At 34.0% G+C, this 115,343-nt stretch carries 109 protein-coding genes, 4 tRNA genes, 1 other RNA gene and 5 pseudogenes (2 of these 119 cut by a window edge); 65 read left to right on the top strand and 54 right to left on the bottom strand.

What is annotated here, in order from left to right; all coding sequences use genetic code 11:
• Positions 1-1,266 carry the 5' portion of a sensor histidine kinase gene (locus tag OPR30_RS00970; RefSeq protein ID WP_265030851.1) on the bottom strand. The gene continues 162 nt to the left of window position 1, outside the view, so the window shows 1,266 of its 1,428 coding nt (coding positions 1-1,266); it begins with the start codon at positions 1,264-1,266; its stop codon lies off the left edge, out of view.
• A gap of 64 nt (positions 1,267-1,330) precedes the next feature.
• Here OPR30_RS00970 and OPR30_RS00965 point away from each other — a divergent pair, with 64 nt between their 5' ends.
• A complete protein-coding gene (locus tag OPR30_RS00965; protein WP_265030849.1) occupies positions 1,331-2,500 on the top strand; it encodes an aspartate aminotransferase family protein in 1,170 nt (389 codons plus the stop codon).
• Here OPR30_RS00965 and OPR30_RS00960 read toward each other — a convergent pair.
• Positions 2,497-5,286, bottom strand: coding sequence for a hypothetical protein (locus OPR30_RS00960; protein ID WP_265030847.1), 2,790 nt, complete (start codon positions 5,284-5,286; stop codon positions 2,497-2,499). The two genes, OPR30_RS00965 and OPR30_RS00960, sit on opposite strands and share 4 nt — an antisense overlap.
• A 42-nt stretch (positions 5,287-5,328) precedes the next feature.
• Positions 5,329-6,147 carry a DEAD/DEAH box helicase gene (locus tag OPR30_RS00955; protein ID WP_265030845.1) on the bottom strand — a complete coding sequence of 273 codons (819 nt, stop codon included), beginning with the start codon at positions 6,145-6,147 and terminating at the stop codon, positions 5,329-5,331.
• Positions 6,148-6,244: 97 nt separating this feature from the next.
• Here OPR30_RS00955 and rimM point away from each other — a divergent pair, with 97 nt between their 5' ends.
• The 3 genes from rimM to OPR30_RS00940 are packed head-to-tail and all read left to right on the top strand — an operon-like array spanning position 6,245 to position 8,064.
• Positions 6,245-6,745, top strand: coding sequence for a ribosome maturation factor RimM (gene rimM, locus OPR30_RS00950; protein WP_006014540.1), 501 nt, complete (start codon positions 6,245-6,247; stop codon positions 6,743-6,745).
• Positions 6,746-6,804: 59 nt separating this feature from the next.
• Positions 6,805-7,371: an elongation factor P gene (gene efp, locus OPR30_RS00945; protein WP_265030843.1), complete on the top strand. Its 567-nt coding sequence runs from the start codon at positions 6,805-6,807 to the stop codon at positions 7,369-7,371.
• The gene (locus tag OPR30_RS00940; RefSeq protein WP_007302192.1) at positions 7,372-8,064 is read left to right on the top strand and encodes an inositol monophosphatase family protein; all 693 of its coding nucleotides are present in this window, start codon (positions 7,372-7,374) and stop codon (positions 8,062-8,064) included.
• Between the two features lie 321 nt (positions 8,065-8,385).
• Here OPR30_RS00940 and hemA read toward each other — a convergent pair whose 3' ends face one another.
• From hemA to OPR30_RS00905, 7 genes are all read right to left on the bottom strand, one after another.
• Entirely contained in the window at positions 8,386-9,582 is a 1,197-nt protein-coding gene (gene hemA / locus OPR30_RS00935) for a 5-aminolevulinate synthase (RefSeq protein WP_007302191.1), read from the bottom strand.
• A gap of 64 nt (positions 9,583-9,646) precedes the next feature.
• Positions 9,647-11,482 carry an ankyrin repeat domain-containing protein gene (locus OPR30_RS00930; protein WP_265030841.1) on the bottom strand — a complete coding sequence of 612 codons (1,836 nt, stop codon included), beginning with the start codon at positions 11,480-11,482 and terminating at the stop codon, positions 9,647-9,649.
• 150 nt (positions 11,483-11,632) lie between these two features.
• Positions 11,633-14,809, bottom strand: coding sequence for an ankyrin repeat domain-containing protein (locus tag OPR30_RS00925; protein ID WP_265030839.1), 3,177 nt, complete (start codon positions 14,807-14,809; stop codon positions 11,633-11,635).
• Between the two features lie 38 nt (positions 14,810-14,847).
• The gene (htpG, locus tag OPR30_RS00920; RefSeq protein ID WP_265031104.1) at positions 14,848-16,752 is read right to left on the bottom strand and encodes a molecular chaperone HtpG; all 1,905 of its coding nucleotides are present in this window, start codon (positions 16,750-16,752) and stop codon (positions 14,848-14,850) included.
• 158 nt (positions 16,753-16,910) lie between these two features.
• Positions 16,911-18,131: a KAP family P-loop NTPase fold protein gene (locus tag OPR30_RS00915; RefSeq protein WP_010403185.1), complete on the bottom strand. Its 1,221-nt coding sequence runs from the start codon at positions 18,129-18,131 to the stop codon at positions 16,911-16,913.
• A gap of 3 nt (positions 18,132-18,134) precedes the next feature.
• On the bottom strand, positions 18,135-18,734 hold the full coding sequence (gene recR, locus OPR30_RS00910; RefSeq protein ID WP_458694714.1) for a recombination mediator RecR: 600 nt from the start codon (positions 18,732-18,734) through the stop codon (positions 18,135-18,137).
• Positions 18,735-18,867: 133 nt separating this feature from the next.
• Positions 18,868-20,259 (bottom strand): ankyrin repeat domain-containing protein, encoded by a 1,392-nt coding sequence (locus OPR30_RS00905; RefSeq protein WP_265030835.1) that lies wholly within the window; start codon positions 20,257-20,259, stop codon positions 18,868-18,870.
• Between the two features lie 586 nt (positions 20,260-20,845).
• Between OPR30_RS00905 and OPR30_RS06380 the strand changes: the two are divergent.
• From OPR30_RS06380 to dnaN, 8 genes and pseudogenes are all read left to right on the top strand, one after another.
• Positions 20,846-21,755, top strand: a pseudogene (locus OPR30_RS06380) (transposase).
• Positions 21,756-21,939: 184 nt separating this feature from the next.
• Positions 21,940-22,038: signal recognition particle sRNA small type (gene ffs, locus OPR30_RS00890), an RNA gene on the top strand.
• A gap of 16 nt (positions 22,039-22,054) precedes the next feature.
• The gene (gene dnaX / locus OPR30_RS00885; protein WP_264682920.1) at positions 22,055-23,638 is read left to right on the top strand and encodes a DNA polymerase III subunit gamma/tau; all 1,584 of its coding nucleotides are present in this window, start codon (positions 22,055-22,057) and stop codon (positions 23,636-23,638) included.
• Positions 23,639-23,659: 21 nt separating this feature from the next.
• Positions 23,660-23,974, top strand: a complete 315-nt coding sequence (locus tag OPR30_RS00880) for a YbaB/EbfC family nucleoid-associated protein (protein ID WP_007302329.1) — start codon at positions 23,660-23,662, stop codon at positions 23,972-23,974.
• A gap of 336 nt (positions 23,975-24,310) precedes the next feature.
• Positions 24,311-24,985: a P44/Msp2 family outer membrane protein gene (locus tag OPR30_RS00875; protein WP_265030829.1), complete on the top strand. Its 675-nt coding sequence runs from the start codon at positions 24,311-24,313 to the stop codon at positions 24,983-24,985.
• A 291-nt stretch (positions 24,986-25,276) separates the two neighbouring features.
• Complete coding sequence (locus OPR30_RS00870; RefSeq protein ID WP_012481951.1) at positions 25,277-26,170, top strand: RNA polymerase factor sigma-32; 894 nt, start codon at positions 25,277-25,279, stop codon at positions 26,168-26,170.
• Entirely contained in the window at positions 26,163-26,672 is a 510-nt protein-coding gene (locus OPR30_RS00865; protein WP_265030826.1) for an invasion associated locus B family protein, read from the top strand. The genes OPR30_RS00870 and OPR30_RS00865 overlap by 8 nt, the downstream gene beginning before the upstream one ends.
• Positions 26,673-26,784: 112 nt before the next feature.
• The gene (gene dnaN / locus OPR30_RS00860; RefSeq protein WP_265030825.1) at positions 26,785-27,924 is read left to right on the top strand and encodes a DNA polymerase III subunit beta; all 1,140 of its coding nucleotides are present in this window, start codon (positions 26,785-26,787) and stop codon (positions 27,922-27,924) included.
• Position 27,925: 1 nt separating this feature from the next.
• On the opposite strand, the gene truA is transcribed toward dnaN, so the two are convergent.
• Positions 27,926-28,663 carry a tRNA pseudouridine(38-40) synthase TruA gene (gene truA, locus OPR30_RS00855; RefSeq protein WP_265030823.1) on the bottom strand — a complete coding sequence of 246 codons (738 nt, stop codon included), beginning with the start codon at positions 28,661-28,663 and terminating at the stop codon, positions 27,926-27,928.
• 114 nt (positions 28,664-28,777) lie between these two features.
• Between truA and recA the strand changes: the two genes are divergently transcribed.
• Positions 28,778-29,845 (top strand): recombinase RecA, encoded by a 1,068-nt coding sequence (recA, locus tag OPR30_RS00850; protein WP_264376085.1) that lies wholly within the window; start codon positions 28,778-28,780, stop codon positions 29,843-29,845.
• A 32-nt stretch (positions 29,846-29,877) separates the two neighbouring features.
• Here the strand turns inward: recA and pth are convergent, their stop codons facing one another.
• Entirely contained in the window at positions 29,878-30,441 is a 564-nt protein-coding gene (gene pth / locus OPR30_RS00845) for an aminoacyl-tRNA hydrolase (RefSeq protein WP_265030822.1), read from the bottom strand.
• Positions 30,441-31,052, bottom strand: a complete 612-nt coding sequence (locus OPR30_RS00840) for a 50S ribosomal protein L25/general stress protein Ctc (RefSeq protein WP_264375064.1) — start codon at positions 31,050-31,052, stop codon at positions 30,441-30,443. The genes pth and OPR30_RS00840 overlap by 1 nt, the downstream gene beginning before the upstream one ends.
• Positions 31,053-31,194: 142 nt before the next feature.
• Here OPR30_RS00840 and OPR30_RS00835 point away from each other — a divergent pair, with 142 nt between their 5' ends.
• The gene (locus OPR30_RS00835; protein WP_264375063.1) at positions 31,195-31,494 is read left to right on the top strand and encodes an ETC complex I subunit; all 300 of its coding nucleotides are present in this window, start codon (positions 31,195-31,197) and stop codon (positions 31,492-31,494) included.
• 319 nt (positions 31,495-31,813) lie between these two features.
• On the opposite strand, the gene rsmH is transcribed toward OPR30_RS00835, so the two are convergent.
• A complete protein-coding gene (gene rsmH / locus OPR30_RS00830; RefSeq protein WP_264375062.1) occupies positions 31,814-32,698 on the bottom strand; it encodes a 16S rRNA (cytosine(1402)-N(4))-methyltransferase RsmH in 885 nt (294 codons plus the stop codon).
• A gap of 205 nt (positions 32,699-32,903) precedes the next feature.
• On the opposite strand from rsmH, the gene OPR30_RS00825 reads away from it, so the two are divergent.
• Positions 32,904-34,115 carry an MFS transporter gene (locus OPR30_RS00825; protein ID WP_213863863.1) on the top strand — a complete coding sequence of 404 codons (1,212 nt, stop codon included), beginning with the start codon at positions 32,904-32,906 and terminating at the stop codon, positions 34,113-34,115.
• 30 nt (positions 34,116-34,145) lie between these two features.
• Here OPR30_RS00825 and map read toward each other — a convergent pair whose 3' ends face one another.
• The 3 genes and pseudogenes from map to ftsA form a co-directional block, all read right to left on the bottom strand.
• The gene (gene map, locus OPR30_RS00820) at positions 34,146-34,928 is read right to left on the bottom strand and encodes a type I methionyl aminopeptidase (RefSeq protein WP_010403864.1); all 783 of its coding nucleotides are present in this window, start codon (positions 34,926-34,928) and stop codon (positions 34,146-34,148) included.
• 193 nt (positions 34,929-35,121) lie between these two features.
• A pseudogene (locus tag OPR30_RS06375) lies at positions 35,122-36,022 on the bottom strand (IS5 family transposase).
• A gap of 286 nt (positions 36,023-36,308) precedes the next feature.
• Positions 36,309-37,547 carry a cell division protein FtsA gene (gene ftsA, locus OPR30_RS00800; RefSeq protein ID WP_264376020.1) on the bottom strand — a complete coding sequence of 413 codons (1,239 nt, stop codon included), beginning with the start codon at positions 37,545-37,547 and terminating at the stop codon, positions 36,309-36,311.
• Between the two features lie 137 nt (positions 37,548-37,684).
• On the opposite strand from ftsA, the gene def reads away from it, so the two are divergent.
• From def to OPR30_RS00785, 3 genes are all read left to right on the top strand, one after another.
• Positions 37,685-38,224, top strand: coding sequence for a peptide deformylase (def, locus tag OPR30_RS00795; protein ID WP_264377471.1), 540 nt, complete (start codon positions 37,685-37,687; stop codon positions 38,222-38,224).
• On the top strand, positions 38,214-38,987 hold the full coding sequence (locus tag OPR30_RS00790; RefSeq protein WP_264377472.1) for a uracil-DNA glycosylase: 774 nt from the start codon (positions 38,214-38,216) through the stop codon (positions 38,985-38,987). Before def ends, OPR30_RS00790 begins: the two co-directional genes overlap by 11 nt.
• Positions 38,988-39,434: 447 nt before the next feature.
• Positions 39,435-39,962: a demethoxyubiquinone hydroxylase family protein gene (locus OPR30_RS00785; RefSeq protein ID WP_265030818.1), complete on the top strand. Its 528-nt coding sequence runs from the start codon at positions 39,435-39,437 to the stop codon at positions 39,960-39,962.
• 131 nt (positions 39,963-40,093) lie between these two features.
• Here OPR30_RS00785 and OPR30_RS00780 read toward each other — a convergent pair whose 3' ends face one another.
• Positions 40,094-41,326, bottom strand: coding sequence for a hypothetical protein (locus OPR30_RS00780; protein WP_265030816.1), 1,233 nt, complete (start codon positions 41,324-41,326; stop codon positions 40,094-40,096).
• Positions 41,327-41,575: 249 nt separating this feature from the next.
• Between OPR30_RS00780 and purF the strand changes: the two genes are divergently transcribed.
• Complete coding sequence (gene purF, locus OPR30_RS00775) at positions 41,576-42,961, top strand: amidophosphoribosyltransferase (RefSeq protein ID WP_265030815.1); 1,386 nt, start codon at positions 41,576-41,578, stop codon at positions 42,959-42,961.
• A 459-nt stretch (positions 42,962-43,420) separates the two neighbouring features.
• Here the strand turns inward: purF and OPR30_RS00770 are convergent, their stop codons facing one another.
• Genes OPR30_RS00770 through OPR30_RS00755 form a run of 4 tightly spaced genes read right to left on the bottom strand, consistent with a single transcriptional unit; the run spans position 43,421 to position 46,215 of the window.
• The gene (locus OPR30_RS00770) at positions 43,421-43,900 is read right to left on the bottom strand and encodes a dihydrofolate reductase (protein ID WP_052264777.1); all 480 of its coding nucleotides are present in this window, start codon (positions 43,898-43,900) and stop codon (positions 43,421-43,423) included.
• The gene (folP, locus tag OPR30_RS00765; RefSeq protein ID WP_265030813.1) at positions 43,897-45,150 is read right to left on the bottom strand and encodes a dihydropteroate synthase; all 1,254 of its coding nucleotides are present in this window, start codon (positions 45,148-45,150) and stop codon (positions 43,897-43,899) included. Before folP ends, OPR30_RS00770 begins: the two co-directional genes overlap by 4 nt.
• A complete protein-coding gene (locus tag OPR30_RS00760; protein ID WP_143689820.1) occupies positions 45,147-45,533 on the bottom strand; it encodes a dihydroneopterin aldolase in 387 nt (128 codons plus the stop codon). Before OPR30_RS00760 ends, folP begins: the two co-directional genes overlap by 4 nt.
• A gap of 22 nt (positions 45,534-45,555) precedes the next feature.
• Entirely contained in the window at positions 45,556-46,215 is a 660-nt protein-coding gene (locus OPR30_RS00755; RefSeq protein WP_265030811.1) for a CADD family putative folate metabolism protein, read from the bottom strand.
• Between the two features lie 180 nt (positions 46,216-46,395).
• Here OPR30_RS00755 and OPR30_RS00750 point away from each other — a divergent pair, with 180 nt between their 5' ends.
• Positions 46,396-47,517, top strand: a complete 1,122-nt coding sequence (locus OPR30_RS00750; protein ID WP_265030808.1) for an alpha/beta hydrolase — start codon at positions 46,396-46,398, stop codon at positions 47,515-47,517.
• A 15-nt stretch (positions 47,518-47,532) separates the two neighbouring features.
• Here OPR30_RS00750 and OPR30_RS00745 read toward each other — a convergent pair whose 3' ends face one another.
• The 4 genes from OPR30_RS00745 to OPR30_RS00730 form a co-directional block, all read right to left on the bottom strand.
• Positions 47,533-47,778, bottom strand: a complete 246-nt coding sequence (locus OPR30_RS00745; protein ID WP_265030806.1) for a hypothetical protein — start codon at positions 47,776-47,778, stop codon at positions 47,533-47,535.
• A gap of 569 nt (positions 47,779-48,347) precedes the next feature.
• Positions 48,348-48,424 (bottom strand) — tRNA-Ile (locus OPR30_RS00740).
• Positions 48,425-48,463: 39 nt separating this feature from the next.
• Complete coding sequence (trxA, locus tag OPR30_RS00735) at positions 48,464-48,790, bottom strand: thioredoxin (RefSeq protein WP_064085368.1); 327 nt, start codon at positions 48,788-48,790, stop codon at positions 48,464-48,466.
• A 79-nt stretch (positions 48,791-48,869) separates the two neighbouring features.
• Positions 48,870-49,490: a ribonuclease D gene (locus OPR30_RS00730; protein ID WP_265030804.1), complete on the bottom strand. Its 621-nt coding sequence runs from the start codon at positions 49,488-49,490 to the stop codon at positions 48,870-48,872.
• 159 nt (positions 49,491-49,649) lie between these two features.
• On the opposite strand from OPR30_RS00730, the gene OPR30_RS00725 reads away from it, so the two are divergent.
• From OPR30_RS00725 to OPR30_RS00710, 4 genes are all read left to right on the top strand, one after another.
• Positions 49,650-49,722 (top strand) — tRNA-Gly (locus tag OPR30_RS00725).
• Between the two features lie 102 nt (positions 49,723-49,824).
• Positions 49,825-50,298 carry a hypothetical protein gene (locus OPR30_RS00720; protein ID WP_265030802.1) on the top strand — a complete coding sequence of 158 codons (474 nt, stop codon included), beginning with the start codon at positions 49,825-49,827 and terminating at the stop codon, positions 50,296-50,298.
• Positions 50,299-50,349: 51 nt separating this feature from the next.
• Positions 50,350-51,234 carry a GTPase Era gene (era, locus tag OPR30_RS00715; RefSeq protein WP_265027674.1) on the top strand — a complete coding sequence of 295 codons (885 nt, stop codon included), beginning with the start codon at positions 50,350-50,352 and terminating at the stop codon, positions 51,232-51,234.
• Complete coding sequence (locus tag OPR30_RS00710; RefSeq protein ID WP_019236725.1) at positions 51,227-52,054, top strand: 3'-5' exonuclease; 828 nt, start codon at positions 51,227-51,229, stop codon at positions 52,052-52,054. The genes era and OPR30_RS00710 overlap by 8 nt, the downstream gene beginning before the upstream one ends.
• Before the next feature lie 43 nt (positions 52,055-52,097).
• On the opposite strand, the gene OPR30_RS00705 is transcribed toward OPR30_RS00710, so the two are convergent.
• Positions 52,098-53,390 (bottom strand): lipase family protein, encoded by a 1,293-nt coding sequence (locus OPR30_RS00705; protein ID WP_265030800.1) that lies wholly within the window; start codon positions 53,388-53,390, stop codon positions 52,098-52,100.
• Between the two features lie 322 nt (positions 53,391-53,712).
• On the opposite strand from OPR30_RS00705, the gene OPR30_RS00700 reads away from it, so the two are divergent.
• The 5 genes from OPR30_RS00700 (at position 53,713) to OPR30_RS00680 (ending at position 57,320) form a co-directional block, all read left to right on the top strand.
• On the top strand, positions 53,713-55,755 hold the full coding sequence (locus tag OPR30_RS00700; protein WP_265030798.1) for a WD0745 family porin: 2,043 nt from the start codon (positions 53,713-53,715) through the stop codon (positions 55,753-55,755).
• A gap of 121 nt (positions 55,756-55,876) precedes the next feature.
• On the top strand, positions 55,877-56,101 hold the full coding sequence (locus tag OPR30_RS00695) for a TA system antitoxin ParD family protein (protein WP_127463811.1): 225 nt from the start codon (positions 55,877-55,879) through the stop codon (positions 56,099-56,101).
• A gap of 32 nt (positions 56,102-56,133) precedes the next feature.
• Positions 56,134-56,376, top strand: coding sequence for a type II toxin-antitoxin system RelE/ParE family toxin (locus OPR30_RS00690; protein ID WP_230608979.1), 243 nt, complete (start codon positions 56,134-56,136; stop codon positions 56,374-56,376).
• Positions 56,377-56,413: 37 nt separating this feature from the next.
• Positions 56,414-57,202: a DUF2163 domain-containing protein gene (locus tag OPR30_RS00685; protein ID WP_264375105.1), complete on the top strand. Its 789-nt coding sequence runs from the start codon at positions 56,414-56,416 to the stop codon at positions 57,200-57,202.
• A gap of 31 nt (positions 57,203-57,233) precedes the next feature.
• Positions 57,234-57,320 (top strand) — tRNA-Ser (locus OPR30_RS00680).
• Positions 57,321-57,443: 123 nt separating this feature from the next.
• Here OPR30_RS00680 and OPR30_RS00675 read toward each other — a convergent pair.
• The 3 genes from OPR30_RS00675 to OPR30_RS00665 all read right to left on the bottom strand — a co-directional run bounded on the left by OPR30_RS00675 (position 57,444) and on the right by OPR30_RS00665 (position 58,741).
• The gene (locus OPR30_RS00675; RefSeq protein ID WP_265030795.1) at positions 57,444-57,713 is read right to left on the bottom strand and encodes a hypothetical protein; all 270 of its coding nucleotides are present in this window, start codon (positions 57,711-57,713) and stop codon (positions 57,444-57,446) included.
• A 131-nt stretch (positions 57,714-57,844) separates the two neighbouring features.
• Positions 57,845-58,030: a hypothetical protein gene (locus tag OPR30_RS00670; RefSeq protein WP_265030793.1), complete on the bottom strand. Its 186-nt coding sequence runs from the start codon at positions 58,028-58,030 to the stop codon at positions 57,845-57,847.
• Between the two features lie 123 nt (positions 58,031-58,153).
• Positions 58,154-58,741, bottom strand: coding sequence for a hypothetical protein (locus OPR30_RS00665; RefSeq protein ID WP_265030783.1), 588 nt, complete (start codon positions 58,739-58,741; stop codon positions 58,154-58,156).
• A gap of 138 nt (positions 58,742-58,879) precedes the next feature.
• Here OPR30_RS00665 and OPR30_RS00660 point away from each other — a divergent pair, with 138 nt between their 5' ends.
• Genes OPR30_RS00660 through OPR30_RS00650 form a run of 3 tightly spaced genes read left to right on the top strand, consistent with a single transcriptional unit; the run spans position 58,880 to position 59,389 of the window.
• A complete protein-coding gene (locus OPR30_RS00660) occupies positions 58,880-59,113 on the top strand; it encodes a hypothetical protein (RefSeq protein ID WP_264330839.1) in 234 nt (77 codons plus the stop codon).
• Entirely contained in the window at positions 59,097-59,258 is a 162-nt protein-coding gene (locus tag OPR30_RS00655) for a hypothetical protein (RefSeq protein WP_265015004.1), read from the top strand. Before OPR30_RS00660 ends, OPR30_RS00655 begins: the two co-directional genes overlap by 17 nt.
• Before the next feature lie 20 nt (positions 59,259-59,278).
• On the top strand, positions 59,279-59,389 hold the full coding sequence (locus tag OPR30_RS00650) for a hypothetical protein (RefSeq protein WP_264375108.1): 111 nt from the start codon (positions 59,279-59,281) through the stop codon (positions 59,387-59,389).
• A 299-nt stretch (positions 59,390-59,688) separates the two neighbouring features.
• Here OPR30_RS00650 and OPR30_RS00645 read toward each other — a convergent pair whose 3' ends face one another.
• Positions 59,689-59,844: a type II toxin-antitoxin system RelE family toxin gene (locus tag OPR30_RS00645; protein ID WP_265015002.1), complete on the bottom strand. Its 156-nt coding sequence runs from the start codon at positions 59,842-59,844 to the stop codon at positions 59,689-59,691.
• Positions 59,845-59,985: 141 nt separating this feature from the next.
• On the opposite strand from OPR30_RS00645, the gene OPR30_RS00640 reads away from it, so the two are divergent.
• A complete protein-coding gene (locus OPR30_RS00640; protein ID WP_265030781.1) occupies positions 59,986-60,387 on the top strand; it encodes a hypothetical protein in 402 nt (133 codons plus the stop codon).
• Here OPR30_RS00640 and trhO read toward each other — a convergent pair.
• Positions 60,384-61,229: an oxygen-dependent tRNA uridine(34) hydroxylase TrhO gene (gene trhO / locus OPR30_RS00635; protein ID WP_265030779.1), complete on the bottom strand. Its 846-nt coding sequence runs from the start codon at positions 61,227-61,229 to the stop codon at positions 60,384-60,386. The two genes, OPR30_RS00640 and trhO, sit on opposite strands and share 4 nt — an antisense overlap.
• A 130-nt stretch (positions 61,230-61,359) precedes the next feature.
• On the opposite strand from trhO, the gene OPR30_RS00630 reads away from it, so the two are divergent.
• The gene (locus OPR30_RS00630; protein ID WP_264377487.1) at positions 61,360-62,958 is read left to right on the top strand and encodes an ABC transporter permease; all 1,599 of its coding nucleotides are present in this window, start codon (positions 61,360-61,362) and stop codon (positions 62,956-62,958) included.
• Positions 62,959-63,160: 202 nt separating this feature from the next.
• Here the strand turns inward: OPR30_RS00630 and apaG are convergent, their stop codons facing one another.
• Positions 63,161-63,565, bottom strand: coding sequence for a Co2+/Mg2+ efflux protein ApaG (gene apaG, locus OPR30_RS00625; protein WP_265031103.1), 405 nt, complete (start codon positions 63,563-63,565; stop codon positions 63,161-63,163).
• A gap of 106 nt (positions 63,566-63,671) precedes the next feature.
• Here apaG and OPR30_RS00620 point away from each other — a divergent pair, with 106 nt between their 5' ends.
• Positions 63,672-64,748: a 5-(carboxyamino)imidazole ribonucleotide synthase gene (locus tag OPR30_RS00620; RefSeq protein WP_264375254.1), complete on the top strand. Its 1,077-nt coding sequence runs from the start codon at positions 63,672-63,674 to the stop codon at positions 64,746-64,748.
• A gap of 1 nt (position 64,749) precedes the next feature.
• On the opposite strand, the gene OPR30_RS00615 is transcribed toward OPR30_RS00620, so the two are convergent.
• Entirely contained in the window at positions 64,750-65,772 is a 1,023-nt protein-coding gene (locus OPR30_RS00615; protein ID WP_265030776.1) for an aspartate-semialdehyde dehydrogenase, read from the bottom strand.
• A gap of 138 nt (positions 65,773-65,910) precedes the next feature.
• Between OPR30_RS00615 and OPR30_RS00610 the strand changes: the two genes are divergently transcribed.
• The gene (locus tag OPR30_RS00610; RefSeq protein WP_264375113.1) at positions 65,911-66,336 is read left to right on the top strand and encodes a hypothetical protein; all 426 of its coding nucleotides are present in this window, start codon (positions 65,911-65,913) and stop codon (positions 66,334-66,336) included.
• Between the two features lie 28 nt (positions 66,337-66,364).
• On the opposite strand, the gene OPR30_RS00605 is transcribed toward OPR30_RS00610, so the two are convergent.
• Entirely contained in the window at positions 66,365-67,651 is a 1,287-nt protein-coding gene (locus OPR30_RS00605; protein WP_265030774.1) for an APC family permease, read from the bottom strand.
• Positions 67,652-67,721: 70 nt separating this feature from the next.
• On the bottom strand, positions 67,722-68,996 hold the full coding sequence (locus OPR30_RS00600; protein ID WP_265030773.1) for an APC family permease: 1,275 nt from the start codon (positions 68,994-68,996) through the stop codon (positions 67,722-67,724).
• Positions 68,997-69,461: 465 nt separating this feature from the next.
• Between OPR30_RS00600 and surE the strand changes: the two genes are divergently transcribed.
• On the top strand, positions 69,462-70,232 hold the full coding sequence (gene surE, locus OPR30_RS00595; protein WP_265030772.1) for a 5'/3'-nucleotidase SurE: 771 nt from the start codon (positions 69,462-69,464) through the stop codon (positions 70,230-70,232).
• Here surE and hisS read toward each other — a convergent pair.
• Entirely contained in the window at positions 70,229-71,452 is a 1,224-nt protein-coding gene (hisS, locus tag OPR30_RS00590; RefSeq protein ID WP_265030771.1) for a histidine--tRNA ligase, read from the bottom strand. The genes surE and hisS overlap by 4 nt on opposite strands.
• Complete coding sequence (locus OPR30_RS00585) at positions 71,449-72,021, bottom strand: NifU family protein (RefSeq protein WP_006015115.1); 573 nt, start codon at positions 72,019-72,021, stop codon at positions 71,449-71,451. Before OPR30_RS00585 ends, hisS begins: the two co-directional genes overlap by 4 nt.
• A 169-nt stretch (positions 72,022-72,190) precedes the next feature.
• Between OPR30_RS00585 and OPR30_RS00580 the strand changes: the two genes are divergently transcribed.
• The 13 genes from OPR30_RS00580 to OPR30_RS00520 all read left to right on the top strand — a co-directional run bounded on the left by OPR30_RS00580 (position 72,191) and on the right by OPR30_RS00520 (position 85,984).
• Positions 72,191-72,442, top strand: coding sequence for a DnaJ domain-containing protein (locus OPR30_RS00580; protein ID WP_236607909.1), 252 nt, complete (start codon positions 72,191-72,193; stop codon positions 72,440-72,442).
• 91 nt (positions 72,443-72,533) lie between these two features.
• Positions 72,534-73,547 carry an ankyrin repeat domain-containing protein gene (locus OPR30_RS00575; RefSeq protein WP_265030770.1) on the top strand — a complete coding sequence of 338 codons (1,014 nt, stop codon included), beginning with the start codon at positions 72,534-72,536 and terminating at the stop codon, positions 73,545-73,547.
• 260 nt (positions 73,548-73,807) lie between these two features.
• Positions 73,808-74,980, top strand: a complete 1,173-nt coding sequence (locus tag OPR30_RS00570; RefSeq protein ID WP_265030769.1) for an ankyrin repeat domain-containing protein — start codon at positions 73,808-73,810, stop codon at positions 74,978-74,980.
• Between the two features lie 122 nt (positions 74,981-75,102).
• On the top strand, positions 75,103-76,329 hold the full coding sequence (locus OPR30_RS00565) for a cytochrome b (protein WP_264376635.1): 1,227 nt from the start codon (positions 75,103-75,105) through the stop codon (positions 76,327-76,329).
• Complete coding sequence (locus tag OPR30_RS00560; RefSeq protein ID WP_265030767.1) at positions 76,329-77,090, top strand: cytochrome c1; 762 nt, start codon at positions 76,329-76,331, stop codon at positions 77,088-77,090. Before OPR30_RS00565 ends, OPR30_RS00560 begins: the two co-directional genes overlap by 1 nt.
• Before the next feature lie 85 nt (positions 77,091-77,175).
• Positions 77,176-79,110 carry an excinuclease ABC subunit UvrB gene (uvrB, locus tag OPR30_RS00555; protein ID WP_010402971.1) on the top strand — a complete coding sequence of 645 codons (1,935 nt, stop codon included), beginning with the start codon at positions 77,176-77,178 and terminating at the stop codon, positions 79,108-79,110.
• Positions 79,111-79,416: 306 nt separating this feature from the next.
• The gene (locus OPR30_RS00550; RefSeq protein ID WP_264376050.1) at positions 79,417-80,613 is read left to right on the top strand and encodes an MFS transporter; all 1,197 of its coding nucleotides are present in this window, start codon (positions 79,417-79,419) and stop codon (positions 80,611-80,613) included.
• A 38-nt stretch (positions 80,614-80,651) separates the two neighbouring features.
• Complete coding sequence (locus OPR30_RS00545) at positions 80,652-80,951, top strand: integration host factor subunit alpha (RefSeq protein ID WP_007302154.1); 300 nt, start codon at positions 80,652-80,654, stop codon at positions 80,949-80,951.
• A complete protein-coding gene (locus OPR30_RS00540; protein ID WP_012481900.1) occupies positions 80,948-81,274 on the top strand; it encodes a MerR family transcriptional regulator in 327 nt (108 codons plus the stop codon). The genes OPR30_RS00545 and OPR30_RS00540 overlap by 4 nt, the downstream gene beginning before the upstream one ends.
• 52 nt (positions 81,275-81,326) lie before the next feature.
• Positions 81,327-81,917 carry a murein hydrolase activator EnvC family protein gene (locus tag OPR30_RS00535; RefSeq protein WP_007302156.1) on the top strand — a complete coding sequence of 197 codons (591 nt, stop codon included), beginning with the start codon at positions 81,327-81,329 and terminating at the stop codon, positions 81,915-81,917.
• A gap of 4 nt (positions 81,918-81,921) precedes the next feature.
• Positions 81,922-84,381, top strand: coding sequence for a leucine--tRNA ligase (leuS, locus tag OPR30_RS00530; RefSeq protein ID WP_265030765.1), 2,460 nt, complete (start codon positions 81,922-81,924; stop codon positions 84,379-84,381).
• A 120-nt stretch (positions 84,382-84,501) separates the two neighbouring features.
• A complete protein-coding gene (locus OPR30_RS00525; RefSeq protein WP_265030764.1) occupies positions 84,502-85,062 on the top strand; it encodes a hypothetical protein in 561 nt (186 codons plus the stop codon).
• A gap of 109 nt (positions 85,063-85,171) precedes the next feature.
• The gene (locus OPR30_RS00520; protein WP_265030763.1) at positions 85,172-85,984 is read left to right on the top strand and encodes a cell envelope biogenesis protein OmpA; all 813 of its coding nucleotides are present in this window, start codon (positions 85,172-85,174) and stop codon (positions 85,982-85,984) included.
• Between the two features lie 99 nt (positions 85,985-86,083).
• Here the strand turns inward: OPR30_RS00520 and folD are convergent, their stop codons facing one another.
• The 6 genes from folD to ndk all read right to left on the bottom strand — a co-directional run bounded on the left by folD (position 86,084) and on the right by ndk (position 90,854).
• Positions 86,084-86,971 (bottom strand): bifunctional methylenetetrahydrofolate dehydrogenase/methenyltetrahydrofolate cyclohydrolase FolD, encoded by an 888-nt coding sequence (folD, locus tag OPR30_RS00515; protein ID WP_265030762.1) that lies wholly within the window; start codon positions 86,969-86,971, stop codon positions 86,084-86,086.
• A complete protein-coding gene (locus OPR30_RS00510) occupies positions 86,955-87,530 on the bottom strand; it encodes a UbiX family flavin prenyltransferase (protein WP_265030761.1) in 576 nt (191 codons plus the stop codon). The genes folD and OPR30_RS00510 overlap by 17 nt, the downstream gene beginning before the upstream one ends.
• Positions 87,523-87,780 carry a DUF2312 domain-containing protein gene (locus tag OPR30_RS00505; RefSeq protein WP_006014634.1) on the bottom strand — a complete coding sequence of 86 codons (258 nt, stop codon included), beginning with the start codon at positions 87,778-87,780 and terminating at the stop codon, positions 87,523-87,525. Before OPR30_RS00505 ends, OPR30_RS00510 begins: the two co-directional genes overlap by 8 nt.
• Positions 87,781-87,789: 9 nt before the next feature.
• Positions 87,790-89,067 (bottom strand): HlyC/CorC family transporter, encoded by a 1,278-nt coding sequence (locus OPR30_RS00500; RefSeq protein ID WP_265030760.1) that lies wholly within the window; start codon positions 89,065-89,067, stop codon positions 87,790-87,792.
• Between the two features lie 68 nt (positions 89,068-89,135).
• On the bottom strand, positions 89,136-90,314 hold the full coding sequence (locus OPR30_RS00495) for an aspartate aminotransferase family protein (protein WP_015587994.1): 1,179 nt from the start codon (positions 90,312-90,314) through the stop codon (positions 89,136-89,138).
• 120 nt (positions 90,315-90,434) lie between these two features.
• Positions 90,435-90,854: a nucleoside-diphosphate kinase gene (ndk, locus tag OPR30_RS00490; protein WP_264377498.1), complete on the bottom strand. Its 420-nt coding sequence runs from the start codon at positions 90,852-90,854 to the stop codon at positions 90,435-90,437.
• A gap of 105 nt (positions 90,855-90,959) precedes the next feature.
• Here ndk and OPR30_RS00485 point away from each other — a divergent pair, with 105 nt between their 5' ends.
• The 3 genes from OPR30_RS00485 to OPR30_RS00475 all read left to right on the top strand — a co-directional run bounded on the left by OPR30_RS00485 (position 90,960) and on the right by OPR30_RS00475 (position 93,596).
• Positions 90,960-91,721, top strand: coding sequence for a hypothetical protein (locus OPR30_RS00485; RefSeq protein WP_265030759.1), 762 nt, complete (start codon positions 90,960-90,962; stop codon positions 91,719-91,721).
• The gene (gene hemH / locus OPR30_RS00480) at positions 91,718-92,671 is read left to right on the top strand and encodes a ferrochelatase (protein ID WP_007302167.1); all 954 of its coding nucleotides are present in this window, start codon (positions 91,718-91,720) and stop codon (positions 92,669-92,671) included. The genes OPR30_RS00485 and hemH overlap by 4 nt, the downstream gene beginning before the upstream one ends.
• Before the next feature lie 61 nt (positions 92,672-92,732).
• The gene (locus OPR30_RS00475) at positions 92,733-93,596 is read left to right on the top strand and encodes a hypothetical protein (protein WP_265030758.1); all 864 of its coding nucleotides are present in this window, start codon (positions 92,733-92,735) and stop codon (positions 93,594-93,596) included.
• Here OPR30_RS00475 and gshA read toward each other — a convergent pair.
• On the bottom strand, positions 93,584-94,741 hold the full coding sequence (gene gshA / locus OPR30_RS00470; RefSeq protein WP_265030757.1) for a glutamate--cysteine ligase: 1,158 nt from the start codon (positions 94,739-94,741) through the stop codon (positions 93,584-93,586). The genes OPR30_RS00475 and gshA overlap by 13 nt on opposite strands.
• A gap of 82 nt (positions 94,742-94,823) precedes the next feature.
• On the opposite strand from gshA, the gene hslV reads away from it, so the two are divergent.
• Both hslV and hslU read left to right on the top strand, forming a co-directional pair.
• Positions 94,824-95,378 carry an ATP-dependent protease subunit HslV gene (hslV, locus tag OPR30_RS00465; RefSeq protein WP_026092657.1) on the top strand — a complete coding sequence of 185 codons (555 nt, stop codon included), beginning with the start codon at positions 94,824-94,826 and terminating at the stop codon, positions 95,376-95,378.
• A 1-nt stretch (position 95,379) separates the two neighbouring features.
• Positions 95,380-96,831: an ATP-dependent protease ATPase subunit HslU gene (gene hslU, locus OPR30_RS00460; protein WP_264375136.1), complete on the top strand. Its 1,452-nt coding sequence runs from the start codon at positions 95,380-95,382 to the stop codon at positions 96,829-96,831.
• A 72-nt stretch (positions 96,832-96,903) separates the two neighbouring features.
• Here the strand turns inward: hslU and OPR30_RS00455 are convergent, their stop codons facing one another.
• Entirely contained in the window at positions 96,904-97,773 is an 870-nt protein-coding gene (locus OPR30_RS00455; protein ID WP_264375137.1) for an FKBP-type peptidyl-prolyl cis-trans isomerase, read from the bottom strand.
• Entirely contained in the window at positions 97,766-98,548 is a 783-nt protein-coding gene (locus OPR30_RS00450; protein ID WP_264375138.1) for a polyprenyl synthetase family protein, read from the bottom strand. The genes OPR30_RS00455 and OPR30_RS00450 overlap by 8 nt, the downstream gene beginning before the upstream one ends.
• 127 nt (positions 98,549-98,675) lie before the next feature.
• On the opposite strand from OPR30_RS00450, the gene acpP reads away from it, so the two are divergent.
• The 5 genes from acpP to thyX all read left to right on the top strand — a co-directional run bounded on the left by acpP (position 98,676) and on the right by thyX (position 102,572).
• Positions 98,676-98,936: an acyl carrier protein gene (gene acpP / locus OPR30_RS00445; protein ID WP_264375139.1), complete on the top strand. Its 261-nt coding sequence runs from the start codon at positions 98,676-98,678 to the stop codon at positions 98,934-98,936.
• 6 nt (positions 98,937-98,942) lie between these two features.
• A complete protein-coding gene (gene fabF, locus OPR30_RS00440) occupies positions 98,943-100,214 on the top strand; it encodes a beta-ketoacyl-ACP synthase II (protein WP_265030756.1) in 1,272 nt (423 codons plus the stop codon).
• An 86-nt stretch (positions 100,215-100,300) separates the two neighbouring features.
• Complete coding sequence (locus tag OPR30_RS00435; protein WP_265030755.1) at positions 100,301-100,438, top strand: hypothetical protein; 138 nt, start codon at positions 100,301-100,303, stop codon at positions 100,436-100,438.
• 4 nt (positions 100,439-100,442) lie between these two features.
• The gene (murA, locus tag OPR30_RS00430) at positions 100,443-101,720 is read left to right on the top strand and encodes a UDP-N-acetylglucosamine 1-carboxyvinyltransferase (RefSeq protein WP_265030754.1); all 1,278 of its coding nucleotides are present in this window, start codon (positions 100,443-100,445) and stop codon (positions 101,718-101,720) included.
• A gap of 9 nt (positions 101,721-101,729) precedes the next feature.
• Positions 101,730-102,572, top strand: a complete 843-nt coding sequence (gene thyX, locus OPR30_RS00425; protein WP_265030753.1) for an FAD-dependent thymidylate synthase — start codon at positions 101,730-101,732, stop codon at positions 102,570-102,572.
• A 24-nt stretch (positions 102,573-102,596) separates the two neighbouring features.
• Here the strand turns inward: thyX and OPR30_RS00420 are convergent, their stop codons facing one another.
• The 3 genes and pseudogenes from OPR30_RS00420 to OPR30_RS00400 all read right to left on the bottom strand — a co-directional run bounded on the left by OPR30_RS00420 (position 102,597) and on the right by OPR30_RS00400 (position 106,633).
• The gene (locus tag OPR30_RS00420) at positions 102,597-103,760 is read right to left on the bottom strand and encodes a hypothetical protein (protein WP_265030752.1); all 1,164 of its coding nucleotides are present in this window, start codon (positions 103,758-103,760) and stop codon (positions 102,597-102,599) included.
• 373 nt (positions 103,761-104,133) lie between these two features.
• Positions 104,134-105,060 (bottom strand): annotated as a pseudogene (locus tag OPR30_RS06370) (transposase).
• A gap of 294 nt (positions 105,061-105,354) precedes the next feature.
• Positions 105,355-106,633, bottom strand: a pseudogene (locus OPR30_RS00400) (IS4-like element ISWpi18 family transposase).
• A gap of 482 nt (positions 106,634-107,115) precedes the next feature.
• On the opposite strand from OPR30_RS00400, the gene OPR30_RS00395 reads away from it, so the two are divergent.
• Positions 107,116-108,177: an RDD family protein gene (locus OPR30_RS00395; protein ID WP_265030750.1), complete on the top strand. Its 1,062-nt coding sequence runs from the start codon at positions 107,116-107,118 to the stop codon at positions 108,175-108,177.
• 172 nt (positions 108,178-108,349) lie between these two features.
• On the top strand, positions 108,350-108,574 hold the full coding sequence (locus OPR30_RS00390; protein ID WP_264374505.1) for a hypothetical protein: 225 nt from the start codon (positions 108,350-108,352) through the stop codon (positions 108,572-108,574).
• Positions 108,575-108,597: 23 nt separating this feature from the next.
• Here OPR30_RS00390 and OPR30_RS06365 read toward each other — a convergent pair.
• Together OPR30_RS06365 and tldD are read right to left on the bottom strand one after the other, a co-directional pair.
• Positions 108,598-109,553: pseudogene (locus tag OPR30_RS06365) on the bottom strand (IS5 family transposase).
• Between the two features lie 628 nt (positions 109,554-110,181).
• On the bottom strand, positions 110,182-111,612 hold the full coding sequence (gene tldD, locus OPR30_RS00375) for a metalloprotease TldD (protein WP_265030749.1): 1,431 nt from the start codon (positions 111,610-111,612) through the stop codon (positions 110,182-110,184).
• Between the two features lie 62 nt (positions 111,613-111,674).
• Between tldD and OPR30_RS00370 the strand changes: the two genes are divergently transcribed.
• The 3 genes from OPR30_RS00370 (at position 111,675) to OPR30_RS00360 (ending at position 114,027) form a co-directional block, all read left to right on the top strand.
• A tRNA-Leu gene (locus OPR30_RS00370) sits at positions 111,675-111,759 on the top strand.
• Between the two features lie 59 nt (positions 111,760-111,818).
• Positions 111,819-112,319: a hypothetical protein gene (locus tag OPR30_RS00365; RefSeq protein ID WP_264374488.1), complete on the top strand. Its 501-nt coding sequence runs from the start codon at positions 111,819-111,821 to the stop codon at positions 112,317-112,319.
• A 664-nt stretch (positions 112,320-112,983) separates the two neighbouring features.
• Positions 112,984-114,027: a J domain-containing protein gene (locus OPR30_RS00360; RefSeq protein WP_265030748.1), complete on the top strand. Its 1,044-nt coding sequence runs from the start codon at positions 112,984-112,986 to the stop codon at positions 114,025-114,027.
• Here the strand turns inward: OPR30_RS00360 and OPR30_RS00355 are convergent.
• Positions 113,995-115,284 (bottom strand): bifunctional folylpolyglutamate synthase/dihydrofolate synthase, encoded by a 1,290-nt coding sequence (locus tag OPR30_RS00355; protein WP_265030747.1) that lies wholly within the window; start codon positions 115,282-115,284, stop codon positions 113,995-113,997. The genes OPR30_RS00360 and OPR30_RS00355 overlap by 33 nt on opposite strands.
• Positions 115,281-115,343 carry the end of an MlaC/ttg2D family ABC transporter substrate-binding protein gene (locus OPR30_RS00350; protein ID WP_265030746.1) on the bottom strand. The gene runs 522 nt beyond the window's last position, so the window shows 63 of its 585 coding nt (coding positions 523-585); its start codon lies off the right edge, out of view — the gene reads right to left on this strand; its stop codon occupies positions 115,281-115,283. The genes OPR30_RS00355 and OPR30_RS00350 overlap by 4 nt, the downstream gene beginning before the upstream one ends.

The following is a 115,343-nucleotide window of genomic DNA, read 5'->3' as shown; positions in this document are numbered from 1 at the left end:
TCCCGAATCTGCTTGACCAAAAACGGACATAACTTTATATATGTCCTGCTGCATTATTCCTATCCCATTATCATGAAACTCAATAGTTAATAAATTTTTTTCTATATTCTCTTTAACAACCATTCTTATTAAACCACCTTTAGGAGAGAACTTGATTGCATTTGATAACAAATTTATTATAACTTGCTTCATTCTTTTGGGATCGGCGATAACTAATAATTGTTTATCAGATATCTCTTTCTTTAAACTAATACCTGTTTCTTTTAGTTTAGGTGATAACATTTTTAAGCACGAATCTATTATCTTATTCAGATTAAACTTCACTTTCTCTACTGTTAAACTACTTGATTCAGCTTTAGAAAAATCGAGCACATCATTAATCAAAGCAAGTAAATGTGTACCAGCATTATATATATCGTCTACGTATTCCTTGTATTTAGAGTGATCTACCGAACCTAAAGTTTCATTTTTGATAAACTTTGCAAATCCAATAATAGCATTAAGAGGTGTACGCAACTCATGTGTAACACTTGCAAAAGATTTTATCTTATTTGCATTTTCTTGCTCTAATGCCTCTTTAACCCTTTGTAATTCAATATTAGTTTTATGCTGCTTGGCTAGCATTTGGGTATTGGAAAAGTGCAAATAAAGCATTATTAGTATTAAGATAACCAGTAATAAGCCCATTAATATTGAAAATAGACTATATACCATAATATAAGAGTCATTATAGCTTTGAATGATCTTCAAAAAAAATGAAGGCTTAATGTCATCTTCATGAAATATAGGGAAAGTAGAAGTTAATGTATTTCCTGTAGCGTAAAATATTTCTTGATTGCTTAGCAATTTATCAATTTCATCATTTGTAAGCAACTGCTCATAGTCATGACCTTGAGTATTAAAATTACTGAAAATTACTCTGGCATTTTGATCATACAGTATTAAGCTAAAATTTCTTACTTTGCTTACTGATTGTAACAATTCAGCACGCAATTTTACCAACTGGTTTATGTAATCAAAACTGTTATATTTAATATGATGTTTTTCTATTAGTAAATAATGATATTTTTTTATTATACTATTTTCCAATAGATCTTTTAAGTTTGCATTTGCATTACGGTAAAAAGAAAGAAAATTATTCTTTAATGAATAACTGAGGTATATTGTGCCCAATAAAACCACAAAAATTAATAAGAATAGCGAGATAATTTTTGTATATCTATTTGTTTTTAGTGTAGTAAAAATTAATTTACTTAATTTATACATATTCTTCTCATTGTGAAATAACGTCTTTTATGGTATTAATAAAAAATTAGCATATCATACTTTTATGACAATTTCTCCTATCTTGCCAGTTTATTCTCCTGTTAACATAAATTTTTCTTATGGCAAAGGTATTTACTTGTATGATATCGATAATAAGCGCTATATAGATTTTCACTCTGGAATAGCTGTTAGCAGTTTAGGTCATGCCAACCCACGATTAACTGATGTCCTAAAATTACAAGGAGAAAAACTATGGCATATATCAAATACCTATAATATATCTACTGCCAACAAATTTGCAGAAAATTTAATAAACAACAGCTTTGCTAATACTGTATTTTTTGCAAATTCTGGATCAGAAGCAGTGGAATGTGGACTTAAAATCGCTAGGGCCTATCAAAATGGAAAAGGTAATAAAAATCGCTATAGAATTCTAACATTTCATGGTGCATTTCATGGAAGGACATTTTTAACTTGTGCAACAAACGATAGACAGAAATTTTCTGAATTACTGAATCCTTATATTGACTGGTGTGATAACATAGAGCCCAATATTGAGAGTGTAAAGAAAGCAATTTCTAATGGCATAGGTGTTATATTAATAGAACCAATACAGGGACAAGGTGGTATTAAAGTAATGAGTGAAGTCTTCATGAAAGAGCTAAGAGAACTATGTAACGAAAACGACATACTGCTATTTTTTGATTGCGTTCAGTGCGGTGCTGGCAGGACAGGAAAGTTATTTGCATATGAACACATAGGAATTAAGCCTGACATATGTGCTCTTGCAAAAGGAATAGGAGGAGGTTTCCCTCTGGGGGCTTGTCTTGCAACTGAAAAGGTTGCTAAGTATATGGCGGTCGGTATGCATGGTTCTACTTTTGGTGGTAATCCACTTGCAACTTCAGTAGGTAATGCTGTATTGGATGAATTGCTCAGCCCTGGCTTCTTAGAAAATGTTGAAGTTAGAGGTAAGTCTTTAAAAAACAAACTAGAGGACTTAGCAAGCAAGTTTCCAATGATAGAAGAAGTGAGAGGAAAAGGGTTGATGCTAGGAATAAAAGTAAAAATGAATAACCAAAAATTTGCAGAAGAGCTAAGTCACCGTGGTTTACTTACTGTTGGAGTAACATCAGATAATGTTCTAAGAATCTTGCCTCCACTCATTATCACTGAAAAAGAGATTGATGAAGGCATTGAAATTCTCACTCAGTATTTATCTGAAAAGTTCTAGTTAAAAACTAAACCTTCCTGCTCACTAGTTGTTGGCTGTATCAAAATTGCAGATAAAGCAGTAGCTACAACTTTATCAGCTACTTCATTTGTACACTTTGCCTTTTCCTGTTCTCTTATCAGTGTAAGCTCATTTATATCACTTAGTGAGTCAAATTTTGTTATATCCTCAAATATAAACGATTGCACGATGTCTTTCGGAATATTGAAAAAAGCCGAGTTACCAAGCGATAATGTCATATCTAACAAACTTTTCATTGAGCCGTTTCTCAAAACACATTTAGACAGTTCTCCTAAAAGAATTGGCACTCCAAAAATAAAAAATGCTCCTCTCACTAAATAGGTCGTTATTTCATATAACAATGCACCACACAAGAGTGCCAGTGGTCCAAATACTATAAAACCGCAAAGTAAAGGCAATGGCATGGTCTGACCTGATGATATTCTACCTATAAGCTCCATTGAAATTATAAACCCAATAAGTAACATAGCTCTACCTAGATATGTCCTTTCTTTAGAGCGTTTGTTAAAGTTTTTCTCACGTAACTTAGAAAAATCATTGTTAACTCTGACTTCAAAAATATTATGGTTGATTTTTAATTTTAGCTCTAAGTCCTCTATTCCATGATGCCACTTATGACACCTTACAATTTCATCAATTATCGTACTAACTTGATTATTGATTTTGTATAATTTGCTTTCTTGATATAAGTTGCCTTGATAATATTTTTCTCTCAAGTCTACACAATTTAAATTCTTTAAATCACATAAAAAATCTTTGATTTCTTGTGCCATTTTATTAGCATCATCTTCGCAGCCTACAGCTTTCAAAATTGTTACCAAGTGTTTATTTTCAATTTGAGCAATTGTTCTATCTAATGCACGTATATATTGCTTGGATTGAAAATATGAGATGATTTTTTCTTTACATCTATCCTCATTGCCTTCGTACAAACTATTTCTTTTGAAACTGCTGTCATGTTCTTTGGCAATTTCTAATGCATGAACCAATACATTTTGCGCCTTCACACTACTTTCACAGTGACAGTTTCTGATTATGTGTACATACGCTCTTGCACTGGTATCTCCAGATTTATCTATATTGTACGCTTTAGCCAAAAAGACTAAATAGTCAAACCCTGCCGAAAGATAATACATTACCTTTGTTATAGCACTCTCCACAGAAAATAAAGCTGAGCGTGTGCAAGATAATTTACCGTTGTTTTTAATTCTGTTCTCATATGAACGAAGGTATGCCTCTGTACTTTTTAAAATCCTATGTAAATCTTGTTCTGTCTTTTTGACATCAAAATCATTTATATCATGAACTTTTTCATACGTTTCTTTTATCAAATCACTAGAAAGCTTCTTCAGAGCTGAATCATCAATATTTCCTAATGCATCAATATTTTTACTAATATAGATTTCTATTTTTCTTCCAAGTTCTTCTCCCATTCTATTTTTTAGCAACTTATTGTATTTATTAGTAGCTGGAAACAAAACTTTCTGACAAAATTTCTGTGGTTCGTTTTTAAAATTTGCTAAGATCTTATTCACAAATAGCTCAACTTCTTCACCTGCAGCAGCGAAAAACCATGATTGTCTGCTCTCATTACGCTCTCTATTTCTTCCAAGATTCTGTAGGGCTTCAGATGGATTATTGAACTGACTAACCGAATCTGCAAATATTGATGCAACATGATTATATTCACTATCAAATCCACGACCTTTCGATCCATCTATAACCGTTGTCAACGCATATTTAGCCAATGAATCAAAATCTCTTTTTTCATAATCACAATAAAGAGTTCGATATTCACCTATCTGATTACGTATTATCGCTGAAAAGAGTCTGTTTTCTCCAATACCAAGATCATTTTTCCCAATTCCTGCAAAGATACATTTATTTTGTTTGCAGAAATCAATGAGACTATGTAGTATACCTTCCTCTCTTTCCATGAGTTCATGGAGCTCTTTGCTTAAGCGCCAATTATCAACTATTAAGCTGCATTGCTCATTATCACTTTTACTCAGTGCTTCAATTACTGTCTTTATTTGCAGTAAGAGCTCATCTCTAGCAAATTGCTCACTAAAGCCTTTTCTCTCTAGGTAGCTTATAATATTATTATCATTAGTGGTGCTAACATTCTTTTTAACATCTTCTATCAATTCACTCAAACCTTCTCTTCTTTTTTTATCTAAGGTAATATTATCACACTTCATTAAATATAAGAGAGTAAGATCGATCATTGAATGCATTACTCTATATTTTAGATATTCAGCAGTACTACTGAAATCCACCTTTTCTTTTAATTCAGATATCTGCTCTTCTGTCAAACTAGGATGTTGCTTTTTAACGCAGTTTATAAAGTTTAATTGACGTAATTGGAGCCTGTAGTCTTGATATGACATTCCTTCAGGCTGAAATTTATTATACACTTTATAACGTGTACTACCTTCATATACTAAATTATCTCTACCCTGCAACGCAAAGTTAAGATTAACTATACTATTTACATCATCAGCTAAAAGCAGAGCACTTTCTCCAATTGGGCTTTGCACATTCCATCTTATAGAAGTTAATAAATCATTGTTATCGACAAGTTTACTGTAATTAAAAACTTCTTCGCTTTCTTCAACATACTCATGAGCTGGACTGGATTTTTCTCTAGTAAATAAGCTACGCACGTTAGCAAGAAATCTAGAGAGCAGTTCTCTTGATTCCACTCCAGTTGCTTTAGTTAGCACCCACCAAACTGGCAACATTACCATACCAAATATAAACATAGAAATTGTATAGTATAGCTGCCCAATCAAAGCAGAATACAGCTAATAATCTGAAGTGAGACCAATTACGGCAGCAACATTACTATTTATAATAGGAAACAATATAGCTAAAGATATTATGGAGGTAGTAACATTAACTGCAAACGCTTGATTGAAATTTGCTCTTCTATTGGTTTTTGCAATAACACTTGCTGTTTCGATAGCGTTTGCAATACAACGTCTACTCAATCTTGTCGGGCTGATAACTTTTCCGCATCTATTTAAAATCCTTCTCTTTGGTGTTGCAGTGAGGTAAGTCGTAGGATATTTCTCATCAAGCTTGCACATGTTCTCAAAATCCTGCTGCTTGTTAATACTGTCTGCTTCATCAACACTAATCCACAACTTGGTATTTTGGTCTTTAAATTTACGATCATTTTCTTGCTGTAATAACAGGTCATGTGTCACTATAATTGTTGTAGGTTTAGTTGCCTTCAGTGCATTTTTAATTTCCTCAGCAGTTTTAGGTGTCCTAATGTTTACAGTAAATGCACTACTCATCATTTTTTTAGCTTGGTTTACTAGATCACTGCTTGGTACTGCAACCAGATGATGAAATCCTGCTTGGGTTAGTACATGACTCAGTATTCCAATGTCGTAAGTCTTACCAAATCCAGTTTCTGCATCGATCATAACATTACAGTTAGTAGTAGAAGGGTTGCGTAGATGTTCTAATACCCCTTCAACAACAGGTTTACGACGTGCTACTATTATAGATTCCTTTGTATCATCAAGTTTTATAGATTCACCTTTTAGCTTGCAGTTGATTTTTTCTAAGCTACTTATAATACTTTGCCTTTCTTGATTACTGATAGAACTCACACATTACCCGCTATAATTATTACAATATTAATTGTATGTTAATTCAGTAAATTGTCAATTCTATGGACAAAAAGCTGATTTCAACTATCATATTAATATGAATATATGCCTCGGAATAATTACTTCTCCCCATGGAATCAAAGGAGCTGTCAAAATAAAAACCTTTACTGAAAAGCCCGAAAATATTTTCCTATATGGTGAACTAATAATCGGAAGTGAAAATTATAAAATAAGCTTGGTGTCTGTTGTCAGTAATAATTTAGTAATAGCAACAATTAGCGGTGTGAATTCCCGTAATGAAGCAGAGCTTTTAAGAAATAAAAAGTTATATATAGAAAGAGATAAGCTACCACAGTTAAATGATGAGGATGAATTTTACCAAGATGATCTTGTGAATATGGAAGTAAGACTAGAGAGTAATGAATTATATGGCTATGTGAAGTCTGTGAATAATTTCGGCTCGGGGGATATATTAGAAATTTTGGTTATCAGCACAAAAAAAAACATTATGTTATCTTTTACTAAAGAAGTATTTCCATACATCAACATGAAGGAAAGGTATATAGTAATCAACATGCCAGAATTCATTGGCCAATAAAAATTTTGATATTTGTATAAAGTTATTTATAATAATCAGACCAAATTAAAAGTGTAATTATGGCAGAAAGGGCTAATGATATCAGGCCAGGTCAGGTACTAGAACATAACGGTGGATTGTTTTCGGTTATAAGTATTATGCATACTCAACCTGGTAAGGGTGGTGCTTACATACAAGCCGAAATGAAAAATATCAAAACTGGAGCAAAGCACTATGAAAGATTCCGCTCTGATGCAACAATCAGAAGGGCAATTTTAGATGAAGAGGAATATGTTTATCTCTTTACTGAAGGGAATATCGTAAATCTTATGCATCCAAGTAGTTACGAGCAGATTGTTATAAATTTAGACTTATTAGGGGAAAAGAAGGCTTATTTGCAAGATAATATGAAAATTAAAGTAGTAACTTATCAAGATAAAATAATTTCTGCACATGTGCCTGATCACGTTACACTAACTGTAAAAGGAACAGAGTCTGTTATCAAAGGGCAGACTGTTACTGCTTCTTATAAGCCTGCAATTTTGGAAAACGGAATACGTGTTAACGTGCCTCAATTTATAAAAGAAGGGGATAAAATTGTAGTACATACTCCTGATAACAGCTATTACGAAAGAGTAAAAGAGTAAATGGCCATTTCATCACCACGAATCAATGTGATGCTTGATTCTGTACGCAGTGCCTCCAAGCAGCTTATACGTGATTTTAATGAATTGCAAATTTCAAGCGTTAAGTCAGCAGACTTTATCAATAAAACTTATTCAAAATCCAAGCAACTTATATACGATTGCTTGAAAAACTACAACCAGAACTATGACTTTATTTTTGAAGACGATGTGGGCCAAGATCTAAAAGACGGCGGTTATACTTGGTTTATTATGCCTATAGAAGGCAAGGAAAACCTTTTTAGTTGTATGGTTTATTTTGCAGTATCAGTTTGTCTCATTCATAAAAACAGAGTTGTAGCAGCTGTGATTGATGCTCCAGCGCTTAGAGAAACTTTCTGGGCAGAGGAAAAGAAAGGAGCTTTTCTTGAAGATTTCAAATCTCGCCATGTAAAAATGCGGATGAAAGCTCGTGAAGGGGGAATAATAGACATAAGTGGTAATTTGTTAAATAAATTACCACTTGACAATAATAATCTACGCTCCCTTGGCTCAACGGTACTAGGTTTTGCATATCTTGCTGCCGGAAGATACAATGGAATAATTTACTCTGGAATTAATAAATATAAAACTTCACTCGGTAGGCTTTTTCTGCAAGAAAGCGGTGGGAGATTAAGGGAAGATAACGCGCTTGTCATTGCTGGAGATATAAACTAAAGTTCATTCAAAAGAGCAAAAGTCACGTAGTGAAAATAATAAATGGTCTTACCTACCCCTCATTGCAGCAGGGTGGCAAAATAAGATAGACGAGAAAAGACAACTATAGGAACAAATAGGTGTCATTCCAGCACGTGACACTAGAATCCAGATTGTTTAGACTGGATCCTATGGTCAAGCCATAGGATGACAAAAGAGTAAACTTTACCTGTGTGAGCTATAGATCCCAGTGTTAGCTACTTTCATGACAAGAAATAAAGCACTGATTTTGTACATTAACCATGCTTTTAAATAGATACCTTATTCTTGGCAACTTTAAACTCAACAACAGACACAAACAGACAATTTCTCAAAAACTTTTACAAGAGATTTTGTTAAATGCTCTATCATTTCATTTGTATGGTAAGGCGTAGGAGTAATACGGAAGCGCTCAGTCCCCTTTGAAACTGTTGGGTAATTTATATGTTGTACATATATTCCATACTCATCAAATAACAATTTTGATGCTTTTTTGGACAACTCAGGATCGCCAATTATGATTGGAATTATATGAGTTTCTGTTTGCATAAAATTCACTCCTGCATTTCTCAGTGAGTCTTTTACTTTCTCAACCACCTGCTTCTGCTTTTCTCTTTCAATGTTGCTTGATTTTAGATGCTCAACGCTTGCCTTTGCTGCTGCTGCTAAAACGGGCGACATAGCAGTAGTAAAAATAAATCCTGGGGCTGAACTTCTTATTACATCCACCAAGCTCTTTGAAGACGCTATATATCCACCCATCACTCCAAAAGCCTTTGATAATGTACCCTGAATAACAGTTATTCTATCCATCAAACCTTCTCTTTCTGCAATTCCGCCACCGCGCGGTCCATACATGCCAACTGCGTGTACCTCATCCAAATAGGTAATTGCATTATACTGATCTGCTAGATCACATATCGCTTCAAGCGGTGCTACATCACCATCCATTGAGTATACAGATTCAAGTGCTATTATTTTCGGCGTTTTTATATCTATAGACTTTAGCAACTGCTCTAAGTGATCAACATCATTATGCCTAAATATGTGCTTCGGTCTTTTTCCTGATTTTATACCTTCTATCATTGAAGAATGGTTTTTCTCATCTGAAAAAATTACCACGCCCGGAATAACAGACGATAAAGTACTAAGTGTAGTTTGGTTGGCAAGATAGCCACAAGCAAAAGTTAAAGCAGCTTCTTTTTGATGCAAGTCAGCCAAAGATTTCTCGAGCTCAACAACTTCCTTTGTTGTACCTGATATATTTCTTGTTCCTCCAGCACCAACAGATGAATTTTGAATAGCAGCAATGACACTATCGTTTTGTGACATTCCCAGATAATTATTACTGCACCAGACAATAACCTCTCTATTTCTTTCATAATCCATAATATAGGGAAGTTTGCCAGGTAATGACGCAAAATGCGTAAATTCACGATAGCGCCCTTCTTCTTTTATATCTTTGATTTTATTTAAGAATATTTTTTCGTAGTCTACCAAGTTTTTATCTATTAACAATCAATATAATTATAATAAATTATTAAATGATAGACTACTATATTTATTACTTAGACTGACATTCTTCTGTCTGTATAACCTTTTTGACCTGGTTATCCTCAACTAAGCTTTTAGGCCTATAGCAGTACGTAATTGTAGCTGCAATAAGACAACAAACTGCAACTGCTATTCCTATTGCTAACATTTCCAAGTAAACTGCAACAGCTGCTCCTAAGGCAGTAACAGTTATTGCAAGCGCAGAAGCAGCTACGACATACTTTTTTGTGTTTTGTGGATCATTCTTTGAATTGCTTGGTACGGTTGCTGAATAGCCTAAAGATGACATAAATTCCAAAAATCCCTTATTTCCTCGTTTTTTTGCCATATCTAAAGAGCTTCCTTTCAAAAGAGTATCTGATGGTTTATTAATAATTAGATCGTTTTCTAAATACGGGCTTGTACCATTGTCTATTAGCAATTTTGCAGATTTTTTATGCCCTTCATTTATTTCTCGATTATAAGCTATAACATGTAGCGCAGTACCAATATCCCTACTTTGTGTATTAACATACTTTTTTTTATCTTTTGCTGCACCTATCAAAATGGCAACTACATCAGAATGACCATTATCAGCAGCGATATGCAATGCAGTTTCACCATTATTATCCTGTAAATAAAGATCTGCCTTTTTTTGTAAAAGTAATTCCACCATTGCCGAATTACCTTCTGCAGAAGAGTACATCAAAGGAGTAAAGTTATGCCGATCTTTAGCATCAACTGTTGCGCCACGATCTATTAGCAATTCCGCAACATCTAAATGTCCATCGTACGCTGCTTCATGTAAAGGAGTTACTCTGCTGCCTGTACTGCTCACTGAGTTAACATTTGCACCGCTATCGAGTAAAAGCTTCACAAAATCTTTATGACCATTTCTAGCAGCTAAATGAAGTGCAGTGTCACCACCTACTTTTGTTTTTGATTTAATCTCAATATTTGCACCACATTCTAGTAAACGCCTGCCAAGCTTAACATTACCTTCTTGTGCTGCAACGTGTAAATGAATAAATCCATCATTATCATAATCTGTGAAACGTTCATTAATATCGTCTAGTAAACTTTCCCTACCAGCTTTTAATTCCTCAGGAATGATAAGTGTTACTTTACCATTTTCATACTCTACTTCACCGTTATGAAATTTAAGTGTGAATCTAAGTAAACTGTCTAATTCACATATCTTCTTTTCTGGGTTATAAGAATTGCGTACCACCATTGATGACTTATAGTTAATGCGTACATAATTCTCATCAGAACAATCGATGTACATGATCTTCTTGCAAGAATCGCTAGAAAGTACCTGATATTTTATTAATATACTATGTATTCGGGTAGCAAGGAAAGCCATATACCCCGCTTGATTACAACTTGTAGTTAATTCCTCTATGAGGGAATCATTTGGAACCTCTACTTTAGCATGTTTAAAAATTTCCGTAAAAACATACTTTGCAAACAGACGTTTATCATTTCCCTCATTATATTTATCATATAATCCTTTAATGAAACTATTATCTATAGTGCGATCATTGATTACAAAAAAATCCGTTCTATATAGGTCTTGATAAGCTGTGTTACCAGACTTTACATCTTCATTATTCTCATCTGCCTTTACTTGACCCAGCAGAGATTGTGTTAGCTGAAATTCTAACGTAGTTACTGCACTAGATTTAGTATCAGAATTATTAACGCCAGATTCCTCTTGACTTTCATTACCTGAATCCTCAGAACGACGGCGCTCTTTTTCCTCTCGTTCTAAAATTTCAAACCCTTCTTCAGTTCCCGAATCCCTAGAATCTGATTTCTTTAAAATTTTGTTTGATTCCTGTGATACAAAATCTGAACCTAACATGTTTTTCCTCACTAATTAGTAGCTAAGCTAAGTGTAGCATTAAGTGGCAATTTTGTCAACTTAGCAAGCATCTCTTCGTAGTCCACCAAGTTTTTATCTATTAACAATCAATATAATTATAATAAATTATTAAATAATAGACTACTATATTTAGTATACAGACCTTTCCTTGAACACAATCTCTGCAGGCTCACCATTCTCAATTAAGCTTTTAGGTCTACAGCAGTATGTAACTGTAGCTGCAATAAGACAACAAGCTGCAACTGCTATTCCTACCGCTAACATTTCCAAGTAAAATGCAACAGCCACCCCTGAAACAATACCGGCTATCGCAAGCGCAGAAGCAGCTACAACATACTTCTTTGTATTTTGTGGATTTTTTTTGAGGCCACTTTTGCTGCTTTGCTCATTAATTCTTGGCAATTCTGTTTTTGGCTGTCCATTTCCGTTAGCAACTTGTTCTACATGCTCAGTAGGTTGATTAACGTTAATATCATTATTAACATCTTCAATTTCAATCGAAAGGAATTCATCTTCATCATCACTTGTTGATTCTTCTCTTAAAGTACAAGGAACAGAATTACTAGAAACAGTACCATTAGCTTTTGCTTCAGCTTCCACTGTGTCAATTACAGATATTCTTGTTTCATGACCTTCTTCACTAATTTTTTCAAATGGAGAATTACTATTAGAGTCTGAGGAAGTTCCGGCAGAGCAATCACTTTTATTACCTTCAAGGTTAGAAAAATCATCCTCCTCAGAACTCAGTGATGGTGAGCTTTCTTTAGACTCTACCAAAGGAGCTTCTTGGCTACTTGCAGCAGCTTCTACATTGTTGTCTACTGGTAATGTAGCAGCAGTGTGCTTGAGCTCATTTTCAAGAAATAGTATTATTTGTTCAAGAGCCTCTTTTTGCTCACCCTCTTCCAAATTTGTAATTTTGTCATTTGCTTGGTCCAAGAGCTTCTGTACAGTAGGTTCATATGTGCTGACTTCTAATTCCCTTAATAAATGTATCAAACCAGTAAGATTGATTCTATCGACAGCATTAGACAATTTTTCTCCTATAATTTTTTCATTTCCAGGCATTTTACCCTCCTCACAATTATTACCTATAGCTTCTTCTATTGAAGCCTCTTCATTATTCATAATATTCTCTACTTTATCAACAATGTTTCTTTGCGGCTGTTGATTATCAATATTTTTGGATTCTGGATCTTTTTTAATATTTAAATGCAAAGGTGTTTTATCATCTAAACCTTCAAGAAATTTTGTGATTTTTGATTCACTAGAAGATTTTTCCCTGTTTTCTTCCCTTACCAAATATAAACTTTTCGTTCCTACCAGATCTAAAGCTGTTTTGCCATCTCTATCTTGAATGTTCCAATCAGCTCCCTTGTTTACAAGTAATTTTACTATTTCAAATTTATCATGGTAAGCAGCCCAATGTAAAGCTGTTCTGCCATGCCTCTCATCTTGAATATTAATCTCAGCGCCATTTCCAATAAGCAAGCCCATTAATTCTAAATTATTACGTGCCACAGCCCAATGCAAAGGTGCATGCCCTGAATTGTCTATACTATTAATATCAGCAATTTTATGATTAATAATAGTCTTTGCTACATCTATAAAATCTTGTTGTATAGCATAGTGCAAAAATTTTTCTGACATATCAGAAACTCTAGACCTGGCTTCAGTATCTTTAAATTTATCTAATACCGCTTTCACGCATTCTTGATTACGAATAGACAACGCCCTTCGAAGTTTTTCACATATGCTATGCCAAGGTAGAATAGTACTTCGATTTTTTTCCAAATCTTCTAATAAAAGCTTAGTATAGCGCTGTCCACCAACACCAATAAGTAGCCTATCGAGACCTTCATCTTGCGTAAATAATATACTTTTATGCGTTTCTGCATACCTTTCCACAAGTGTGTCATCAGCTGCAATGGCTAGTAGTGAAAGCTCTTTTACTGAATAATTATAATAACCATTTGTTTCATCATAGCTATTATTCAACAGCACATTGTGCATATGATCAGTCAAATTAAGCTGTTGAGAGCAAAAATCCTTCAAATTACCACAATTCAAATCAGTAATAAATCTATCGCTTTCCTCTATATTATTTATAGTTTTATCTAAACCTGTGTAATCACCATAATTTTTTGCTTTATTTATAACGTCTATTAATCCATCAAAGGTTAAATTTTCAGGGATAATGGTAAATTCTTCTTCATTATGCCTTGGTTCTATATTAACCTGATCTTGAGGCCAAAATAACTCTGTTGCTACAACTGCTGTAACTTCTGCAACACCTACCAATACATTCGCAACATTACCTAAAATGCCTGGATCAGTAACTACTTTGTTTGCTACTTCACTACTATCAGATGAACTCTCAGTAATAGACAAGTCTTCAGCAGCAAATGACTTAGGTCCTTCATTCATATTTTTCTCAAGAGTCTCTGTAATTCTATTATCCTCATCTTCGAAATGCCTATTTATTTCATCTAACAAACTTTTGCCATCAACTTTGTAATTCTCTAATTGTTCAGGAATAGCAAGTGTTACTTTGCCGTTTTCATACTCTACCTTACTATCTCGAAACTTAAGGGTGAACTCTAAAATAGCATCAACCCTGCATATTTCCTTATTCGTATCAAGTTCTCTAACAGGCATACTTGGACAATACTGAATATTGAGAGAACCTTGGCTATTATATACAATACTTATCTTTCTATCGTTGGCATGAGGCAAGCTTAGTTTATGCTTAGAGAATATAGGAGAGAGCTGCATTAACAAAGAGCCATCATACCCAGCCTGATTGCAATTAGTAATTAACTCTTCTAATATATTGTCATTTGGAGTTTCTGCCTTAGCATATTTAAACATTTCTGTGAAAACTTGCTTAGCAAACAGGCGGTAATTTGCATTTTCACTCGAAATTAAGTGATTGTGCTGGCAATATGACTCGTGAACATACGCTTTGCTTATTGTTTGCCCATTAATTACAAAATCCATTCTTTCCAAATCAAGTTGTGCTTGCTTGCCAGAATTTGCATTCCTATCATTCTCACCTGCCTTTACTTGACTTAGCAAAGATTGTGTTAGCTGAAATTCCAATTCAATTGCTCTGTTAGTATTTTGTCCTTCCTCAACCTCTGAACAATTGCCTGAATCTCCAGAATGACGATGCTCCTTAATTTCTTCTTGTTCTAAAACTTCGAATTCTTCTTCAGCACCTGAATCTCTGGAATGGCGACGCTCTTTTTCTTCTGCAGTATCTACTGCTGGCGGCATGAGCCCACCAAGTAAATTCCACCCCATGTTTTACCCCCTAATTATTAGCTAAACTAAGTATAGCATTAAATAGAAATTTTGCCAAGCAAGTTATTGAGCCTTTTAGCAAATAGACTTACGTCTTCCATCTCTTCACCTTCCACTATACAAGCTTGATAGAACAATAAGTAAATCATATCTCCAAGTGTTGGATTTTCACCATTTTCAGCGTGAGATTCCATTATGTTTCTTATCAAAGGATGCTTAATGTTAATTTCAAGTACTTTTGGCGTGCGGTAATTTAGCTGCTTCTGTTCACGTAAAAAACGCTCCATACGGAGATCCATAGTTCCTTCATCAACTGCTAGACACACAGGACTATCGGTTAATTTCTTAGAGATCTTTACACTTTTTACTAAGCTTCCAAGAACCTTGGTGAAGTATTCGAGTATAGAATCCGCGTTTTCTTCGCTTTTGTTTTCATCTGATTTATTTTCTTCATCTTTCTTACCTTCTTCTGAAGAGAATTTTTCTAAATCAACATCTGCACGAGTTACAGACTTAAATTTTTGATCTTTATATTCATGAATCACGCTAGTCCAGAAATCATCAACTGGATCAACAAATAGAAGCACTTCCAATCCTTTGCTGACGAATCCTTCAAGTTGTGGACTGTTTTTTACTGAATCGAGACTATTTCCTGTGAGATAGTAGATATGTTCCTGTTCAGGCTTCATTCTGCTTATATAATCATCAATACTAACTAGCTTATCATCACTGGTGCTATGAAATCTGCAAATGGAAAGCAATGCTTCTCTTTCATCAGTTGGCATAGCTTCGCAAAGACCTTCTTTTAACACCGCACCAAAATTGCCCCAGAATTTTGTGTATTCCTCTAAATTATCTTTTGCTTTTTTGCCGAGCTCTGATACCGCGCGTTTAGTTAGGGATTTCCTAATCTGCTCAACAACGCGATTATTCTGCAGTGTTTCTCTGCTGATGTTAAGAGGCAAATCTGGTGAATCAACCACACCTTTCAAGAAACGCAGGTATTGTGGTATAATTTGTACATTATCTTCAGTAATAAATACTTTATTGACATATAACTTTACAGAGCAGCGTCTATCTGGATGAAACAAATCATAAGGCTTGATAGAAGGAATATAAAGCAAATTCGTATATTCTATTGCACCTTCATTTTTATTATGCAGTATCATCCAAGGCTCACCACCTACATGCGCAACACCGCGGAAGAAGTCGTTGTGCTCTTCTTGAGTAACGTCATTTTTTGGCTTAGTCCAAATTGCAGCTTTGCTGTTTAATTTTTCACTTTTTCCCTCTTCATTTACAAACTCAACGGGAAAATTTATGTGGTCAGAGTAAGTAGTAACAATGTTTTCAATACGGAATTTGTCTAAAAATTCGCTTTCTTCAGGACGCATGATGAGCGTAATTTTTGTGCCACGAGAGATTTGACCATCTAATTTGCTGATTGAATACTCTCCATCTCCTTTAGATTTCCACACCCAAGACTCTTCTTCTCCGGCTTTCCTTGATTCTACTATAACTTCTGAAGCAACCATGAAGCTTGAATAAAAACCAACACCAAACTTTCCAATCAGCTCTACAGCTTGGCTCGAATCTTTATTATTCTTAATTGCATCCAAGAATTTTTGCGTACCAGAACTTGCAATCGTGCCAAGATTATCTATTAAATCTTGCCTGTTCATGCCAATTCCATTGTCGGTTATATACAGCTCATTCTTATCTTTACTGGAGCTAATAGTAATCTTCAACTCATCACTTGAATCTAATAAATCAGCATTTAATTGTGATTCATAGCGCAATTTATCACATGCATCTGATGCATTTGATATTAACTCACGCAAGAAAATATCCTTATTAGTATAAAGTGAATGAATTACTATATTTAGTACTTTGCCTACTTCAGCGTCAAATTTTAAACTTTCAGTTTCTTGTATGTTGTGCATTTTGAGCTCCATTATTAGCCTACTACTCTAATAATTTAAGTATTGCACTGCGATCTTTCAAGGTCACACATGCTAAAATTTATGTGGGCCAACTTATGGTTCCAATGCTAAACTGGAATAAGTACAACCATTGTGTCATGCAAATTAAGAAGAAAGTGCTAGAATATAATATCTCTTATTTGCTTCAAAGATTTGTTAGTCTTTGATTCTTTTTTTTTAAAAGTAGTCTCAAGAGAGATTTTAAGCTTTTTCCATTCTTCTTGACCATTTGGCATTAAATCACTCTCAATCTTCTCCAGTACTTTCTGAGGTGATGAATATAATTCCTCGTACAAATCAGTGTTTACTGACTGTAGTATTACTAAAAATGTAAATAAATTCGGATCAAGTAATTCTTCTTTTGCATGATTCAAAAAACATAGCTTTATTCTCCTTATACAGTATTGTATTGCCTGCAGTGATAATGAGAAGCTTTCTGCATAAAATATAAAGCTATCTATAATTAAGCTCTTTGATTTTTTCGGTAATTCAGAACTTTCAAACAGTTTTCTTATAAACTGCTCTGTTGGCTGTTTTGGCAAATGCAAAGAGAGATCAGTAAAAGATTTTAGGCTAAAATTTGGTCCAAGTATTGTGCTGATTGCTCTTTGCACGTTACTTTTATCTTGACTAACAGAGATAATGAAAACCAGTCCCTCGACATCAAGCATGTACTTTATGGATTCTAAAAAATCGACAATGAATTTAGGACGGCATATATCAAGATCATCGACCATTATATAAATGTTTTTGTCTTTCCTGATTTTATTAACCACATCTGCTAGTTGTATCTTAAAGTCTCTAATGTTCTCTTTTCTCCTTTGGAGAAGATTTAATTCACCCAAGACAAAACCAATGTCTTTCTTATCAGCCTCTTTTGCAGCATCGAGAAATACTGAAAGCATAGCAAGTGGAGATTTACTGATCAGCTTTCCTAATGTATTGAGAGAAAATAGTTCTTGGTTTATGTTTTTGAACTGCTGTATAACACTCCTTTTTACTTTGTATGATGCGAATAGATCCTCAAACAAGAAATGCAAAAAAGAAGGCAATGGTTGATCTAGCGCACTAATATCCCATGCGCTGTAATAAGCTGCAATTTCATTTTGCTGCTCTAGATCCTTTACCCATTCTTTCAAAAAAAATGTCTTACCCCACTTATCATATCCTTCTAAGGATACGATTGAAAAAGACTTATCGATTGTCTTGATTATAGAACTAAATTTACTTGCAATTTGCTTATAACCCAAGCAATCACCTTCCCAATTTATTACCTTAGGCAATTGTTTCTCTTCTTTTTTTCTGAAGGTTATTAGCGATGTAAGTTTTTTTAAGCACATACCTTACTTTATATTTAACTCATACTCTTGTCTTGACGTAAGCGCTATCTTCAGAGTCCCTTCATCTAGGTAGTCAATTTCTCCACCTATCGGTATACCACAAGCAAGGCGCGATATTTTTACATTCGAATTCTTTAGCAATTCAATTATATATTGCGCAGTAACTTGGCCTTCTAATGTCGGATTGATTGCAATAATGACCTCTTCAATTTTAAATTCTGTAACTTTTTTGGGAATGTTATCAAGATTCAGTTCTTTTGGACCTATGCCATTTATTGCTGATAGCCTTCCACCCAAAACATGATACATACCTGAATATATATTCCCTTTTTCAAATGCCCATAGATCACCCAATTCTTCTACTACACACATTAACTTGGTGTCACGCTTTGGGTTAGTACAAATAGAACACGGCGATTTAGTATCTAGGTTTCCACAAATCTTACACTCTATTATAAGATCTGCTAGCTCTCTAATCAAAGATGCAAGTGGTAGCATGACTCTCTCTTTGTTCTGGAGCAAATGTATAACTAACCTTCGTGATGATGATGGACCTAAACTTGGCAATTTAGAAAAAGCATGAACTAAATTCTTTATATTAATGTTCATTTAACAAATTCAGGATATAGTTTATAAAATGATAACATCAAACCTTTCGTAAAGAAAGCTTAGTTTGATTGGCTATGAAAAAGATTTCCCACTTTTTTTTAGAACTGTCTTGAAAAAATTAATGTAATCACAATCTACTGTAACCTAACTCTGATTCAGGTATAACTGAAATTATCTCACGCATTTGCGTAGTTACTACGGTACTTCTTTTTTGAAAATGACGTAATTTATTTTTCAACATATTTCTTTCTTCCACATAACTGTCCGATTCTTTATTCAAACTAGAATTTTTTTCTTCATACTTGGAAAGTATTGTATCGATCAAATAATTAAAAAATAATATTAGACCTGTAGTGTTGGAGAGCAATTCAAGAGAATAATATAACATATCTTCACTCACTTCTTCATTTATTATGTCATGAGAATTTTTATACATTCTAAAACAAGAGCCGAAGGCTGCTAAGCATACGCAAGTAAGTTTTGTTTTGTTTAGGACGCACTTAATTCGCGCTAGTTTTTTATTATTATCTTCTAATTTTATACGCAACTCACTAATTTTACTACTATAGTGCTTAATAAACAATTCTATTGCCTCTTTGTTATTAGCATAATTATATGCTTTGTAAGATTCCTTATCCATAAATTCAGTATCTATATCTCTTGATTTTAGAAGCTCTTTGATTACTTCATTCTTGCCAAGAAGCACAGCTTCGTGTAGAGGTGTGTACTCACTTTCAACATCTTTCCTTCTGTTAATATGTTCACGAGTTAAGTAGTCGAAAAGAACTGAAACGCATTTTGAATTATTACCTTCAATAGCCAGAGTAATTACATCTCTTTCGTCTTTGTTCTTAGTATTAATAACTTTAGAAAGCGGCTTTTCATTCTCTTGCTTACGTTCAAAATATTTGTGCTTGTAAAACTCATTTGAACAGTATGGTTCCTTAAGAATAGACAAAAGCTTTTTTACAAAATCAGCACGATTTTTTTTTATGGCCAAATGTAAAGGTGTGTCCTGATTTTTCTTATCTTGCAACAATAAGGCATCATACAAACAGCCCTCTTTATATAGAGAATCAATCTCTTGGTCAAAATAGATATCTTCTTCTTCTCCTTCACAGATATTTAATAGCCGTGACCCTATACTTTCTGTAGTACTGTAATCAATTGCAGAGCTACGTTTCACTTTAGATTGATAAAGGTTTATGTTCATACTACCCCTGCCTTTAAACAACCCAGCTATACCTCTAAACAGTTCAGCTATACCTGATTCACTCCGAGTGGCACAAGGTGTTTCATCTGGAATGTTAATCTCAACATTTTCACTAGAAAAAAGTTCTAAAACATGCGAGCTGCTTCTTCTACTGGAAAAAGGCACATCGTTCTTTTTATCTTTAATCTCAGCACTCTTTGCATTCAAAGAATTTAGAGAGTGAGCTAAACAATCAAGATCTGTAGCATTTTTAGACTCAAGGTCTTCTGCGTGAAAATTTGCTGCAGTGTTTATTTCACCTTTCATATTTCTTTATTTTACAGGGGTTGCATTTCAGGTAGGGTATCTCATCTTTAAAATTTTTCAACTCTATTTAAATTTTTTTAAAATAGTTTTTGATAAAAATATTTATGACACTAACTTTTTGGTTCTCTTGTTAAACTTTTACAAGACAGAATTATTTTATAGCTAAAAAAATTACTTCCGCATATTTTAAATCTCATTATAATTACAAATAGAGATATTTTAAGAGCTCAAAATCTATCTTTAGTCTGCAGACTTTTTAATCAAACTTATTAAAAATGTATTCTTCAGTGTATATCTGTCGTATGTGCACTGCATTTTTTTCTAATCTTTTTTACAGGGGGATTTTATGTCCAGAATTCCAGATATTTGACCTTTACTTTAGCTAATAAAAACCAACTGGTACCTGCGGTTTTTATAGCTACGTTTCTCAAACAAGTTTCAAATGAATAGATTTCTTGCATAACTGGAATTCAAAAGTTGATGTCATTCTAGCGCGTGACGCTAGAATACAGTCCTTTTGTGCAAAAAACGTTGTAAAGTAACTTAGTTGGATCCCAGTGGGCTTTTTAACTGTTGAAGAAAAAATATGCCACAGAAAATGAAAGTCAGTAACCAAAACGAATATAACAAATTGCTTGAAAAAAGGGGGAATATTTTTCGTTACATCGATGAAGCTATCGAAAATTGGTATGAAAATAGTCCAAAAATGCAGGGCGGCAACTATATTTATAGTGATAAAGTTGTGATTTTGGTGCATATAATCGTTAATCTTTTTAGAATTGGCTTAAGACAAACGGTAGGGTTTGTAAAAGGATATCTGCAACAAATAGGAAAAAATTTGCAGCTATTCACAAGCATCAAAAAAAACTTAATATTAAGATAAATGATTGCAGGATTGATAAAAGCAACATGGAAAATATTGAAATTATCATAGATAGCACAAATTTACAGTAACACTCCTGGCCACAGTAAGGAAAACAGTGCAGATAGAAAGTACCGAAGCTACGAGCAAGTAAGAAAGTTACATGTTATGTTAAGTGTGAATAGTAAAAAAGCCATAGCTGCAAGATACAGTAATGGCGTCTACTCTGACCACTTGCGATTTGCTTGAAGAAGTTAATTTTCAGCACAAAATAAAAGCATTATATGCAGATAGGGCATACGATAGGCAAAAACTTTATAAATTGTGTAAGAAATACGATATAAAGACAAAAGTTCTACCAAAAAAGGATGCAGCAGAACATTCAAAAATAGATTATATGTCTGACAGAAATGCTGCTATTAGGTTAATAAAATTATATGGACAAGATGGTGTAAAAGAGTGGAAAAAGGAAGTACATTATGGGAAAAGATCTTATATAGAAGGATTTTTCTCAAGGTTGAAGCAAGTATTTGTTTAGGAATAAATCTGAGATAAATCGAGAAAAAGAACTAAATGCTATTTGCTTAATAAATTCACTGATATTGGTGTGGCTAAATTTGAGATAGTTACATGAATTTACCATAAATCACCATCTCATAAAGTGTGATGCAACAAAGCCATCCCAGACTGGGATGACAGAAGAAGAGTATTTTAGGTAACAGCTGTTTACTCCAAAGTAATGTTGCAAAAGGTCTAACATATAAATTATAAGACTAATATAGAATATACCTTGCTAAAAAAAAAAAAAAGTATAACCTTTGATAAGGTATGCAGGCAAAAATTCTGTAACTTGGTCAGGTCAGAAATGAAGCAACCATATCAGAATCTTTTTGGGTTGCATACCTATTTGTACTATTTGTTTTATTCTAGGCTATGAACATAGCATTAAAATATCGTCCTAGTAGCTTTAAAGATTTAGTAGGTCAAGATATATTGGTGCGTATACTAGAAAATGCTTTTACTCTCAACAAAATTCCACAATCTATACTGCTTTCTGGTAGCAGTGGAATTGGTAAAACCACCACTGCAAGAATAATAGCTTTATGTTTGAACTGCTCATTGGGGCCAACTTTTGAACCTTGTGGATCATGTACAAGTTGTCTGGCAATAAAAAATTCAAGCCATCCAGATGTAGTTGAAATCGATGCGGCAAGTCACACTAGTGTTGAGGATGTTAGAGCGATCTTGGGAGATATTTGCTATTTACCAATAAGTTCTAAATTTAAGGTTTACATTATAGATGAAGTACACATGTTATCCAGTAATGCATTTAATGCATTACTTAAAACTCTAGAAGAACCACCATCTAGCGTAAAGTTTATTCTAGCAACTACAGAAATAAAAAAGATACCAATAACTGTTATTGCACGTTGTCAAAGGTTTGACTTACATAACATTCCTTCAGCTAAGATAATGGAGCGTTTAAATGATATTGCACAAAAAGAAAATTATTTTATTGAAAAAGAAGCATCGGAATTAATTGCTCACCACTGCAATCATTCAATGCGTAACGCTTTATTTTTGATGAATCAAGCAGTGCTATATAGCAAAGATGGTACAATATCCACTCAAAGTGTTACAGACATACTTGGTCTAGTAGATAGAAACGTTATATTTGATCTACTGGAAGCAGTATTAGATAGTGATTTACAGAAGGCTTTGTTAGTATTCGACAATGTGGTAAAAACAGCAAATCCGCTCAATATTTTTGAAGATCTGCTGCAAACAATCCAGTTAATATGCCGTTTTTTAATTACAAAAGAGATTGATACAGAATATGAGAAGAGCAGAGTAAAAGATTTGAGTGCGAAAAAGTCTTTAATATTTTTTTCGAGATTGTGGAAGGTGCTGCTTAAGGGTATTCAAGATATAAAAATTTCAACATGCAATGAGGTTGCTGCTGAAATGATGTTAATTAGCCTTTGTTATCTTTCTGATTTGCCTTCTCCGGAACAGGTGATCAAAAAAATTCTTTCACAGAATGTAGAGCAAGGAAATAGACAGGGCAGACCTGTTGCACCTTCCCCATCTGTCATCCAAGTAGCTGACTACTCGGATCCAAAAAAATATGTGGAAAAACCCCACTCTGTCATCCCAGTGCGCGACACTGGGATCCATGTGAAAAATAAACAACAAAATTACGATTTTGATAAGATTTTGCAACTATTAAGGCGGAGTAACCAAATTTATCTTTACAAACAACTGTGTAGTAATCTACAATTAATAGATTGTAAATTTGGGTATTTAAAATTAAAAGCTGTATCTAACTTGAACAATAATTTTTGTAATGACTTGAAAAGTTACTTAAATCAAGCTACTAATCAGGAGTGGGTTATTATAGTTGATACGAGTTATATGAATAGGGAAGTGAGCAATTTAAATTATGCACCTGTAGTTAAGGATATATTAAATACGTTTAAAGGTGCAAAGGTAGTTAATATAGAAAATAAGGAGTAGGTTGTGGATTTCAGTCAAATAATGAAGCAAGCGCAAGAAATGCAAAAAAAGCTTGCGGAAGCCCAAGAAAAATATATTGGAAAAGAGTTTCAAGGTATTTCTGGTGGTGGCAAAGTTTCTATATTAGTGGAAGTTATAAAAATAGGTGGCTATAAAGCTAAAAAGGTAAATATAGACTTAGAACTTATGAGAAATGAAGAAAAAGATATAGTAGAAGATTTAGTGACAGCAGCGTTTAATGATGCCATTAAAAAAGCAGAAGAAGATATGGCAAATGCAACCTCTGATCTTGCAGGTATGATGGGGTTACCACCTGGATTTAAACTTCCTTTTTAAATTTACTACTGAAGTTTGCCTTAATGCAGTAACTAAGTGTTTTCCTTTTATACTAGTACTTCCATGAAGTACATTCATATTACTGCATGAATATGCAGCAATTCACAATGATGAATGCAGATCAGAAGATAAAAAGACATTAGTGAAATAGGTGTCAGAAGATCAAGAGTAAAAAAAGTAGAGTAACTCTATTTATTAATTAATAAAATCTTTGTATTTTCCTAAAAGTTAGTTAAGATACAGAAGGTTTTGTGTTATTAAGTTAGCACTTGACTTAACTTTAGTGATTATTTAGACTGCTAAAGTGGAATTTTAATTTTTTTAACGAGGGCAATTATGCATTATAAAAAGTTTTTTTCGGCAGCTGCTTTAGTGACGTTGCTAAGCCTATCAAACTCTGCTTTTTCATCAGACCCTATTGGTCCAATAAGTGATGAAGAAACTAGCTACTACGTTCGTTTACAATACAACGGTGAAATTTTACCTTTTTATACAAAAGTTGATGGTATTACACATACATCAGGTAAAAGTCCCTTAAAAGCATCTTTTCTAGCTGGTGGTGGTGCATTTGGTTATAAAATGGATGACATTAGAGTTGATGTTGAAGGGCTTTACTCACAATTGGCTAAAGATACAGCTGTAGTAAATGCTTCTGAAACAAATGTTGCAGACAGTTTAACAGCATTTTCAGGATTGGTTAACGTTTATTACGATATAGCGATTGAAGATATGCCTATCACTCCATACGTTGGTGTTGGTGTTGGTGCAGCATATATCAGCAATCCTTCAAAAGCTAGTGCAGTTAAAGATCAAAAAGGATTTGGTTTTGCTTATCAAGCAAAAGCTGGTGTTAGTTATGATGTAACCCCAGAAATCAAGCTTTATGCTGGAGCTCGTTATTTTGGTTCTTATGGTGCTAGTTTTAATAAAGAAACAGTATCAGCTACTAAAGAGATCAACGTCCTTTACAGCGCTGTTGGTGCAGAAGCTGGAGTAGCGTTTAATTTCTAGTCTATCTTTGTCTTATTATCCCAGTGGGTTTTTCTTGTCATTCAAGTAGCATGACACTGGGATCTAGAAAAAAGAAATGTGAATTCCAGTGTTTTAGCACTGGAATAACACATTATTTATTTAATGTAGTTTTTATCGTTACACGCTAGCAATGTTAATCAGGTAGCTGATACTGAAGTGTATTGCTACTAAGATCTCAATTAGATGTAAAATTGTGCTTTTTTAATTAAAGCTTGAATTTTTCACTGAAAATCAATATATTATATGTATAGAGTTTTAATTTAAGTTATTATGTTGACCCCAGTAGCAAATTTATGTGTTAATAGTAGCACTAATCTCATGCAATATATTGCTGAAGTGCGAAAATTTCCTATGCTTTCCCAAGAAGAGGAAGTGCGATTAGCAAAAAATTGGCAAGAATACCAGGATATTTCTTCTGCTCACAGGTTGATTACTAGCCATTTGAATTTGGTAGTAAAAATTGCAATGAAATTTAAGAATTACGGTCTATTGTTGATGGACCTGGTCATGGAAGGAAATATGGGTTTAATGCATGCAGTGAAAAAGTTCAATCCTGACTTGGGATTTCGTTTTTCAACTTATGCAGTATGGTGGATTGAAGCTTCAATGAAAGACTTTATATTAAAATCTTGGTCACTTGTAAAAATAGGTACAACGCAAGCACAAAGGAGATTGTTTTTTAGTTTACGTAAAATAAAAAAAAGAATTTTACAATACACAAACAGAGAAACTTTGAGTAAAGAAGAAATAAAAGCAATATCAAATGAGCTTTCTGTATCTGAAGAAGATGTTGTACAGATGAGCTATCGTCTGGCTTGTAAGGATCAGTCGTTAAATAATTGTATAAAAATAGGTGATGACTCTAAAAAGGAGTTACAAGATATGATTCCGTGTAATTTAGTTAGTCAAGAAGTAGCTTACCAGAATCATGAAGAAAAGGCATTAAAAGAAACAATCTTAAGCAATGCATTAGCAAGTCTTAATGAAAGATCAAGAGACATTTTCATTAGCAGATACTTGTCTGAGAATACTCAGACTTTGGATGAGCTTAGCAAAAAATATTGTGTTTCAAGAGAAAGAATAAGACAGCTGGCTGAGCAAGCGATGAGTAAGGTAAAACAACATATAAAATCAGAGAGTTTGAAATTCGGTTTACATGCGTAGTCTTTTCGTATTTCTAATATTTCTTTCAATAGACACTCTTGCATCGGTTAGTAATGTACAACTGAGCGAAAAATATAGCGAAAAATATAAAGACTGGTTTGTGTATACTGCATTGGAAGATGGTGAAAAAGTGTGTTATATTGTATCTCATCCTAAGAAAAAAAGTGAACATTATACAGCCGATCGCAAGCCGTATGTAATGGTCAGTTACGTTGATAAAAAAGCAGATGAGGTGATCGTCACTTCTGGCTTTCAGTATAATAATGAGCCTGTAGTTCTCAATATCGATAAAAAAATTAAATATCAATTGCCAATAATACAGGGAAGTCTTGCGTGGACAGATGATACAAAAATGGACCAAGATTTGATTCTAAAAATGAAGCAGGGATTATCAATGGTAGTTAATGGAAAAGTAAAAACAGCAAATGTTGATGATACTTATTCCTTGCTTGGGTTTCAAAAAGCTTACCAAAAAATGCACGACTTATGCCATACAAAGTAAATTATTGATTACTAAAGTATAAGATAGGCTGTTTTTATCTCTCAGATAAAAAGATAAATAGCACTTTACATAGAATGTGGATATCATTTAAAATATACTTTTGAGAATTAGTATGTTAGAGGTTGCAGGTAAAGAGCAAGTTGTATGTGAGCAAATGCGTTTTAGCGTTGGCCGAGCAAGTCTTTTAAATACGCTATCTAGAGTGAGCGGGGTGGTTGAAAGGCGCAACGCGATAGACGTTTTAGCGTGTATAAATATCAAAGCACAACATGGCAGCATAAAACTAAAGGCTACCGATCTTGACATTTCAATATTTGCCTCACTTACTGCAAATGTATCAGCAGAAGGAGAAGTGAAAATCTCAGCACATACTTTACATGACATAGTGAAGAAATTGCCAACTAATTTGGATGTCTATTTCGAAATGAATAATCAAGGAAAATTATTGATATCCTGTGGAAATGCAAATTTTTCTTTACCGAACGTAGTTTCAAATAACTTCCCTGTTCTGGAAGAAGGTGATCATCAATACGATTTCACTCTACTAAGTGCAGATTTGGTAGACTTATTGACTAAAACGAAGTTTGCTGTGTCGCTGGATGATACAAGGTATAATTTAAACGGGATATATCTGCATACAGATGAACAATTTCTGTACTGCGTTGCAACTGATGGCCACCGTTTATCATGTATAAAAAGGCCTAAACCTGAAGATATCAACGGCGAATTTGGGGTGATCATTCCACGTAAAACTATCATGGAATTATTGAAAGTATTGTGTGATTGTAATGAGATTAATATAAAACTTTCAGATAGAAAAATCAAATTTACATGTGGTGAGTATATTCTAATATCAAAATTGATAGATGGGACTTTTCCAGATTACAAAGCTGTCATTCCAACGTCTCAAGATAAACAAATGATTGTTGAGAGTAGTAAGCTTGCTAGCGTTATAGATCGGGTTTCTGTTGTTGTGTCCGATAAAATAAAATCAATTAAATTTTCATTGCAAGAGAATTTATTAACTCTACATTCAAATTCCCAAGAGTGCAGTGATGCAACTGAATCTATAGAGGTGGATTACGATGGAGCTCTTATGGAAGTAGGATTTAATTCTCGTTATTTGCTTGATGCTTTATCTTGTATAAAAAACAAATGTAAGGTCAGCTTATCAGATGGTAATAGTGCTACAATTATCACTGATGAAGATGATCCAAGTGCACTATATATAGTAATGCCAATGAGGACTTAAGCTAGTAATCTATCTTTACTAAGTATAAGCCGTGAGGCGGTGCAGTGATTCCAGCGGCGTTTCTTTTGCATTGACTTAATATATTTAACATTTCTTGTGGATTAGTTCTATTTTTTCCAAATTCAACTAAAGTACCAACAATAATCCTCACTTGGTTATGTAAAAAGGAAATCGCAGATATTTTGATGTATATGTGACTTCCGTTTTGTACTATATCAATATCATCGATTGTTCTGACCGGATTTGTAGCTTGACAATCTTTTGAGCGGAAGCTTGAAAGATTATGTTTTCCAAGCAGGTGTCTAGCAGCTTCACGCATGATGTTTACGTCAAGTGGGTTAAATACTTGCCACACATAACCGATTTCCAGAGCTGCAGGAGCGTAGCGATTAATTATTCTATATTCATAATATCTTTTTTTTGCTGAAAATCGCGCATGAAATGCATCATCTACGGCTTCTGCACTAAGCACAACTATAGGAATAGCTTTTAAGTGATAGTTTATTCCATTTCTTATTCTGTAAAGCTCAAATTGCCTTTCCATATTGAAATGAGCAACTTGCCCTAAAGCATGAACCCCTGTGTCAGTTCTGCCACCACAATGCAAAGAGACTCTCTCGCCACTGAAATTAAATATAGCGTTTTCTATGGTTTCCTGAATTGAGTTAGCAGAGTGTTGTTGCTTTTGCCAGCCAGAGAAACCACTACCATTGTATTCTATCGTTATTTTGTATCGCACTACAAAGTCTATCTATCTAATTTTAGGTAACTAACGTTCTTCGTTATTAAAAAACCCTTGGCAGATTGGTTGCGTTCAATTACCATGGAGACTATACAAGTTAATAAATGATCCATGGCACATAATCCAGAAGAAAGAAATAATGATAAGCAAAAAGCACTAGATAATGCAATAAGTCAAATTGAAAAAGCATTCGGTAAAGGTGCAATAATGAAGCTAAAGCAAAACCCTGTAGAAAAAATAGACACGATATCTACAGGGTCGATTGCACTTGATTCAGCTCTGGGTGTTGGGGGATTGCCAAAAGGACGTATAATTGAGATATTTGGCCCTGAGAGTTCTGGTAAAACTACCCTTGCTTTGCATGTAATTGCTGAAGCACAGAAAAAAGGAGGTTTATGTGCATTTATCGATGCGGAACACGCACTGGATGTTATATATGCTCGTAAACTTGGAGTGAAAACTGATGATTTGGTAATTTCACAACCAGACACTGGAGAGCAGGCGTTGCATATTGTTGAGTATTTAGTGTGTTCTAGTGCAGTTGATGTAATAGTTATTGATTCTGTTGCAGCACTAACTCCAAGAGCTGAAATTGAAGGGGATATGGGCGATCAGCACATGGGATTGCAAGCAAGGCTTCTAAGCCATGGACTCAGGAAACTAACTTCTGTAGTTTCAAAAGCAAACTGTATATTGATATTTATCAACCAAATTCGTATGAAAATAGGAGTAGTATATGGAAATCCTGAAACTACCACTGGTGGAAATGCGTTAAAATTCTATACTTCTATAAGACTTGATATAAGAAAAGTTGGTGCGATAAAGGATAAAGAGAATATTACGGGTAATGAAACGAGAGTTAAAGTTGTAAAAAATAAAGTCGCTCCTCCATTTAGAGAGGCAAAATTTGATATAATGTATAATGAAGGCATATCAAAACTTGGGGAAATAATAGATATAGGAGCAAAACTTGGTGTCCTTGAAAAGGCAGGCGCTTATTATTCATATAACAATACGCGTCTTGGGCAAGGAAGAGAAAATGTAAAAAGCTACCTCAAGGCGAATAAAGAAATTGCAAATGAAATAGAAACAAAAATCAGAGATTTATTTAAAAATCACGATAACTCTATTGCAATAGAAGAGGAGCGTGAACAACTTCTAGAAGAATCAGTATTCTAATCTAGATGCTTGTATTGGGCAGTATTCAATTGCTACACTAAAGTTTCACTCTCAACCGAGTTGATGAAAGCTGCGTTATCTCCTTGCAGCATTAGATGTATATTCTTTGCTATTTTTTCCACTAAGAGGATAGCGTTATCAAAATTTTCAAATTTTGATAATACATAATCTGCTAAGCTTTTCTGACCTTCGGGCCTGCCTACTCCAAATCTTAAACGCCAATAATCGTTACCAATAAAGCTATCTATAGACTTAAGTCCATTGTGTCCAGCAGAACTACCACCTTTTTTTACTTTTATTCTTCCAAATTTTAAGTCAGCATCATCATGTATGACAACAATATTGTCTAGCGATAATTTGTAAAAATTTTTTATTTTTGCAACAGGAATACCTGAATTATTCATAAATGAAGAAGGCTTTATTAGCATAACTTTATTATTGTTAATTATGCCAGAGGTTATCAAGTAATCGGCTTTCTTAGAAAATGACTGAAAATTCCAATATTTGTAGATTGCGTCAATAACGATAAAACCAATATTATGATGAGTTAACTCATATTGACTACCAGGATTACCAAGCCCAGCTATTAAATGCACTACTCCTCTGTTTTTGTTTGAGTCTCTTCAACATCACTATCGGCAGCAGAGATTGTTACAATGGTGAAATTTTCTTCCTCATGAGCTACAAATTTAACACCTTCTGGCAATTTTACATCATTGATATGTATAGACTGACCAATCATTTTGCCAGACAAATCAATTTCTATGACTTGAGGTATTTTCTCAGGAGAGCATTTGACAGTAATAGAACGACACAGAACATTAAGCACTCCACCTAATTTGATTCCTGGTGATTTACTTTCATTGATGAATGATAAAGGTATATCTATTTTAATTTCACTACCTTTATCAACAAACTGAAAATCAACATGTTGCACAGTATCCTTTACTACATGCCATTGAATATCACGAACAAGAGCATATTCTTTTTTCCCTGAAATATCTAGTTCTATTAAATGTGCAGAAAGAGCACCTGATTTATATTGTTTAGTAAATTCCTTTGCAGACAATGTCAAATTTACGTTATCATGCCCTTTACCATATATAACTGCAGGTATACTTCCCTTCTCCCTCAGAGCCTGAATCGCTTTCTTTTTTTTTACATCACGTAACTCTGCATTAATTGTTACCATTTCTTGCTGTGCCATCGATTACTCCTATTCAGCTAATCCTTTTTATATAATTTAATAATATAACATAAAAATATTTATTTCAAACTTCATTCTTTCACACTAATTCTTTGTGGAAAAATTTATTTAGATATATACTTAAGATTACGTAGTAAGAGCTATGGGTATTAACGATCAAGTAGTTTTTAAGATTTATAAGCCAACAAAAACTGCAACACAATCTGGCTTAGGTAATACAAAATTCTGGTACCTAAAAATTGAGCCTTGTTCTTACTATATTGAACCTTTGATGGGATGGGTTGGCTCAAAAGATCCCCAAAAACAGATTGTATTAAAGTTTGATTCTCTTGAAAAAGCAATATCTTACGCAAAGAAACACAACACAAAGTACACAATTGAAATGCCAAAAGATGTTAAAAGACTGCCAAAATCTTATGCAAATAATTTCGTATCAAAGTAAGTTTTATCGTAGTGTGTTTATCTAAAAACCTAAACCTAATCGTTACTATGATTTTGCTAACACACTAAGGTCATTTAGATAGTCGAACCTGGCTAGCTAGTATCAAAGAGTTATTTTTTAGGTATTTCTCCGTAAGACTGCAAGTTTTTTTGGATTACTCAAATAACCTCATTCTGCTTGAAGAACTTTTATGTTGCTTTGCACTAAATTAATTTCACGTTTTATTTGTGTTAGCTATTTATTTAGTGAGTGGACATGTAATTTTACCTTAAATAACCCTATAGTAAAAACATAGTTATTGAAATAATACAGAAGGTTCTCATGACAACCTCTGTATAGCTCTTAATTTTGCTGAACGCGCACGCGGATTTGCATTTATTTCTTCCGCACTTGCTTTAATCACTTTTTTGTTTAAAAGGGAGAATGTCTTGGTAGGTCCTGGTTCACACAAATCTTTAAAAAGGGTTTTAACTATACGATCTTCTAGAGAATGAAAGGTAACTACAATTAATTTGCCGTTTTCACTTAAAATCTCAGATGCAGCTTTAATACCCTTTTCAAGCTCTCCTAGCTCATCATTTACCCATATTCTGATTGCCTGAAATGTCCTAGTTGCAGGGTCAATCTTGCTTTTTCCACGAAACACTACAGAACGTACAATATCCGCAAGTTCAAATGTAGTTTTGATAATTTTCTTCTTCCGCGCATTTACTATCGCTCTTGCGATTTTACGAGAATGACGCTCACCCCCATAATTATATATAGTGTTTGCAATCTCTTCTTCACGTAAAGCGTTAACAAATGTCGAAGCATTCATATGAGAATAGTTATCCATGCTCATGTTAAGTGGGCCATCACGTAGAAATGAGAATCCTCTATCTCCATTATCAAGCTGCATAGATGAAACTCCAACGTCGAAAACTATTCCATTGATACCTTTAATATTATTACTATCTAATAAATTTTTAATATTACTAAATTTCTCAATAAATAGATTTATTCTATCAGGGTATTTAACGTTCAGATCATCATAAAATTTGGTAACTGTTTCATCCCTATCAATTGCATACACTTTGCAATCAGCGGATTCCAATATTGCTTTGCTATATCCTCCAGCTCCAAACGTGGCATCCACATATATACCACCACTGTGTGGTGACAATTGCAGTAGCATCTCTTTTAACAAAACTGGAATATGTGTCATATCAAGAGACTTTGTGCACTTAAATTAAAATAACTTTCTCGCCAAAAAATATATGGAAATATATAGGTATAGTATAAGAATATTTAAATATAATCAACGATATAAAAATTTAATAAGATAATATTATTAATATAACATTTACATAATTCACGTTTGAAAAAGTAAGTAATATTACTATAATATCAAACAAATTACGGAAGATTTCGTGCAACAAATCACAAAAGTAATACTATCAAGTTTAATTTGTAACACTTTGTTGTGGTATGATCACATGCTTTTCAGCCATCTAATAAGCATAATCGGAGATGTGTTTTTTCCATCAGACGACAAATTAGTCAGCATACTTAAAGCTTTTGGAGTGTTTGCAGTGGGTTTCTTAATAAGACCAATTGGTGCTGCTATATTTGGCCACATTGGCGATAAATATGGAAGAAGGATTGCTCTATTTCTCTCTATCATATTGATGACTCTATCAACCGTACTTATTGCATTTGTTCCAGGGTATCAGAACATTGGGGTACTCGCATCAGTACTGGTGGTATGTTTAAGATTATTGCAGGGTATATCTCTTGGAGGAGAGGCAGGAAATGCCCCATTTTTAATAGAGCATGCTCCTAAAAATAAAAGAGGATTCTTTGGCAGTATTGAAGTATTGAGCGCAATTCTTGGCTCAATATTAAGTCTTATAGTGGTGCTTATATGCAAAAAAGTATCCGATTTTGAATCTTGGGGATGGAGATTGCCTTTTATTTTCAGTTTTGTAATAGGATTAATCAGTATATATATGAGATATATACTCGATGAAAGCCCAGAATATAAAAAGCAGGAAAAGCCACATGAATTACCGTTAAAAGAACTGTTAAATGGCTATAAAAAACCTTTTCTAATATCAATTGGAGTTGACATAGTTGAGAATGCATCTCTTTACATATATTTAGTGTTTTTTAATCTACTTGCATCAACAATAAACACTCACTTTAATCACGCAGTAGAAATATTGAACCAAATTGCACTTGGAGGACTGACTATACTATTTGCAATACTGTCTGATAAGATAGGAAGAGAGAAAGTCATGAAATTTGCATTTGTGACTTTTATAGTAGTAAGTTATCCAGTTTTTTCAATGATACTAAGTGGTAATAATTTGCTCACCATAATGGCGCACGTTCTTTTTATAATCCCAATAGCTGCTTCTCTTGGTCCTGTTAGCGCGTTTATGTGCGAATTATTCCCAATAAAGGTACGATACAGTGGATTTGGTTTATCAAGAAATATAGCTTCGGGATTTTTTGGTGGTCTTGCACCATTTATATGCACAACTATTATCAAAGTTACAGGACAAGGAACTTTAGCAAGTTTTTACATGATTTTCTGTGCACTAATTGGGTTAGTTGCTATATCACAAGTTAAGAGTTAGATTTTTTCAAAAACCAAGTGTTTAAAAAATCTAATCATAAGGTGGAAAATGCCAATTTTTAGGTGATAGTGTAAATATTTCAACTCCATCTTTTGTGACTCCAAGCGTATGCTCAAACTGTGCAGAAAGTGAAAGATCACGTGTTGTCACTGTCCAGCCATCTAGCTTGCTGAGCAGAGTTTCATGTTTTCCAGCATTGATCATTGGTTCTACCGTAAAAAACATGCCTTCTTTTAAGATAAGATCCTCACCTTCATCATAAAAATGTACAACATTTGGTGGAGCATGAAAAACCTTTCCTATGCCATGTCCACAATAATTGCGTACGATAGAATATCCAAAATCTTCAATATATTTTTCTATAGCAAATCCTATTTCATTTAACTTATTGCCGGGCTTAACTTGTTTTATCGCTTCCATTAGCGCATTGTAGGCAGCATTACACAAACGCTTTGCTTTTATTGAGGGTTTACCAGTCCAAAACATGCGACTTGTATCACCATACCAGCCATTTAAAATCACTGTAACGTCAATATTTAAAATATCTCCATCTTTAAGAGGTTTATCATCAGGAATACCATGACATACAACAGCATTTTTCGAAGTACAAATTGATTTCGGATATCCCTTATAATTCAGTGGTGCTGGAATTGCACCTGCATTGATTATAAAATCATGACATAGATCATTTAATTCATTAGTTGTTACGCCTACTTTGACGTATGGTGCAATAAAATCAAGGGTTTCAGCTGCAAGCCTGCCAGCTTTACGCATAAAGTCAAAGTCTTCTTGTGAATGTATAGTTATGTTCATATTTTCCATTTCTTATTATAATTCACATCTTGCATAGTAGATAATGTCATTCCACTGCTTGACACATAATTGTACGAATATTGAATGCAAAAGTACAAAAAATAGTGTCATCAGAATGCCTTTTTTTCCTTTCATCCCAGTCTGGGATGGCTTTGTTGCATCACACTTTATGAGATGGTGATTTATGGTAAATTCATGTAACTATCTCAAATTTAGCCATACCAATATCAGTGAATTTATTAAGCAAATAGCATTTAGTTCTTTTTCTCGATTTATCTCAGATTTATTCCTAAAACTAAATCCGAATATTTGCTTTAATCTTGAGAAAAACCCTTCAATATAAGATCTTTTCCCATAATTTACTTCTTTTTCCATTCTTTCATGCCATCTTCACCGTATAATTTTATTAACCTAATAGCAGCATTCCTGTCAGACATATAATCTATTTCTGGATGTTCTGCCGCATTGTTTATTGGTGGAATTTTTGTCTTTATATCATATTCGTTACACAACTTATAAAACTTGTGCCTATCACATGCTCTATCTGCATATAGTGCTTTTATGGCATGCTGAAAATCAACTTCTTTTAGCAAATCACAAGTGATCAGAGTAGACACCGTTACTGTATTTTACAGCTATGGCTTTTTTGTTGTTTATATTCAACATTACGTGCAATTTTCTCGTTTGCTCATAGCCACTCTGTCAGTGCTATTTTCCTTGCTGTGTGTTGTTGTATATACTAATTCCTGTACTGTCTATAGCAATTTCGATATCTTCTATATTATTTTCTGCAATCATTTATCTTAATATTAAGTTTTTTTTGATGCTTGTGAATAGCTGCAAATCTCTTCCTATTTGTTGCAAATACCCTTTTATAAACCCGACTGTTTGTCTTAAACCAATTCTAAAGAAACTGACGATTATATGCACCAAAATCACAACTTTATCACTATAAATATAGTTGCCGCCCTGCATTTTTGGACTATTTTCATACCAATTTTCGATAGCTTCATCGATGTAACGAAAAATATTCCCCTTTTTTCAAGGAATTTGTTATATTCGTTTTGGTTACTGACTTTCATTTTCTGTGGCATATTTTTTCTTCAACAGTTAAATGGCTGTTTTATAATGAATTTTGTCAGTAACTGCCAGTTCTTTTCACTTGAGCGATGCAACAAAGCCCACTGGGATCCAGCCTGTTTTATCTTTTATCATAGAATGAGACGTTCAGCATATTCATCTTTTTCCATTACCATATCATAAACAATCATTCCATGGGAGCGCATAATTTCAGGTGTATGATCACGAATCAATTTATCAATCTTGAAATAATTTTCTTTATACTTCCTTTGACGGATATCAAAACTTTATTTGGTAAAATCAAACCGTGACTTTCGATTTAACCCAATTATACAATTTACTCATTTTACCATCTTGACCGAGCATTCCAGAGTTATTTTTATAAAAAGTGTCAACTATTAGCTTGATAGAGCCTATGGCAGCAGAAAATACGGGATTTTTATCATACTCGCCATCAAGGCCACTGAGAGACTCAGGGCATCCAATGCGGACTTGTTTGTTGAATATATAGCTTGCAATCTCTTTCATGCTTGTGAGTTGACTGGTTCCACCTGTGAGCACTACTTTATTGATTGGATCTTTTTGTTCTTGAAATTGTTCTCTTACCAGTTCAAATATCTCCTCAACTCTAGGTCTTATGATGTCAATAAGTTCGGACTTGGGTACTCGAGTCGGTTCATCATTTTCACTGTTTTGCAGTGTAATATATTCGTTCTCATCTATTGAAGTTACGACAGTGCTACCGTATAGTATTTTTATGCGTTCAGCATGCTCTATACTTGTGCATAGTCCATAAGCTATATCTCGAGTAATGTGAATGCCACCAATTGGAATGCTGCTTGTGTATATAAGCTTTCCTCTCTTAAAAATTCCAATTGCAGTACACCCACCCCCTATGTCAACAATGGCAGTTCCTAGCTCTTTTTCATCTTCACTTAGACAGGCAAGGCCTGAAGAATATGCGGAAGCAATACAACCAGCCATACTTATCCCGCTATTATTAGTTATACAATTTTCAATGTTGGTAAGCGCTGGACGCGAAGCAGTGACGACATTAACATCAGCAGATAGTCTTTTTCCGTACAATCCACCAACCTCTTTTATATCAGTCATGTCATCCAAGTGATATTTCAGTGGTATATTGTGAATGATAACATTTTCTTCGATATATTTCTCAAACGTCTGAAAGACTACACGTTTTATATCTCGGTCTGAAATTTCGTGATTAGCTGCAATAATTTCGTTATATACGTTAAAAGATGAGACTCCACATCCGGCTACATTCACATATATCTGGTCTATAGTCTCTTCTGATACTTGCTCAGCTAAACCTATAGTTGATGAAATAGAGTAACTTGCATGCTTTGCATCAGTTATTGATCCACCGCTTATACCTTCTGCACTTTTATAACCCGTTCCTATTATTTTATAGCTGAAATTGCTATTGATCTTAACAATGAGACAGATAATTTTTGTTGTACCTACGTCTAAAACGGCAAAAACATTTCGCTTTGGTTTTATTATTACTGCAGAGTACATTAGTTGACCTTATGACACAATTCCATTCAAATTGTAGCTTCCTTTAATAATTTATATTTCTATTAAAAATACAGCAACATTTTAATATACCCAAAATACTGTACAAAGGAAAAAATAAAACATAAAATTTTAATTTTATGTCTAAATTGCCAATTGTAATTGCCCCTGATGAAAGGTTAACTACACGTGCCAGTGAAGTAATAGATATAACCGATAAAATTAAAGAATTAGTAAACGACATGTTCGAAACTATGTACGATGCAGAAGGTCTTGGTCTTGCTGCAGTACAAGTTGGAGTGCTGAAGAGAATTTTTATCATGGACGTTCAGCCAGAAAAGGTTGGAGATGAGCTAGCAGGGTATGACTCAGTTGGCAAGTTTTGTATGATTAACCCTGAAATTACAGAATTATCGGGTGAACAAGTAATTCTCAAAGAAGGGTGCCTTTCAATTCCAGAGCAAAGCCATGAAATTAAGCGTCCAAAATATTTAACTGTGAAATATAAAAATTTAAATAACGAAGAACAGACGCTAAAAGCTAGTGGTTGGCTTGCAAGGTGTATTCAGCATGAGTTAGATCATTTAAATGGTATATTATACGTTAGACATTTGTCTAAATTGAAGTACGATATGGCTATGAAAAAAGCTCAAAAGGTTAAGAGGCACTATGAACAATGAAGATCTAGAATTGTTGAAGTTCTATCATGAAGTGGGTGTTGACTGCACGCTAACTGAAGGTGAAGAGGAAAAAAAAGTGGAAAATGAGAGAGCTGCACAGTCTTCTGTCATCGAGCAGAAAAAAGCCATGTTCCCAAGTGACTGGATCATTGAAGCAAGGAAGCTTGCAAGTGAATGTGGTAGTGTAGATGAACTAAGAAGTGCAGTTAAGTCATTTGAGGGTTGTGAAATAAAAAAAACTGCAACTAATACTGTTTTTTCCGATGGTAATCCAAATGCAAAAATCATGCTTGTTGGTGAAGCACCAGGAGCAAATGAAGACCTGAAAGGCATACCATTTTGTGGTGCAAGCGGAATGCTGCTCGATAAGATGCTCGGTGCAATTAATCTGGACCGCACTAAGGTATATATAAGCAACACCGTGTTTTGGCGTCCACCAGGTAATAGAAAACCAACTGATCTAGAGCTTGATATGTGCAGACCATTTGTTGAGAAGCATATTGCTCTTGTTTTACCGCAGATTCTAATTTTAGTTGGAGGAATTGCATGTTATAGCCTTCTTGATAACACAAAGACTATATCGAACTTGCGTGGCAAATTTCATACTTATACTAACCAATATTTATCTCATGCAATTACCACAGCCGCTATATTTCATCCAGCCTATCTACTTCGTCAACCAGCACAAAAACGCTTAGCTTGGGAAGATTTAAAGAAGATTAGAGAATATCTTGATAATACCAATAACCACACGGACGTTTAGCTCACTACTCGTTGTCATCCCAGTGCCGGCTAATTGCATTAAATATTGAAAAATTTACTAAACAGAGAAAAAGGCACAAGAAAATCTATCAGCTACTACCTATTTTTTTTAATTGGCGTTTTTCATTGTATTAAATGCTTTGATAAGCGCATTTTAGCTTATGTGGGTAAAAGTTTTATAAAGACATAGAGTGCACATAGTGCAAAAAATTAAACATCAAGTATATTGAGCTTTTTGTCGTTTTATCTGCACAGACTGAAGATAAATAATATATCTTTACCCTTATTTTAAGGAGAATGGCGGAGTCCGTCAAGTAACTCTTGCCGTTGCTATAGCTGCTTGAGTTCCTGTAATCACAATGTTGGTGCAATGCACGCATGGAATTTTATTTACTCTATAATATGTTGGTTTATAGTAGTACTAATGCAGAAATAAAGGGAGGAGACATTGGAAAGCAATATAAAAAAATTGAAAGGAAATTTTTTAGAACAAGCAATTAGAGTAAATCATGCTGGCGAATATGGAGCCATTTGCATTTATTCCGGTCAAAAATTTATTCTTAAAAAATCTTCCATAATTGACAAAATAATTGAAATGGAGGAGCAGGAAAAAAAACATTTCCACTATTTTAATGAGAAAATCAAGGAGCAAAGAGTTCGTCCTACTCTTTTGTTGCCAGTTTGGGGTGCTTTAGGGGTATCACTTGGTGTTGTAACTGCCATGATGGGTAAAAAAGCCGCTATGGCTTGCACTGCTGCAGTTGAAGAAGTGATCGGAGAGCACTACAAGGAGCAAGTCTTACATTTAGAAGATGGGGAATTAAGAGAAACTATAAGTAAATTTCGCGATGAGGAATTAGAGCACAGAGATATTGCAATTCAGCACAATGCCGAAAGCGCACTTGGCTACAACGTTTTATCTTTGTTCATAAAAACAAGCTGCAAAGCTGCTATTTACCTCTCTAAATTGATTTAATCAATCACTATTTGACAACCAACCACATTTGCCTTTAGTTCTTGTGCTAATTGCTGCCCCATATCCTCTACTACAATCGAATGCGTATGAATGTTTATAATTAATTTCTTAATTATTATCCTAAAAATACATTAATTTAATTCCCTATTAGAGTTTTCTTGTTGTTGTAAACATGTTTGCATAAGACTAGTAGATGGAACGTTTTTAATAGTCTGAGTTAACTCCTCAGGAATATTTTCAAAACTCTTGCCCATAACTTCTAAAACACTTTTCCCCTGTATAAGACAATTCCCTCCAAAGCTTGATTTGTTTTCTAACTTGCTAAACCTTATTTTGCTTTTCTCATCAATTTCTACTACCATTTTGTTACCATCTTTCCGTAGATAAATACTAATCTCTCCTATTTTAGTAGTAAAAAATATTTCAATACCACCTTTTAAGATATCTGTGTAATTTCTTTTTCCATCTTCTGTAATTTCAACTTTTACTATACTTTCCTCAATCTGAAATATGCCAACTTCTAAATCCTTAGCTTTTTCATTATTTAAAGTTCTCGCAGTTTCAACAATACTACCTTGTGGATACTTAATATAAAAATATTTATTATCTACTTCTACTTCAAGATCATATTTATCAATTTGCTTGTTATTTTCTTTCACAATACCTTCATATGCTAGACCCTCTAGCATTTTTTTCTTACTCTTACATTGTTCGTTAAGATCATTTAAATAATTAGAGCCGTAATATCCGCCTTCAATATCGCTATAAAAAGATAATCCTTTTTCTACCCCACCTTTTAACACTAAATTACGAGTGATCTTTTGTATGATATTTTTTGTAGTTGAATTGTGTGGATTTGCATGAAAGCGATTAATTAATTCTTCCATTTTTTCAAATATAAAATTTGTTACAGTCTTATTATCCTTACCGTAATATGAGTTTAATCTTATTCCTTGATTTAAATAACCCTCTATTATGCGTTCCATGTACTTTAAAACGCTTTCTTGCTCATCGTGTTCTGTTATACCTTTTATCATCTCATCACAAAATTTTTTAACTAGAATTTGTTCATCTGTAGTCAATGGTATTTGCAATTTCGTAGAAGATGAGTCTCGCTCAAAAAGATAAATTATTGACAATTCTTCTGCTCTTTTAATAAAGTCATAACTTCTTAGATATTCTGCAACATCTTTGTTTTTTGCGTACCTTTTCTTGATTAAATCCATATGCCTATCTTTACGACTTATAGTCGGTAATTTTGGATTTGATGAACTACTCTGTTGACTATTGAAGAAGCTGTTAGAGAAATGTTCAGGCTCTAAAATAAGATTACTTTCACCTTGTTTACCTACTTGCTTAGACATATTATATACCATAACCACTAAAACTTTTTAGTGATTACTTCAATACATAGATAAGTCAATAAAAATATCTTTTTCTCTTCAGTGCTAAAAAATTGTCAAAAATCTCAAAATTGGTTAATTGCATATAACCTACTTTCTGGTATACATCAAAACTACCGTAGAAAGCTTCAACTTTAAAAGGGATTAACAAATAAAATTCTTGTACTTTACCTCTACTAAAGTACAATCAGGCTTTATTTAATATTTTTCATGCTTGATGAAGTACATGAGGAGTGCGGGGTATTTGGCATAAGTTACAACCAAAGTGCTGCTTTTAACTCTATACTTGCTCTCCACGCTTTGCAGCATAGAGGTCAAGAGTCTTTTGGCGTAGTAACCAGTAACAACGATAAGCTGCACTCTTATCACTTTCAGGGTCAAGTGAGCAGTGTATTTGATGATATAGATGAAATAAAGAAATCCTTACCTGGAGATTGTGCAATAGGTCATGTTCGATACTCAACAAGTGGTAGTAAATTTGGAGTGCAGCCCATGTTTGGCAAAAGTGGCAAATTTGGGGATTTTGCCATAGCACATAATGGTAATTTAATTAATATTTCTCCGATACGCGAACAATTAATTAAACAAGAGTGCGTTTTTCAGTCAGATATTGATACAGAAGTAGTAGTGCATCTGACAGCAAGCGGTGAAAAAGATAGCTTTTTAGAGAGTTTTATATATGCATTAAAGCAAATACAAGGTGCTTATTCTTTTGTGGCAATCAATCAAGAAGTAGTTATTGGAGTACGTGATCCATCTGGAATCAGGCCTCTTGTTTTAGGAAAGTTAAACGGTTCTTACGTTCTTGCATCTGAAACTTGTGCTCTTGATATAATAAATGCAGAGTTTATTAGAGAAATAGAACCAGGCGAATTAGTTACCATCAGTTCGGATAGTAAGCTAGCCTCAATGTTTCCTTTCCCACAGCAAAAATCAAGTTTTTGTATTTTTGAATACGTTTACTTCTCGAGACCAGACAGCATAATGGAGAAGAGGTCCATATATGATATAAGAAAAGAAATAGGAAGAATACTTGCAGAAGAGAGCCCACCAAAAAACAATGTAGATATGGTTGTACCAATACCTGATTCTGGAATACCTGCAGCTATTGGATATGCAAAGCATTCAGGATTACCTATGGAACTGGGGATAATTCGTAATCATTACATAGGAAGAACTTTTATACAACCCACCGCTGAAGTACGTAAAGTTAGAATAAAATTAAAATTCAATGCTAATAAGCACACTTTGAAAGGCAAAAACATAATTTTAATAGATGATAGTATAGTGCGTGGTAGTACGCTCAGAAATATAATAGTTATGCTAAAGGATGCAGAAGTAAAAGAGATTCACCTCAAAATTTCAAGTCCACCAATTAAGCACTCTTGTTTTTATGGAATAGATACACCAGATTGCAAAGATTTAATTGCTGCGACTCAATCTATAGAAGAGATAAAGGAAAGTATAGGAGTAGATAGCTTAGCCTTTTTGAGTATTGATGGGCTATACAGAGCTGTTAAAGCAGAAAAACGTAACAATGCTACACCGCAATATTGTGATGCTTGTTTCACTGGTGATTATCCGATTGGTAAGTAATCTATTATTAATGAAGGTGAGGTTTTTTCTATGTTATATTAACAGTTTTAAAAATAGATTTTTTGCATAACCATATAGTTTTTGCCTGGGCGTCATTTGAGTGAAAACTACTTTACAAATTTCGTCATTCCCTTTACTATGATACTAAGAGTATTTATCCTTATTTTTGACCTGCAGGCTCAATCACAAAATCAGTAAAAAAGTCAAATATTTATTGGCAAATTACACAAAAATTATAGCGGCTTTTTTTATTTTTTCTACATTCAGCCAAAACGCGCTTGTTAGCACATTATTATAGCGCCAATTTACATTATAAAACTCGTCACACGGGGATTCTTCTGCCTTTTTTCTTCGTTTGGTAAATTTCTTAATATTTATAGCTAAAGCTTCAGGCTAGCACTTGATGCTGGGATCCAGCTTTCATTAGAAACGTTGATTACTTTTATGCTAATAATTTTACTACTCTGCCGAACGGATACAATTGAATATAGTATAGTCTTCTGTTCTGACGAGAATAGTTTTATTCCATCCATCAAAAAATGCTAAATTGAGGTATGTATCACCCTTATAGGGCTTGTGAATTTCAGTTATAATAAATTCTGAGATTAGGTTATGCTCTAAAAAAAGGTGTGCTATTTGTGCCCCACCAATCACAAAGACTTGAGAACTACTTTGAATTGACAGAAATTCTTGCATGGAAGAGACAACAGTACATTTTGGACCTCTATTAAAACACTTGTTACGGGAGAAAACAATAGGTGTACGATTCTTTAGTATGCTCTGAGGCACGGTTTCAAATGTCTTTCTTCCCATCACAATAACTTGCTTGTCGGTTACTTGACAAAAATGTTTGAATTCACTTGGATAACGCCAGGGCAAATCATTATTTATTCCAATTACCCCATTAGGGTCAACAGCCATAATTCCAATAATCTTCATCCCTCTAAGACAGCTTGGGCTACAAAAAATCGCATATGATCACGCACATTATGCACTCTAAGGAAATCAACCTTATTTTGCAGTATAGCAGATGTAGCAATTGTTTCTAAATCTCTATTAGAGGGAGATTCTATGGAAAAAGAAGAAATAAATGATTTTCTGGAATGGCCAACTAAAACCTTGCAGCCAAAATTTTGTAAAGTTTCTATACTGCGTAAAATCTGAATATTCTGATACATAGATTTGCCAAAACCAATACCAGGGTCAATAATTATTGAATTTTCATCAAAACCCAGGCCTAGTAGTTTGTTAATGCTCTTCTCTGCCCAATTATTTATGATATCAATTGGGTCAGTGTCATGTGGAATAATATTGTCCTTATGTGGTGGTATCGAAAGTGAATGCATAATAACGACACTACACCCACTGCTAGCAACTTCTTTTAAGGTATTACTACTCAGATCTCCCTTCTGATCATTTACCCAGGCAATATTGTAGTGCTTCAAAACGTTTAAAATAACGTCTGGCCAAAAACTATCAATGCTGACTTCAATATCACCATTTTTCATATAGTCGCTAAGATTATCAAGTACTGGTTTTAGACGTTCATACTCTTCCTCTGGCGTCTTTATTGAAGCTCCAGGCCTTGTTGATTGAGCTCCAAGATCAACTATGCTTGCACCATCTGATACCAACTGCAATGCCTGCTTGGTTGCTCGATTCGCATCATAATAAAGACCACCATCTGAAAATGAATCAGGGGTAATATTGACGATACCCATAAGCTTTGGTGAAAGCGTAAAACTCTTTGAAAAACAGTCTTGAACATTGAAAGCAAAGGTTTTGTTAACCATTGCCATCAAGTGGAGCAAAAATGGTCTATTTACTAATTCTGGGTGAGGAATTTTAAGGTCAGGTATATCAAGCGTTAGATCATCCCATAACAAAATATCTAAATCAATAACACGAGGTGCCCATTTTTCGTAGACTTGTGGACGACCAATATCACATTCGATTTGTTTTAAGCCTTTTAGTAGCTCCTCAGGAGAAGAAGAACAACTTCCATAGACAATCATGTTGAGAAATGGCTTGTTCCAATCAGGTGGAGCACCATTTGGTAAAATAGCCTTAGTTTCTAGAATGATCGAAGACTTTAAGTCTTTTAAATAGCGCTTCTTTAGTAACTCAGTAGCTCCTTGTAAATGGGAAAGGCGATTCCCTATATTTGATCCAATAGAAATATAGATCATTCTTGCAATTCATTACAGTAAGTAAAAAAAACGCCCCCATGCACACCAGGAACTGGTGGTGCGATTTTGTGAGTAGTCACCCTGACAGAAGAAATAATATGCTTCTTTCGCAGCAAAAGGTTATTAATGGCTCTGTATATCTCATGAGTTAAATGCTCGATTAAATTAAATTGCTTGCCCTGAACAAGAGATTGAATATTTTGCACTACTTCCAAATAGCAGATAGTATCTTTAAGTTGATCAGTTGTAAGCCCTGAAGGAGGAGATTTAAAAGTGAAATCAACGTCAATACTCACCAATTGGGGAGAAAACTTCTCTTCTGCACTACATCCCAAATGAACCCAAAGCCGTAAATCAGATATAAGAAGATTACATGCTACCACTGAATTTAGTATCTACTTATAATTAATGACAAACATCAACATTCATCATGCCATCAAGAAAACCCCATAAGAATTTTGCTCCTTTTTCAGCGCCTTGCATAACTTTCTCTTGTTCTTCTTCGTTTAAATCTGCAATAAGGTTTGCACATTCTTCAGAATGCCACTCATCAGCTTCCATATGAACGGTAAAAAATTTGAGAGAACGCTCATCATTTATTGAATAGTGTTTTTTCAGACCTTCAATTTTAGACTTAGAAACCTCTGGAGTTTGACGTTCATAAGCGTACAGAGCTCCAAGACCTGCTGCAAAATCTGATTTTACAATGTCAAAATAACCATCAACTAATTCTCGTGTCTCCTTAATTTGTGCATTTTCACAAAGTTCTGAACGTGCTACTCCCAGTCCTTCAGCAAAACGCTGCCATAATTCTGGGTGATTCTCGTCGCCTTGTTCTTCCTCTATTAAATTACCAAGTAAAACTTGCCGCATTTTCAAATTCGGACACAAGGAATGTATACCGCTGATATAACGAGGAAAAGCAGCAACATGGTGATAATATTCCTTAGCGTAGGTTTGCAGAGCCTGCAGGCTTAAGCTACCTTCATTCCATGACTCGTAAAACGGGTGTTTTAATAAGTGTAAACTATCTAATTGATTATTAAGTGATTGAACAAATGTCATAAATAAACAGTAAATTGTTTTAGGCTACGTTTAGGTTTATCAAATGTCAAGAGGCATTTCTCACTACTACTTTAATTCCGATAAATATAAAGATAGATACGCTATAAGTTAATTTTTTAGTAAAATTGATTTTTTCTAAAATTTCATGTATTATTAAATCAATATAGTGAAAAACGCAAAATGAAAGTAACAGAAGAAAATACAATAAAAATTAGGGAAGAGTTCGTAGAAGTTCAAAATGGAATGCGAATTCAAAAGATAGTGATGTCAAACTCGAAGAGCAGTGCAGATAGCAGAAAGAAAAAGCATATAGTTTACTTTCCAGGGCTTACATATACTTTTGAAAAAGAGCCAAATGAAGACAAAAGTGAATGGAATTGGGCAGCTAAAGCAGGTATGGATGTTCACCTTATTAATTTTCCTGGTTCTGGAAAAAGCAAAGGCCATTCTTTAAACGGTCGAAATCGAGTAAATGCAGGAATTGGAGTCATTTCAGATCTTCTAAAGCAAGGCATTCACCCAGACAATATAGTACTGTATGGAAGCTGTGCTGGAGGACCAATAGCTGCGGAGGTTTATAAAAAGTTTAAAAAAGACGACAATATTCATTTAAGATGCATTATCAATAAATCCTTTAGCTCATTCAAAAAACTTGTAGTGAAATTACTACACATATCAAAACCTAAATGGCTATTTCCTCCTATAATAAAATTCATACTCAAATGCTTTGGTTGGCACTTTAAGCCACACACAATAGTAAACGACATTACTCCATACACAATTTGTTTTAACTTAGAGAACGATGGCTTTATTAGTAAGCAGGCAAATATAGGTACTAAAATTGCTGACATAGAAAAAAGTCATAGGAAAAAAAACTACCAAAAAAAAGAAACTTTTGAAGGTTTTGAGCAATATAAAGAGTTTTTTATGGAGTATGCCAACTTAGCTAAAATAAAAAACCTTGAACCTGAAGTTGGAGTAATGAGAAAATGCTGGAATAAGTTTCTATCGTTACTACCTATTAAGGCAGATGATATTCACTTTTCTCCGATTACAGAATTGTGCTCATCAAGTGAACATAAATACACTCTTCCTGAGTTAATTTCACTCTTTTTAGAATCCACAGATAATTATTTTGAAAAGAAGGGCTCGCTCAATCAAGAGATAAAAACAGAAGTGATATTTGAAAAGAATAGTGAAAAAGAAATAGAGGAAAAGAAACAGTATTTTACCAATTTAAAGAATTATTCAATAAGTCAGAGTATACCTCAAAAGCTAACATACCCGCAAATATTGAAATAAGTGTTTCTTTTGTGATTAAAAAAACATTGCATCTAGAGTATCTGCCATAAGTGATAATTTTGTGCTTTCATCATAGAGATTGTTTTCACTAGCTGCTAATTTCTCACTAATTTGTGGATAAAGTTTAGAAACGTACTTCTCATAGCATTTATCTAGGCATTCTTGGTCTGTCCGTTTTGTTTTGTAGGAATAGCATTTCTGCTTACATTGATTATATCTAAATTCAATCCCTTTCTCTTTGTTTGATGCTTGTTGTTCCATAATATTCTTTAATTTAAATAATATTAATATTAGCATACAAATATGAACATTATGTTAATATCATTACTTTTTAGGTATACATGGCAAATTTATGCCTGGAAACAGTTTTTCCTACACTTTCTTTATAAAAACCAAAGGCGCCAGTTGGTTTTTATTAGCTAAGGTAAAGGTCAAATATCTGGAATTCTGGACATAAAATCCTCCTGTATAAATTAGAAAAAAATGCAGCGCACATATGACAGAAGTGTGTATACGCTGAAAAAGATACGCTACGTTTTTTATTGAAAAGTTAATTGAAAGTCTGCAGACAAATTTGAGCTCTTAAAATATCTCTAATTGTCATTATAATCAGATTCAAAATACGCGGAAGTAATTTTTTTTGACAATAGATTTCTTTCATAACCAGGCGTCATCCCAGCTGGGATCCAATAAGAAAAACGCGCTGGAACTTTTGAATTCCAGTTATGCAAGGAATCTAATATCATGGAGTTTTCAAACACTAACAACCAAGTACTTTAATAAGGCAAAAAGCTTATCTAAGAGAGTAGGCCTTGCAATTGTATCAATAGTGGTGGGATTGGTAGGACTCGAACCTACGACCAATTCGTTATGAGCGAACTGCTCTAACCGACTGAGCTACAATCCCTTTTATCAACACCTATAATACACGCAAAAGGAAATTTGTCTACTCGCTTATTTCACTATCAACCCAACTGTGTAAATCATTTATTGCGCCAATTTTGCGTGCAATTTCCTTGCCATCTTGAAATATGATTAAAGTAGGTATAGATTGAACTCCATACTTACTTGGCACCTCAGTTTCTCCATCTATGTCGAACTTGCAGATCTTGATCTTGTCTTTTCTATCCTTGGCTAACTGCTCGATACGTGGCATCAGACTTTTGCATGGTCCACACCATTCTGCCCAAAAATCTACCAGCACAAATCCTTTGTGGTTAGCAACTTCAGATTCGAAATTTTGATCATTTACCGCTTTAATATCATCACTCATAAAATACCTAAATTTTTATAAATATAGCGTATCAATTAACAGCTGATCAACTAAATTTTTCTGGATTCAAGTGAAGTGATTACATATGATGATTAAAGATATCTACACTCCCCCAACCCATTGAATCTAGCTCAATACGAGTAGGAAGAAATTCAAAGCACTTTTCGGCTAATTCTTTTCTATTTTCACGTTCTAGCATTAAATCTAGCTTTTCCTTTATTTTATGGAGATATAAAACATCAGATGCAGCATAACTTTTTTGCTTGTCTGTTAAAATTTCATTTCCCCAATCAGAAGATTGTTGTTGCTTATTTAATTTTATATCAAGTAGTTCTAAGCACAACTCTTTTAAGCTATGATTATCTGTGTAGGTGCGAACTAAACGTGAGGCTATTTTCGTGCAATAGCAAGGCAGTGCCCAAGTTTGCAGGTAGTAATGTATTATACTCACATCAAATCGCGCAAAGTGAAATATTTTGGTTATATTTTTATCCTCCAATATTTTTCTCAAATTTGGAGCTGTATAATCGTTTTTGAATTGAATCAAATGAGCGTTGCCATCACCAAAAGAAAGCTGCACAAGGCATAATCTATCTCTGCTATGCAGTAGCCCCATTGCCTCTGTATCAACAGCTATAGATTTTATATCATTCGGTATTGCACTGGCTGGCAGGTCGTCTTTATATACAAATATTCTCATAAATTTAATATATTTTATGACACATATAATAATCAAAAATGAGTTTTAAGTATACGAAAAGATCATAGAAAATTGGCTCTCATGATTTTCATGCATGTAGGGTTTACAAATTGTAATATGTACCTATAATTAGAAGTAGAATCTAAGCAGAATTTAACTGCGGGAGTAGCTCAGTTGGTAGAGCGCAACCTTGCCAAGGTTGAGGTCGAGGGTTCGAACCCCTTCTCCCGCTCTTTAATTTTAACATAAAAAATTTCCTTCCCCTGTTCAACTAGTTCAGCTATACTCAAAGTAGCTAAAAGTTTTTTAGAAATTTATTATTTAGGGGGGGGATATGAAAAAAGATGATGTTATAGCCTATTTAATAGCTTTAGGCATAGGAGCAACAATAGGAGCACTTACAGGTTTGGGAATCAGTTTTACAGCTCTGTCACCTTTGGTGATGGGTGGAATTGTTGCTGCAATTCCGGCAGCCTTACTTGCATGTCTGATAATCTCTATTAGAGGACTCTCCAAAGAAACCTTTTTTCAGAATGCTTGTTTTTGTGCTGTAGGTACTGCAATTGGAGTTGGTCTTGCTGCAGCTGCAATGGCTATTTTCCCTGGTGTAACTCTTGGAATGGGATCTGCAGCTTTAGCAGGTGCAATAATAGCGTCCATATCAGCAATCGCAGGGACAATTGCAACAGATTATATTATTGAACCAATAGCTAAAAAAGTGAATGAATATATCATATCACCTATAGTTGAAAAAGTTGGAAAATGTTTTTCTTCAAAAGAGGAAGAAAACGGGCTAGTTAAAGAATAATTAAAAAAAGTTGTTTGACGTTAACGTTTAGTTTTCTTTATAATTTCCTTTGTGAAAGAAGAAAAATGCTTATTTGTAACGATAGCTGGTTTGCCAAATGCTGGAAAGTCAACGCTAATTAACAGCATCGTAGGCAAGAAAATTGCAATTGTCACTCCTAAGGTGCAGACAACAAGGACGCAGGTAAGGGGTGTTGCTATATGCAACAATGCGCAAATTGTTTTTACTGACTCTCCGGGAGTGTTTTCAGCAGAAACAAATCTTGAAAAAGCTTTAGTCAAATCTGCATGGGGAGCAGTTAAGGATAGTGACATTACTTTGTTGCTTGTTGATGTAAACAATTACCTAAAAAATATAGAAAGAATAAAAACGATATTTGCACGACTGGAGCGCACAAAAGGCAGGTGCATTTTGGTTATCAATAAAACTGATTTAGTAAAGAAATCAGGGCTCAAGATGGCACATGAGCACCTAAATTTGCTTTATAAGTTTGAAAAAATTTTTACGATCTCGGCACTGAAGAATGATGGACTTTCTGATCTGACTAGTTACTTGTCTGAAATTGCACCGATAGGCCCTTGGTTTTATGAAAAAGATCAAATAACTGATTCCTCAGCTGATTTTTTATCAGCGGAAATTACGAGAGAAAAGTTATTCTTGAACCTACGTGAAGAATTGCCATACTCTACAGCTGTTATAACTGAACAATTTGAGGAAAAAAAAGATAAGAGTTTAGTCATAAAACAGATCATATTTGTATTGAAAGATAATCATAAGAAAATAGTGCTAGGAAAAGACGGCAGTAGCATAAAAAAAATTAATATCGAGGCGCGTACAGAATTGGAAAAGTTATTTGAGTGTAAAGTTCATCTCTTTTTGTTCGTAAAAGTGCGACCTTGGACTGATCGCCCTGAGGAATATATAAGTAATGCTTAATTCTTTGTTGGTATTTGATATTGAAACTATACCAGATGTAAATTCCTGCAAGAATTTACTAAATATTAGTGATGATAGCAGTGTAGAAGAAAAGAGGAACGCATTAACAAAATATCATCTTGAAATAACAAACGGGCAAAACTCTTTTCTGCGTCAGCCCTTCCACCTTGTTGTAGTCATTAGTTTTTTACTTTGTAATATAACACGCCAGAGCGGTTATGAAATGTTCACACTACAAGAAATAAGATCTGGAGGCACAGTAAACTCCAATGAAAAAGAGCTAGTAAAGGGATTTTTTAACTACATATCAGAGAAAAAGCCAAGACTAGTTTCGTTCAATGGACGCACTTTTGATATACCGGTACTGAAGTACCGTGCTATGGTTCATGGCATTCAAGCAGAATATTTTCACAAAGCTGGCGATAAGTGGAATAGTTACAATCAGAGGTACAGTAGTGATTGGCATTGTGATTTGCTTGAATCTCTCTCTGATTTTGGAGCTTCTGCAAGAATGAAGATGAACGAAGTTTGCGCAGCATTTAACCTTCCCGGTAAGATTGGAGTTGATGGTTCACAAGTTATGGACTTATATGATAGTGGCAAAATACAAGAGATTCGCGATTATTGTGAAACAGATGTGATTAACACTTATTTGATTTATTTGAGGTTTATGCATCATCAAGGAAGAATTACTACAGAAAGCTATAATAAGAGCATAGAAGAACTGCTTTTAGAATGCGAAAAAAAAGAACACCTAAAGAAATTTAAAGAAGAATGGAAAATAACTTCTGGTGAAAATTTTTATATTGAATTTAAATGAATAGATGCTTACAGAGCAATCTAATGATTGCTCTGTATAGTAGTTATAAACTCCTTACAGTAGACAAGGAATCCTCATATCCTATCTGCTTAACTTCTGCTTGTTCAAGCTGAGAAAAATTTTTATTTTTTACTTCTTCGAAAAAGTTTTGTCCACCAAGGATATAATTACCTAAATTAGCAGCATAATATTGAACGTTACCTAAAACTGCACAGTTAATTCGGCTTAATATTCTCGAAGGGTAGTAAAAGAGAGAAACGTTATTGTTTGATCGGAAGTCATTTTCATCCATTATTTTAATGGCTTCATGATAACCATCCATTTGATGAACAAAATATCCTTCAGGTACTGATATTCTCAATTGTGCACCTACATGAGCATAACCACAAATACCAGGTGATACCGCTGGTACTGGGTCTTGTCTATGTTGAGTTACTCTAATGGTTTTTTCTTGAAGAACATCATTATAAAATTCACTAGCAGTAAGATCAAAAACTCGTGGATCACCAAAAGTTGCAACATGGACATCTTCAGCTCCTTCTGTTTTGTTTAGGCATAAAGCAGCTATCTTGGCAATAGCTCCTCCCATACTGTGACCTGTGAGATTAATTTTAAAATCTTTGATTTTTGATCCTTGTTTTTCAGCATGAGATTTCAAAATGCCATAAAGATTAGGCCATGAATCCGTAAATGAATTATAAAATCCTCTATGCATTCTTCCACCTTCAGGTAAAAATTCTGAAGTAGTAAAAAGTACATTTATATCAGTAAGTCCATCATTTGCACCATGGCTCAGACGAGTACCGTGGTAAGCTATTGTTATTTCTTTATCTTTTATGAAAACATGACCAGCGTCTTTTTCAAAGCTATTACCAAATGGAATAATTTCATAACCTTCGCTGATGAGTTCAGCTCTAGTTTTATACATTTTTTCAGTAGATGGAACAATTTCAAAATCTTCTACAATTTCAAATTCAGTTTTGTATACTCTTTGAGCTAGATTGTTACATCTTTTTTTACTTAATTTATCATCATCATCGCCATAGCTTATATTGCAGAAATTACCCATTTCTAATAATTTCTCTCGATCAAATCCTGCAATTTTTACAATACTTTCATCTATTTTATAGTCAGAAGGTAAAGAACATGGCTCATTTGGATCAGCACGATTTATAAATTCATAATCTTCAATGATCTCAAATTCATCATCATATCCTTTCATCTCACATTTTCCGTCATCTACTGAAATGGCTCTTGACTGTTCAGGTTTATCTAATTGTGAATCTATACCAGCACCTGTGGTGCTAAACCAATTGCGTAAAAAACTAAAATCCATAAATACCTTAATTATTAACAGCTAAACAATAATTTACTAACTATAATACAAACTAATATTATTGTCAACACTTTTTATTAATATTTTAATTTTCTCGCTTTGAGTAAATTTTACTTCCATAGAATAAGTATAGAGTTATAATACACTAACAAGCAAACCTCTGTACTAAATTTTGGTTAATATACACGTTGAGCGTATTAAGAAAGTTGCTTTTAAAGTATTGCATTTTACTTTTATTTTCGCTATAAGGTTGCTTTAAGTTGGATTTTCAACACCTTTATACTATTTATGTTATGATTTTAAAATTTTTTGGGGGCACTTCATGAAAAAATCTATTTATACTAGAACTGCTCTAGCTTCTCTATTGACTTTATGTTCTTTCAGTGGCTTTGCTGCTGACTTTTCTGACGAGAGTATGAAGGAAGTAAAAAAGCAAGAGAGTAACGAGTCAATCAAAACTTCTGGAAAGATGGAAGTGATGAAGACGTCAAATAAGAAACTAAAAGAAAAAATGGACAGGATATGTAATGCTGATCCAAGAAAAAAAGCTGAGGAGCTTAAGAAAAAAGAAGAATTAAGATTAGCAGCTGAGCAGAAGAAAAAAGAGGAGTTAAAATTAGCAGCTGAACAAAAGAAGAAAAAAGAAGAGTTAAAATTAGTAGCAAAACAAAAGAAAAAAGATGAAATTAGGCTAGCAAATGAGAAAAAAGCAAAACTTATAGGAGATTCAAAAGCGAAAGCCCTGAAAGTTAAAAATTCTAATGTAGAAAAGTCAAAAATTAAGGGTTCTAAAACTAAGAATGCTAAAATTGAAGCTAAAGATATAAAAAAGGATGTAAAAGTTGTTAACAGCAATACAGAGGAAAAAGGTAAGGCAAGTCCTGTTGTTTCAGTTGGTGGTATTGATATTATCAATACCAATCAAGGGGATGGTTTAAGAATAACTTTCGGTGGCGTTGTTGATTCTCAAGGTTATGGTAACCATGGGCTAAGTGGCTATAACCATTATAATGTTATGCCAGGTAAATCTACAGATTATTTTAACAATACTCCAGATAGTATAAAAGGAGCAAATCCAATATTTCCTAAAGGGATAGGGAATATTGGTGATTACAGTGAAAACATGGGCATGATTTCAGATGCAATATTGCACTTAAGAGCTGAAAATAAAAATGAGGATATTGGTCTTCGTTATGGTGCCGATGTACAATTCCATGTTCCAGTTACTGAAGGTAAAGGAGCTTCACAAGGCGTGAATGCTGCAAGAGGTAGAAGTGCACATGTGTTTTTGAATTCAAAATATGGTGATCTGAAACTTGGCTATCAGTTTGGTCCTGAGTCTCTGATGAGACTTGATGCAACAAGAATTGCAACTGTTGATGGAGCTGCAGATAGTGACTGGTTCAGAAAAGTAAACTTAGAAGGAAGTGCTGCAAACTTCCCATTTTACGTAACACCACGTCTTTACACTGAAAGCTTCTCGAGCGAGAGCGAAAAACTCTCCTTCCGTATGGCAGGAAAATACAACAAAGAGGTTATGACCACATTGCCATTTAGAGCTGCTTACTACTCGCCGAATTATATGGGTGCAAGATTTGGTCTTAGCTACTCACCTCGCTACGATAGTGGTTTATCCGTTGTAAAAGAAATAGCTCCAGATTTCCTCAAAGATTCAAGTAATAAGGTAACAGGGGTAAAGAATGAGGAAACGTTAAGACATGTTGGACCAGATTACCAGCATATAATAAGTGCTGGTGCGTCATATGAATATGACTTTAGTAAACATAATGTAAAAGTTAAAACTTCCGTAGTTGGTGAATATGGGTTTTCAAAGCAACCGAGTAAAGATAAGCATCTTTATAAGGAATTTGTAGAGTACAATGACCTGATGGGTGTTAATTTGGGTGTAAGCGCTGATTATAAGATTGATGAAGGTCAAAATATAAAATTCGCTGCTTCTTTTGCATATTTAGGCAAATCTGGTCAACCGAAGAGTATCAAGGAACTCAACCCTACTTCAAAAGAATATAAAGAGACTACTGATATTGCTAGAAAAAATGGCTTAAAGCAATTTAATGACAAGGACACCATGTATTGGACTGCAGGTGCTGGTTATCAATATGAGAATGTTTATACAAGCTTGACATACTTTGGCAGTACAATGAATGATAAAGATATGCTTCATGATGTTGCACTTGGTGTTCAGTATGATCTATCTTCTTGCAATAAGAGCAAGTTTGTTCCTTATGCAGCCTTACATTATTTTATGACTGATGAAAAAGGTGTGCTGAAAGATCAAAAGGGTACTGATGTACCTTCTAACCAAGGAATTCTTCTACTAACTGGTGTGAAGTTTTCTTTCTAATTTGTTCTAGTAATACACACCACAACTTGAATGTGGTGTGTGTTTTCACTATGCACTTTCAAAATGTTGAAAAAATTTCCAATATATGATATAATAGCTAAAACTAGGAAGTAATAATCTAATGAGTATAACAGTAAATCTTGATGGGGAATTTGAGAAGATAGTGCAGTCTCATTCCGTATTGCAAAATCGTTCTGTACCGCAACAAATCGAGCATTGGGCTAAGATTGGTCAGATTGTTGAAGATAACCCTGAGCTAAGCTATAATATTATCAAAGAAATCCTTTCAGGCATTGAGGATATCAAGTCAGGTAATGTTGAGGAGTATAAGTCCACAAAATTTTGAAGATTCTTCTCACCAACACTTTTAAGCGGTCAATGAAGAAGCTGCACAATAATCAACTACCCAAACTTGAAGAAGCCATCAAACAAATTCAAGGTAACCCATATATTGGAGAGCTAAAGTCAGGCGATCTTGCAGGTGTTCGCGTGTATAAATTCTCTATTTTTAATCAACTGACATTATTAGCCTATATTCACAACGAACAAAATAACATATTAACACTTCTTGCATTTGCTCCACACGAAAATTTTTATAGAGATTTGAAAAAACAAGTGTAGCTAAATGCAGGTATGCCATTATTTATAAGAGGCAACTATGCAAACCAAACTAAAAAACCATTTAACTGGAGAATTACTTACCATCGCTACTTGCTGGAAATTAACACTTGTAGGTGGGAAAGTAATGGGATTTACCGACTATGACGAAGATTTAAATCTCAATAATATACTCTATAAATCTTCAAGCGGTTTTATAGCCAGCAGTATAATATTAAATAGCGATTTGAGAACTGATAATCTAGAAATTGAAGGAATATTAAATAGTGCTGATATTAAAGAAAAAGATGTTTTATCAGGAAGGCATGACTTTGCAAATATTGAAATATTTCTTGTGAATTATAAAGATTTGAGTCAGGGAATTATGAATTTGCATGCAGGAACTTTTGGTAAAGTAACATTAAATAGTGGGAGGTTTATCGCTGAAATTAGAGGTCTTGCGACAAAGCTTGAGAGAAGCATAACAGAGCTATATTCTCCTGTATGCAGGGCACAATTTTGCGATGATAGATGTAAAGCTGATGCTAAAAAGTTTAGTAGAATGAGCACAATTACTAAAGTGATAGATGAAAGAAGATTTGAAGACACTAATTTAATCGAAAGCGATGGATATTATAAGCACGGAGTGTTTAGTTCAGCAACATTTGAAGTTGTAGTTAAAGAATACAAAAATAAAGTAGTTACATTATTTGCTTCTCCTCCATATCAAATTTCTACCGGAGATAAATATTCGATACTTGCAGGTTGTGATAAAGCGTTTTTAACGTGCAAAAACAAGTTTAACAATACTGTGAATTTCCGTGGCGAACCATATATACCAGTTGTTTAGCAGCATAATTTTTAATATTATGAATAAGTATGGAAAGGTGGCTGAGCGGTCTAAAGCACACGCTTGGAAAGCGTGCACATATGAAAATATGTCGGGGGTTCGAATCCCCCCTTTTCCGCACATTATTTCTAGTATAACATAGGTTTTGTTCTTGAACGTAATAACCATATAGCATTAGCACTTCAGCTCCGCAATTTTTCAGAGTCATAATATAGCCTCACATTTTTTCAACCTGTATCTACTACAGAACAGAAACTGAATCTGCGAGAGCATGGAAATTGTCTCCAATACCTCTTAATGTATCACTTACATCAATAGATGCTGACTTGTGTGAATCAGATGGGGAAGCCTGTAAATCACACTTGAGTTTGCATACTGCCTCATCGGGCACAGTCCATGAATTTTTTTCACAGTTGTTGAGGCAATTGCGATGCCATGCGCTCACATACTGTACATCCAACTTTTGTTGTAAATCTACTCCTATTTTTTCACTCTGTAAATTTCCTAACATAATATTCTCCTTAATTAAAAAACTAATATAATTTTAACATATAAGCATTAATACCATACTAACAATAGTATGGTTGCTTTTATTGAAAATTTCGGAAGACAAAAGAAGCCTCACGCTTTTTACTGTATCTACTACAGAACAGAAACTGAATCTGCGAGAGTATAGAAACTATCTCCAATATTTTCTAATGTACTCTTTATGTCACTAGCTTGTGAAGAATATTCAGAACTCTGAGATTTCTCTGGAGCTTTGAATATATTATCTCCCCACCTTCCTGAATTTGTAGCAACAATACCTCTTTGTAAATTTCCTAACATAATATTCTCCTTAATTAAAAAATTAACATAATTATAACATATAAGCATTAATACTATACTAACAATAGTATGGTTGCTTTTATTGAAAATTTCGGAAGACAAAAGAAGCCTCACTCTTTTTTGTTAAACAGATATTGAATCATAAGTGTCCATTTCTGCTGCATGTTCCTGAGATAATTTATGAATAGTAGACATAGCAGATTTACATTCATTAACGCAGTCTGGTGAAACAAACATTACCTCATCACACTGTTCATCGTCAGTAGGATACCTCTTATTACATTTTATCTTGCATCGTGATTTATCAATCGCAAAATACCACTTATCGAAAACGTCTTCACATTCTCTGTGGCAATTGTGACGATCTTCCGCTTTGCTCTCCAACAATTTTACCTTCGGAAGAAACCTAGGTTCACTTACTGCATAAGTTTTAGGTAGATCTTGGGATCCAGTCATACAATTAACATCTATAACTTTTAAACCACATTCTCCCTCAACATCTTCTATTAAGCATTTAACGTGATTACCAGCATCTCCATGATATGATGGGTCAAGGAGCTGCCTTTCACATTCATCAGCGCAGTCCCAATCAGGAAAACGACCGCGGCGGGTACATATCTTCTCGCACTTTTCCCTATTACCACCAGATTCATTTTTCAACAATACCTTCCCTCTAATTCCATCTACCCATTTCCATCTACCTATTGACATAATATTCTCTCAAAGATTAACATTTTAACATATCAGTATTAATATTATATTAATACTAGCATAATCACTTCGCTTTCTTTATTGAAAATTTCAGGAAAATGTTGTATAATTATAGAATAGTAGAACTCGGTAAAACTCATGGCAAACGCTAATTTAGCTTTCAGTAAAGAAACCTTACAGCATCTTGCTAAATTATCTGAACTTACTAAGCAACCTGCTCAAGCATTAGCAGAAAAACTACTTAAAGAAGCAATAGATAGTGAAATGGAAGATTTTTTACTATCTGTAGTTGCTGATCAATATGATATTGAAGGTGCAGAAACAGTTGATTACAAAGATGTAAAGTGGAGATCAAGTGGACTACAAGATTAAATTTTTGAAGAATGTCACTGAAAAAGATCTTCCAGCTTTACCGATAAAAATAGAATCAAGAGTAAATAAAGCAATACAGGAACGCCTTACAGTCGATCCATTGGTGAGCCTTTATACCATAGCTTTAAAGGGTTTAGAAGACTAAGAGTCAGCGATTACCGTATTATGTATTGTGCAGACACCAAAAAACATGAAGTAACTATTATTACAATAGGACATAGGGATACCATTTACGAGAAAGCTTTGAAGGTACTTAAGAACTATGTTTTTCAATAATCGTTAAGTTACGTAAGTAAATTATAAATATTATATTATACACCTCTCCTTCCTCTTCACCTTAGGTGGCTTGCTCAGCTCAAAAATAACTCATTTTTTGCTATACCCCTATAATTTTACTACTCTACAGACTATAAAATCGACGCTAATAACGAATTAGAGATAAACGTTGCAAAGAATCGCAGTGGCTCAACCGGAAAGGTTACAGTCAGTTAATACTGGAAGGATATTAGTATGGAGCCTCAGACTCGTAAATGTCTTTTCTGTGTTTTATTGAAACACTTCATACTTTGCAGCATTTACATGATACGATAATCGCCAGTTCTCAGTCTTCTGTATCCTTTGAGTTTGTAACAAAACGATTCACCAAAATCAATTGGATTAACTGTAAGTCGCTCTTTCACTATCTCTTCAACTCTTAACTTTATTGTTTTTGGAAAAGCTCTTCTTACCAAAATTTTTCAGGAATTTAATCTTACAGCGCTTTAGTCCCACCTATAGTGGTAAGATTATCTACTTATTCTTGTATGGGAATTTACCAATCATTAAGATGCTCAGTGTAATAAGAACATATTCTAATAGTATGGAAAAATAAAATGACATTTGAAAAATATGTAAACAATGGCGTTATATCTTTAGATAATTTGCGTGACAAAACAATAGGTAAGCTTATCGATTTTGTGGACAAAAACCCAAATGTCGAAATCTTTGATTGGATAAGTAACAATACTAGTCATAACCTAAAGCATAGAAGAGGTTACAATATTAGTAATAATATGAAACTTAGGTGTATAGGTGTAGGAATTGGTTTAGTTGCTGGTCTAGTTGCAGCATGTTGTTTAGGGCAAGAAACTTTAGCTCTTATTGGCGGTTCTGGTGTAGTGTTGATTGCATTTGCTATAGTTGGTGCGTTACTTGGAGCTGGAGCGGGCTATGTTGTAGGTAAATGCCTTGATAAAATTAAGGTTACAAATATGCAAAGAGAAAGGAGTTATTAAAGGTTCGTGTTGTATTCTGAATTTCTTTCAATACTTAAAGATTTACAATCAGAGCAAACTACCTGGCCACGTGGAACTGATTTCAGCTCATCAGTTGAAACTTTACTTGAGCAGAATATGCATTTTATTTTATCACTTGGGGCGAGTGAGTGATCAACAGCAATTCTATCATCAAAAACAAAACACTCGCCTTCCCAATTACCACTTTTATTACCAGTTTTTTCAAGATAGGAAAGAATACCGCCTTTAAGATGGTAAACATCTTTAAATCCAAGGCTTTTCATATATGCTGTAGATTTCTCACATCTGATTCCACCAGTGCAGTACATAGCCACTTTCAGATCTTTACTCTCAGAGAAAGACTCTGCCCACTGAGGAAAATCGCGAAAACGCTGAGTATGTGGATTGATTGCATTTTTAAACTTGCCTAGTTTTACTTCGTAATCATTTCGTGTGTCTATCACTAAAACATCAGGTTGAGAGATAAAATCATCCCAATAATCTGGATCAACGTACTGGCCTCTAACGGAAGTATCGAGATTACTTACACCAAGATTCACAATTTCTCTTTTTAATCTCACTTTCATCTTACTAAATGGTTGATATTCTGCTGCACTCTCTTTCCATGTAAGGTCCCTTAGTCTATAATCAGAACATAGAAAATCGAATATTTTATCAATCGCGTTTCTTTCTCCAGATACAGTTGCATTAATACCCTCTTCTGCAAGGAGTATAGTGCCTTTTAATTCAACGTTGTCGCATGCAACTTTTATTTCGTCTTTCATGTCATAATAATTAGAGAGTTTTACAAAATGATAGAAAGTTGCAATGACAAAACTCATAATTAATTAGTTTATCGATTTAAAACATAATATATAAAATTATGAAGATATTCAATAGGACGGCTGTTAATTACTGGATATCTTTAGTTTTTGCATATAACATTTTAATATCAAATATAGATTCAAGTTAATGTTTCTGAGAGTATTTAAAAATATATTCTTGTTTTTAGTAAGTGTATTATTTGTCTGCCCTATACTATCGTTAATATCGATTCTATTTACAGAATCAGCAAACTCTGGATGGGTAATTAGTAGACTTTTTCCTGAATATATACTCAATACGTTGATTTTGATGATAGGAGTAGGGTTAATATCCTTTATATTTGGAGTAATTCCAGCTTGGCTTACTACATTTTTTTCGTTTCCCGGAAGTAGAATTTTTGAGATTGCCTTATTCTTTCCGATATCAATTCCTGGATATATAGTATCGTTTGTTTATGTAAACACGTTAGAGTTTTCAGGTCCGATTCAGAGCTTGTTAAGAGATACTTTTCAATTGGGCAAAGGTGACTATTGGTTTCCCGAGATCAAATCCCTAGGTGGTGGAATATTAGTAATGGGATTTAGTCTATATCCATACGTTTATATGTTGGTCCGCTCAAGTCTAAAGAGCGTTAGTAACTCAGTCACTATTGCATCAACACTTGGGTTCTCCTCATTACAGAGTCTGTTTTCTGTCATCATACCCTCCATACGTCCATCAATTATAGCTGGGTTATCCTTGGTACTAATGGAAGTAATTACAGATTTCGGCACACCACAGTTTCTTGCTATCGATACTTTCACGACAGGAATATACCGTACTTGGTTTTTATTGCATGACAAATATTCAACTACTGTTTTGGCAGTTGCAGAACTGATTTTCGTTGCAACACTAATAGTTATCGAGAAAAAACTACAAAAAAGAGAAATATCTTACTCTTCAATCAATACTAATGCAGATTATCACAATAAACGTATTATAAACGGTTCTATATCGTTGATCTTTTCTTATCTTATGTGTTTATTGCCGATATTAATAGGCTTTATTTTACCAATGATTCCACTTATATATTGGAGCATAGAGAAAGGCTTTTTCATATACGAAGCAAGATTTTACAATATAATAGCAAATAGTGTTGGTTTATCATTTATTACCGCATTAATCTCAATTAGCATTGCGATAATTATTGGATATACAGCGCGTAGAAACAAGGTAATAAGCAACGTAGCACGTCTCATTTCTCTTGGATATGCAATTCCAAATGCAATTATTGCAATTAGCATAATAATGTTTTTAAGCAGAATATCTTCTTTCATTACTCAATATATTGTAGAAATTAGCTTGGTAGGAACTATTGGTGCATTAGTTTACTCATATTTATTTCGTTTTTTTGCTATATCTTTCAAGGCGATAGAGTCGGGACTCAAAAAAACACCAAATGAAATTGAATGGACTGCATATACTATGGGTCATGGGCCTATTTCCACGTGCCTGAATATTCATATTCCCCTTATCAAGAAAAGCATACTATCGGGATTTCTGCTCGTGTTTATGGATACGGTAAAAGAACTCACGGCAACACTAATTATCAGACCATTTAATTTTGAAACTATATCAACTAGAGTATATGAACTTGTCAGCGATGAGCGTTACAGAGAAGCTGCCCCATTTTCGTTAATGATAGTTATTATAGGTTTAACCTCTACAATAATCTTATTCACACTTGATGATAAGAATCAAAAATAAACTATTTTGCATCTGTTCAGCAGAGTAACAAAATAAGATAGACGAAAAAAGACAACTATAGAAGCAAATGGTCAGTGCTTTCGTGTTTATCAACTTAGTTGAATCTCAGTATCAGCTACTCGGATGACATTATGGAAGCTCAAATGACAAAACAAGAAGCACTGGTTTCAGATGCACTTAAACAAATACACTATCTTGATGATCAATGAGGTCTAGTGTTAACGTATGGACTATCTAAGGAAAAGGGTGGTACCATAACATCAAAGGTTTTTATGCTCTCTTCGCTCAGAAATTCATATTTACCCTGCATTATTCCTGATGGTGTATTTAAGTATGTTCCACTTGTATATTTGAATACCTCTCCAGATTTTATTACAGGTTGTTCTCCAATAACACCAACTCCAGCAATTTCATTTATTTTGCCCTTATGATCTATTATTCGCCAATAGCGACTTAATAATTGAATGGTTGATGAGCTTTTATTTTTTATCTTAACATTATACATCCATACGTAACAATTTTCATAAGGAATGGATTGCTCTTCAATGTAAATTGGCAAAACTGTAACTTCAACAGAATTAGTAATAAGTGTGTATTTCATGGTCATCGTAAAGTGTTCATGATAAAAATTTAACACACTTCAATTATACACTTTTTTCATAGATTTTCCAAGCATATTATCGTACTCTAACTAGGAAATATTAATCTACATGATGAACAAAACAGATCCACTGGATAAAAAAGTGATAGGAATAATAGGAAGTGGGCAATTAGGTAAAATGACTGCTATCGCTGCAATAAAACTTGGGCACAAAACGCATATTTTTGCCAGTGCTAAAAACGATCCAGCTTGTTCTGTTGCTGATGATTTAACAATAGCAGACTTCTGTGATAAGAGGGCACTTGAATCTTTTGCACAGAGTGTGGATTTAGTCACTATTGAGTCTGAAAATATTCCATGTAGTGCAATTGATATTGTGTCGCTGCACGCAGATTTTTATCCAGGCAAAAAGGCGTTACACATTTCGCAAAATAGGCTGAGAGAGAAAGATTTTATTAGAGATTTAAGCATAAAAACTGCTGATTACAAAAGTATACAAAATTATAATCAGCTACTAGAAAGTAGTGAAACTTTTAGCTATCCAGTGAGGCTAAAAACAACAGAAATGGGTTATGATGGAAAAGGACAATATGTGATTGAAAATGATTCTGAACTGAAGCAATTTGCTTCCTTCGATTGGAATAAAGAGTACATTCTTGAAGCAAGTGTTGATTTACTGAAAGAGGTTTCAATAGTCGTTGCAAGAAATAAAAACGGTAAAGTAGCTTTTTTTCCTATAGCAGAGAATCACCACGTTGACGGAATACTTAATACTTCAATAGCACCAGCTAAAATAGATAATAAATTAGCCCAAGAGGTACAAAAAACTGCAAAGAAAATAGCAACTGCGCTTGATGTAGTAGGAATCCTAGCTATTGAATTTTTCATCACTCAAAATCATGAATTACTAGTTAATGAATTGGCCCCAAGACCCCACAATTCTTGCCACTGGAGCTTGGATGCATGCAACGTTAGTCAATTCGAGCAGCTGGTGAGGGTAATATGCGGATTACCTATGCAGGAAGTAGTATTACGCTTTCCTTGCATGACAAAAAATATAATAGGTAATGATATATATAATTCTCACAAATATTTGAGCAACGAAAGAGCTAGTTTAACCATATATGGGAAAAAAGAGGTTAGGGACAAGCGTAAAATGGGACATGTCAATATAGATTTAAGTTATTGAGCTATAAATGCTCTTTGATCAAGATCTCCAAGATCTGCACTATATTTAGTGCTGCACCTTTGCGTAGATTATCAGCTACTATCCACATATTTAATCCGTGTTTAACGGTATCGTCTTGTCTAATACGCGATATGTATACGGCATCCTCTTGCACAACATCAATCTGAGTCATATATCCACCATCTTCGCGCTTATCTTTCACTAAAACTCCATCGTCTTCACTGAGCATTTCACGAGCTTCTTCTTCAGTTATATGCTGATCAAATTCTACATTTACTGCTATAGCATGACCAACAAGAACAGGTACTCGGACACAAGTTGCAGTTACTTTTATATCCTCTTCTAAAATTTTTTTTGTCTCCTCTTGCATTTTCCACTCCTCTTTTGTAGAACCATCTTCCATGAACTCTCCTATATGAGGAATGCAATTAAATGCTATTTGCTTAGGAAATATTTCAGGTTTTTTAGCTTCATTCATAAAGATTTTTTTTGTCTGATTGTAAAGCTCATCCATTGCTGCTTTACCTACACCAGAAGTTGATTGATAAGTTGAAGCAACGATTCTCTTTATTTTTGCTTTTTTGTGTAATAAATGTAATGCCAGCAACATTTGTATTGTAGTACAGTTTGGATTAGATATTATGTTATGGTTTTTATATTCCGTAATTTTATCTTTGTTGATCTCTGGAATAACTAGTGGCACGCCTTCTTTCATCCTAAAATAGGAAGTGTTATCTATCACAACGCACCCAGCCTCAGTTGCAATTGGTACGTATCTCTCAGAAACATGAGATTCTGCACAGAAAATGGCTATATTAGTTCCAACGAAGTCATAATCCTCAAGGCATAAAACTGTTAACTCTTTGTCACCAAAACTCACCTTTTTTCCCTTTGATTTTTTCGATGCAAAAGCAACAACAGAATCTATCGAAAATTTTCCCTCTTTTTGAAACTCAGCAAGCATGGTCAATACCTCATATCCTACTCTTCCTGTTGCTCCAATAACTGCAATCTTACATCCCATATAAATAAACCTCTGATTTTAAAGCTATATTATATTTTTACTGATAAAATTTACAATTACTTTAATATTTTTACCTTGCAATTAACCATAATTTAGTTATAATTATAAGACACTAGTAATATTGCATGGTAGAATGAAATGAGTAAAAAACATGATGACACTAAGGTCAAACCTGCAGTATCTGCATTTCAAAAGCCTGAAAAAATCAATAGATTAGAGATTCAAAATGTTCTTTCGAAAAAAAGCAAGCCAGCGATAAATTTTGATGATAAAAAGTATGGTGTGAAAATTTCTAAGATAGACCAGCATCTTTCAAACAAGAAGCAAGAATCTTTTGGATTAAGAGATTTTTTAAGTTCAATACCAATAATAGGAAGATCTTTAGTGAAAATTTTCACGCCTGAAAAAGAAGAGTATAAAAAACTGCAATCGCAAATAGGTCTTTCTAATAAAGCAAAAAATGAGATCTACATAGATAATAAACGCACAGAAGAAGTAGGTAGCAAACTTGAGAATGGTAATATTGAACAAGTAGATAAAGAGAAAAAAAATCTTGGCCCATAAATATTAACCATTTAAAGTGTATCTCTCACTACTGAATTTGTTGCACAGAAGTTTTGCAGTACCAAAATAAATAAATGGGTATGCCACTTGCAGTGAACAGGCTCGAAGTCAGCAGAGTACCTACAGGGGTTTCTAATATCACCCAACAACAAAAGGTTGTTGCTATGCTACCAATTAAAAGCTTATAACAACTCCTCTCCTGTATAATAACCTTTAGAAAGGCAAAACAGCACGCAAGATAAACGAACAAAAATGAAATTACAGAAAAGTCAATAATCGACGTAATCTGCTGGGCAAAATTGTTGTTTGAAGTGAGAATTAGTAAAATTGCAGTTCCAATTGAACTAACTGTTATTCCCCAAAAAGGAGAGCCATGCTTGTTCCTTTTAGCAAAGAATTTTGGCATTAGTCTATCTTCTGCAAGACCAAAAGCAACTTGTCCACTAGATAAAACCCAAGCGTTTAGACTGCCAACACAAAAAATGAATGCAACTATAGAAACAATTAAATGCCAATTACCAGAAAACATAATTTTTATCGCATCAACATATGGTGCTCTTGAACTTGCTAAATTGTTGCCATTGATCAATCCCATAATTGCAAAATTGTTGATAAAATATATAACAGCAACACAAACTGTGCCAAGCACCACAGCTTTTGGTATAGTTTTAGCTGGATTATCAACTGACCCTGCAGGTGCTGTTGCCAATTCAAGTCCAATAAAACACCATAAAGTAAGGAGTGTAGAGCGGGCAAGAATTTGCGATGTTGTAAGACTTAATATTTCTTCACTTATGATAAAATTATTTCTATCGAAAAAAAACAACGCTGCTACAGGTATTGCAAGCAATACAGCAACCTTCACAACCGTGAGCAGAAACTCAACGCGCCCTGCAGTGGCTATTCCCCTTAAATTTATTAATGTAATGATTGTAAATAACAACAGCTCTAAAAATAAACGCATACTTTTGATATCTTCATGGAAAAATGGTGTAAGATAGCCAACACCCACAACTATTAAAGCTGTTGTACTAACCCATGAGATTACCCAATATGTCCAACCAACAAAGAACGCTGCAGCAGGACCAAAAGTATGTTTCACATAAACGTGAGGACCTCCTGTTTCTGGAAACTTTGCACATAGCGTAGCAAAAACTAGCGCAAGAGACACAGCACCAGCTCCTGATATCATCCAACTTATAAGGCTATAAGCGCCATATGGAGCAAGGCTAATTGGAAGCATAAAAACCCCAGAGCCGATCTGACTACTAATGACTAAAGCAAAAACAGCCCAAAAACCTATTTTATTTGACACAATACCTCTTAATTCTATTAATGTAAGCCAGTAGTATAGCTTAAGAATTTTAGCAAATAAAAAATTTAAGTTAAGTTTTTAGTTTATGATACCAAAGTAGATAAATAAGTGTTCCGCTTAAAGGGAATAGACTTGATATTAACAATGTTTTTATAGAAGTCTCGTATATTACCCAACAGCAAAAAGATACAGCCACACCTCCAATTAAAAATTTGCAGTAGCTTTTGTCTTGTATATTAACTTTGAGAAAAGCAAGGCTACATGCTAAGTAGATAAACAAAAATGACACCACAGAGATATCAATTATTGAAGTTACTTGCTCAGCAAAACTTTTGTTTGACGTTAGGATAAGTAAAACTAACACCCCCAAAGTACTGAGTATTATTCCCCATAATGGAGCATCATGCTTATTTTTTTTGCCAAAAAATTGCGGCATTAACTTGTCTTTTGCAAGGCCTAAGGTGACCTGTCCATCAGCTAAAAACCAAGCATTTAAATTACTTACAGAAACGATAAAGGCAACAACAGAAATAATTAAATGCCAATTACCTGGAAACATAATTTTTATCGCATCAACATATGGTGCTTTTGAACTAGCTAGGTCATTACCACTTATCAATCCCATAATTGAAAGACTATTGATGAAATATATCACAGCAACACAGACTGTTCCAAGCACTATAGCCCTTGGTATTGTTTTAGAGGGATTATTGACAGATCCTGCAGGTGCTGTTGCTGATTCAAGCCCAATAAAACACCATAAAGTAAGGAGTGTAGAACGAGCAAGAGTTTGTGATATTGTAAAGTTTGATACTTCCTCGCTTACAATAAAATTATTTTTATCAAAGAAAAACAACCCTGCAATAGGTATTGCGAGAAGTGCAATAATTTTAACAATGGTCAGCAGAACCTCAACACGGCCAGCAGTAGTTACTCCTCTTAAGTTTATTAGCATAATAGCTAAAATTAATATTATTTCTAAAAGCAAACGTATATCTTGTATATCATTATGAAAAAGTGGAGCTAAATAACCGATACTTGCAATCGTTACAGCAGTTGAGCTAACCCACGAACTTACCCAATATGTCCAACCAACAAAAAAAGCTGCTGTAGAACCAAAAGCATGTTTCACATAAATATGAGGACCGCCCGTTTCTGGAAATTTTGCGCAGAGTGAAGCAAAAACCAAAGCTAGAGATATAGCACCAAATCCTGAGATTACCCAGCTTATAAGGCTATAAGCGCCATACGGAGCGAGGCTAATTGGAAGCATGAAAATTCCAGAGCCAATTTGGCTACTAATCACCAAGGCGAAAATAGCAAAAAAACCTATCTTATTTGACACAGTAATCTTTATCTTAATAGATTAATAATATAATTGAAGCTCAGAAATTTCAATCGATCTTTTTTATACAAAATTTGCATTTTTTTAATTTAAGCATATTTTTATTTATGCATATAATAAAAAAAGCTAAGAGAATTAATAACAGATGAAGTCATAGATGCAGCAATATCTTATCAGATAAATGAGATAGAAGTTCCTGCAGAACCATCTACTTATCTTGAAAAGATGAAAGCATTTTTTGCAGGGCATACAAGATTCTCTGCTGCTTAGAGCTCTGAGACTTGCCTAAGCTTTGATTGTGAGTTAGGCGTGAAGCTAAAATTGGTATTTACAATTAACTCACAGCAAACTAAACGATGGCAATCTGGCCGTCTTCTAATTTTTCCTTATTGATTTGTAGCAGATTCTTTGTTATGGTTATGAAAAGAAACCTCATTAGTATACTTTGATAGGTGAGTATTACATATGATAATATTGATAACAAATGATGATGGTTTTGAAAGTGAAGGAATAAGACTACTTAGAGAAATTGCACACAATTTTGCATCGGAAGTATGGATAGTGGCACCAGATACTGACAGGAGTGGATCTGCAAGATCTCTTGATTACCCAGTGAAACAATCTATTAGAATAAACCAACATAGTGAAAGGGAGTTTAGTGTGTCTGGTACTCCCTCAGATTGTGTTATTATCGCGTTAAATAAAATTATGAATAAGAAACCAGACTTAATATTATCTGGAGTAAATATTGGATCAAATGTCGGAGATGATATTTGTTATTCAGGCACAATCGGTGCTGCAATGGAAGGTGCTGCAAGATCTATACCTTCTATTGCGCTGAGCCAAGTTTATCATGATAAAATAGACTGGAACAATACAAAAGTTTTTGCACCAAAGGTTATCAGCAAGCTAATGAAAGTTGGTTGGCCTAAAGATATAGTGATGAGTATAAATTTTCCTGCTACAGAAAAAGTGAAAGGAGTAGAATTTGCTGAACAAGGTGAATATAACATTGATGGTGATTTAACTTTTACTGAAAACTTAAATGGTTCTTTGAGCTTAAATTGGTCTCGGGAACACTCAGGCAGTGGTAGTGTAGATAAAATAAAAGGAGGTTTTATTACTATTACACCGATAAAATTAGATTTTACAGATTATGATACATTAAATGCTATGAAAAATTCTTGTGCAGAGGAATTTTCTTCTATAGCTAACACTCCTATTGCTTCTGATTAGATATTTTCTACGATTTTATCGCGAGCAATCATTTTTTCTTCACCCGTGTCCATGTTTTTAATTTTTAAAGTTTTACTGCTTAGCTCTTCATCACCAAAGATTAATACAACTTTTGCATTTGCTTGATTTGCTTTTTTCATTCGGGTTTTTAGAGTTCCACTATGTTCATAAACTACGTATAAACCATTTCTGCGTAATTCACTTGCAAGTGTTAGAGCATGTTCTTCAGCTTCTCCACCGATTGGAATTATATAAATAGGCCTCTCTTTTTTTTCAGCATAGTTGATTAATTCCATTATGCGTTCAATACCTCCTGCAAATCCTATCGCTGGAGTGTGTTTTCCACCTACTGAAGATACTAGATTATCGTATCTTCCACCGGCAAAAACTGCTCCTTGTGCACCTAAATCTTCTGTGACAAATTCAAATACTGTGTGACAATAATAGTCTAGACCTCGAACTAATTTGCTATTTACAGTGTAAGGTATGCCAAGAGCTTGGAGTCCATTTAACACCTGGTCAAAGAAATATGAAGATTCTTTTGTATAATAATCACTGATTTTTGGTGCGTCAGAGATTATTTCTTTATCTGTCTTATCCTTAGAGTCTAATATTCTGAGTGGGTTTTTAATCAATCTATTTTGACTATCTTCTGATAGGTCATTTTGAAACTTTTTTAAATACGATATCAAAGCTTCTCTATACTTACTTGTTGTTTCACTATCACCCAGAGAGTTGATTTCCAGCTTTACATTTTTATTGATGCCAAATTCAGTTAGTAAGTGCTGAGCGAGTGATATCAATTCAATATCAGCTTTTGGATCTTCTATGCCAAAAACCTCAAAATTTATCTGATGAAATTGCCTTTGTCTTCCCTTTTGCGGTCTTTCATAGCGAAATGCAGGCCCTATTGAAAATAATTTTATCGGCGTTTGCAGTTTTTTTTCAATGAGTAACCTAACAATAGCTGCAGTGAACTCAGGACGCAGAGTTATGCTCTTTCCCCCTTTATCATTAAAGGTGTACATCTCTTTAGTGATGATATCTGAGCTATCACCTAAAGTCTTTGTGAAAACTTCCGTATATTCAAATATCGGAGTTTGAGCAGGCAAAAAGCCGTATAAACTTGAGATTCTATTTGCTGTTTGCTCTATGTATTTAGATTTATACCATTCATCAAACAGGAGATCTTTCGTTCCTCTAACTGTTTGATTAGTCATAGCATAGTCTCTATACCTGAAACTTCTGGTATGTGATAGCTTAGCATATTCTGCACTCCTTGCTTTAAAGTAATTGCAGCACTTGGGCATCCGGAGCAAGCTCCTTGTAACTCAACATAAACTATCCCGTCTTTATAGCCACGAAATTTGATATCACCACCATCTTGAGCAACTGCAGGTTTAATATAACTTTCCATCAATTCTTTTATTCTATTTACAATTTCTATATCATTTTCATTAAAGAATTCTTCCTCTAGCATTTTATTATCACTTACTCCTTCTTTATCAAATGCTTTTCCACCAGAAGTAAAGTGATCCATAATTGTAGTTAAAATTTCCACCTTTACTATATCCCAATTCATTCTATCTGATTTTGTTACCGAAATAAAATCATGACCAAAAAATACTCTTACAACATGTTCTATTTGAAAAAGATTTACTGCTAGTTTGGAGTTCTTTATTTCATCTGCATTTGAAAAATCAGCTGTTTCTCCTTCGCTCAGAATTTCAAAACCAGGAAGAAATTTCAGCGTGTTTGGGTTTGGTGTTTCTTCAATCTGGATAAACATGTTATTTACCATGACAATTATAATTGTTACTATTTAATCATAAAATGATAAAAAAATATACATGTCATTCATCTTCTTCCTTTTTTTGATATTCACAATAATCACGTTTGTTTTACCTAGCGTTGTTGTATTTTTTCTCTTTTTGGCAAAGAGAAATAACATAAGTTTTATGATGAACTCTATATTAAGTAAGTTTTTGAACGAATTTAACAGCAGTAAAAGTTACACCAAAAATTACACTGGTGATAATATGTCCAAAGATGAAGCATTAAAAATACTGGGGCTGAATTCCGAGGCAAGCCAAAATGAAATCAATAAGGCATACCAAAATTTAATGAAACTGGTCCATCCAGACAAGGGAGGCTCGGAATATTTTGCACAAAAGTTAAACGCAGCACGTGATAGATTGCTAAAGACCTAATTTTTAACTATTGTTTTCTCTGTAAATTTTACTTGTAAATACTAAATCATGTGATACAAAGCCAAGGGCGTTGTCTTATAGGAGGTATTTGATGCGAAAATACAGAATAGAAGAGTTAAGGAATAAATTGTTTATTGCTATAAACAAACTTGATTTTGAGAAAGTTAAAAGATGTGTTAGAAAGGCAAAGATTAAAGGTGTACAAAACGATATTATTAATGGTAAGCAATATGGCATGGCACCTATACATTTTGCTACTTACAGAGCTAACTCAAAGATATTGCAGTTTTTGATTAACAATGGTGCTCGTGTTAATGCTGTGAGTGATGCGTGCATTGTTCCTTCCGTATCCATTGTTGTAACATATGATATGGAGAAAGTTGTATTTGATTGTATTCACGGCAACACTAGCTTTCAAGGAATGCAAAATTTTACAGCTTTACACTTAGCACTTTATCAGTGTCGATTAGATATAGCAAAAGTTCTGCTTGATAATAATATTGATATTAATATTAGAAGTACAAATGGCAAAATAGCATTTGAGGTTATTCCAGGTTATGAAAGTCTTTGCAGTGATGGCTGTGACATAAAAAAAATATTCTTAGCTGTGTTAAGATTTCATAAAAATAATTGTACAGAACTATTACTTTCTGCTAGAATAAATACTAAGTTAGAATTAGAAGCTGGTGATACTCCAGATCCTGAACCAAGTAGTGCAGTAAAACCTTTTTCTTTTATTAATAGTATATTTAGTTGGGTAACCACTGCCACACTCAATGGCTTATTCAGCAGTTCTCCTACTTTACTTCCTGCACAGCAATCTGTTGATCACTTCGCTGGTAGCCCAATTGGTTCTTCACAAGTTGATTTTAATTCAACAGCTCTACTAACTGATGTAATGATCAGAAAGTTCACAGAGAAAAAATACTCAAGGCCACTAGAAGATTCACTTCTCACAATACAAGAAATTAGAGAAAGAAGGCTTAACACTATAGAAAAAAACTTCGAGACAGCACTTAGTAAGTGTGAAAAACTTTATCAACATCCTGAAAGTTCATTAAGCAATTTAACGATACCTAAAGGTATGCATCAAAAGTCCCTCTAAATCAGTTAAAATAAGCACTCGAATTCGAGTGCTTTATTTACAAAACTTATCCCTTATTTCCTTTTCTAAAGCATATTGCTTCTTATTAAGAGCAAAAAAATTTGAATAAGGAAGCTCAGCATGTCTTGTGCGAAAGTTAAAGTGATAGATTGCTGAAGACCTAATTTTTAACTATTGAAATTTTTTCTCTGTAAATTTCACTTGCACATACTAAATTGTGTGATATAAAGCCGGGAACGTTGTCTTTTAGGAGGTATTTGATGGAAAGACAAGAAATAATTGAGAGCCTGAGAAAAAAATTATTTTCTGCTATAAACAGAGATGATTTTGAGAAAGTTAAAGAATATATTGAAGAGGCAGAACATAGACACATAAAAAATGAGATTTTGAATAATGAAAAATATAGTATGAAGCCTATGCATTCTGCTACTTACATAGGTAACTTAAAGGTATTGCAGTTTTTGTGTGACAGTGGTGCTGATGTTAATACTACTATTAGCAGTCGATATTTGAGTACTCCCTTACACATTGCTGCTATTAATGGCAAACTAGAAATAGCACAGTTTTTACTTGATCGTGATGCTAACATCAATGCTACAAATTATAAAGGCTTTACACCTTTGTACTTAGCATTTAACCATTGTCATTTAGATATGGTAAAACTCCTACTCTGTAGAGGTGCTGATGCTAGTATTCAAAGTCAGTACGGCAAAACAGCATTAGATGTTGTTGGAGGTTATAGAAAAGATAGATGTAATAGCAATAGTAAAATTCAAGAGATAGAATATGTATTGAGCAGTGCTACTGAAGATGATTGTGAAGCAAAATTAACTTCTATAAAAGCAGGTGTTAAGGTAGGGTTAGACGCTAATGACGCCACAGATTCTGTAAGTAGTGCAGCGAATCTTTCATTATTCCCTACCAAAGCAATCAAGATAGAATTGGAAGTTAGTAATACCACAGACTTGACAAGTAGAACAGTGAATTCTTCCTTCACTCTTATCAGAGAAAATTTTGAAGAAGTTAGCAGCACTGCAAGCAATGCAGTAAAACCTTCTTCTTTTATTAATAGTATATTTAGTTGGATAACTACCACCATCAGTGGCTTATTCAGCAGCGCTCCTGCTTTACCTACTGTACAGCAATCTGTTGCACATTTAACTGGAAGCCCAATTGGTTCTTCACAAATTGATTGTAATGGAACAGTTCTGCTAACTGCTGTAGCAATAAGTAAGTTCACAAGAAAACAACATTTTAGGCCACTAGACGATTCACCTTTGACAGCAGAAAAAAATAAAGAAAGAGAACTTGACATTATAGAAAAAAAATTCGAGACGGCACTTAGTAATTGTGAAAAACTTTATCAATGTCCTCGAAGTTCATTAAGCAATTCAACAATATCTAAAGGTGTATGTCATCAAAAGTCCCTTTAAAACAAGCACTCAAATTTGAGTGCTTGTTTTTGTGAAATCTACTCTTTAAAGTTAAACTTTTTATTGTTTATTAGCGTTAAATTGTTACAATACAATGAGTTAAGATGACAAAGCTTTAAGTTATGGAAGATGATAGCAAAAAAGAAATAATAGAAGAAAAAGGTATATTAGGTTGGATAGAGTATAGACTGCCTATATTTTCTTTTCTAAAACATACTGCTTCTTATCAAGTACCAAAAAATTTAAATTATGCTTGGAATTTTGGTTCTTTAGCTGGTATAGCGCTGATTTTACAAATAATAACAGGTATATTTCTTGCCATGCACTACACTCCGCATGTTGATCATGCATTTAATAGTGTGGAGCGTATAATGCGTGACGTAAGTTATGGATGGCTGATACGTTATACTCATGCTGTTGGGGCGTCGCTCTTCTTTATGGTGGTTTATGTTCATATCATGCGTGGATTATATTACGGATCTTATAAGAGACCGCGAGAAATGGTATGGTTTATTGGCATATTTATATTTTTTGCAATGATGGCAACTGCCTTTATGGGATATGTTCTTCCATGGGGACAAATGAGTTTTTGGGGTGCAACAGTTATAACTAATTTATTCTCGGCTATACCTTTAATTGGTGATAAAATAGTTATATGGCTATGGGGAAGTTTCTCTGTTGATAATCCAACGCTCAATCGTTTTTTTGCGCTGCATTATCTTATGCCTTTCATTATTATCGCTTTAGCTATGTTGCATGTTGTTGCTCTGCATAGGTTTGGCTCTAATAATCCAAGTGGAATAGAAGTCAGGTCAGATAAGGATACCATTCCTTTTTATCCTTACTATATAGCAAAGGACTGCATAACTTTTGGTTTATTTTTTATAATTTTATTTGCATTTGTTTTTTATGCCCCTAATTATCTTGGGCATCCTGATAATTATATAGAGGCTGATCCTATGGTAACTCCAGTACATATAGTGCCAGAGTGGTATTTCTTACCTTTTTATGCGATGCTGCGTTCAATTCCAAATAAACTTATTGGTGTACTTACCATGTTTGGATCTATTTTAGTGTGGTTTCTTTTGCCTTGGCTCGATAAATCAAAGGTTAAAAGTGGTTCCTACCGTCCATTATTTAAGAAATTTTTTTGGGTTTTTGCAATAAATTTTGCATTTCTTGCCTGGCTTGGGGGACAAGAAGTTAAGGAGCCTTACATTACTTTAAGTAGGCTTTCAACTCTTTATTATTTTTCATATTTTGTGATAATTTTACCTTTACTTAGTAAGTATGAGAAACCAAAAAAATTACCAAAAACAATAAGCGATTCCGTGCCGGAGATGAAGTGATGCTATTGGTGAAAGTTGCTGTGTTTTGTGTATTATTTTTCGCTAATTCTCTATCTGCAGAGGAGTTTAAACCTTTACCAAATAAGAAAATCGACTGGAGTTTTGATGGAATTACTGGATCTTTCGATAGAGAGTCAATTCAGCGTGGCTATAAAGTATACAAGGAAGTCTGTGCTGCTTGCCATTCAATGAATAGAATAGCGTTTCGTAACTTGCAAGATGTTGGTTTTTCCGAAGAGGATGTAAAACAAATTGCAGCCTCTTACCAAGTGAAAGATGGTCCAAATGATTTGGGTGAAATGTTTGATAGGCCGGGAGTGTCTTCGGATTATTTTATTGCACCTTTTGATACAAAAGAAGCAGCTGCAGCAAGTAATAATGGTGCAATTCCACCAGATTTATCACTCATTGTTAAAGCAAGGCACGATGGTGCAAATTACATCTATTCACTGCTCATTGGTTATCAAAATGGTGAACACGATGAGAACGGTTTATATTTTAATCCATATTTTTCAACAGGCAGGTTAGCTATGGCACCACCATTATCTGAAGGAATGGTAGAATATGATGGTGCAAGGCAAGCTACAGTTGAAAGTATGTCATATGATGTGGTAAATTTCTTACAATGGGCAGCAGAGCCAGAAATGGAACGCCGACATAAACTTGGGTTAAAAATAGTGACATACTTTATAATTTTGACGGTGTTTTTTGTATTAACCAACAACAGGATTTGGAGCAGTCTCTATAAAAAGAAAAAATAGAGTTTTTTATGTTCATTCTTTCATACCTTATTTACACTAGCAAATGTATTGTATAGTAATAAATACATTATGAAAATATAAAGGTATGGAATTTCAAATAGTTACACATTTTCAGCCAGCTGGAGATCAACCACAGGCAATAGACAACTTAGTTGCAGGGTTAAATAGTAATAAAAGAGATCAGGTTTTGCTTGGAGTTACTGGCTCTGGAAAAACCTTCACTATGGCAAATGTTATTGCAAGAACAAACAGGCCTGCATTAATTATGGCACATAATAAAACTTTAGCGGCGCAGCTTTACGAGGAGATGAGAGGATTTTTCCCTCACAATGCTGTTGGATACTTCATTTCTTATTATGATTATTATCAGCCTGAGGCTTATTCGCCACAAACAGACACTTATATTGAAAAAGACTCTTTAATAAATGAAAGAATTGATATGCTACGCTATTCTGCTATATGCTCTCTTTTGGAGCGTAGGGACACGATTGTAGTTGCGAGTGTTTCTTGTATATATGGTCTTGGTTCGCCTGAGAGCTATCTCAGCATGACCTTGACTTTAAGTGCTGGAGATAAGATTCATGTTAATGACTTTCTGAATAATTTAGTTAATCTCCAATATAAACGTTCTGATGTCAGATTTGAGCGAGGATATTTCAGAGTGCGCGGCGATATTATTGATATATTTCCTGCCTATTATGAAAATAAAGCTTGGCGTTTATCATTGTTTGGTGATGAAATAGAGGAAATTTCTGAGATTGATGCCATGAACGGCAATATTATCAGACGCATAGATACAGTCACCATTTTTCCAAATAGCTATTACACTACATCACGTGAGACTCTTTTGCAAGCAGTTCAATTGATTAAAAAAGAACTACATGAACGCCTGGATTATTACTATTCACAGAACAAAATTGTTGAAGCAAAACGCCTTGAGCAGCGTACTAATTTTGATATTGAAATGATGATGGCAACGGGAGTGTGTAAAGGTATTGAAAATTATTCGCGTTATCTTTACGGAATGAAAGCCGGAGATCCACCGCCTACATTGTTTGAGTATTTACCTAAAGATGTAATTTTATTTGTTGATGAAAGCCATGTAACCGTTCCCCAGATAGGTGCAATGTATAGCGGTAATGAAGCACGTAAAAAGAAATTGATAGATTATGGTTTTAGGCTACCTTCTGCTTTTGATAACCGTCCATTAAAATTGGAAGAGTGGGAGGCAATACGGCCACAGACTATTTACGTTTCGGCTACTCCAGGAAAATATGAATTAGAAAAGACTAATCACGCATTTATAGAGCAAGTTATCCGCCCAACAGGATTGACAGATCCCATCTGCATCATAAAACCAACAGGGAGTCAGGTTGATGATGTGATTCATGAGGCACAAGTGACGATAAAAAAAGGGTTTTGTATTCTAATTACCACATTGACAAAAAAAATGGCTGAAAAACTAGCTGAGCATATGAGTGAGCTCAGTATGAAAGTAACTTACCTACATTCAGATATTGGTGCACTGGAAAGAATTGAAATTATATGCAAATTAAGATCTAAAGAAATAGATGTTCTTGTTGGCGTTAACTTGTTGCGGGAAGGTCTTGATATTCCCGAGTGTGGATTGGTTGCAATTTTAGATGCTGACAAAGAAGGGTTTTTACGATCAGAGACTTCGCTCATTCAAACGATAGGTCGTGCTGCACGAAATGTTGAAGGCAGAGTAATTTTATATGCAGACAAAATTACTAATTCTATGGATCGTGCACTGAAAGAAACTGAAAGGAGAAGAAAGAAACAGACAGAGCATAATACACTGCATAATATTGTACCAAAAACTATAATAAAGCCTATATCAAATACTTTACGGGAAAAAGTGGTGATTGAGGATTTTAGTCAGAATGATCTAAGCAGTTTGAAAAAACAAATGTTGAAGCATGCTGAAAATTTAGAGTTTGAAGAGGCAGCAAAAATAAAAAGTATTATTGAAAGGTTTAATAATAGATCCACTGCATAATTAGAAAAAAGATGAATAATTAATAGCTAAACTGACTTTGATTTATCAACAATTTGAAAAAACATCATTCGAGTGGCAGAAAAATGAGCCAGTTCATGATAATTTCAAATTTTCACCTTTTATCTTATAGGTAATGATTGTTGAACTTATTTCTTTCTTGAGATTATGTACAGACTCTAACAAATTAAATCTCACAACAAATTTGTTGTTTCATAGCTTTTATATCATACTACAATTGCAACTGTTTTAACAATAATCAGAGCCTAAAAGAGGTTTATTATCAATGGACTATTTATAAAAAATCTTATGGAAAATAAAGCTTGGTTCATTTGGCTAATCAGTAACTTGATTGTTGTATTCAGCAATATGCAGATAATCTACACCTTTATAAGCGTGAATCTTGAAAAAGAACTTGGGCTCACAATCGCGCAAGTTGCACTAGCTAATTCAGCATATACTTGGACTTTTGCTATCTCACAATTTTTTAGTGGGGCAATGTTTAATGTTTTTTCCAGCAAAAAAATTTATTTTTTCTCATTGTCAATCATGCTCTTTGGTTTTTTTGTCCTTATCAAGAGTGACAATTTTGCCCATTTAATTTTATCTCAATTTTTGATCGCAATTGGAGCATCGTTTGGTTTTATTGGCGCTGCTCATGTAAGTAGCACATATTTTCCCCTTACTCAATTTGGACTGATGTTCTCACTAGTGCAGACAATTTCAAGTCTTTCTGCTTTGATGATTCAAATGTGCTTCTCTAGCTTGCTTGCCGAAGGTGCAGATTGGAAAAATCTTATTGTATGCGTAATATTATTTGGCGTATCGATATTTGTACTTATGTTTTTTTATCCGAAAGGACTTTCAAAAAAAAATTTGGGGGAATACACAATAAAGAGCTCTATAAAAACAGTAATATGTTCTGTACTAACAGTGCTAAAATTAAGAGATATCTGGATAACCTCAATAGTGGGTGCTATTACTTTTGGAACATTTTTAGCGCTTAATATGCTGTGGGCACCAAGGTTACTAAGCAACTTAGAACTCAATACAATGGAGTTAGGTGTGGCAACTGCAATATTGTGGCTTGGTCTTGCAGTTGGTGCTCCAATTGCAGATCTAATCTCAAATCTATTTAAAAATAGAAGGCACGTAATCTCTGCTTTTGCCACATTGCAAAGTATTTCAGCTATTATTTTACTATGCGGTAATTTAACAGTTCATATTATATACTTTTGTATGTTAATGTTTGGTTTTTTTGCAGGAGGACATATGCTTAATTTTACTGTTGGTAGTGAGATTGTTGAGCAGAAGTATATTAGCACATCATCATCCATTATCAATGGATTTATGTTTGTTATGAGTGGAATTTTAGTGTCAATTTTAGCACTTTTTTCAGATCATCAAATGGCGCTTTTCACAATATTTGCAATGTTAACATTTGCTAGTATTTTTAATTATGCTACAAAAGAAACATACTATAAAAATAAAGTAGCTGAATCTTGAGTCGATTGTTATATTATATTAACATACTGTAATAAATTATGACAACAAAAGACACAACAGTAACTAAGGCAACAATAGCTGAATGTATAAACCAGGAAATTGGATTATCGAAAGAAGACTCTATTGCAATAATAGATGATATATTGGATGAGATAAAAACGAGCTTAGCAAAGGATGGAATAGTAAAAATATCTTCATTTGGAACATTTTTGGTTAAAAACAAGAAAGAAAGACCAGGAAATATACCAAAGACATCGGAAAGGGTAGTAATTAAAGCGAGAAAATCAATTTCTTTTAGACCTTCAAAAATGATGAAGAAATTAATAAACAACCGATGAATAAGGAAAAATTATTTTACACAATTGGAGAAGTAGCTGAAGAACTACATTTGGAGCAGCATGTTTTAAGATTCTGGGAAAGTCAATTCCATCAAATTAAACCCATAAAACGGAAGGGAAGAAGACTATATGATCATAAGTGTATAGAGGCAATAAAGAAAATAAAATATATGCTATATGACAAAGGATATACAATAAAAGGAGTACAAAAGGAATTTGGTAACGATGTAAGAATTGATCATTATTCAAGAAATTTGTTGAAAGAACTTACCGATTTAAGAGACTATTTGACTGATAAAATAAATGAAGAAAGTAATAAATAGACGAAAAACACTATAAAGTTTTGTGAAAGTTGATATATCTAGAGATAAGTGTATGTGTCGTATAGCCTTGTTCTTTATATTATCAGCAATACTGATAAGCTGTGGCCTACAAAAACCTGCACCTGTACTACTTAAAGGCGAAGAATTTTATGGGAAAAGAGACCTAGAGTACACAAGGGAGTATCATTTGATTAAAGAAAATGTTGATTCTTCGCTGCGAAAAGAAAGTAGAAAAGCCTTTGTAGATAAGGTATATAACAATAATGCACAAAGCATGTGTAAATTTGTAATACCGGTTAAAGGTGCAGTTACCTCTTCTGATAAAATATGTCAAGATGGCATAAAAATTACTGCTCAAAGTGGAACAAAGGTTATTGCTTCTGCACCTGGCAAAGTAATATACGTAGGCAAAGGCCTGAGGTGGTACGGAAATTTAATTATAGTGGAACATAAAGATAATTACATGACTATGTACTCCTATTTAAAAAACATACAAGTTGAAATTGGTGATAAAGTAAAACAAGGTCAAGTAATTGGATCTGCAGGTAAATCAAGCACACAAGATAAAGATCCGCAGATGTGTTTCACAATAAGGCATAATGGTCAAGCAGTCGATCCTTTAGTACATATAAACTGTGATTGAATTTATGAAATATAATTTTAAAAACGTTGAAAAATTCTACCAAAATAAGTGGGATTTTTCTGTAAGCAAAGATAGTAAAAAGAAGAAATGTTACGTGTTGGAAATGTTTCCATATCCATCTGGTAAGATTCATATGGGGCACCTGCGTAACTATGCAATAGGAGATGTTATAGCACGTTACAAGAGAGCTCATGGATTTGAGGTTTTGCACCCAATTGGCTGGGATGCGTTTGGATTACCAGCTGAAAATGCAGCAAGGGACAATAATATTAACCCTGCGGCGTGGACAAAAGAGAATATAGACAATATGCGTGCACAGCTAAAATCTATAGGTCTTTCCTACAATTGGAATCACGAGCTTTCCACATGTGAGCCTGATTATTACAAACACGAACAGAAATTTTTTCTGGATTTTTTAAAGCATGGTCTTGCCTATCGAAAAGAGTCGTGGGTTAATTGGGATCCAGTGGACCAAACAGTGCTTGCAAATGAGCAAGTGGTTGATGGAAAAGGATGGCGATCAGGTGCAGTTGTTGAAAAACGTAAGTTATTCCAATGGTTTTTAAAGATTACTGATTTTGCTGAAGATTTGCTTCATTGTCTGCAAAGTTTAAAAAATTGGCCAGAAAAAGTCAAAACTATGCAAGAGCGCTGGATAGGAAAATCTGAAGGGGCAACTATAGATTTTGAAATAGTTGGCTTGAATAAGAAGTTAAAGATTTTTACAACTTCTCCTCATACTTTATTTGGAGCTTCTTTTCTTGCAGTAGGAGCAGAGCACCCTATTGTACAAGACCTTAAAGACAAAGAAATAAGAGACTTTATTGGTAATATGAAGGCAAAGGGGGAGAATGATGAAAAAATAGGAATTTACACTGGATTAAACGTAAAACACCCATTTCTTGATAAAGAATTACCACTTTATATAGCGAATTTTGTGTTGATGGAGTATGGAGAAGGTGCGATTTTTGGTTGCCCTGCACATGATCAGCGTGATTTTGAATTTGCACAGAAGTATGGTTTACCGATTATTCCTGTAGTTTGTGAAGAGACCACAGAGATCTTAAAAGAACCGTACTTCGGTGATGGAGTGATGTTCAATTCTGAATTCTTAAACGGACTAATGATTAATGAGGCAAAAAAAGTAATCATAAAAAAACTTGAAGAAAAAGGAATAGGTAAGAAAACAATAAACTATCGTCTACACGATTGGGGAATTTCAAGGCAACGTTATTGGGGATGTCCTATACCTATTATACATTGTAAAGATTGTGGAATTGTTCCAGTTCCAGAAAAAGACCTCCCTGTTGTTCTACCAACGGATGTAGAATTTACAAGTGGTGGTAATCCCCTGGATAAGCACCCAACCTGGAAATTTGTTGATTGTCCAAAGTGCGGAAAGCAAGCAGAACGTGAAACTGATACATTTGACACTTTTTTTGAATCTTCTTGGTATTTTGCTGCATTTTGCAGTGAAAATAAATCGATTAATAAAGATACTTGTAATCGTTTTATGCCTGTTGATTATTACATAGGTGGAATAGAACATGCAATTCTACATTTGCTTTACTCAAGGTTTTTCTGCCGTGCTTTAACTAAATGTGGCTATTTTGACGTTAAAGAGCCTTTCTCTACTTTAATCACTCAAGGAATGGTCTGCCATATAACTTATAAAGATGAGAATGGCAAATGGCTCTTTCCCGAAGAAGCAAAAGAGTTGATTGCGAAGGGTGCTAAGATCCAAGTTGGAAAAGTCGAAAAGATGAGTAAGTCAAAGAAGAATACAGTTGACCCAAACTTTATCATAGAAAAATACGGTGCTGATACTGCTCGTTTGTTTGTATTATCCGATACCCCCCCAGAAAAAGATATGGAATGGTCTGATGATGGCGTGGAAGGTTGTTTTCGCTACATAAATAAATTGTGGCGTATGGTAGTGCAACTTAGGCCCGTAAACATACACTATGATAATGAAAACATTGTAGGTAAACTCCTAGAGTACAGAAAAAAAATCCACAAACTCTTACACGGACTTACAGATGACTTGGAAAACTGCAGATTAAACTGTGTGGTAGCAAAGTTTCGTGAAATGACAAATTTAATAGCTGAAATAGACGTAAAAACTGGAAAATCTCTTATTGATGAAGGTATATGCATACTAATCAGAGTAATTGAGCCATTCATGCCACACTTAGCTGAAAATTTATGGCAAGAAATAGGAGGCAAAGGTATGCTATATCTAAAGCCTTGGCCAAAAGCTGATGAATCACTACTAATTGATAATATGGTAACTGTAGCAGTGCAGATCAATGGAAAGTTACGTGCGACCATTGAAGTGGCAACTGATTTACCTCAAGAAAAATTGAAGAAAATAGCAACAGATTCTGTATCTAACAAAATCGATCAAAGCAAAATTCGCACTATATATGCTGTACCAAATAAGGTAGTAAACATAGTTATATAAAAATTTTGAGTAGCATGTCCCTAATTTCGTAGGTATACTTTTTTTGATATGAGATTATATCTTTTTTAATATAAAGGATATATACTTGTGCATTATATATTTTTTTGTATGGGTAGTTATATGAAAATAAAAGGATTGTGTGTTTTAGCTGTGTTGCTCACTTCATCTCTAGCAGGTGGTGCAGCTAGTAATAAAGCAGCTAGTAATAGTGCAAAAGAGCAGTACTACGCAGGTTTAAACTTTGGTGGTGGATGGGGCACTGGATTAAAAATAAAACCTGGCTTAGTTTTTGGTTATAATTATGATAAAAGCTCTAAGTTTGAACTTGAGATTCTCACCGACGTAAGTGATATGTTTGGTGCAGCAGACAAGAAAATGGGAGCTAGTTTATTAGCACATTACCGTTATTATCCTGACGTTGACATTGATCCTGTGAAACTATATGTCAGTGGAGGTTTAGGAGGACATCTACAAGTATATCCTTTTGACATTGTTGGCACTGAAACACTAGATAAAATACTGGGTGCTATTTCGTACAAACTGAAGGCTGGTGTTGATTATGAAGTTGCTCCACAGATAGTTGGTACAGCTGCTTTAACCGTAGGCGGGCAACTGAGTGGTTTAAAAGCAAAACAAATACCAGATGCGATGCTGGAAGTAGGAGTACGTTATAGTTTTTAATGCTGGATGGCATTGTGTACATGTTTAGGTGTAACCACAAGCGATGCTCAAAACTTGCTGCTAGCATGTTTGAACACTTATTCCAGCCTGTTTTAAGGAAGTAATGTGTATGAATTATATGAGAACGACGAAAGTGTTAGCTGTGCTGGTTGCTTTAGCAAGTACAGCTAGTAATGGTACAAGTGAGTTAGAAGACCAATATGAAGATCAACACAAAGACCAGTATGAAGACCAGTACAAAGATCGGTATGAAGAGCAATACGAAGACCGGTACGAAGATCAGTACTATGTAGGTTATGTAGGTTTAAACTTTGGAACTCGATGGGGTGCAAGCTTTCAATTGAAACCTAGCGTTGTTTTTGGTTATCATCATAACAAAAATTCTAAGTTTGAACTTGAGGTTCTTGCTAACATAAGTGATATAACTGATAAAGTAAAAAGAAAAGTAGGAACTAGTTTGTTGGCAAATTACCGTTATTACCCTGATTTTGACATTGATCCTATTAAACTATATGCTAGTGTAGGTTTAGGTGGATATATCCAAGTATTGCCTTCTTTTGGCTTCGGTGGCAGTAGTACAGGTGAAACTACAGGCAAAAATGTTGCAGATAGAGGTGATTCAGGTAACATTGTGGATAAAGATGGTACAAAAAACGATAATAAAAGGAAAGAGGAAGAAGAGAGTCAAGAAGCTCCAGCTCTACTAGCTGCTGATGGAAGCAAAGTAACGTCTGATCCATCTTTAGTAGACAAAATACTGAGTTCTATTTCCTATAAACTAAAGGTAGGTGTTGATTATGAATTTACTCCGCAGATAGTTGCTACAGTTGCTATTGCTGCAAGTGGGCAATTCAGTGGCTTCAAGCCACCAGTACAAATACCAGATGCAATCATAGAAGTAGGCATACGTTATAATTTTTAAGCTATGAACACTTTGAATCCCTATACACAGTTGTATGCTTGGTGCTATATATGTGCTATTTGCAAAGGTATTCTGTTTATGCTAACATTAAGCTAAACCTTAAGCAATAAAATCAGAAGCATCAACTCCCCGCTGCAAGCAAGCAGCAATTACAGTGTTCATCATAAGAAATGCTATTGTCATTGGGCCAACACCCCCGGGTACTGGAGTAATAGCCTTGACTTTTTCTTTTACTCCCTCAAAGTCAACATCACCCACAAGCTTACTTTGATTTCCCAAGTTAACGCTATTTATGCCAACATCGATCACTATTGCACCTTTTTTTATCCAATCTGCTTGAACAAAATTTGGCTTTCCAACTGCTGCAACTACTATATCCGCTTTAGAGCAATAATCAGCTAAATCCCTACTTTGTGAATGCAAGATGGTAACGGTACAATTTTCCTGCAACAATAAGTGAAACATCGGCTTACCCACAATATTTGATCTGCCAATAATCACCGCATTTTTACCGGACAGATTATTTTCAACTGACTTAATTAAATGTAAAGAACCTTTAGGAGTACAAGGTATCAGACAATTTTTTTCACCTTTAACTAACCTGCCAACATTCTCATCATGAAAGCCATCTACATCTTTTTCAACACTTACTGTATTAATTACTTTGCTTGCACTGATGTGCTTTGGTAAAGGTAACTGAACTAAAATTCCATGAACAGATGAATCTTCATTTAATGTATTAACTTTTTCAATCAATTCATCTTCTGAAATACTATCAGGCAACACAATAGTTTCAGAACTTATACCCATTGATTCCGCTTTTCTTTGTTTATTACGAACGTAGACCTGACTTGCTGGATTGCTACCCACAAGAATTACTTTAAGGCAAGGAAAAATATTATGCTCTCTCTTTAAAACATCAATTTTTTGTGATAGCTTCTCACAGAGATCATTCGCTATTTTTTTACCGTCAATAATCATTGTCACTTCCTTGCCACTCCTTGAAATCAGGTAATGCGATATCAAACAAATTCAATACTTTACCAACAGAATGATTTACAATATCATCCAAAGATTTTGGTTTAATATAAAAAGCAGGCATTGGCGGAGCAATAATTGCTCCCATCTCCGTTAGTTTTAACATATTTCGGAGATGTCCAAGATGTAGTGGAGATTCTCGCACCATAAGAACTAATTTTCTTCTTTCTTTTAGAGTTACATCTGCAGCCCTTGTTAATAGATTGGAAGTCACCCCCGATGCTATTTCAGACATTGTTTTCATAGAACATGGAGCAATAACCATACCTGAGGTTTTAAATGAGCCGCTTGCTATTTTTTCTCCTATTTTTTCTTCAGAATAGTAAAAATCTGCAAGCGACATAATATCTTCAAGTTTTTCTTTAATCTCATGAGCTATAGTTATTTTTCCAGCACTGCTGATCACTAAATGAGTTTCATGATTGGTATTTTTTAGTGCCTCTAGAATCCGTACACCGTAAATAGAACCAGATGCTCCACTTATTCCAATTACAATCCTACTATTCACCTTCGTAATTCATTCCCAATGCACGTTTGTAGGTATCAAGTAATATTTCCTGTTCCTCCCTGTCATCATCATCCATCTTTCTTAGCCTAATAATCTGTTTCATCACTTTTATATCCCAACCTTCATCTGCAGCTTTTGCATATACATCACGAATGTGATCTTGCACATCCCTCTTTTCTTGTTCAAGTTTTTCGATTCTCTCTATATAGCTCTTCAAATCTTCAGCCGTTATTTTTACTGTATCTTCCATAGAACCCAACTAATTAATTGCTACTACAGTATTATCAGTTTTTACTTGTACTTCAATCATAGTAATAATATTTTTATCTTTTTTTAAAATCTTAAAGTAAAAACCGTACATGGAAAACTCTTCATTTTCTTCAGGAATGCGCTCTATCTCGTTTACAATCATACCTGCTAGAGTTGTAGCTTCTTCATCAGGAAGATCCCAATGTAACTGTCTATTAATATCCCTAATAGTAGATTTTCCTTCTATGTGATACATATTATCGGATATCTTTTTTATAAAATTCTCTGTGATCAAATCATGTTCATCTGAAATTTCTCCAACTATTTCTTCCAGTATATCCTCAAGAGTTACGATTCCCTGTAGTGCTCCATACTCATCAATAACAAATGCAAGGTGTTTCCTGTTTTTACGGAAGTTGTGAAGTTGTACACTGAGTGGCGTACTTTCTGGTATAAACCAAGGCTTTGACATAACTTTGGCAATCTCTATTTCATTATCCTTTTCACGCAAGGCATTTATTAGATTTTTCACGTGAACCACTCCAACAATATTATCTGGTTCTTTTTGCCATAAAGGTACTCTGCTATGGCTACTGGTTAAAATCTCTCTTATTAACTCTTCTTTGTTTCGATCTATATCAAGAGAAAATAAGTTTCTCCTGTGGGTCATAATTTGTGATATTTCTGTCTCAGCCAAATCAAGTATACTATTTAGCATATCTAAATCCTGTTGTAACATAGTGCCCTCACTGCGGTGAAGAGTAATCATATTACGCATTGCATCTGCTGCAGATATTACCTCCCTATTCTTATGAAGCCCACATAACTTCAGAATGATATTGACAATAAACTGAATGCCTAATGTCAATGGAGAAAGAACCTTGACAAAAAACAGCATAAAATAAGCAGAAAGTAATGTAAATTTTTCAGGATTTTGCATGGCGTAAGTTTTTGGTAAAACTTCACAAAATAGCAAAATACAAAACGTCATCATGAATGTTGAAAGAAATATGCCCTCACTCCCAAAAGAATTTATAAATATTACTGTAAATAAAGCAGAGCAAGTAATGTTAATAATTGTATTACACAGTAATATTGTTCCTATTGTTAATTCTTTTTTACCTAACAAAAGCTCTATTATCTTGGCTTTTTTGTTACCTTCTAGCTTTAGTTTATTCACTCGGGATCGGCTAATTGAGGTTAACCCTATTTCTGCTCCTGAGAACAAAAACGATAAAATCAATAAGAAAAAAATTGCTGACAATACTGAAATCAATAACCAATCCATTAAAGTATGATGTTATTGCGATATAGAAACAGAGTTGATTTTATATGTTGTAAGAAGCATTTGCAAGTCTATATATCTTTAATATAAAAAAATAAATCATGAAATATATCACACACTGCATTCACATGCATATTCTCAACAACAAGTGGAGGAGTTATTCTTATTACCCTATTATTTAAAATTTTAGTCATTATTAAGCCTTTGTCAAGAGATTGTTTAACAATTTTATCAGCCAAAGGTACTCTAAGCTCTATCCCTATCAATAAACCCTCCCCACGAACTTCTGAAACGATCTTCGGAAATTCTTCAGTCAAAGGCAACAACTTTTCTTTTAGATATTTACTGACCTTCTTAACATGGTCAAAAAAGCCTTCCTTTAGCATTACATCGAGTACTGCATTACCAACAGTCATGGCAAGTGGATTACCTCCATAAGTTGACCCATGAGTTCCTGGAGTGATTGCTTCTGCTATATAATCTTTTACTAAACATGCAGCCAGAGGAAACCCATTACCCATAGCCTTCGCACAAGTGAGCATATCAGGTTCAACTCCTATATTTTGATAGTAAAATAGAGAGCCAATCCGTCCATATCCGCATTGCACTTCATCAAAGCATAAAATTATTCCTTGAGCTTTTGTTATCTCTCTTACTTTTTTAAGATACTCTACGTCCAATGGATGTACTCCGCCTTCACTTTGTATGGGCTCTAAAAATATGGCAGCTGTTTCGCTATTGATTTTCTTTTCTAATGCTTCAATGTTATTTCTTGGAACTTTATCAAAACCAGAAAGGAGTGGAGCAAAACCTTCGCGTGATTTTTCATTTCCCCCAGCTGAAATTGCAGCAATACTGCGGCCATGAAAACCTCCTTCAATTGTAATGATGTGACTGCGCTTTTCTTGTCCATTTAAGTAGAAATAGCGGCGAATAAATTTAATTGCAGCTTCTGTTGCTTCAAGTCCACTTGAGCAGAAAAAAACTTTATCGGCAAAGGTAAGTTCTGTTAAACGCTGAGCAAGCCTTTCCTGCTGAGGAATAGTAAAAATATTAGAGCAGTGCCATAATGAATCCAGTTGCTCCTTCAGTTTATCTGTAATGTATGGATGACAATGCCCTAGAGAGGTTGTAGAAATTCCTGCAGCAAAGTCTAAATATTTTTTACCATCCTTATCGAAGAGATATACTCCTTCTCCTCTAACTATAGAAGCTTCAGATCTATTATAAGCGTTAACAACATGATCCATTTTAAATATTATCTATAGTGCATGAAAAAGCTTTCCCTTAATATTGCTTAAACTAAAAATTGGGCTAATATTATACAGTTCAACATAAAACTCAGAAATTTAATATGTAAAAAAGTAAAACTACACCAATTCACATTCAGCAAAAAAGAAAGCTATTTCTCTATGAGCGTTCTCTAGACTATCAGAACCATGAACTCTATTTTCACTAATATCATTAGCAAAATCACCCCTAATTGTACCTTTATCTGCCTGTTTTGGATCTGTAGCACCCATGATTTGTCTGTATTTACTGACTGCATTTTCACCGATTAAAACTTGAACTATCACAGACCCAGAAGTCATAAATTCCACCAACTCTCCAAAAAAAGGCCTATCCTTATGAATTTCATAAAACAGCTCTGCTTGTTTTTTTGTCAGCATCATCATTCTTTGTGCTATAATTTTTAGTCCAGATTTTTCAATGTAAGAATTTATACTGCCTGTAATATTATTTTTTACTGCATCAGGTTTTAATATTGAAAGTGTTCTCTCAATTGCCATATTATTTCCTTATATTAAGATCGTATATTTACTTTATTGTGAATTTTTGTTCCATCAAAGAGATTTTTTATTTATAGTCAAGAATAAAACATCAAGGGGTAGTTTATGGTTTACTGTCGTAAGAAACTAGTGAATAATCTTAAATCATCAATTTTCTGCGGAACAAAAGGTTTTTTAACCTTTAATTTGGCATTTTTAAGTTATTTAGAGTATAGCTTACACAATAATACAAAATTAAAAGGAGGTGCCGCTTTTGCGATGAAAAGGAACGTTGTTCCATTTGGTGAAATGATTGCCATACCGCTGTTTTTTTGCTTTGTATTACCAGCTATGGTAGGCAACATAAGCCTTATCGAGTGCGCACTTATATGTGCTGCACTGATGGTTGCAACATGTTTTGTTGTAAGAACCTTTCACTTGCGTGAAAAGTTATTGAAAAAAATGACTAATAATGAAAATCATACCAAGAAAGAAATAGAGCAGGAATTTAAGAAAGACATTATAAAATTTCCTATCTTTGATAAAAACAGACAGCATATTGAGTATAATTCTCATAATCCAGGACAACTAATGAGTGAAAGTCCTCCCTCTCTCTTTGTTAGGGTTTTACTTTTTCCCCTTACGATTTTTCTGAAGGCTCTACAAAGCTGCATAATGATATCTTTGGCTGCTGTTGAACTTTTTGAAGCAGTGCCAAGTTTTTGTGTTGATGTGGTTTTTGATAGAAACTTTGTATCTACACAGAGTAACGTGAAGAGATCTGGCCATCTATTGTATGCTAGTGTGAGAAATTTAGTGCCTGTAACTAAACTTGATGAGTGTGTAGCTGATTTTATAGGCAAACCTGAAGAAAGGTGCTGTCAGTGAAGAAGGCAGTAATCTTATTTAACCTAGGCGGACCTGATTCACTAAGTGCGGTCCGTCCTTTCTTATTTAATCTTTTTTACGATAAAAGAATAATAAATCTACCAAATCCTTTTCGCTTCCTTTTAGCAAAGTTTATCTCCAAAAGGCGAGAAAGTACTGCACAAGAAATATACGAGCACATTGGAGGTAAATCGCCAATCTTGGAGAATACGAAAGCACAAGCTGATGCTTTAGAACTAAAATTAAATGAAAATGGAAACCATGTATATAAGATATTCATCTGCATGCGTTATTGGCATCCATTTGCTGATGAAGTTGTTAAAAGCGTAAAGCAATTCGACCCTGACGAAATCATTCTGTTACCACTATATCCGCAATATTCAACCACCACAACTCTATCATCCATCGAGAATTGGCAAAAAAATGCCAAACTGGAATGTAACACAAAAACAATTCACCATTATTATGACAATGAAGACTTTATTGAAGCTCATGTTAATCTGACGTCTAAATATTATAAATTAGCTAGCAAAATCGGTAAGCCAAGAGTCCTATTCTCGGCTCATAGCTTACCTCTTAGTATCATTAAAAAAGGCGACCCTTACGCTTCACAGATAGAAAAAACAGTAAAATTAATAGTAAAAAAATTGAATATTGAAGATCTTGATTGGGGAATATGTTATCAGAGTAAGGTTGGCCCTGTAAAATGGTTGGAGCCTAGCACTGAAAGTGAGCTATCACGCGCAAAAGACGATAATATACCTGTAGTTTTATCACCTATATCTTTTGTTTCTGAGCATTCTGAAACACTGGTTGAACTTGATATAGAGTATAAAGCAATTATCAAAGACGGATATTACTTTCGCGTACCAACTCTCAGTACTGATCTCTTATTTATCAAGTGCTTGGCCGATTTATGTTTAGATCACTCTCAAAGTACTGATTTATAGCACTTTTCTTTTTAGATTTTTATAGTATAATATTAAAAAGTTATTATTTTATTATCTACTTATGCCAAAAGGTAAGCCAAATACATTTATAGAAAGTATACATGATGCTCACAATCATGATATTAGAAAGATGTATTGTATTGCAGTAGGTTTAACAGGCATATTGTGTAAAATTTCATTGCAATTCTGTTGCGAGTTTATTGATAACAACAGATCCAATATTTGTACTATATTAGATATTTCTAAGTTCATAAAACTACCAACATCAATAATATTTGCTCTTCACTTTGGTCTCAATTTAGCTGGATATAAATCTAAAAAACTTCAGAATGGTAAAGGGGGAAATGAACCTGAAAAACCAATACAGGTTGTGGGTAGCTCAGCCTTCTTGGCAAACTGTGTCATAGGAATATTGATGCAGACAAAAATCATTCATTTCCTAGCTGGGAACAATAAAGATATAATAAGTTATATTAGCTTAACATCAGCAGTTCTGTTTCTATTTTCAGAATTCGTAAGCTGTTATTATAAGTGCGAAGAATATAAGGAAGTGCATAAAAAATATCAAGAAGCATGTAAAAAATACAAAAAGGGTGATGACGAACTTACGAAATGTGAAGCTGAGCTTGCTAAATGCAAGAAGAATGTTATGTTTAGCACATTCACTTTGTCATTAGGCTTATTAAGCTTTACATTAAAGAGAATGGAAATTGCAACTATACCGATAGACTTGGGTGGTGGCATAATCTATAATTTCAACTTAACTGTTACGGTCAGTTTGATACTAAGTATAGCATATCTAGTATCAAACATCGATAAGTTTGTCAATCAACCTAATAATGGTACTGATCCTTCTACTGGATTTGATGACGCTCACCATATTCAGCATAATGGCAGCATTGTAGAAAGTAATTATTCGAGATGAAAAGACTTAATTTCTACTGCCAATGCTAGCACTGCTAATTTGCTAACAATATTCCAAAGTGGCAAAGTTTTATTTTCTTGGCTGATGTCATAAAATTCACAGTCAGTGGAATTCAAGCTAGAATATACATCTTTCCTGCTATTACATCGGTATAAGTAACATGTTGGAGTATCTCCTATATAGTATATTAGCGGTTCTGCAGAACTACTTTTAAATATGTCAATAGTTGGTACACCTTCTTGTATAATAACACTATTGATTGCTATTCCTTCTTTTATCTTTTTCATTTTATGACGCTTTTTTTTATTGAGATTTAATATTTCCTTTCCACTTGTTGCTGTTATAATGCCCATTCCATATGTGCCATTGCTTGCTTTGATAAAAACGTAAGGTTGTGTTTTTATTTCATATTCCTCATATTTTTTTTGCACTAGAGATAATATTTGGTCAACTTTAGTCGCTACTGCTCCTAGTGATGAATCATCATTAAAGTCAACTCCATTACAGCTTTCTGTAAGCACAGAAATAAGCCATGGGTCCATTTTAAATTCGCCACAAAATTCGGACACTAATTTTTGATAGATTTCAAAATATTGAAATTTCTGCCTACTGTGCCAGCCATATAATGGACTTGGCACTATCTCTTGTTTTACGTTTTCTAGCGTGTCTGGAATGTGGCTCGTCATATCACGGTTCAGTATAATAATATCAGGCACAAATCCTGAAGTTGTCTTCAGCAAAGAGTTTTCTTTCACAACAGTTTCATACTGTTCTATTAAATTGTACGTTTCATTATGAAAGAGGCCAATTCTAGTTTCAAAACCTGCGAGTTGCAGTACCTTTTCTATGGCAAATACATTTTCTATATACATTTTATTTCGTGTGTAATTCTCCGGTATTATAAGGGCCTTTTTATATTGTTTTGTTTCGAAGTAGCTTTTTATCAATTTTGCTGCTATCACTTTTGATACTTCACTTAGGTTATTAAACCCTGCAGGAAATAAATTGGCGTCTACTGGAGCAATTTTGTAGCCTGAATTCCTAAGATCTATGGAGCTATAAAATGGTAATGTAAAACCATTAAATTTTGTTTTGAACCAATTATTTATATCTTTTTCCAGATTTGGATGAATTATGTTTTGCATCTACACTTTAAATGTTATAAGAAAAGTACTATATTATAAGTTATAATCTTAATATAATATAACGAATTAAAATAACAAAAAAATGATTCATCATGACAGCAGTAAAATGTATGGTACTACTATACTGTCAATTAGAAGAGACAAAAATGTAGTAGTAATAGGTGATGGGCAAGTCTCGCTAGGCCATACCGTTATAAAATCTGGAGCAAAAAAAGTTAGGCGTCTTTCTGGTGATTCCGTAATTGCCGGTTTTGCTGGAGCAACAGCTGATGCATTTACTCTCTTCGAAAGGCTAGAATCTAAACTTGATAAGCACCCAGGACAGTTAATGAGGGCATGTGTTGAACTTGCAAAAGACTGGAGAATGGATAAATATCTGAGAAAATTAGAAGCTATGATGATCGTGGCAGACAAGTCCATTTCATTGGTCATTACAGGAACGGGTGATGTTCTTGAACCTGAAGATGGCATTGCAGCCATTGGCTCTGGAGGAAATTTTGCTTTATCTGCAGCAAAAGCTTTGATTGACGTTGAAGGAATATCAATAGAGGAGATTGCAAAAAAGGCTATGAAGATAGCTGCCGATATATGTGTTTATACAAACCATAATCTAATTATTGAAAAAATAAAGGAGTAATATGTCAAGAACTTTGTGTACCAATTCTTCTGGTCAACCTGTAGTAGGTCAATCTGATAATAATGATGACTGCAATAAAAAAAACGGCCTCTATGAAAATGAAGGTACAGAAAGTAGCAGCATCCAAAGCTCACAAGCTTTATTAGATGATCTACCACCACAGAAGATAGTTAAAGAGTTGGATAGATTTATAATCGGGCAGAATGACGCAAAGCGTGCTGTTGCTATTGCACTCAGAAATCGTTGGCGTCGAAATAAAGTACCACTTCCACTACGTGAAGAGATTATACCTAAGAATATACTCATGATAGGCCATACGGGAGTTGGTAAAACTGAAATAGCTCGCCGTTTAGCAAAGCTTGCTGGTGCACCTTTTATAAAAGTTGAAGCAACGAAATTTACTGAAATAGGATATGTTGGACGTGATGTTGACTCGATAATACGTGATTTAGTTGACGCAGCAATAGTTTTAGTTAAGGAAAAAGCACGTAAAGCCTTAACTAAAAAAGCTTTAGGTTTGGCTGAAAAGATAATAGTCAACTCCATGGTTGGTGAAGATGCAACCGAGGAAAGCAAAAAAGTTTTCAGAGAAAGACTGAGAAATAAGGAATTTGAAGATGGAGAAGTTTCTATTAACGTCAGGGAGAGCAAGGGTATGCTACCCACTTTTGATATACCTGGTATGCCAGGTGGGCAAATTGGCGTGATGAACGTAACAGAAATAGTGGGTAAGATGTTTAATGGGAACAAAAAAACAAAAACTATTACAGTTAAAGTGAAAGAAGCGCGTGAAATATTGATTAATGAAGAAAGCGAAAGGTTAATGGATGAAGACAAGATAATCAAAGAAGCGATTGATCTTGTTAGCAATGAAGGTATAGTGTTTTTGGATGAAATAGATAAAATTGCAGCACGTACAGAAATAAAAGGTGAAGTCAACAGAGAAGGAGTGCAACGTGATCTGTTACCACTACTTGAAGGAACAACTGTTTCAACTAAGTATGGCACCGTAAAAACAGACTATATATTATTTATTGCATCTGGTGCTTTTCATTTGTCTAAACCATCCGATCTTTTACCAGAATTACAGGGTAGATTGCCAATTAGAGTGGAACTTAAGGCACTTACTCAAGAGGATTTAATAAAAATATTAAAGGAACCAGAATCTAGTTTGTTAAAACAGTACATAGCTTTAATGAAAACGGAAAATGTAACACTTGAGTTTACTGATGATGGTATAGAAACTATAGCTGAAATAGCTTTTACAGTTAATAGAGAAGTAGAAAATATAGGTGCAAGAAGACTTCATACTGTCATGGAGAAGCTTTTAGATGAAATAAGTTTTATCGCTTCTGAAAAAAATAATGAGAAATTTGTTATAGATAGCAAGCACGTAAGAGATAAGCTTGAATCAATTTCAAAGCAGCTTGATTTATCTAAGTTTATACTTTAGAAGAAACTTTTTCTTTAAGTAATATATAGCACTCAAGAAGTTTTATTTTTTCTTACTTCGTAATTCTTTAAGCTATTTTTCAATAGTAGAATTCAAGCTTAAATCAATTATTGCAATATCACAATCTATGCCTTTTGTTAACACATCAGTTAAAAGATCAGGTGGAGAAAGAACTGTTCTTTTATTACCAGCTCTCATTCCCACAACTCCAAGTTCTATAGCAAGCGGCATTTTTCTGTCACCAACTTTAAACTGCACTGTTTGATCTTTGACTATATACTCACCATTATATCTCTTTATGCTATATTGAGCCGATATCTCATCACCACACTTTACTTGTTTTCTAGTTTTGTTAATTAAGTCATTAAAAATCATTAGGTTATTTACTGAATCAGGATATTTATCTTTTACTTCAATCAGTTTGATGTAATAAGAGTTAAAACTCATTTTGTTGTCATCAGCGGCAATAGTAACTACACGCTCTCCACCTTCTTTCATACCTATTACCCCTAAACTCACTTCTTTTTCACCTATTCTCAGAGTAATATCAGAGACTTGACTTGGTAATGCTGCCAGATTGTTGGATATTTTGTACATTTGTAGCAGGACTTCTTGGCCACAGAAAGCCTTACTGCCGCTGCCTTCAGTAATTTCATAAAATTTTATCGTCTCTTCTTCCTTTTGCTGTGTTATTTCTTCTAAATATTCTGCTAGCCCATGCTTTTCAATATAGCGATCAAGTGCTGATTCAAGTATGGGCTTTACTAGATAACGTGCTATCGTCTGTGTTAAACCATCATGTGTGGCATTTATCTCGTAAAGCTTGTCCTCTTTTTCCGGTTTATCTTTATTTATATAAACAATAGTGATTATAAAAACAGAAGCTAAAGTGAGAACCATTACTAGAAAGATAAATATTTGTAATATAATTTTTTTAACCATCTTTTTTTACTTGATTCAATAAATCATATAAGTCATTAGTATTCCCTGAAAGCGTACTTAAATTATCTGAGGCCTGTTTAAAGAGACTATCTATATAGTTTTCCATTTCATTTTTGCCAAGCACGGACATTAAATTGTTTGTTTTATCTTGCTCATAATCTTCAATATCATCCTTAGCTTGAAAAATAAGCCCCAGATTTATTCCATAGTTATATAACGCTCTCCGCTCCTTGGTTGTAGCATTGCCTATTATAGCCCCTATTTCGCATGAAGCTGCAAATAGTTTTGCAGTTTTCATCAAATGAATTTCCTTTATTTTATTCAAATCTGCATCTATATCCAAAATCTGTCCTCCCACCATTCCCCTAACTCCTATCGCTTGAGAGAGCACTTTGATGATCTCACAATTTAACGAAGATAATACCTCAAAAGCCAAAGTAAGTAGTGCATCTCCGGCCAGTACTGCTATTGCTTCACCAAATTTTTTGTGGCAGCTCAGCTGGCCTCTTCGAGTGTCACTATTATCCATGCATGGTAGATCATCGTGAATTAGAGAGTAAGCATGAATAAATTCAATTGCTGCTGCTGCTGTTATTGCTTTTTCAACCTTTATGTTGAATATCGACGAAGATGCTATAACTAAAAAAGAACGTATATGTTTTGCAGGAGCAAGAAGCACATAACGCATAGCTGATATAAATTTATTCTCGCTATTTTCAGGTAAGAGCTTATTCACTTCTACAACAAGCAAATTTTTTGTTGTTTCGTCTAGCATTTTTAAATTTATTAACTATCGAGTGCTAAGAGATAGGAAGTTTTTAATAGTTTATATAATCATAAAAGCTATTGCAAACATCAAAATTTCTTATAACATCAGAGAATAGGTTATTTTTTAGTAAGAAATGAGCGAATTGGCAAAAAGCACTAGGGAAGATATAGAAGAAAAAGTAAAGAAGATTATACTAGAGCACATCAGTAAGGATGTAGAGAGATTTGGTAGTTCTTCAAAGCTTTCAGACCATGGCACAGATAGTTTAGATGCAGTTGAAATAATCATGGCAGCTGAAGAAGAATTTGGTATAGAGATTCCTGATGAAGATGCACAAAAAATGGAAACTATGGAACAGATAGTTGAATATGTAGTAAACAAAGCAAACAATTGATGTTGAATGAGCAGAAGAGTAGTAGTTACCGGTGTTGGCTTAATTACTCCACTAGCAGCAGATGTTAATAACACCTGGTCAAAGCTGAAAGAAGGTAAATCTGGCATCAAAGCAATCAATACAAATAGGTTTGATTCTTCTGATCTTGCTTGCAGAGTTGCAGGGCAAGTTCCAATGCAATCTGATGATATTGAGAACTATTTCAATCCATTAGATTATATTTCTGAGAAAGATCTAAAAAGAACAGATCGCTTTATTCACTACGGCGTTGCAGCAGCTATTCAGGCAGTAGATGATTCACTAGTTTTGGAAAATAAAAATATTAATAAAGAGCGAATAGGTGTAGCTATTGGTTCTGGTATAGGTGGTCTTCCATCAATTCAGGAAAATGTAATTACCATGCAGGAGAAGGGGCCTAGACGTGTTAGCCCATTTTTTGTTCCTGCAAGTCTAATAAATTTGATATCTGGTCATATTTCTATTAAATACGAATTTATAGGTCCAAATGACTCAGCGGTAACTGCATGTGCAACAGGTGCGCATGCGATTGTAAACTCAGCAAGAGCTATAAAACTCGGTGAAGCTGACATTATGATTGCAGGCGGAGCAGAAAGTGCGTTATGCAGAGTTGGAATTGCAGGTTTTGCATCGATGAAGGCGTTATCAACTAAATTCAATGATAATCCTGAAGAATCCTCAAGGCCATGGGATGAAGAACGTGATGGATTTGTCATGGGCGAAGGAGCAGGTATATTAGTGCTGGAAGAGTATGAACATGCAAAAAAAAGAAAAGCAAAAATATATGCGGAACTCACTGGATATGGACTAACAGGAGATGCACATCATATCACAGCACCTCATCCAGAAGGAAGAGGCGCATTTAAGGCAATGGAGCTTGCTTTAAAGAATGCACAAATCAGCCCAAGTCAAATTGGATATATCAATGCACATGGTACATCGACACCGCTTGGAGATAAAATAGAAGTAATAGCAATGAAGCAGTTATTCGGTGACTATGCCTATAAAATACCTGTTTCCTCGACTAAATCTTCTATAGGACATTTACTTGGTGCCGCAGGAAGTGTTGAAGCAATATTTAGTATCCTTGCATTAAACAATGGAATTGTTCCACCAACTTTAAACCTACACAAACCTTCAGAAGGGTGTGATTTAAATTTTGTACCACTTAAAGCTCAAGAGCATAAAATTCAATATGCGCTTTCTAATTCATTTGGTTTTGGTGGTACCAACGCGTCTCTCATCTTTGGAAAGGTGTAGTTAATTATGCTATTTTGAATCGACTACGAAAATGTTATTCGAGTAGCTGAAACTAGAATCCAGTTAAATTGGTCAGCATAAAAGTAATGTTGAAATATAACATTTTGATGATGATGAAGAAATGGATCCCAGTGTCAACTACTCGAATGACAGAAGAAGAAAAAGCAAAATTTTGCCTTTTACCGCTAACCTATTATACTTACTTGATAAGTTCTATCGCTTGATTAAATGCATAAAATATTAGTAAGAAGTAACCATAAGCCCTTGATTGGAAAAATCAAGATTAATGGTTCAAAGAATGCCGTCTTGCCAATAATGGCGGCAAGCTTGTTTAGTAATTCTTCAATAACTTTGCATAACGTACCTGATTTAATTGACGTGCATTTGATGTCTGAGCTGCTTAAGAGTCTTGGTGCAGAAGTAAATTTTATATGCAATAAAGACTATAAAGCAAATCACACTTTGGAAATTGACTGTAGCAATATCAATAACTATTTAATATCACATGAAATTGCAAGCAGACTGCGAGCATCTTTTTTAATGCTAGGTCCAATGCTCAGCAGATTTGGTAGAGTTTCAACAGTATTTCCTGGTGGATGTAATATTGGAAAACGTCCTGTTGACATTCATATTAAGGCACTTGAAGCAATGGGAGCTAAAATTGAAATTGATAGCTGTAATATAACTGCAACAACAAAGGGGAAATTGCAAGGCAAAGAAATAACATTTGAAAAAGTAAGTGTTGGTGCAACAGAAAATATAATAATGGCAGCAACACTTGCAGAGGGAGTAACAATAATAAACAATGCTGCAATCGAACCGGAAGTTCTTGATTTAATAGAGTTTCTGAAGATTATGGGTGCCAATATTGAAGTTAATAATACAAAAATCACAATAGAAGGTGTTGAAGCATTAAATGGGTGTGAGCATAAAATAATACCAGATCGCATAGAGGCCGGTACTTATGCTTTGGCTGCTATCATTACCGACGGCGAGCTAAAGTTAGAAGGAGTAAGTTTGTCTGATATAGAATGTATTGCAAATGAATTGAAGACTATAGGAGCCAGAGTTGAGTTACATGATGATGGTATTATTATTTCTAGAAAAAATGGCTCTATTAAATCTGCTCACGTTGCAACAAATCCATATCCCAACTTTCCCAGTGATATGCAACCACAACTAATGTCTGCAATGTGCATTGCAGATGGAATATCAATCATTGAAGAGAACATTTTTGAAAGTAGATTTGCACATGCAAATGAGCTAAGAAAATTAGGCGCTAATATCAGCATCGAAAAAAGTAAAGCTACTATAAGTGGAACAAAGAGCCTATCTGGAGCTAATCTGCATGCTAATGACTTAAGGTCAACAGCAGCTTTAATTCTCGCTTCTTTGGTAGCTAAAGGAGAAACTACAATAAATAACTCACATCATTTATGGAGAGGATATGAGGCAATGCACGAAAAACTCAATTCATGTGGAGCTGATATCTCTGTTTCATCTTGAGAATATATTATGAATGAGACAACTAAGCGAACTACAGTAAAAGAGATAGATAAAATTCTATACGAAGAACATAAGGTGTTAGATCATGGATTTGTTCGAGTAATTGATTATATGGGCTCTGATAGCGCCATAGTTCAAGCTGCTCGCGTTTCTTATGGAAAAGGAACGAAACAGATAAATCAAGATGAAGCGCTTATAAAATACTTGATGAGACATCATCATACAACTCCATTTGAAATGTGTGAAATTAAGTTTCACGTGAAACTTCCAATTTTTATTGCAAGACAGTGGATAAGACACAGAACTGCAAATGTGAATGAATATTCCGGAAGGTATTCGATACTTGATAATGAATTTTATATACCAGAACAGGTTGCAAAACAATCTGATAATAATAAACAAGGCAGCGGTGAAGCTTTTGACTCAAGTACTTCAAAAGAAATAATAGATTCTCTAATAAATGATTCTAATTTAGTATATTCTCATTATGAGAAATTTATTGAACAGGGCCTTGCAAGGGAAATTGCCCGAACTAATCTAACACTTAATTACTATACTCAGTTTTATTGGAAAATAGATTTACATAACCTTTTTCACTTTTTAAGGCTTAGAGCTGATCAGCACGCCCAATATGAAATTAGAGTCTATGCAGAAGTTATGTTGGACATAGTAAAGAAATGGGTCCCGCTGGCCTATAATGCTTTTGTTGAATACTCGCTAAAATCATCCTGCATTTCAAAAACTGGTCTTGAAATAATTCGCAAGCTAATAAAAGGAGAAAATGTTACGAGAGAAGAAAGTGGCATTGGTAAAAGAGAATGGAATGAGCTGATGTCTATACTTGGTAAATAGCCAAAAAGATCGAGTTATGTCCTTTCACAGACTTGCAGGTGTGAGCAACAATTTATTCATACCTTTATCAATCGATATATCAATTATTTTTGAATTTGTTCTTTCTGTTGTTTCATAAAGTTTTTCAGCTTTCTTTGAAATCAGTGTTGCATTTCTAAGTCCAATATGAACTTCGCAATAATCTGCAAAATTTTCAACATACATATCATATGAATAATGGTTTACAGCAAGTTCCATTACCCTACAAACTTCCTCTAATGTAAAATTAGCAGCTCCTGTATCAGGACAAAAGCCAACCGCTCCTTTATTAGGGTCAAAAAATATGTATTTATCATTCTCTGCTTTATACACCAACATAGAATGCCCCTCATCCTCAATGACATCTTCTTCATTACAAGCATAGCAAAAATAACTAAATTCTAAGTAGCATCCTATCTTCACATCATTTAAGAAACGTTTGATTTGTTCTTGGTTAGTATAGACCCATACTTTTGTTGAAGATAGATCGTTACATAATTGCTTATATATTATCTCATCATAATAAAATGGATCTCCTTCTCGCCTTTTAATGCCCTGAACATCAATAATAGGTAAGAATTGCGATAAAAACTGCATCATTAATAACTTAATCGTTTGTTCTTTTCTTCCATCAATATAGTCCATAAAATCTTGTTCAGATATAATATTACCAGACTCGAGGAATTGAACAAAATCTTGCCTATTCTCTAATTTCATAAAAGTAATAAGGTAATTTAATGAGTGACATAACCCTTCTTTGGGATCAAAACTTAAAACTTCTTCAAATCTATCTTTTAATTGTACAATTTTAGATATACTATCTGACATGCAATTATTCAAATCAAATTGAATAGCTTTCTCACTTTCAAATAATTTATTATATTGTCTTTCAGCTGATAAACTTGGTGCTTTATACACATATCTACCATTTTCTTTACGTATACTTTTTATGTTTTTAATGATACCACGTTCTATGTTTTTGCTGATAGCCATTTTGTGCTTCCTTATGGTGTCAAATTTATTTAAAAAATCCGCAATTTCTTCCTTTGAAAATGCTTGTTCAATTTTTCCATTCTTAGTTTTAAAAAACAATCTAATTCTAGGATGTTTTTTATCAGTATAGACTTTTAATACAATAGATTGAGCAATGCGATTAACATATTTTGGCATATTGTTTATTAAGATATTAACTATATATCTTAATAATAGAATAATTTATACCATTAGTCAATTAATATATTAATAATAATATTTATTATACAAACTCATCACTTTTATAGAACATCTCATTAAAATCATTCAAAATCTTGATCTTCAATGAGATGTCATGACAGCAGAAGGAAATTCTGGAACGTTTATTTTTGAAAGTAAATTGCATAGCAGATTATGTCATTCCAGTGCTTGACACTGGAATCTAGTTTCACCTTATGATGGTGTTATTCAAGTAGCCTCTATCCAAGTGCCCCTTTGGTGTCATCAGAGTAGCTGACACTGGGATGGCTTTGTTTCATAGCACCTTAAGCAGTGATGGTTTACGACAAATTTATGTAATGATTTCAAATTTAGCCATACCAATATCAGTGAATTTATTAAGCAAATAGCATTTAGTTCTTTTTCTCGATTTATCTCAGATTTATTCCTAAACAAATACTTGCTTCAACCTTGAGAAAAATCCTTCTATGTAAGATCTTTTTCCATAAATTGCTTCCTTTTTCCACTCTTTTACACCATCTTGTCCATATAATTTTATTAACCTAATAGCAGCATTTCTGTCAGACATATAATCTATTTTTGAATGTTCTGCTGCATCCTTTTTTGGTAGAACTTTTGTCTTTATATCGTATTTCTTACACAATTTATAAAGTTTTTGCCTATCGTATGCCCTATCTGCATATAATGCTTTTCTGCATATAATGCTTTTATTTTGTGCTGAAAATTAACTTCTTCAAGCAAATCGCAAGTGGTCAGAGTAGACGCCATTACTGTATCTTGCAGCTATAGCTTTTTTACTATTCACACTTAACATAACATGTAACTTTCTTACTTGCTCGTAGCTTCGGTACTTTCTATCTGCACTGTTTTCCTTACTGTGGCCAGGAGTGTTACTGTAAATTTGTGCTATCTATGATAATTTCAATATTTTCCATGTTGCTTTTATCAATCCTGCAATCATTTATCTTAATATTAAGTTTTTTTTGATGCTTGTGAATAGCTGCAAATTTTTTCCTATTTGTTGCAGATATCCTTTTACAAACCCTACCGTTTGTCTTAAGCCAATTCTAAAAAGATTAACGATTATATGCACCAAAATCACAACTTTATCACTATAAATATAGTTGCCGCCCTGCATTTTTGGACTATTTTCATACCAATTTTCGATAGCTTCATCGATGTAACGAAAAATATTCCCCCTTTTTTCAAGGAATTTGTTATATTCGTTTTGGTTACTGACTTTCATTTTCTGTGGCATATTTTTTCTTCAACAGTTAAATGGCTGTTTTATAATGAATTTTGTCAGTAACTGCCAGTTCTTTTCACTTGAGCGATGCAACAAAGCCATCCCAGACTCACTGCCATTAAGTTAAGGGAAAGAGAAGTTAAGATTGGACAAAAAATTTGAAGTGATTGATAATTATGGTAAATACTAGGGTGAATTTTTAAGAAAAGGGAGTCTGAAAAGTGCAAGTTATTTAAAAAAGTAATAATTGCAGGTTATTTTGCAAAGAATGTACTAATACAATGATACTGAAAAGATATCTTGAATTTAAAACACATGTTTTCTAGCTCTTTTCTGGTAGTTGAGTGAACGAATATCAGATATCTTATGACGATCAACTCTTCTCCCTTTTCTTACCACTAAAGTGTTCATCAAAAATAACTGTGATAGTCGATCCATAATGCAGTCTATGTCTGACTCTGTAGAAAAAATATCAAAGGCTAAGTTTTTAATCGCATTAAATGAGACAGATTTATTGATGCTTTTTTTTAGTTTACTATTCTGTGCGCTCAATGTCTCTTCATCATCTTCTATCATGATACTTTCTAGATTACTGATGAAGATAGTTGACCAAAAATCCTGCTTGATAGTTTCAATACTTTTTCCTGTGAAATTCTCTAAATTTAATCTTCCCTTCAGCCTAGAAAAAAATGTTTCTACTCCCCAGCGCAAGTAATATAATCTCTCAAACTCTTCGACTGTAAAACTTTGCTCATCTAACAGATGATGTTACTAACACTTCAACTTCTCCAGAAGAAAGTATTATTTTGACTAACCTGAATTTCATCTCATCAGGTAATCCTAGCTTTCGTAGCTGTCTTGCTACTTTAATAGGTGCGGTAGACACTACCACCGTACTAGATGGGCTTTCCGGCTTAAACATAGCGTTTATTTCATTGAAAGACGAACTTGGACAGCGAATTATATAATTGATTTTCCTTCCTGTAAGCTCAGCAAGAAATCGATAAGATACGTATCCTCTATCACAGATTAACAAATCGTCTGATTTTATGGATTCAAGCATACCGATCGCTAAATCAACCTCATAGCTGTCACCTCTACTTAGCACAGATTTTATTGCAATATTATTTAGCACATCGTAGCAAACTTCAAAGGTTGCACTTGTATAGTCTTCAAATCTCTGGATTCCATTCCATACTGCTCTTGAGCTAAACTCGCCTATTATTTTGTCGCTCTTTGGCAGAATCAGTATTGAAGCATCAAATGCAAGTACTCTGAAGCCATGGTGGGTTTTAAATTCCTGATCTTGGTAGTATAGGGAAACTATATCATCATTTAACTCTGAAAACGCAGTATGCTTTAGCTTCTTTCTTGCTTGAGTAAATGCACTTGCCGTAATTGTGTAATCTTTTCTTGTATGCAGAACAAACTCATTAAGCATTACTTGTAATGACTTTACACTCTTTCTAAAAATCAGGAGAAATACATTAATGAAGGGCAGCTTTCTTTTTCGTGAGAAGTCTTTTGAGGATGCTCTGTGTGCGTTTATAAAGTTTAAACTCATCAATTTATTTTTTATAAACATGATTATTCTTTTTTTTACTCATGTCATTACTTCTTTTAATTTGTGGATCTTACCTGATTTTACAATACAGTCCATCACTTCCCCTTAACTTAATGGCAGTGGCACTGTCATCGCCCACTAAATCCAGAGTTTTTAGCCAAAATTTAAAATACAAAAATACACTAAAAACTGTGCAAACAAACAAGGTATTTCACTTCAAATGTTTACCCATAAAAACTCTATATTTTTACATAATCTGTTAATCATACTCTCTATTTCTCTACAATATATGGCATTTTGCAACAATTGAGAGAGAATTATAGAGTAAACAAGTAAATAAAAGAATTTAATTTGACAGTAGAGAGAGGTATGTTTTGAAAAATTGTGTCTTTTTATAGCGCACTTTGACAATAATAATCAATTTTACTGTAAGTAGGTTAACCAACTTTTACTATTATTTAATTGCTAATATTTTAGTATTAAATGATTATGTGAGGCGTAGAGTGGATGTTAAAGTAAATTATGCAGAAATTACTAAACGTGTTGCAGCGTATTTAGTTGACCAAACAATATTTTTAGTCTGCTGTTCATTCTTTTTTTTATTAATTTCATTTATATTACCAGAAGAATCTCTTACTAACTTTTTTAATTATGTCTTTTCTGATACCAACACTGATACTGGCCTTATATCAGAACGACATGAAATATTAGGAAACTTAGGTATATTATTAGAAAGTTTAGTATATGTAACATTAGAAGTATTAATGCTAACAAAACTTGGTTGGACTCCAGGAAAATTGCTACTTGGCATATACATAAAAGATACAAACACACTTAAAACCGCTACTTTAATGCAAGTAGTGATAAGAAGCACCATAAAGGCACTTTTGTTTGTACTTCTCTATGTTTCTGAGTGGTTTTTAATTTTACCAATCTTGGTTTTAATATTTGCAGCATTTGATAAACGCAAGCAGTTCTTTCACGATAAAATTGCAAATACGGTAGTGATAGACTATAAACCTGAAGAATGTCATTTAAATTTAAACTATGTGGGAATAACTAGGCGCATTATAGCGGACATTATTGACTATTTTATTCTTAAGGGAATTTCCTTAGTCTATGTGATTTTTGTATGGGCAATTTTGCGCACTACTATACCTCAATCATTAATTATACATACTTGCTCATCTTTTTTGCTATCAGTGATATTTGGAGTATTCATGGTAAAAAAATCTGGTGGTACTCCAGGACAATTATTATGTGGTATTCATATAAAAGATGCAAATACACTTGAAAATGTTACTCTAGTGCAAGCAATAATTAGGTATATTTTGATTGAAGTTATTCACTTCCCTATACTTATTACGAGAAGGGAATTTTTTAATAAGTATACTTCTGAGTGGTGGATTGACCCTTCATCAGGCTTAATCCTTATAGCTATAATACTAATTTTTGTATGTGCAATATTTGACAGGCGCAAGCAGTTTCTTCATGATAAAATTGCAAAGACGGTGGCTGTAAAGAAGAAAGCAGAAGTAATAGTAGTAAATAAACCTTTAAGCTGATTTTTTCAGTTGTAGGTTTATATTTAACTTTTTTCTCTGCAATTTTTAATCTGTATTGACTTTACTTAGAAAAAGTTGTTGACACTAGAAATGTTAGCGCTATAGGTATAGCAATATTTGTATTTACATAAATTGTTTACAAATTTTTGAGTAATTTTTAATAGAGGCAATAATGGGTATAGGTCAACAACAACCAATTCGTGATACAGTTGATGAAATTTGTACAGACGTAAGTAGAACAATATATGCTATTTTCAGCGAAAATATGAATGATAATACACTTGAACTTCTTCGTTTAAAGCTAGATGTGCAGAAAACAGTTGGTAATTTAAATAAATTTGTGAAGGTTTTGCGTAAGCATAATAAAGAGATACTGGCTTTGTTGCATAGCTCCTGATAAGGCAGGTAGGTACAGTAAATTCATGCAGCTAATTCGAACTTAGCCATACCTATATCAGTAAATTTATTAAGCAAATAGCACTTAATTAGTAGTTCTTTTTCACGATTTATTTCAGATTTATTCTTGAGACTAAACCCAAACGTTTTTTTCAACCTATAGAAAAAACATTCAACAAAGGATCTTAGTCCATATTTTGTTTCTTGTGTCCATTTCTTTATACCGTTCTCATAGTTTTCACATAATTTAATCACATTAATGTTGCTATTTCTTTCTAATTGATAATCAATTTTCTCATAGATTTTCGCACCTTTTATTGGTCGAATGATTGGTTTTATATTATGTCCTTTACACACTTTATACATACTAGCTTTATCATAAGCTGCATCTGCGCGAACAGATGAAATATTATATTTATCTACTGTTCCCTTTAACATATCGCATGATAATCAAGTGTAGTACCATTAGTGTACTTCATATCTATAACTTTTTTATTATTTATACTTAAAATAATATGTAACTTTCTTACTTGATCATATCCATTATATTTTCTTACTTTTGCATTTTCTTTATTACGTTGATGGGTGTTGTTATAGATACAAATACTGGTGCTATCTATAGCTATTTCAATGTTTTCCATACCATTTTTATCAATTCTACAATCATCAATTTTCAAGTTAAGCTTTTTGAATCTTCTAGAAGCTTGAGTATAGCTAATGACTTTGAGGTCTTTTCCCATTTGCTCTATACAACCTTTTACGAAACCAACTGCTTGTCTTAAGCCAATCCTAAAAAAATGGACTACTATATGTATCAAAATTACAACTTTATCACTATAAATGTTATTGCCACCTGCAACTTTTGGACTATTTTCATACCAATTTTCTATGGCTTGATTAACAAAATGAAAAACATTTCCTCTTTTTTGAAGAAATTTGTTATATTCGTAGCAGTTACTGACCTTCATTTTGACTGGCATATTGGTGGTTAAATACCTGTTTTATAATGATTTCTGTCAGTAACTTCCAGTTTTTTTTACTTGAGCCATGCAACAAAGCCAGCCGCAATAGTAAAAGTGAAAGAAATCTTCAAAGTAGAACTATCCCCCAAAGCTGCACATGGACATAGAATATCCTTTATCAGGGATGGACGTAAACATTGAAGATCTTCCCCTAGAGCTGGATATAGATATAAAGTCATTTATACCATTCCCTATATTCGAGAAAAATATCACATGCCAAGAACCTTGTCAAAATTATATAATCTATCTCTAGAGCAGGTTATTGAGAATGTCAATCCACATAAAAGAGCCAGGTATTCCTAACACCACTAAACTCACAAATTCATTTGCTAGAGTTTATAAGTTCTTGTTTATAATAATTTTATTATATCGTAAAACCATCTATATCGGCCTATTTAAACAGTATTTTACTTTCCTTAAGGATTTTTTAAAGATCATCTATTGAATTCTATGATATTATTTTTTGTGAGATTGTTATACACGTTATGGCAAGGAAGGCAGAGAGATTTGTTAAGTAGTTTTTGCATCTATATGAGCTACTTGAATAATGGTTACAATATAATTGTACAGCATGAGCTGAGTTCGCTTAGCCCTTATCTACATATTCAGTTCCACCAACAGTTATTGCATCGACCTTGAGTGTTGGCTGACCAACTCCAACAGGCACATTTTGTCCGTCTTTTGAGCACGTACCAACACCAGGATCTAACTTTAGATCATTACCAATCATTGATACTTTTTTTAGTACTGTTGGCCCATCACCAATTAGCGTTGCTCCTTTGACTGGTTGTGTAATTTTACCATTTTTTATTAGGTAAGCTTCCGAAGATGAGAAAACAAATTTTCCTGATGTTATATCAACTTGTCCACCACCAAAATTTACTGCATATAGGCCTCTCTTTACACTGGATATTATTTCTTCTGGTGTATATTTTCCTGGCAACATATAGGTGTTTGTCATGCGTGGCATAGTAACTTCTTTGTAACTTTCTCTTCTACCATTACCAGTTGGATTTACACCCATAAGTTTAGCGTTCATATGATCTTGCATATATCCTTTTAGAATTCCATCTTCTATAAGTACATTATAGCCAGGTAAAGTACCCTCATCGTCTATGCTAATAGAACCACGCAAATTAGGTAGAGTTCCATCATCAATTACAGTAATGTTACTGGCTGCCACTTGTTTACCCATAGAATTTGAAAATGCCGAGATTCCTTTACGGTTAAAATCACCTTCAAGTCCATGACCTACAGCTTCATGCAATAATATTCCTGGCCAACCTGAACCTAAAACAACTGTCATCTCTCCAGCCGGAGCTGGAATTGCCTCAAGATTTACTAGCGCTTGCTCTAACGCTTGGTTTGCAACTTCTTTCCACTTCTTCTCAGAAACAAACTTACTATAAGCGTCTCTTCCACCATGCCCTGCAGAACCTTTCTCCGCTCGGCCATTTTTTTCTACGATGACTAGTACATTAAAACGTACCAAAGGCCTAATATCGCTTAACCTGTGATCATCTTTTATTATTTGTACAACTTGCCATTCTCCACTTAGAGTTATTTTTACCTGCTTCACGCAGTTATTCTTCGACCTTACATACTCATTAACCTCATTAAGTAGTTTAATTTTTGAGTTCAGATCCATTTCATTTATGGGATTAGTCGTTGAGTACAGGCTTTTTGTCTCCTCATTTAAGTTTATTGAATTTGTTTTGCTTAAAGATGCTGAACTTTTTACCATAGAAGCAGCGTTACTAATTTCCTTTTCGCTAATTTCAGAAGAGCAAACAAAAGACGTACTATCCTCACAAAAGGACCTTAACCCAAATCCCCTTCTGATATTCAAATCCATGTGTTTCAATATGTTATCATCAAAAACCAGGGACTCTGATTGGCAAAATTCTAAAAATAATTCACCACCATCACTATCGCTCAAAGCGTTGTTGACTATTTTATATACATTATTAATATTAACATTGTTTTGAGCAAAAAATATTTGATCTAGATTTGGCATTACCTTTGAGCTAAAAATTGTTTAAGTATATTATTTAATTTTAACATAGTAAATCACAAAAAGCCCGGGTGGCGGAATTGGTAGACGCGCTAGCTTCAGGTGCTAGTAACTTTTTAAGTTGTGGAAGTTCAAGTCTTCTCTCGGGCACTCTATATTGATTTTTGAGTCAATTAATGCTATGATATAATGTATTTACTACTAAGTTTATGAGTTATGAAGAAAAAAAGCTTGTTTACAGAAAGAAAATAAGAACTTATTCAAAACGCTTGGTTACTGCACTATCTATTGCTTCTTTGATGGGGTATACAGCAGCATTAGCCCTAAATATTTCTTCCTTAAGCTTGTACTGTACTATTGTCAGCACTATGCTAAGTGCACTTTCGCTTGCTTTAAATATATGGTCATTAACTGATCATTTTAGACAGTGTGGCCTTAATAAGCAACTCGATACCTCTTGGCAAGATAAATTAATGAAGATCTGCCTCGACATTACATCTAACGTTTCATTTTTAATAGGAGGAATTACATCTATATTACCTCTTGAATTTCCTATTATCCCCTTTATTTCCGTTGCTTTTTTTATTCTAGGCTGTACCTTTATGGCAACCAATTTCGTTTGTACTATGATTAGTCAGCCGCAAATAGATGAAAGTAATAATCTCAAATCTAGTAGTCATTTGAACGATCAATCCACGATAGCTGTCTAATTATCACATGTTAATAAATTAGCTTATTTAACTTGACAAATTACGCCATCCCCCTTACTATGAAAGTAAGAGTATTTATCCTTGTTTTTAATCTCCGCGGATTTAACAGCAAAATTCAGATATTTATTGGCAAATTACATAAAAATTATAGCGGCTGCATGTCTTTTAAATTTTTTCTACATTCAGCCAAATCGCGCTTGTTAGCACATTATTACAACGCCAATTTACATTATTAAAACTCACTACCGGGAATTCTTTTGCCTTTTTTTTGCTTGGTATAAATTTCTTAATATTTTTGATTAGTTAGGAGTCCTATAGAGATGTCATTCCAGTGCTTCTTATTACCTGGTCAGTCTTCTGGATCCCAGTGTCAAGCACTGGGATGACATCACAGAGAGGGTGCTGGGATTACACAAAAAGGGCTACTTAAGTGACAAGATAGATAGAACTGGCATGAATTGGATTTGAGTAACTCAAATGACCAATGAAAACTGTAACCCTAAACATTGAAGCACTATTATGCACTAAATGATAATTTTCATACACTTGTCATGGTAATCGTGAAAGAAATAATTCATACAATAAGCATGAATGAAATAATTGACATGATTTGGAAATTTATATATTATAAAGTATTAATAGTTAGTTAATTTATTTATAGGGTATGGCTAGAAAAATTTTAAATGAAAATGAGTATCAAACTTTTAAGCAGTTGTTTTTAATATTTAATATTCAAAAGCAGGATGTGGTAAATTCTGATATTGAGAATATTAAGAAAAAGTTTAAAAAACAACATCGTGAATTATCGTTAAAATATCACCCAGATAAAAATCCAGATAATAAAGAAGCAGAGGAGCAATTTAAGGTTATTGCACAAAATAAACCATTTTTTGAAGAATTTGTAATAGAGCCGTTGGAGAAGGGCTTAAACAAAAGGAATAATTTAACGAAAGAATTACGTGGTAAGTTATGGAACCATAGTTATGAAGAATTAGAAAAATATCTAGATGATAAGAGTAGAAGTAGGGTCTTTAATAAGAAGCGGTCAATTAACGATAATATAATTGCTTATTCAAAATATTCTTCTTATTCAAATCTCTTAGGAAGTCTTTTAGTATTCTTCACATCCATTGCATTTTTTATAAGCAATGGTGTTACCTATAATGTCCCCTTAGCAGTAGGTTTCTTTGCTCCTTTGTTAACAGGATTTGTTTTGAGTTCAGCTATTTCGATCGTTTATACTAGAAATGGAAAAGAGTTTAATAATCAGACTAATATTTTATTATTGTTTAACTTTGACCAAGAATGCAAAGATTTTTCAGAAAGCGATAGAACTAAATTAAAGTGGCTAAAAAATTCACTTATTTTGAGCAACATAATCTGTGCATCTTTAATGTTTTCCGGTGTGGGATTAGATTTAGTTGCCAGCGGCTTTGGTATAACTAACTCTATGATGTTATCCGGATTATTACTTTCATTACCATTCACGCTTTTAATTGTTACTTCACCTGTTTTAAATGCTGTAAGTGAGTATACTCTCAAAAAGACAGTCATAAATTCAATTGAGGAGCAATTTAAAGGTGATGATCAGTTTATAGAAGTCGATAACGAAAAGCCAAGCAGTACTATGAGCAATCAAAGTTATTTCCCCATCGGTCAGTTAATATCATCAAAGTTAGCTATTCTCCATAGCGAAGTCTCTAGCTAGGAACAATGAGCCACAGATTAGTATGGTTTTGACGTTTTGAATAGAGGCTTTCAATATGTAATTTGATATCGCATCGCCGATTGATTCACATTCAATAGCATTTATTCCTATATTATTAGCTCCTTCTCTGATTAGATCTGTACTTGTTGCTTTAGGCTCAGATTTAACACAAACGGCGCATAGTAGTTTGATATATGGCTTTAAGTGCTCTAAGAACTCTGCCACGTTTCTGTTACGAGTAACGCCAAAGATCATATAGACACCTTCAGTAAAATTGTCTTTTATCCACTTAGCTAACACTCTGGCACCATCATTGTTGTGTGCACCATCTAGAAATAATTGCCAATCTTTTGGTAATAAAGAAATTAAATTACCTTTTTTTATAGACTCTAGCCGCGCAGGCCAATAAGTGCCCTGTAAACCTGAAGCAATGTCCTCTTTTCCAATATCAAAGCCATATTTTCCACTTAAAATGCTACATGCTGCAATTGCGTTTCCTGCATTGATTATTTGATGATCTCCTTTTAAAGATGGCAAAGAAAATTCTATTGATTGAATAGTCGATTGAAAGACCATCCTGTTATTCTGTTTTTCGCAATTCCATTCAAGTCCTCCTCTATACAGAGGAGATTTCTTATTTATTGCATGATGTTCTAATGTGTTCGTTATAGATTTTTCTTGTGGTGCTATTATGCAAGGAACATTAGGTTTCATTATTCCAGCCTTTTCACCTGCTATAATTTCTACAGTAGGACCAAGATATTCTGTATGGTCAAAGGCAATTGAAGTGATGATCGTTAGAATTGGATTATCTATAACATTTGTTGCATCAAGCCTTCCACCCAGACCCACTTCAACTAAAGTAATATCAGCTTTATGACGAGAAAAAGCTAAGAAGGCTGCAGTCGTTGCGGCTTCAAATAGAGTGATGGGTTGTTCTGCGACTGCTATACGGCATTCTTCTAGTGAGTTATGTAATTCACTATCATCGATATCATTGCCTGCAATAACTATTCTTTCATTAAAATTCACTAAATGTGGAGAAGTGTAGGTATGAACTTTATACCCTGCTGCTTGCATTATATATCTTATAAATGATAGTGTTGATCCTTTGCCATTAGTGCCAGCTATGTGAATTATTGGCGGTATTTTTTTCTCGGGATTACCCAATTTATTTAGAAAACTTTTTATGCGATCAAGAGAAAAATCCTTTGGTCTACTGCCAAGCGGCTTAGGCCAATGAGGCATGTATATCATAGATTATTGTTACATTTTAATTCATCTATTACACTTGCCATGCCGTGCGTGTCGATTTT

Origin of the sequence: Wolbachia endosymbiont (group B) of Athalia cordata (genome assembly GCF_947251845.1) — a bacterium.
Classification (GTDB): Bacteria; Pseudomonadota; Alphaproteobacteria; order Rickettsiales; family Anaplasmataceae; genus Wolbachia.
The sequence above is the reverse complement of the archived record's forward strand: the minus strand, read 5'-3'. Positions and strand labels throughout refer to the sequence as shown.

Bases quoted from the DNA above. Each gene is read 5' to 3' on its own strand.
- OPR30_RS00960 (WP_265030847.1), bottom strand. From the start codon at position 5,286: ATGTTTATATTTGGTATGGTAATGTTGCCAGTTTGGTGGGTGCTAACT.
- rsmH (WP_264375062.1), bottom strand. From the start codon at position 32,698: ATGACACATATTCCAGTTTTGTTAAAAGAGATGCTACTGCAATTGTCA.
- OPR30_RS00940 (WP_007302192.1), top strand. From the start codon at position 7,372: ATGGCCATTTCATCACCACGAATCAATGTGATGCTTGATTCTGTACGC.
- hslU (WP_264375136.1), top strand. From the start codon at position 95,380: ATGTCAAGAACTTTGTGTACCAATTCTTCTGGTCAACCTGTAGTAGGT.
- OPR30_RS00500 (WP_265030760.1), bottom strand. From the start codon at position 89,067: ATGGATTGGTTATTGATTTCAGTATTGTCAGCAATTTTTTTCTTATTG.
- OPR30_RS00650 (WP_264375108.1), top strand. From the start codon at position 59,279: ATGTATTGTGCAGACACCAAAAAACATGAAGTAACTATTATTACAATA.
- OPR30_RS00695 (WP_127463811.1), top strand. From the start codon at position 55,877: ATGAGTATAACAGTAAATCTTGATGGGGAATTTGAGAAGATAGTGCAG.
- OPR30_RS00865 (WP_265030826.1), top strand. From the start codon at position 26,163: ATGCGTAGTCTTTTCGTATTTCTAATATTTCTTTCAATAGACACTCTT.
- dnaX (WP_264682920.1), top strand. From the start codon at position 22,055: ATGAACATAGCATTAAAATATCGTCCTAGTAGCTTTAAAGATTTAGTA.
- uvrB (WP_010402971.1), top strand. From the start codon at position 77,176: ATGGAATTTCAAATAGTTACACATTTTCAGCCAGCTGGAGATCAACCA.
- OPR30_RS00610 (WP_264375113.1), top strand. From the start codon at position 65,911: ATGAGTAAAAAACATGATGACACTAAGGTCAAACCTGCAGTATCTGCA.
- OPR30_RS00540 (WP_012481900.1), top strand. From the start codon at position 80,948: ATGAATAAGGAAAAATTATTTTACACAATTGGAGAAGTAGCTGAAGAA.
- OPR30_RS00355 (WP_265030747.1), bottom strand. From the start codon at position 115,284: ATGATATACATGCCTCATTGGCCTAAGCCGCTTGGCAGTAGACCAAAG.
- trhO (WP_265030779.1), bottom strand. From the start codon at position 61,229: ATGAGTTTTGTCATTGCAACTTTCTATCATTTTGTAAAACTCTCTAAT.
- folP (WP_265030813.1), bottom strand. From the start codon at position 45,150: ATGATCTATATTTCTATTGGATCAAATATAGGGAATCGCCTTTCCCAT.
- OPR30_RS00535 (WP_007302156.1), top strand. From the start codon at position 81,327: ATGTGTCGTATAGCCTTGTTCTTTATATTATCAGCAATACTGATAAGC.
- recA (WP_264376085.1), top strand. From the start codon at position 28,778: ATGGCACATAATCCAGAAGAAAGAAATAATGATAAGCAAAAAGCACTA.
- OPR30_RS00790 (WP_264377472.1), top strand. From the start codon at position 38,214: ATGAACAATGAAGATCTAGAATTGTTGAAGTTCTATCATGAAGTGGGT.
- OPR30_RS00745 (WP_265030806.1), bottom strand. From the start codon at position 47,778: ATGGAACAACAAGCATCAAACAAAGAGAAAGGGATTGAATTTAGATAT.
- thyX (WP_265030753.1), top strand. From the start codon at position 101,730: ATGAATGAGACAACTAAGCGAACTACAGTAAAAGAGATAGATAAAATT.
- OPR30_RS00700 (WP_265030798.1), top strand. From the start codon at position 53,713: ATGAAAAAATCTATTTATACTAGAACTGCTCTAGCTTCTCTATTGACT.
- OPR30_RS00580 (WP_236607909.1), top strand. From the start codon at position 72,191: ATGATGAACTCTATATTAAGTAAGTTTTTGAACGAATTTAACAGCAGT.
- OPR30_RS00495 (WP_015587994.1), bottom strand. From the start codon at position 90,314: ATGGATCATGTTGTTAACGCTTATAATAGATCTGAAGCTTCTATAGTT.
- OPR30_RS00880 (WP_007302329.1), top strand. From the start codon at position 23,660: ATGAAGCAAGCGCAAGAAATGCAAAAAAAGCTTGCGGAAGCCCAAGAA.
- OPR30_RS00965 (WP_265030849.1), top strand. From the start codon at position 1,331: ATGACAATTTCTCCTATCTTGCCAGTTTATTCTCCTGTTAACATAAAT.
- hslV (WP_026092657.1), top strand. From the start codon at position 94,824: ATGATTCATCATGACAGCAGTAAAATGTATGGTACTACTATACTGTCA.
- fabF (WP_265030756.1), top strand. From the start codon at position 98,943: ATGAGCAGAAGAGTAGTAGTTACCGGTGTTGGCTTAATTACTCCACTA.
- OPR30_RS00660 (WP_264330839.1), top strand. From the start codon at position 58,880: ATGGCAAACGCTAATTTAGCTTTCAGTAAAGAAACCTTACAGCATCTT.
- rimM (WP_006014540.1), top strand. From the start codon at position 6,245: ATGAATATATGCCTCGGAATAATTACTTCTCCCCATGGAATCAAAGGA.
- OPR30_RS00620 (WP_264375254.1), top strand. From the start codon at position 63,672: ATGAACAAAACAGATCCACTGGATAAAAAAGTGATAGGAATAATAGGA.
- OPR30_RS00665 (WP_265030783.1), bottom strand. From the start codon at position 58,741: ATGTCAATAGGTAGATGGAAATGGGTAGATGGAATTAGAGGGAAGGTA.
- OPR30_RS00435 (WP_265030755.1), top strand. From the start codon at position 100,301: ATGTTGAAATATAACATTTTGATGATGATGAAGAAATGGATCCCAGTG.
- OPR30_RS00450 (WP_264375138.1), bottom strand. From the start codon at position 98,548: ATGCTAGACGAAACAACAAAAAATTTGCTTGTTGTAGAAGTGAATAAG.
- OPR30_RS00505 (WP_006014634.1), bottom strand. From the start codon at position 87,780: ATGGAAGATACAGTAAAAATAACGGCTGAAGATTTGAAGAGCTATATA.
- OPR30_RS00420 (WP_265030752.1), bottom strand. From the start codon at position 103,760: ATGCCAAAATATGTTAATCGCATTGCTCAATCTATTGTATTAAAAGTC.
- OPR30_RS00640 (WP_265030781.1), top strand. From the start codon at position 59,986: ATGACATTTGAAAAATATGTAAACAATGGCGTTATATCTTTAGATAAT.
- OPR30_RS00905 (WP_265030835.1), bottom strand. From the start codon at position 20,259: ATGAAAGGTGAAATAAACACTGCAGCAAATTTTCACGCAGAAGACCTT.
- OPR30_RS00930 (WP_265030841.1), bottom strand. From the start codon at position 11,482: ATGTTAGGTTCAGATTTTGTATCACAGGAATCAAACAAAATTTTAAAG.
- OPR30_RS00565 (WP_264376635.1), top strand. From the start codon at position 75,103: ATGGAAGATGATAGCAAAAAAGAAATAATAGAAGAAAAAGGTATATTA.
- OPR30_RS00630 (WP_264377487.1), top strand. From the start codon at position 61,360: ATGTTTCTGAGAGTATTTAAAAATATATTCTTGTTTTTAGTAAGTGTA.
- OPR30_RS00615 (WP_265030776.1), bottom strand. From the start codon at position 65,772: ATGGGATGTAAGATTGCAGTTATTGGAGCAACAGGAAGAGTAGGATAT.
- OPR30_RS00360 (WP_265030748.1), top strand. From the start codon at position 112,984: ATGGCTAGAAAAATTTTAAATGAAAATGAGTATCAAACTTTTAAGCAG.
- hisS (WP_265030771.1), bottom strand. From the start codon at position 71,452: ATGACTAATCAAACAGTTAGAGGAACGAAAGATCTCCTGTTTGATGAA.
- dnaN (WP_265030825.1), top strand. From the start codon at position 26,785: ATGTTAGAGGTTGCAGGTAAAGAGCAAGTTGTATGTGAGCAAATGCGT.
- OPR30_RS00475 (WP_265030758.1), top strand. From the start codon at position 92,733: ATGCCAAAAGGTAAGCCAAATACATTTATAGAAAGTATACATGATGCT.
- def (WP_264377471.1), top strand. From the start codon at position 37,685: ATGTCTAAATTGCCAATTGTAATTGCCCCTGATGAAAGGTTAACTACA.
- efp (WP_265030843.1), top strand. From the start codon at position 6,805: ATGGCAGAAAGGGCTAATGATATCAGGCCAGGTCAGGTACTAGAACAT.
- OPR30_RS00670 (WP_265030793.1), bottom strand. From the start codon at position 58,030: ATGTTAGGAAATTTACAAAGAGGTATTGTTGCTACAAATTCAGGAAGG.
- OPR30_RS00730 (WP_265030804.1), bottom strand. From the start codon at position 49,490: ATGAGAATATTTGTATATAAAGACGACCTGCCAGCCAGTGCAATACCG.
- OPR30_RS00390 (WP_264374505.1), top strand. From the start codon at position 108,350: ATGGGTATAGGTCAACAACAACCAATTCGTGATACAGTTGATGAAATT.
- apaG (WP_265031103.1), bottom strand. From the start codon at position 63,565: ATGACCATGAAATACACACTTATTACTAATTCTGTTGAAGTTACAGTT.
- OPR30_RS00870 (WP_012481951.1), top strand. From the start codon at position 25,277: ATGTTGACCCCAGTAGCAAATTTATGTGTTAATAGTAGCACTAATCTC.
- map (WP_010403864.1), bottom strand. From the start codon at position 34,928: ATGAACATAACTATACATTCACAAGAAGACTTTGACTTTATGCGTAAA.
- OPR30_RS00525 (WP_265030764.1), top strand. From the start codon at position 84,502: ATGAAAATAAAAGGATTGTGTGTTTTAGCTGTGTTGCTCACTTCATCT.
- OPR30_RS00780 (WP_265030816.1), bottom strand. From the start codon at position 41,326: ATGTCTAAGCAAGTAGGTAAACAAGGTGAAAGTAATCTTATTTTAGAG.
- OPR30_RS00575 (WP_265030770.1), top strand. From the start codon at position 72,534: ATGCGAAAATACAGAATAGAAGAGTTAAGGAATAAATTGTTTATTGCT.
- leuS (WP_265030765.1), top strand. From the start codon at position 81,922: ATGAAATATAATTTTAAAAACGTTGAAAAATTCTACCAAAATAAGTGG.
- trxA (WP_064085368.1), bottom strand. From the start codon at position 48,790: ATGAGTGATGATATTAAAGCGGTAAATGATCAAAATTTCGAATCTGAA.
- OPR30_RS00585 (WP_006015115.1), bottom strand. From the start codon at position 72,021: ATGTTTATCCAGATTGAAGAAACACCAAACCCAAACACGCTGAAATTT.
- OPR30_RS00690 (WP_230608979.1), top strand. From the start codon at position 56,134: ATGAAGAAGCTGCACAATAATCAACTACCCAAACTTGAAGAAGCCATC.
- OPR30_RS00925 (WP_265030839.1), bottom strand. From the start codon at position 14,809: ATGGGGTGGAATTTACTTGGTGGGCTCATGCCGCCAGCAGTAGATACT.
- ndk (WP_264377498.1), bottom strand. From the start codon at position 90,854: ATGGCAATTGAGAGAACACTTTCAATATTAAAACCTGATGCAGTAAAA.
- OPR30_RS00750 (WP_265030808.1), top strand. From the start codon at position 46,396: ATGAAAGTAACAGAAGAAAATACAATAAAAATTAGGGAAGAGTTCGTA.
- surE (WP_265030772.1), top strand. From the start codon at position 69,462: ATGATAATATTGATAACAAATGATGATGGTTTTGAAAGTGAAGGAATA.
- OPR30_RS00875 (WP_265030829.1), top strand. From the start codon at position 24,311: ATGCATTATAAAAAGTTTTTTTCGGCAGCTGCTTTAGTGACGTTGCTA.
- OPR30_RS00545 (WP_007302154.1), top strand. From the start codon at position 80,652: ATGACAACAAAAGACACAACAGTAACTAAGGCAACAATAGCTGAATGT.
- OPR30_RS00520 (WP_265030763.1), top strand. From the start codon at position 85,172: ATGAATTATATGAGAACGACGAAAGTGTTAGCTGTGCTGGTTGCTTTA.
- murA (WP_265030754.1), top strand. From the start codon at position 100,443: ATGCATAAAATATTAGTAAGAAGTAACCATAAGCCCTTGATTGGAAAA.
- OPR30_RS00835 (WP_264375063.1), top strand. From the start codon at position 31,195: ATGGGTATTAACGATCAAGTAGTTTTTAAGATTTATAAGCCAACAAAA.
- OPR30_RS00485 (WP_265030759.1), top strand. From the start codon at position 90,960: ATGGTTTACTGTCGTAAGAAACTAGTGAATAATCTTAAATCATCAATT.
- OPR30_RS00710 (WP_019236725.1), top strand. From the start codon at position 51,227: ATGCTTAATTCTTTGTTGGTATTTGATATTGAAACTATACCAGATGTA.
- OPR30_RS00675 (WP_265030795.1), bottom strand. From the start codon at position 57,713: ATGTTAGGAAATTTACAGAGTGAAAAAATAGGAGTAGATTTACAACAA.
- OPR30_RS00550 (WP_264376050.1), top strand. From the start codon at position 79,417: ATGGAAAATAAAGCTTGGTTCATTTGGCTAATCAGTAACTTGATTGTT.
- OPR30_RS00365 (WP_264374488.1), top strand. From the start codon at position 111,819: ATGAGTTATGAAGAAAAAAAGCTTGTTTACAGAAAGAAAATAAGAACT.
- OPR30_RS00685 (WP_264375105.1), top strand. From the start codon at position 56,414: ATGCAAACCAAACTAAAAAACCATTTAACTGGAGAATTACTTACCATC.
- acpP (WP_264375139.1), top strand. From the start codon at position 98,676: ATGAGCGAATTGGCAAAAAGCACTAGGGAAGATATAGAAGAAAAAGTA.
- OPR30_RS00720 (WP_265030802.1), top strand. From the start codon at position 49,825: ATGAAAAAAGATGATGTTATAGCCTATTTAATAGCTTTAGGCATAGGA.
- OPR30_RS00570 (WP_265030769.1), top strand. From the start codon at position 73,808: ATGGAAAGACAAGAAATAATTGAGAGCCTGAGAAAAAAATTATTTTCT.
- OPR30_RS00915 (WP_010403185.1), bottom strand. From the start codon at position 18,131: ATGTGCTTAAAAAAACTTACATCGCTAATAACCTTCAGAAAAAAAGAA.
- OPR30_RS00840 (WP_264375064.1), bottom strand. From the start codon at position 31,052: ATGGCACAGCAAGAAATGGTAACAATTAATGCAGAGTTACGTGATGTA.
- tldD (WP_265030749.1), bottom strand. From the start codon at position 111,612: ATGCCAAATCTAGATCAAATATTTTTTGCTCAAAACAATGTTAATATT.
- ftsA (WP_264376020.1), bottom strand. From the start codon at position 37,547: ATGTACTCTGCAGTAATAATAAAACCAAAGCGAAATGTTTTTGCCGTT.
- OPR30_RS00770 (WP_052264777.1), bottom strand. From the start codon at position 43,900: ATGAAGATTATTGGAATTATGGCTGTTGACCCTAATGGGGTAATTGGA.
- OPR30_RS00455 (WP_264375137.1), bottom strand. From the start codon at position 97,773: ATGGTTAAAAAAATTATATTACAAATATTTATCTTTCTAGTAATGGTT.
- purF (WP_265030815.1), top strand. From the start codon at position 41,576: ATGCTTGATGAAGTACATGAGGAGTGCGGGGTATTTGGCATAAGTTAC.
- OPR30_RS00560 (WP_265030767.1), top strand. From the start codon at position 76,329: ATGCTATTGGTGAAAGTTGCTGTGTTTTGTGTATTATTTTTCGCTAAT.
- gshA (WP_265030757.1), bottom strand. From the start codon at position 94,741: ATGCAAAACATAATTCATCCAAATCTGGAAAAAGATATAAATAATTGG.
- OPR30_RS00705 (WP_265030800.1), bottom strand. From the start codon at position 53,390: ATGGATTTTAGTTTTTTACGCAATTGGTTTAGCACCACAGGTGCTGGT.
- htpG (WP_265031104.1), bottom strand. From the start codon at position 16,752: ATGCACAACATACAAGAAACTGAAAGTTTAAAATTTGACGCTGAAGTA.
- OPR30_RS00755 (WP_265030811.1), bottom strand. From the start codon at position 46,215: ATGACATTTGTTCAATCACTTAATAATCAATTAGATAGTTTACACTTA.